Annotated in this window: 72 protein-coding genes; 34 read left to right on the top strand and 38 right to left on the bottom strand. The window is 47.5% G+C overall.

The annotated features are described in order from the left end of the window. Window positions 1-359: 359 nt before the first annotated feature. The 5 genes from N2K84_RS11540 (at window position 360) to cysK (ending at window position 4,906) form a co-directional block, all read left to right on the top strand. On the top strand, window positions 360-641 hold the full coding sequence (locus N2K84_RS11540; protein WP_282591970.1) for a hypothetical protein: 282 nt from the start codon (window positions 360-362) through the stop codon (window positions 639-641). A gap of 64 nt (window positions 642-705) precedes the next feature. Then, a complete protein-coding gene (locus tag N2K84_RS11535; RefSeq protein WP_282591969.1) occupies window positions 706-1,275 on the top strand; it encodes a DUF502 domain-containing protein in 570 nt (189 codons plus the stop codon). 218 nt (window positions 1,276-1,493) lie between these two features. After that, window positions 1,494-2,417: an ABC transporter ATP-binding protein gene (locus N2K84_RS11530; RefSeq protein WP_282591968.1), complete on the top strand. Its 924-nt coding sequence runs from the start codon at window positions 1,494-1,496 to the stop codon at window positions 2,415-2,417. A gap of 3 nt (window positions 2,418-2,420) precedes the next feature. Then, window positions 2,421-3,764: an ABC transporter permease gene (locus N2K84_RS11525; RefSeq protein WP_282591967.1), complete on the top strand. Its 1,344-nt coding sequence runs from the start codon at window positions 2,421-2,423 to the stop codon at window positions 3,762-3,764. A gap of 230 nt (window positions 3,765-3,994) precedes the next feature. Further along, window positions 3,995-4,906, top strand: a complete 912-nt coding sequence (gene cysK / locus N2K84_RS11520; protein WP_282591966.1) for a cysteine synthase A — start codon at window positions 3,995-3,997, stop codon at window positions 4,904-4,906. A gap of 171 nt (window positions 4,907-5,077) precedes the next feature. On the opposite strand, the gene amrS is transcribed toward cysK, so the two are convergent. Genes amrS through amrB form a run of 3 tightly spaced genes read right to left on the bottom strand, consistent with a single transcriptional unit; the run spans window position 5,078 to window position 10,275 of the window. After that, window positions 5,078-6,211: an AmmeMemoRadiSam system radical SAM enzyme gene (amrS, locus tag N2K84_RS11515; protein ID WP_282591965.1), complete on the bottom strand. Its 1,134-nt coding sequence runs from the start codon at window positions 6,209-6,211 to the stop codon at window positions 5,078-5,080. 42 nt (window positions 6,212-6,253) lie between these two features. Next, window positions 6,254-8,749, bottom strand: coding sequence for a spermine/spermidine synthase domain-containing protein (locus N2K84_RS11510; RefSeq protein ID WP_282591964.1), 2,496 nt, complete (start codon window positions 8,747-8,749; stop codon window positions 6,254-6,256). Then, on the bottom strand, window positions 8,746-10,275 hold the full coding sequence (gene amrB, locus N2K84_RS11505; RefSeq protein WP_282591963.1) for an AmmeMemoRadiSam system protein B: 1,530 nt from the start codon (window positions 10,273-10,275) through the stop codon (window positions 8,746-8,748). The genes N2K84_RS11510 and amrB overlap by 4 nt, the downstream gene beginning before the upstream one ends. 171 nt (window positions 10,276-10,446) lie before the next feature. Here amrB and N2K84_RS11500 point away from each other — a divergent pair, with 171 nt between their 5' ends. Both N2K84_RS11500 and N2K84_RS11495 read left to right on the top strand, forming a co-directional pair. Then, the gene (locus N2K84_RS11500; protein WP_282591962.1) at window positions 10,447-11,361 is read left to right on the top strand and encodes a Ppx/GppA phosphatase family protein; all 915 of its coding nucleotides are present in this window, start codon (window positions 10,447-10,449) and stop codon (window positions 11,359-11,361) included. A 33-nt stretch (window positions 11,362-11,394) separates the two neighbouring features. Continuing rightward, window positions 11,395-12,558, top strand: a complete 1,164-nt coding sequence (locus N2K84_RS11495) for a sigma-54-dependent transcriptional regulator (protein ID WP_282591961.1) — start codon at window positions 11,395-11,397, stop codon at window positions 12,556-12,558. Between the two features lie 325 nt (window positions 12,559-12,883). Here N2K84_RS11495 and N2K84_RS11490 read toward each other — a convergent pair whose 3' ends face one another. The 3 genes from N2K84_RS11490 to N2K84_RS11480 all read right to left on the bottom strand — a co-directional run bounded on the left by N2K84_RS11490 (window position 12,884) and on the right by N2K84_RS11480 (window position 17,340). Continuing rightward, a complete protein-coding gene (locus N2K84_RS11490; protein ID WP_282591960.1) occupies window positions 12,884-15,028 on the bottom strand; it encodes a cation:proton antiporter in 2,145 nt (714 codons plus the stop codon). A 225-nt stretch (window positions 15,029-15,253) separates the two neighbouring features. After that, window positions 15,254-16,231 (bottom strand): PAS domain-containing sensor histidine kinase, encoded by a 978-nt coding sequence (locus N2K84_RS11485; RefSeq protein ID WP_282591959.1) that lies wholly within the window; start codon window positions 16,229-16,231, stop codon window positions 15,254-15,256. Beyond that, the gene (locus N2K84_RS11480; protein ID WP_282591958.1) at window positions 16,201-17,340 is read right to left on the bottom strand and encodes a PAS domain-containing protein; all 1,140 of its coding nucleotides are present in this window, start codon (window positions 17,338-17,340) and stop codon (window positions 16,201-16,203) included. Before N2K84_RS11480 ends, N2K84_RS11485 begins: the two co-directional genes overlap by 31 nt. 216 nt (window positions 17,341-17,556) lie before the next feature. On the opposite strand from N2K84_RS11480, the gene N2K84_RS11475 reads away from it, so the two are divergent. Beyond that, the gene (locus N2K84_RS11475; protein ID WP_282591957.1) at window positions 17,557-17,898 is read left to right on the top strand and encodes a response regulator; all 342 of its coding nucleotides are present in this window, start codon (window positions 17,557-17,559) and stop codon (window positions 17,896-17,898) included. On the opposite strand, the gene N2K84_RS11470 is transcribed toward N2K84_RS11475, so the two are convergent. The 4 genes from N2K84_RS11470 to N2K84_RS11455 form a co-directional block, all read right to left on the bottom strand. Further along, the gene (locus N2K84_RS11470; RefSeq protein ID WP_282591956.1) at window positions 17,889-18,746 is read right to left on the bottom strand and encodes a sigma-70 family RNA polymerase sigma factor; all 858 of its coding nucleotides are present in this window, start codon (window positions 18,744-18,746) and stop codon (window positions 17,889-17,891) included. The two genes, N2K84_RS11475 and N2K84_RS11470, sit on opposite strands and share 10 nt — an antisense overlap. An 89-nt stretch (window positions 18,747-18,835) precedes the next feature. Further along, on the bottom strand, window positions 18,836-19,144 hold the full coding sequence (locus N2K84_RS11465; RefSeq protein ID WP_282591955.1) for an isoamylase early set domain-containing protein: 309 nt from the start codon (window positions 19,142-19,144) through the stop codon (window positions 18,836-18,838). A gap of 49 nt (window positions 19,145-19,193) precedes the next feature. Then, complete coding sequence (locus N2K84_RS11460) at window positions 19,194-20,423, bottom strand: glycoside hydrolase family 57 protein (protein WP_282591954.1); 1,230 nt, start codon at window positions 20,421-20,423, stop codon at window positions 19,194-19,196. 24 nt (window positions 20,424-20,447) lie between these two features. Further along, on the bottom strand, window positions 20,448-21,749 hold the full coding sequence (locus N2K84_RS11455; RefSeq protein ID WP_282591953.1) for a glycosyltransferase family 4 protein: 1,302 nt from the start codon (window positions 21,747-21,749) through the stop codon (window positions 20,448-20,450). A gap of 810 nt (window positions 21,750-22,559) precedes the next feature. Between N2K84_RS11455 and N2K84_RS11450 the strand changes: the two genes are divergently transcribed. Beyond that, window positions 22,560-24,839, top strand: a complete 2,280-nt coding sequence (locus tag N2K84_RS11450) for a hypothetical protein (RefSeq protein WP_282591952.1) — start codon at window positions 22,560-22,562, stop codon at window positions 24,837-24,839. 13 nt (window positions 24,840-24,852) lie between these two features. Here the strand turns inward: N2K84_RS11450 and N2K84_RS11445 are convergent, their stop codons facing one another. Continuing rightward, window positions 24,853-25,209 (bottom strand): DUF6448 family protein, encoded by a 357-nt coding sequence (locus N2K84_RS11445; RefSeq protein WP_282591951.1) that lies wholly within the window; start codon window positions 25,207-25,209, stop codon window positions 24,853-24,855. A gap of 376 nt (window positions 25,210-25,585) precedes the next feature. Between N2K84_RS11445 and N2K84_RS11440 the strand changes: the two genes are divergently transcribed. Then, window positions 25,586-26,590, top strand: a complete 1,005-nt coding sequence (locus N2K84_RS11440; protein ID WP_282591950.1) for a PorP/SprF family type IX secretion system membrane protein — start codon at window positions 25,586-25,588, stop codon at window positions 26,588-26,590. A 47-nt stretch (window positions 26,591-26,637) separates the two neighbouring features. Here N2K84_RS11440 and N2K84_RS11435 read toward each other — a convergent pair whose 3' ends face one another. Next, entirely contained in the window at window positions 26,638-30,270 is a 3,633-nt protein-coding gene (locus tag N2K84_RS11435; RefSeq protein WP_282591949.1) for a PKD domain-containing protein, read from the bottom strand. 320 nt (window positions 30,271-30,590) lie between these two features. On the opposite strand from N2K84_RS11435, the gene coaD reads away from it, so the two are divergent. Together coaD and N2K84_RS11425 are read left to right on the top strand one after the other, a co-directional pair. Then, window positions 30,591-31,196, top strand: coding sequence for a pantetheine-phosphate adenylyltransferase (coaD, locus tag N2K84_RS11430; RefSeq protein ID WP_282591948.1), 606 nt, complete (start codon window positions 30,591-30,593; stop codon window positions 31,194-31,196). Then, window positions 31,189-32,610, top strand: a complete 1,422-nt coding sequence (locus N2K84_RS11425; protein ID WP_282591947.1) for a peroxiredoxin family protein — start codon at window positions 31,189-31,191, stop codon at window positions 32,608-32,610. Before coaD ends, N2K84_RS11425 begins: the two co-directional genes overlap by 8 nt. Here N2K84_RS11425 and N2K84_RS11420 read toward each other — a convergent pair. Continuing rightward, window positions 32,598-33,224 (bottom strand): NUDIX hydrolase, encoded by a 627-nt coding sequence (locus tag N2K84_RS11420; protein WP_282591946.1) that lies wholly within the window; start codon window positions 33,222-33,224, stop codon window positions 32,598-32,600. The genes N2K84_RS11425 and N2K84_RS11420 overlap by 13 nt on opposite strands. Window positions 33,225-33,256: 32 nt before the next feature. Between N2K84_RS11420 and pyrE the strand changes: the two genes are divergently transcribed. The 7 genes from pyrE (at window position 33,257) to N2K84_RS11385 (ending at window position 39,765) form a co-directional block, all read left to right on the top strand. Continuing rightward, the gene (pyrE, locus tag N2K84_RS11415) at window positions 33,257-33,889 is read left to right on the top strand and encodes an orotate phosphoribosyltransferase (protein ID WP_282591945.1); all 633 of its coding nucleotides are present in this window, start codon (window positions 33,257-33,259) and stop codon (window positions 33,887-33,889) included. 131 nt (window positions 33,890-34,020) lie between these two features. Further along, complete coding sequence (locus tag N2K84_RS11410) at window positions 34,021-34,470, top strand: hypothetical protein (protein ID WP_282591944.1); 450 nt, start codon at window positions 34,021-34,023, stop codon at window positions 34,468-34,470. Window positions 34,471-34,507: 37 nt separating this feature from the next. Beyond that, window positions 34,508-35,536: a tRNA 2-selenouridine(34) synthase MnmH gene (mnmH, locus tag N2K84_RS11405; protein WP_282591943.1), complete on the top strand. Its 1,029-nt coding sequence runs from the start codon at window positions 34,508-34,510 to the stop codon at window positions 35,534-35,536. Further along, a complete protein-coding gene (selD, locus tag N2K84_RS11400) occupies window positions 35,529-36,560 on the top strand; it encodes a selenide, water dikinase SelD (RefSeq protein ID WP_282591942.1) in 1,032 nt (343 codons plus the stop codon). The genes mnmH and selD overlap by 8 nt, the downstream gene beginning before the upstream one ends. 789 nt (window positions 36,561-37,349) lie before the next feature. Further along, the gene (locus tag N2K84_RS11395; RefSeq protein WP_282591941.1) at window positions 37,350-37,724 is read left to right on the top strand and encodes a hypothetical protein; all 375 of its coding nucleotides are present in this window, start codon (window positions 37,350-37,352) and stop codon (window positions 37,722-37,724) included. A 736-nt stretch (window positions 37,725-38,460) separates the two neighbouring features. Continuing rightward, window positions 38,461-39,171, top strand: coding sequence for a hemerythrin domain-containing protein (locus N2K84_RS11390; RefSeq protein ID WP_282591940.1), 711 nt, complete (start codon window positions 38,461-38,463; stop codon window positions 39,169-39,171). Window positions 39,172-39,174: 3 nt separating this feature from the next. Then, entirely contained in the window at window positions 39,175-39,765 is a 591-nt protein-coding gene (locus N2K84_RS11385; RefSeq protein WP_282591939.1) for a helix-turn-helix transcriptional regulator, read from the top strand. Between the two features lie 42 nt (window positions 39,766-39,807). Here N2K84_RS11385 and N2K84_RS11380 read toward each other — a convergent pair whose 3' ends face one another. The 3 genes from N2K84_RS11380 to N2K84_RS11370 all read right to left on the bottom strand — a co-directional run bounded on the left by N2K84_RS11380 (window position 39,808) and on the right by N2K84_RS11370 (window position 44,006). Continuing rightward, a complete protein-coding gene (locus N2K84_RS11380) occupies window positions 39,808-41,220 on the bottom strand; it encodes a S41 family peptidase (protein WP_282591938.1) in 1,413 nt (470 codons plus the stop codon). Between the two features lie 103 nt (window positions 41,221-41,323). Next, a complete protein-coding gene (locus N2K84_RS11375; protein ID WP_282591937.1) occupies window positions 41,324-42,679 on the bottom strand; it encodes a GntP family permease in 1,356 nt (451 codons plus the stop codon). A gap of 583 nt (window positions 42,680-43,262) precedes the next feature. Beyond that, window positions 43,263-44,006, bottom strand: coding sequence for a biotin--[acetyl-CoA-carboxylase] ligase (locus N2K84_RS11370; RefSeq protein WP_282591936.1), 744 nt, complete (start codon window positions 44,004-44,006; stop codon window positions 43,263-43,265). A gap of 124 nt (window positions 44,007-44,130) precedes the next feature. Between N2K84_RS11370 and rsfS the strand changes: the two genes are divergently transcribed. The 7 genes from rsfS (at window position 44,131) to N2K84_RS11335 (ending at window position 49,743) form a co-directional block, all read left to right on the top strand. Beyond that, window positions 44,131-44,508, top strand: a complete 378-nt coding sequence (gene rsfS / locus N2K84_RS11365) for a ribosome silencing factor (RefSeq protein ID WP_282591935.1) — start codon at window positions 44,131-44,133, stop codon at window positions 44,506-44,508. A 7-nt stretch (window positions 44,509-44,515) separates the two neighbouring features. After that, a complete protein-coding gene (gene ftsH / locus N2K84_RS11360) occupies window positions 44,516-46,552 on the top strand; it encodes an ATP-dependent zinc metalloprotease FtsH (RefSeq protein WP_282591934.1) in 2,037 nt (678 codons plus the stop codon). A 10-nt stretch (window positions 46,553-46,562) separates the two neighbouring features. Then, window positions 46,563-47,195, top strand: a complete 633-nt coding sequence (locus N2K84_RS11355; protein WP_282591933.1) for a LutC/YkgG family protein — start codon at window positions 46,563-46,565, stop codon at window positions 47,193-47,195. Window positions 47,196-47,204: 9 nt separating this feature from the next. Further along, a complete protein-coding gene (locus N2K84_RS11350; protein WP_282591932.1) occupies window positions 47,205-47,411 on the top strand; it encodes a putative signal transducing protein in 207 nt (68 codons plus the stop codon). After that, a complete protein-coding gene (locus N2K84_RS11345) occupies window positions 47,408-48,226 on the top strand; it encodes a phosphatidate cytidylyltransferase (RefSeq protein WP_282591931.1) in 819 nt (272 codons plus the stop codon). Before N2K84_RS11350 ends, N2K84_RS11345 begins: the two co-directional genes overlap by 4 nt. 114 nt (window positions 48,227-48,340) lie before the next feature. Further along, entirely contained in the window at window positions 48,341-48,997 is a 657-nt protein-coding gene (locus tag N2K84_RS11340; protein ID WP_282591930.1) for a phosphatidylserine decarboxylase family protein, read from the top strand. After that, entirely contained in the window at window positions 48,997-49,743 is a 747-nt protein-coding gene (locus N2K84_RS11335; protein ID WP_282591929.1) for a CDP-alcohol phosphatidyltransferase family protein, read from the top strand. Before N2K84_RS11340 ends, N2K84_RS11335 begins: the two co-directional genes overlap by 1 nt. 140 nt (window positions 49,744-49,883) lie before the next feature. On the opposite strand, the gene N2K84_RS11330 is transcribed toward N2K84_RS11335, so the two are convergent. The 15 genes from N2K84_RS11330 to N2K84_RS11260 all read right to left on the bottom strand — a co-directional run bounded on the left by N2K84_RS11330 (window position 49,884) and on the right by N2K84_RS11260 (window position 67,812). Then, window positions 49,884-50,843 carry a calcium/sodium antiporter gene (locus tag N2K84_RS11330; protein WP_282591928.1) on the bottom strand — a complete coding sequence of 320 codons (960 nt, stop codon included), beginning with the start codon at window positions 50,841-50,843 and terminating at the stop codon, window positions 49,884-49,886. Window positions 50,844-50,994: 151 nt separating this feature from the next. Continuing rightward, window positions 50,995-52,431, bottom strand: coding sequence for a TrkH family potassium uptake protein (locus tag N2K84_RS11325; RefSeq protein WP_282591927.1), 1,437 nt, complete (start codon window positions 52,429-52,431; stop codon window positions 50,995-50,997). Between the two features lie 78 nt (window positions 52,432-52,509). After that, the gene (locus tag N2K84_RS11320) at window positions 52,510-54,357 is read right to left on the bottom strand and encodes a sensor histidine kinase (protein WP_282591926.1); all 1,848 of its coding nucleotides are present in this window, start codon (window positions 54,355-54,357) and stop codon (window positions 52,510-52,512) included. Between the two features lie 214 nt (window positions 54,358-54,571). Further along, window positions 54,572-55,921 carry a sigma-54-dependent transcriptional regulator gene (locus tag N2K84_RS11315; RefSeq protein WP_282591925.1) on the bottom strand — a complete coding sequence of 450 codons (1,350 nt, stop codon included), beginning with the start codon at window positions 55,919-55,921 and terminating at the stop codon, window positions 54,572-54,574. 89 nt (window positions 55,922-56,010) lie between these two features. Beyond that, on the bottom strand, window positions 56,011-56,142 hold the full coding sequence (locus tag N2K84_RS11310) for a hypothetical protein (RefSeq protein ID WP_282591924.1): 132 nt from the start codon (window positions 56,140-56,142) through the stop codon (window positions 56,011-56,013). A gap of 2 nt (window positions 56,143-56,144) precedes the next feature. Beyond that, window positions 56,145-56,627, bottom strand: coding sequence for a YciI family protein (locus N2K84_RS11305; RefSeq protein WP_282591923.1), 483 nt, complete (start codon window positions 56,625-56,627; stop codon window positions 56,145-56,147). A 268-nt stretch (window positions 56,628-56,895) separates the two neighbouring features. Beyond that, window positions 56,896-58,746: a DUF4209 domain-containing protein gene (locus N2K84_RS11300; protein ID WP_282591922.1), complete on the bottom strand. Its 1,851-nt coding sequence runs from the start codon at window positions 58,744-58,746 to the stop codon at window positions 56,896-56,898. 243 nt (window positions 58,747-58,989) lie between these two features. Then, a complete protein-coding gene (locus N2K84_RS11295; protein ID WP_282591921.1) occupies window positions 58,990-59,883 on the bottom strand; it encodes a pentapeptide repeat-containing protein in 894 nt (297 codons plus the stop codon). Between the two features lie 32 nt (window positions 59,884-59,915). Beyond that, window positions 59,916-60,674, bottom strand: coding sequence for a hypothetical protein (locus N2K84_RS11290; protein ID WP_282591920.1), 759 nt, complete (start codon window positions 60,672-60,674; stop codon window positions 59,916-59,918). A 33-nt stretch (window positions 60,675-60,707) separates the two neighbouring features. After that, window positions 60,708-61,187 carry a hypothetical protein gene (locus N2K84_RS11285; RefSeq protein WP_282591919.1) on the bottom strand — a complete coding sequence of 160 codons (480 nt, stop codon included), beginning with the start codon at window positions 61,185-61,187 and terminating at the stop codon, window positions 60,708-60,710. Between the two features lie 3 nt (window positions 61,188-61,190). Beyond that, window positions 61,191-61,325 carry a hypothetical protein gene (locus N2K84_RS11280; protein ID WP_282591918.1) on the bottom strand — a complete coding sequence of 45 codons (135 nt, stop codon included), beginning with the start codon at window positions 61,323-61,325 and terminating at the stop codon, window positions 61,191-61,193. 354 nt (window positions 61,326-61,679) lie between these two features. After that, on the bottom strand, window positions 61,680-65,405 hold the full coding sequence (locus tag N2K84_RS11275; protein ID WP_282591917.1) for a type ISP restriction/modification enzyme: 3,726 nt from the start codon (window positions 65,403-65,405) through the stop codon (window positions 61,680-61,682). Window positions 65,406-65,705: 300 nt separating this feature from the next. Then, window positions 65,706-66,350: a response regulator transcription factor gene (locus N2K84_RS11270; RefSeq protein ID WP_282591916.1), complete on the bottom strand. Its 645-nt coding sequence runs from the start codon at window positions 66,348-66,350 to the stop codon at window positions 65,706-65,708. Further along, on the bottom strand, window positions 66,347-67,300 hold the full coding sequence (locus N2K84_RS11265; RefSeq protein WP_282591915.1) for a sensor histidine kinase: 954 nt from the start codon (window positions 67,298-67,300) through the stop codon (window positions 66,347-66,349). Before N2K84_RS11265 ends, N2K84_RS11270 begins: the two co-directional genes overlap by 4 nt. A gap of 203 nt (window positions 67,301-67,503) precedes the next feature. After that, window positions 67,504-67,812 carry a hypothetical protein gene (locus tag N2K84_RS11260; protein WP_282591914.1) on the bottom strand — a complete coding sequence of 103 codons (309 nt, stop codon included), beginning with the start codon at window positions 67,810-67,812 and terminating at the stop codon, window positions 67,504-67,506. Between the two features lie 288 nt (window positions 67,813-68,100). On the opposite strand from N2K84_RS11260, the gene N2K84_RS11255 reads away from it, so the two are divergent. After that, a complete protein-coding gene (locus N2K84_RS11255; protein ID WP_282591913.1) occupies window positions 68,101-68,790 on the top strand; it encodes a hypothetical protein in 690 nt (229 codons plus the stop codon). Window positions 68,791-69,317: 527 nt separating this feature from the next. Further along, window positions 69,318-69,782 (top strand): IS200/IS605 family transposase, encoded by a 465-nt coding sequence (gene tnpA, locus N2K84_RS11250; protein ID WP_282591912.1) that lies wholly within the window; start codon window positions 69,318-69,320, stop codon window positions 69,780-69,782. A gap of 218 nt (window positions 69,783-70,000) precedes the next feature. Here the strand turns inward: tnpA and N2K84_RS11245 are convergent, their stop codons facing one another. From N2K84_RS11245 to N2K84_RS11230, 4 genes are all read right to left on the bottom strand, one after another. Next, window positions 70,001-71,467, bottom strand: coding sequence for an aminoacyl-histidine dipeptidase (locus N2K84_RS11245; RefSeq protein WP_282591911.1), 1,467 nt, complete (start codon window positions 71,465-71,467; stop codon window positions 70,001-70,003). Between the two features lie 158 nt (window positions 71,468-71,625). After that, on the bottom strand, window positions 71,626-73,029 hold the full coding sequence (locus tag N2K84_RS11240; protein WP_282591910.1) for an MFS transporter: 1,404 nt from the start codon (window positions 73,027-73,029) through the stop codon (window positions 71,626-71,628). A gap of 227 nt (window positions 73,030-73,256) precedes the next feature. Further along, a complete protein-coding gene (locus N2K84_RS11235; RefSeq protein ID WP_282591909.1) occupies window positions 73,257-74,348 on the bottom strand; it encodes a DUF4831 family protein in 1,092 nt (363 codons plus the stop codon). Between the two features lie 123 nt (window positions 74,349-74,471). Further along, window positions 74,472-75,983 (bottom strand): NAD(P)H-hydrate dehydratase, encoded by a 1,512-nt coding sequence (locus N2K84_RS11230; RefSeq protein ID WP_282591908.1) that lies wholly within the window; start codon window positions 75,981-75,983, stop codon window positions 74,472-74,474. A gap of 459 nt (window positions 75,984-76,442) precedes the next feature. On the opposite strand from N2K84_RS11230, the gene N2K84_RS11225 reads away from it, so the two are divergent. From N2K84_RS11225 to N2K84_RS11215, 3 genes are all read left to right on the top strand, one after another. Then, on the top strand, window positions 76,443-78,110 hold the full coding sequence (locus N2K84_RS11225) for a peptide MFS transporter (RefSeq protein WP_282591907.1): 1,668 nt from the start codon (window positions 76,443-76,445) through the stop codon (window positions 78,108-78,110). A gap of 154 nt (window positions 78,111-78,264) precedes the next feature. Beyond that, the gene (locus N2K84_RS11220; RefSeq protein ID WP_282591906.1) at window positions 78,265-79,722 is read left to right on the top strand and encodes an NAD(P)/FAD-dependent oxidoreductase; all 1,458 of its coding nucleotides are present in this window, start codon (window positions 78,265-78,267) and stop codon (window positions 79,720-79,722) included. A gap of 16 nt (window positions 79,723-79,738) precedes the next feature. Then, window positions 79,739-79,900 carry a hypothetical protein gene (locus N2K84_RS11215; protein ID WP_282591905.1) on the top strand — a complete coding sequence of 54 codons (162 nt, stop codon included), beginning with the start codon at window positions 79,739-79,741 and terminating at the stop codon, window positions 79,898-79,900. A gap of 33 nt (window positions 79,901-79,933) precedes the next feature. Here N2K84_RS11215 and N2K84_RS11210 read toward each other — a convergent pair whose 3' ends face one another. Next, window positions 79,934-80,851, bottom strand: coding sequence for a putative 2-dehydropantoate 2-reductase (locus tag N2K84_RS11210; RefSeq protein WP_282591904.1), 918 nt, complete (start codon window positions 80,849-80,851; stop codon window positions 79,934-79,936). A 149-nt stretch (window positions 80,852-81,000) separates the two neighbouring features. Then, on the bottom strand, window positions 81,001-84,468 hold the full coding sequence (locus N2K84_RS11205; protein ID WP_282591903.1) for a PPi-type phosphoenolpyruvate carboxykinase family protein: 3,468 nt from the start codon (window positions 84,466-84,468) through the stop codon (window positions 81,001-81,003). 498 nt (window positions 84,469-84,966) lie between these two features. Here N2K84_RS11205 and N2K84_RS11200 point away from each other — a divergent pair, with 498 nt between their 5' ends. From N2K84_RS11200 to N2K84_RS11190, 3 genes are all read left to right on the top strand, one after another. Further along, a complete protein-coding gene (locus tag N2K84_RS11200) occupies window positions 84,967-88,218 on the top strand; it encodes a ligand-binding sensor domain-containing protein (protein ID WP_282591902.1) in 3,252 nt (1,083 codons plus the stop codon). 90 nt (window positions 88,219-88,308) lie between these two features. Beyond that, window positions 88,309-88,965 carry an NAD(P)H-binding protein gene (locus N2K84_RS11195; protein WP_282591901.1) on the top strand — a complete coding sequence of 219 codons (657 nt, stop codon included), beginning with the start codon at window positions 88,309-88,311 and terminating at the stop codon, window positions 88,963-88,965. A gap of 105 nt (window positions 88,966-89,070) precedes the next feature. After that, window positions 89,071-89,508 carry a hypothetical protein gene (locus N2K84_RS11190; protein ID WP_282591900.1) on the top strand — a complete coding sequence of 146 codons (438 nt, stop codon included), beginning with the start codon at window positions 89,071-89,073 and terminating at the stop codon, window positions 89,506-89,508. Window positions 89,509-89,665: 157 nt separating this feature from the next. Here the strand turns inward: N2K84_RS11190 and N2K84_RS11185 are convergent, their stop codons facing one another. Then, window positions 89,666-91,537: an AMP-dependent synthetase/ligase gene (locus N2K84_RS11185; protein ID WP_282591899.1), complete on the bottom strand. Its 1,872-nt coding sequence runs from the start codon at window positions 91,535-91,537 to the stop codon at window positions 89,666-89,668. Window positions 91,538-91,795: the final 258 nt, after the last annotated feature.

The raw sequence follows: 91,795 nt of genomic DNA, 5'->3' as shown, positions 1-91,795 counted from the left end.
CCGCACCCCAATTTACAAAACATATTCAAAATATTTCTTAAAAGCCGAAAAATTGAAAAGTGGAGCCGTAAAGATATCTTCATGCCTTGGGGAAATGAGAGGAAGGGCAATGAAGATTTCTTCATAGCCGGAAAAACTGAAAAGGGAGGCCATTAAGATATCTTCAAGCGCCCAAAAAGAGGAAAGGGAGGCCGTGAAGATTTCTTTACGCCTCCACCAACCGAAAGGTGATGGTTTGAAGATTTAATGAAAGCCGGAAAATTAAAAAAGGGAGCCATGATCATTTAATTACGGGCGAAAAAATGAAAAAGGAAGGTTTCATCATTTAATGAAGCTCCCGCTCGGGGAAAAGTAATGGTGTGGCACGCCGCCATTGCTTGCCCAACCGAAAAGTGGAGCCGTGGCATGCCGCCATTGCTTGCCCAACTGATAAGTGGAGCCGTGGCACGCCGCCATTGCTTGCCCAACCAATAAGTGGAGGCGTGGCACGCCGCCACGACCCCACCCGTCCGGAATATTCGCCGGGCCGGGAAAAACCGCCCTCCCCTCAGCCGCGGTCAGCCGATATTTTGTATCTTTCGCTGCCGGATATCAGTCATTTAAGTACCCGCGACAGTTTACGGGGTTGTCCCGGGCCTTGAATGTTCTGAGCCAAACGTGATCAAGAAACTATAAAACAGGTCCGAGACCTAAAAAATCATCACGATGAAACGACTTTTTTCTTACTTCATGAAAGGGCTGGTACTGGTAGCGCCCATCGCCATTACGGGCTACATCATTTTCCTCACCTTCGATTTCATTGACGGGCTGTTGCGCGATGTGCTAAAAACCTGGCTCGACCGCATTGTTCCCGGGCTCGGTCTGCTCATCATTTTCCTGCTGCTCACCCTGCTCGGCCTGATTGGCGAATACGTGGTGACCAACCCCTTCAAAAAGATCGGCGAACGCCTGCTGCGGCGCGCCCCGCTGATCAAGGTGATCTACAGTTCGCTGGTCGATCTGTTTTCAGCCTTTGCCGGGAAAGAGAAAAAATTCAGCAAGCCGGTGATGGTTTGTATCAACCAGGAAAACAAGCTTTGGAAGATCGGGTTTATCACTCAAAACAGCCTCGACGAACTGGGCATGCCGGGCATGGTGGCGGTTTATTTTCCGCACTCGTACAACTTCTCGGGCGAGTTGTTCATGATTGAAACTTCGTCGGTGCACACGCTCGACATGCCACCTGCCGAGGCGATGAAGTTTGTGGTGTCGGGCGGGGTTACGCGGGTTAACTAGCCGAAAGGAAAAAATAAAACCCCCGATCATCCCCCGAAAAATCACCAGGCAAAACAACTCCCCACGTGTACCCTGAAATTTATCCTGCCCAATCGGCATTTCACCGAAAATTGACACCCGGCTACCATCATTTTACTTAATTTTGATGCTGGCCGGAGAAATTGCGTAATTCTCCGGTGTGATTTGCAACTAACAGGTATAAACCCAAAATCTGATTTATGGAACTTTTTCGAGCAACGGAAGTGGTAAAAGACTATGCCGGGCACCGGGCACTGAACAAGGTGAGCATTTCGGTGGCAGAGCAGTCGGTGTTCGGGCTGCTGGGCCCCAACGGCGCCGGCAAAACCACGCTGATCCGCATCATCAACCAAATTACCGCACCCGACGAAGGCGAGCTGTTCTTTCAGGGGCGAAAACTCAAATCGACCGACATCCAGTACATCGGCTACCTGCCCGAGGAACGCGGCCTGTACAAAAAAATGAAGGTGGGCGAACAGGCCCTGTACCTGGCCCAGCTGAAAGGCATGTCGCGGCATGATGCGCTGCGGAACCTGAAAAAATGGTTCGAAAAATTCGAAATCCAGCCGTGGTGGAACAAGAAAGTGGAAGAGCTTTCAAAAGGCATGCAGCAAAAAGTGCAGTTTGTGACCACCGTGATCCACGAACCCAAACTGCTGATCTTTGATGAACCGTTCAGCGGTTTCGACCCCATCAACGCCAACCTGATGAAAAATGAAATCCTCCAGCTGAAGGCCAAGGGCGCCACCATCATTTTCTCCACCCACAACATGGCTTCGGTGGAGGAGATCTGCGACCACATTGCTCTGCTCCATCAATCCCAAAAGATTTTAGACGGGAACATTTTCGACATCAAAGACCGCTACAAACGGGGCATCTTCGAGATTGAAACACCCGACACGGAAGCGGTATCGTTGTTTTCGCAGAATGGTTTTTCGCTGATCGAACACGACCTTCACGGCAACCGTCAGCGCATTAAGTTTCAGAAAGCCACCGACCAAAGCAACAACGAGCTGTTGCAAAAGCTGATGGGCAAACTCGAAATCAGCGCCTTTCGCGAAGTCATCCCCAGCATGAACGAAGTCTTTATTCAAGTTGTACAACAAGCCAACCAAAAAAACTAAGCCATGAACAAAGCACTATTGATACTGAAAAGGGAATACCTGACCCGTGTACGCAAAAAATCATTCGTCATTTTAACCCTGCTGGTACCGTTCCTGTTTGCCGGCATGACCATTTTGCCCGCCTGGCTGGCTATGCAGGACGATAAAGAAGAACGCACCATTGCCGTGTACGATGGCACGGGCATCTTTCTGGGCCGCCTGGAAAGTACCGACTACACGAAATTTCATTTCATCCCGCAGGATGAATACGCCAAGATAAAAGAAGACATCAGGAACAGCCCGTTTTATGCCGTCCTGTTCATTCCTCCCAATGTGTTGACAGCCAACCGCGCCCAGTTGTTTTCGGACAAGCAGGTGACCATCGACGTCAAAAGCATGGTGGCCGGCAAACTGGGAACCATTCTTGAAAATGACAAAAAGAAACAGGTGATTGACCAGTCGGGCCTTCCCGACCTGGAAGAAAAACTGGCGGCCACCAAAACCCACATCAACCTCGAAACCATCAAGATTGACCAACAGGGCAGCGCCGTAAAAAGCTCCACCGAATTAGCCATGGCCGTGGGTTACGCTGCCGGGTTCATCATTTACATGTTCGTATTTATCTACGGTACGATGGTGATGCGCGGGGTGATGGAAGAAAAAACCAGCCGTATTGTGGAAGTGATTATTTCGTCGGTGAAACCCACCCAACTGATGTTCGGAAAAATTGTCGGCATTGGCCTGGTTGGCCTCACGCAGCTTTTATTTTGGGTGATTATTGGCGGGGCTATTGTTGCCGGGGTGCAGTCGTTTGTTGGCGGGGGCGAAGTGACCACCCTGGAACAATCGCAAAACCTGATGAGCACATCGGGCGTGGCCATAGAAGCCGCCACCGCCGAACAGCAAAATATGGCCCTCGAAATCATCGACATGATTGGCAACCTGAACCTGCCGCTTATCTTTGGCAGCTTCCTGTTCTACTTTCTGGGCGGGTTCCTGCTGTATTCTTCACTTTTAGGGGCAGTTGGTTCGGCAGTCGATCACGACGAAGACGCCCAGCAGCTGATGCTGCCGGTGACCTTGCCACTGATCTTTTCCATCATCATCCTTTTCCCCGTAGTGAAAAACCCCGAAGGAGCGCTGGCCTTTTGGGCCTCGCTCATCCCCTTTACCTCGCCCGTGATCATGATGGTGCGCGTTCCCTTTGGCGTTCCGGTTTGGGAACTGCTGCTTTCCATGGGCATTTTACTGGCATCCATCTGGGGAATTATCTGGGTGGCAGGAAAAATTTACCGCACCGGGATTTTGATGTACGGAAAGAAAGTCAATTTTAAAGAAATCGTTAAATGGCTCTTTTACCACAATTAATTCGGACAATATTGTATTTAAATCAGATTTTTTATTTATAATTGTTCCAGATAACAAAAAACATGTATTACACCTTCTCAAATATGCCCATGTGCTGTTGTATGAATATACAATACGGGGAAGGTATGTTTTGATGAAATATCGATTTTAGACAGACATAGTTATGCAGGCCTTCCCATTGTGGAAGGCTTTTTTTTTGAAATATTTTTAACCCTATAAAAACAAAGAGTATGAGATTTAACAACATTCTGGAAACCATTGGAAATTCGCCCCTTATCCGGGTAAACCGTCTGTTTCCCGCGGATTATGAAGTGTACGTAAAGCTGGAGAAAACCAACCCGGGCGGCAGCATCAAAGACCGCATTGCACTGTCGATGGTAGAAGATGCCGAACAAAAAGGCTTGCTGCAACCAGGCGCTCTGCTGATTGAACCCACTTCGGGCAACACGGGTATCGGGTTGGCACTGGTGGCCGCGGTGAAAGGTTACAAGCTGATCCTGGTAATGCCCGAATCGATGTCGGTTGAACGCCGCCGCATCCTGACGGCCTATGGCGCCGAGCTGGTGCTCACCCCAAAAGAAAAAGGGATGAAGGGCGCCATCGCCAAAGCGGAAGAGTTGGCAGCCGAAAACCCGAACTCGTGGATCCCTTCTCAATTCGATAACGTGGCAAACATTGACGCTCACCGGAACAACACGGCACAGGAAATCCTGAAAGATTTTCCCGAAGGTTTCGACTACCTAATTACCGGCGTAGGCACCGGGGGACACATCTCGGGGGTGAGCGAAGTGCTGAAACAGCATTTCCCGAATCTGAAAACCTTTGCCGTGGAGCCCGAACTGTCGCCGGTAATCAGCGGCGGACAACCGGGGCCGCACCCCATTCAGGGAATTGGCGCGGGCTTCATCCCCAACAACCTGCTCACCGATCAGCTCGATGGCACCATCCAGGTTTCCAGAGAAGAAGCATTTGAATACGCCAAACGGGCAGCAAAAGAAGAAGGTTTGTTTGTGGGCATTTCATCGGGCGCATCGTTGGCGGCTGTAGCCAAAAAAATTGCTGAACTGCCCAAAGGCTCGAAAATCCTCACGTTCAGCTACGATACCGGCGAACGTTATTTGTCGATCGAAGGGCTTTTCTAACAAACTTCCCGCCCAGCCATAACCAAGCGGGTGAATAAAAAAGTTGTTGATCAGGTCATCCTGAACTTGTTTCAGGATCTGTATCAAACGGACAGAAACCAGATAGAGATGCTGAAACAAGTTCAGCATGACGCTTTCTGATGCGTTTTTATTCACCCGCTTTTTCTTGTTTCATTCTCCATTCCACACCCCCGCAACCGCAGTACCGCAGGATTTGCACTTCCCGCCCACCAGATCGTTTTGCAGGATGCTGTAGCCACGGCGCTCCACAACCACCCGCCCACATTTCGGACAAACGGTATTTTCAGCGCCCAAGCCCGGAACATTGCCCACATACACATGTTTCAGACCTTCCTGAAGTGCAATATCACGGGCACTTTTCAGAATATTCACCGGGGTTGGCGGCAACTGGGTAAGTTTGTACATAGGGTGAAAACGGCTGAAATGAAGCGGCGTTTGCTCAAAGCCATTGTCCAGCAGCCAGCCGCACATCTTTTTGATCATCTCCAGATCGTCCGTCCACGAGGGAACAACCAGGTTGGTAATCTCCAGCCACACGCCTTCGTTCTTCAGGGTGATCAGCGTATCCAAAATGGGTTGCAGTGTCCCGGCATTCAGTTTCAGGTAAATATCATTGCTGAACGATTTCAGGTCAATATTGGCCGCATCAATCACCCGGCAAAGCTTCAGCAAAGGTTCCTGATTGATATAACCGGCGCTCACCAGTACATTTTTCAGTCCGGCCTGCCTGGCCAAAATTGCCGAATCGTACATGTATTCGTAAAAAGTAACCGGCTCGGAATAAGTATAAGCCACCGATTCGCAGTGATTTGCCAAACAACTTTCCACCACCTTGTCGGGTGGCAAATCTACATTCTCGGTTTCATCCGGACTTTTTTGCGAGATCGTCCAGTTTTGGCAGTTCAAACATGCCAGGTTACATCCGGCCGTGGCAATCGAGAAGGCTTTGCTCCCCGGCAAGAAGTGCAGCAAGGGCTTTTTCTCGATCGGGTCCACATGAACGGCGCAGGGATTTCCGTACGCAATCGAATACAGTTTTCCACCCCGGTTGATGCGGTTTCGGCAGTCGCCGGCCTCGCCTTCCTTCACCGTGCACTCGTTCGGGCAAATCAGGCAACGGGCGCCTTTAGGCGTGGTCGTGTAAAACATGGCCTCCTTCACCCAGGCTTCTTTAATGACCGGAACAAAAGCGCCGGAAGCAAAGGAGGCAACCGGATTCTGAAAACAGGCCAGTCCTCCCGTTCCCCAAAAAGCTGTCTTCAAAAACTGCCGTTTGTCCATCATCCAATCCTCTTGTTTAACGGTTTATTTTACGGGAAGGGCAGTTCAAAAGATTCTATGGTTCCGAACGGAAAGAGCCATGACTCCGCTGAAAATATTCAAGCCGGCGACGATCAGACAGGTATAAACCAAGCCTAAAAAAGGCAACATCACCAAGGCTGTCAGGAAGGCCCCAAAAGCAGAACCGGCAAGGTCGGTGCTGTAGTTCAGCCCCGAGGTAACGCTGTAGTGCGGCGATTGCAAGCCCGAGGCCAGGAAAAATTCGTAGCCAATGCCAAATGCCAGGACAAACACCAGCACGAAAAACAGCAACTGCGCCGGGACGCCCCAGCCCGAAATCCGGTCGATCAGCAAAATAAGCAGCGGCAGCAACACCGAAAAGACGGCCAGCAAAAACTGAACAACCGCAAAAACACGGATAGCGGACATCTTTCCGGGTTTGCGGCCCATAGAACTGCCCAGCGCCAACCCGCCCATAAAAAAAGTAAAGAAAAAAGCCGTGGCCAGGTAAATACTGCCGAAGAAAACCTGATAGGCAAGCATGAGCGTTATTTCGAGTGAAGCGGACGAAAAACCGCCGGTGTAAAGGCCCATGGAAACCGGGTTAAGCCGGGCAAACAACACGAAGAACAAAATCAAGGGTACCAGCACCAATAAATTATAGCTGACCTGAAACCGACTCAGCCAATGATCGGTTTGTTTCAGGAACATGTAGGGGTAAAAGTCGCGGTTGACTTTTCCAACCTGATGGAACTGCCCCATCAACAGTTGCCCCCGTTGCGCCAGCAGTCCATCATCCAGATAATAGGCATTCACATATTCATTGCCGATGCCCTTTTGGTCAACCAGTTCGGTAATGGCTGGCGAAAGTGGCCCTGCCGAAGCCAGGAAATAGTTTTTTTCGCCGGGCAGCAACAGCCGGTTTTCGAAATGAAGTCCCAGGGTTTTCCAGAGCGACGCGTTCAGCAGAAGAGCATTCTCGCCTGCATAGTTCACCGTGGAAGGCAGGCTGGTACAAACCACGCCGCCAGGTGTGACATGTTGTGCAACCATCCTGAAAAATTCATCGGTATAAAACCGGTTGAAACCCAAGGTTGTTGGCGGCGGCAGATTGATCAGCACCACATCATAAACCAGCTTTGTCTTTCGCAGAAATACCCGGATATCAGAACGGACAAATTCCACCGGCTCCGAAGGACTGGCATAATCCACCAGATTTTTCCAGTACCTGAGGACAGCCGGATTGGTTTCGATATAGGTAACTTTCTCCAGCGGGTACTTGTCCAGCTCTTTCAACATGCCCGAAATACCTCCCGACAACAGCAATACCTTTTCAGGTTTTGGGTGTTGCAACATGGCAAAATGAACCGCCTCCTCGCTCAACGCCAAATTATCCGAATAAAAATGAAGGGCATGATCTTCATAAAAATTGAGCTGACCAGCCTGGCTGGAAACGACCAAATTGCCGTAAGGTGTACTACGGTCGAGGATAATTTCCTGGCTGGGAAACAAGATTTGCTTGATGCGCGTATCGGGCCTGAGCACAAAAGCCACCACCAGGATCAGCAAGCCGGGCAATAGATAAACCATCCTTTTTTTGAGGTTTCGCGGCCAGATAAGCCAACTGCCCATTGTCAGAACGGCGGCAGAAATGATAGCCAACACCTGGATGGAATTAAAAAACCGACCGAGCACCACGCCAAAAAGCAACCCTCCGGCCAGGCTCCCCAACGATTCAATGGCGTAAGCCTTTCCAATCAGGTTTTTTCTGCCCGACCACGAGTAAAGCGTTGAGAGCAAGGTAAACAAATAACCCGACAGAAAGCAAACCGGGAATAACAACAGGCACACCCCCATAACAACTGCCCCAAAACCGGTAATCGTCCCCGGCGGATAAAGCAGGAATTTCAACTCATAAAGCGCCACGATCAGCAAAATTGGCAGAAAAGCCAGGGCAATCATCATGCTTACTCCCTGTTTCAGGCTGAAATCGGGTTGGATCCGTTTCCGGGCGTGAAAAGCGCCCCAGCCCGTCAGCAGCAACCAGTTGGCCATCACCACGCCCAGCACCAACTCATTGCCGGCCAGCACACTCAGAAATTCGCGGATGAAGACGACCTGGTTGATCATAGCCAGGGCGCCAAGCAAAAACAACAAGTAGCGGACTTTCTCCCATTCCGGCTGAACGTTGGGAACAACAGGTTGCCCGGGGATTGCGCCTTCAGCTCTCTTTTTGAGCGAAAAATAATAACTCCAGTGCCAGCTTAAATGAAAAAATGAAATAACGACCATGCCAATCCCAAAAGCCACATGCCATCGCAGGAATTGGTCATACTGCGGAATTTCGAGTTTATAGTTCACTTTAAGCACACTCAGCAAACCGAGCAGGCCCGAAACCAGGAAGGTGACCAGCAACGCCACATTCCAAAACATGCGGTGCGTTTTTTGGCTGAAGATGCCCCACCAAACATACATCCGGGTGGTGAAATAGGCCAGGATCGTAATGACAACAACCGGTATGAGCGGGTACGCCGAATTCATTGTTCCGGGTGTAGCAACTCGGGTTCGCTGAAAACCAGGGCTTCGTAAATGTACAGTTCCGCATCTTTCCAGCCATCCCAGTCCAGGCCGGCCTTATCGCGTGCACAACGGCCCAGGAACTCTTCCTTCGTCCAACCGGTATTGGTGGCCACCTGGGGCAAAAAAGTACCGTGCCGCTCTCCCTGAACAATATAAATTCCGTGCTTCCCCAATTCAAGCTCATCGATGGTTTCGATACGCTGCAAGGGAGTCAGCACCGATATCTCGATATCGACTTCGGCCAGCTCCGTAAACTGGAGGGGATCAAAACGGTAATCCTGAAAAGCAGCGGATACGGCCATTTCGCGGACCATCCGGTACAAAGGTTCCTTTTCGCCAAAGCGACCGATACACCCCCGCAACTTGCCCTTCTTCTCCAGGGTGACAAAAGCTCCGCAAGGAGTTTTAAGGTTTTCGGATAGCTGCGCCGAATCCACATCGGGCAAATAATGATGCAGCATCCGGAACTCAATGGCTGCACGGGCCATCTGCAGCAACTGAATTTTTTCGGTATCCGTCAGTGAAAACCCGGTCGTTTGCGCACTTACCGCCGAACGTTCAAAGGCAAAGGCATGGTAGCCTACCACCCGCGATTTCTCGCCATATTCGGTATCACCAGAGTTCATATACCGGATATGTTTCACGGTAATCCCCGGCTCTGCCGACGAAAGGTTCAGCAAGGTGAGCACCGAACTCCAGCCACAGCAACTGGTAGCCAGCCCCGGAATGTGTTTGCCTTCGTTCTTCCGGAGCGCCTGCAAAAATTTTCCGGGCGAATTGGTCAAAATGGCCTCCCGGGTGGTTCTGTCGGCTTCGCGGGCGCCGGCATCATCGGCGTAGTGCGAAAAATCAGTGCTGATCACAAACAAATCCCCCTCCTGAAAGTAAGGGCCCAAAGCCCCGGCAAGCTGTTCGATTGCTTTTTCCGACCGGGTGCCAATCAGGATGGGCACAATTTTATACGGATGTTTCAACCGGTATTGTAAAAACGGAAGCTGAACTTCCAGGCTGTGTTCTTTCACATGGGCAGCCGGTACATACTCAAACAACGGGTTGTCGCGGATCAGCCGGTCGGCCACCAAGGTATCCACTTTAACCACGCCCAGCGGGGTACGGTAGTGCCCTTTGTTGTAGATGGAAGCGCCGTCCAGCAGCAGGTGATGGCTGGTGCCAATCAGAAAAATGCGCCGGTATTTTTTCTCCGGGTTGAGCCGTGCATAGGCCGACGCGGCCACCTCGCCGGAATACACATAGCCGGCATGCGGAACGATGAGCGCAGCCACATCCTTTCCGGGCGGAAGATTTACATAGGGCCTAAACAGCTCCTGTAACCGGGCTTTCAACTGGCCGGGATCAGCCGGGTAAAAAGAACCGGCCACAGCTGGTTGGCGGGCAAACCGGCCATTGTCGCGGTTTTGCGCCCGAACAGCAACCGACAGGGACAGCAGAATGAAAACCGGGTACCACATAGATACAGAAGATTTCATGGTCAGCTGATTTTTGCAGGCCGGCAAACCAGATTGGCAAAACCGGCAAAAAGAATTACGGCAACCAGGTGCGAACGTTACAAAAGCCACCAGCCCATTTCGGTTTTTCTATGATCATTTTCGGCCATCCCGCCCGGCAAATTATATCTTTGCACCACAAAACACAGGAACATGAAACTGGCTGTAATTGATTTGGGGACCAACACCTGCAACTTGCTGATTGCCGAAATTGATGGAAAGACCTATCGCTTGTTGTATCAGGGAAAAGAAGGCGTAAAACTGGGGAAGGGCGGCATCGGCAAAAATTTGCTGACCAACGAGGCCTTTCAACGGGCCACAGCGGCACTGCAAAAGCACCAGCAAACCATCCGCCGGTATCAGGCTGAAAAGGTGGTCACCATCGCCACCTCGGCGGTGCGCGATGCAGCCAACCAGAACGAATTTGCGGCCCATCTCATGCAGAGAACCGGGCTGGAGCTCACCGTCATTTCAGGCGAAGAAGAGGCGCGACTGATTTTTGAAGGGGTGAAACTGGCCGTTGGAAATCTCCCCGACGATACGCTCATCCTGGACATTGGCGGGGGAAGCAACGAACTCATCCAAACGAAAAATAACGCGGTTTTGTGGAAAGAAAGTTTTCCGCTGGGCATGGCCCGCGTGGTGGAACAGTTTCCGATTTCCGATCCGATAACCACAGCCGAGGTTGCTACCATTGAAGCCTATTTTGAAAAAGGACTCGCCAATTTATGGACACAACTCAACGGCACATCGATCAGTGGGCTTATTGGCTGTTCGGGCGCCTTCGACACGCTGGCCGACCTGATCGACCAAACGCCGCCGGGCACAAAACAGCGCATTGCCCAGCACATCCAAATGAGCGATTTTGAAGCTGTTTCGAGCCAAATCATGTCGTCCACCAAAGCACAACGCGAAAAAATGACCGGTATGGAGCCACTGCGCGTGGAAATGATTGTCCCCTCGTTCATCCTCATCCGCCTGCTCCGGAAGAAGCTGAAGATAAGCGAAATCACACAAACTGACTTTGCCCTGCGCGAAGGCGTTTTGTACGAATGGATAAATCATTAATTTTGAGAGCACAAACAACCTAAAAATACACGCATGTCAAAAATATTGGTCATCGACGACGAACGCAGCATCCGCAATACACTGAAAGACATTTTGGAATACGAACAGTACCAGGTTGACCTGGCCGAAGATGGCAATCACGGGCTGGAACTGATTGGGAAAAATGAATACGACATTATTTTGTGCGACATCAAAATGCCCGGCATGGACGGGATCGAGGTACTTGAACACATTCAGGAACAGTCGGTTGACGCACCGGTGGTGATGATTTCGGGACACGGGAACATCGACACGGCCGTGGAATCGATCAAAAAAGGGGCCTATGATTTTATCGAAAAACCACTCGACCTGAACCGTCTGCTGATCACCATCCGCAACGCGATGGACAAATCGAGCCTGCTGACAGAAACCAAGGTGCTGAAAAAGAAAGTCAGCAAAAAGTTTGAGATTGTGGGCAGCTCGGCAGCCATCAAAAAAATTACCGACATGGCCGACCGCGTAGCGCCAACCGATGCACGGGTACTGATTACCGGTGCCAATGGGACCGGCAAAGAGCTGATTGCCCGCCGCCTGCACGAAAAAAGCAACCGCGCTGCAGGCCCTTTTGTGGAGGTGAACTGCGCCGCCATTCCGTCCGAACTGATTGAAAGCGAACTATTCGGCCACGAAAAAGGCGCTTTTACCTCGGCCATCAAACAGCGCAAAGGCAAATTTGAACAGGCCAGCGGCGGCACCCTCTTTTTGGATGAAATTGGCGACATGAGCCATTCGGCACAGGCCAAGGTGCTGCGCGCGCTGCAGGAAAGCCTCATCACCCGCGTGGGCGGCGAAAAACCGATCAAGGTGGATGTGCGCGTGGTGGCCGCTACCAACAAAAACCTGAGCGAGGAAATCCACAAAGGCAACTTCCGCGAAGACCTGTACCACCGACTTAGCGTCATCCTGATCCAAGTGCCCTCGCTGAACGAACGGACCGAAGACATCCCAGAGCTGGCTGATCATTTCATTGCCCAAATATGCGGCGAGTATGGCATGCCCACCAAAAACATTACCCCGGATGCCATTGAAAAACTGCAAAGCATGAAATGGACCGGCAACATCCGAGAATTCCGCAACGTCATCGAGCGGCTGATCATCCTGTGCGATAAAACCATTACCGGTGCCGACGTGGATGCCTTTGCAGCCCCTCTTCAATAAACGCTAGATCTTCAACATAAAAAAGAAATTCACGCAAATTTTCAGCCCGGCAAGAACATCTTTCGGGCTTTGGTGTTTATAGACAAAAAGAAAGCGGGGCCAGCCCCCGTGAAGGAAAATATTGAAAAACAAACCTCTGGGTACGGGAAGTTTATTTGTTGTTGTCATGGCGTATTTTTTAAACATCTAAATCCGGCCAGCAATGTCCGGAGTACTGACCGCGATCCGGAGGTTTTTTCTTGCCTGCGATACTGGCTTCTTCTCGTTAAATTAATCCCGACGAAATTTGCTCCCCCCTCTTCTCGGCTAGAATTTGACGTGGGTTTCATTTTTTGCGAAATAAACCGGCCATCATTTTCTGCATTTCATCCAGCTTTTGGATTGGCCCCAGTAGGGATGGATTAGTTAAATCAATGGCATCACGATCCGAAAAGCCAATTTGCATTGGATAAATAAGAATATAACTATTCGAATGAAAATACTTGTCCAAATAATGCGGGATATTCTTCATTTCGGGATGATGCGAAGGCTTATTATCGCGGCTCAAAACAACTATCAAATTATCATCCGGTTTTACATCTCGTGCCAAAATCAAGAAATCGGCCCAATCATTAAACAGAATACAAGTAGCTTCAAATGGGTAACCCGACTGTGCCTCTTCAACAATCCTTTTGGTATTTTCACTGACATAAAACTTCAGCCTGGCCCCGGTATTTTGCTGGATGTTCCACACTTTGGCGAGCCAAAGCGGGAAGCCAATTTCATGCTCTGCATTTTCAGGAACAACAATCAGGTGCCGCTTGATGGTGGCGATTGGCTGAGCGGCTCTGTAAATAAAAGTCGTCATATTCGATTTTTCCAGGACAATCCCGGCCAGTTTGCCCGGAAATGATTCTGAGATTACGCTCTGCCTGTGAAGCCCCATGACCAGATCCGTGATATGGTTTTCTTTCGCGGCATTAATTATTCCATTGGCTACACTTCGATTGTAACGCAGCAATTGATTTAAGCTAATGTCAGCAGATGATGCGGTTATCGTTGATTTCTCCAGGAGTTTCCGGGCTCTGCTGTCAGTTTCATAACCATCATCCGGATTGACCACATTCAGGACAAACAGGTTCTTAGAATTGTTTTTTGACTTGATAATAGCGCTCAAACTGATTAGCTCATCAATCGTATGGGGATTACTGACCGGGATTAAAATACGTTCATCATGAATAGATTCGCTTCTCTCGATGAGCGACGATTCGGCCAGGGCGATGTTGGTACCGCCTTTTTGAGCAGAAATCGTGGCCATAGTGCATGTAATAAAAATCATGACAATTGTTCCGTTTAAGATACTGTCGCCCAACAACCGGATGGGTTCACCGGAGGCTGTCTGGCTAACAATCACATTGTAGCCAATTAATACGGCTGCCAACGTTGCAGCGGCCTGCGCATTGCTTAACCCGAAGATTACCCTTCGCTCGTCGGCAGAAAACCGGAACGTTTTCTGGGTCAGCCACGCTGCCAAAAACTTGGCTAAGGTGGCAACCCCGGTCATTATGGCCGCCACTCGAATGGTCTCGGCATCCTGAAAAAATGCGCGGTAATCAACCAACATTCCCACACCTATCAAAAAGAACGGAATAAAAACGGCGTTGCCAACAAACACAATCCGGTTCATCAAGGCCGAGGTTGACGGGATTAACCGGTTCAGTGCCAATCCTGACAAGAATGCCCCGATGATGGCTTCAACCCCGGCTGCTTCGGCCAGCACTGCGCCCAGAAAAACCATCACCAGAATGAAAATGTATTGGGATACGTTGTCCTCGTATTTTTTCAGAAACCATCGTCCAATAATGGGAAAAAGTAATAGTACGATCAACCCGAAAGCAAGAACAGATAAGCTTAGCCGGGCCCAAAAGCCGGGCCCAATCTCTCCTCCAACCATACCGACAATTACCGCAAGCACCAGAAGGGCCAGTGTATCTGTAATCATGGTTCCTCCAACCGCAATGTTAACCGCCTTAATCTTTGCCACGCCCAATTTGCTCAACGCCGGATAAGCAATCAGGGTATGAGACGCAAACATGCTGGCCAGCAAAACGGAGGTCAGTACCGAAAATTTTAGCACATACAATCCGGCCACTATCCCCAACACCATGGGGATTAAAAAAGTGTATAGTCCAAATACAAGGCTTTTTGTCCTGTTTCTCCTGAACTCAGCCAGGTCCATTTCCAAACCGGCTAGAAACATGATATATAGCAGACCGGCTGTGCCTGACAAAATAATGCCACTGTCGCGTAATAACAAATTAACACCATGAGGTCCGATAACGGCACCGGCAAAGATCAACCCCAGGATGGAGGGGATTTTTAGCCGGTTAAGAAGAATTGGCGCCACCAAAATAATCAGGAGGATGACAAAAAATTTAACGACCGGATTGGTCAGCGGAAGAGTGATCTCGGGAACACTTAACAGAACCATAATTGCTTCGTTTAGTTGTTACTTTCAATGATGAACCAACTCTCTTCAATTCGAACCAACCAAATCTATAGAAATTTTGGTTCAGTGAGCTTTGTACCCCAAAAAAAATTAAGCCGGTTACGGGGCTACGGTCAACACTTTTCCTGTCAACATTCAACGGTATATGATCCGTTTATAAATGAGTTTTTCCGCATAAAAGAGTAATAGCTAAATGAGTAATTTGTCTTATGGTTGCGATTCAAACGAAATAGTAAACTTACTTCCCTTGCCTGGTTCACTCTGTACTGAAATTTTCCCTCCGGTTTTTTCAACTAGCTCGTGACAAAGAATTAATCCCAAGCCGGAACCAGTTTCGTCGTTGGTTCCTGGAGAGGAAATGATTTCTCCTATTTTGAAGAGTTTGGCGATTGTTTTGGGGGGCATACCAATACCGGTGTCCGCAATGGTCAAGTCCACAAAGCCTTCCCGATGATGGACGGAAAACGTGATCTCCCCGCCATTCGGCGTAAACTTCAGGGCATTGCTCAGGAAATTTCGCAGGATTGCCTGTACTACGTTTCTATCGGTCAGTATGAGGCAATTCTCTGCTACGTTGTTGCTAACGCTGATCTGTTTATTTAACGCTTGCGTGGCAAACAGCTCAATATTATCGTCAATCAGTGTGAATAAATTGAGTGTCTCTTTCCTGAATGCGATTTTCCCCAGTTGGATCCTGCCCCATTCCAGCAAATTCTCCAACAACCGGTTAGCGCTATGATTGGCATCTTTCAGTATTTTCAGAAATTCTAACCGGGTTTCATCCGTAAGGTTTTCATAATCGTCCAATAACAATTCGGTAAAACCAATCATCGAGCTAATCGGCGATTTCAGGTCGTGGGCAAGGATGGAGAAGAACTTATCCTTTGCTCTGATTTCAGCAGCCAGCTGGTCGTTGAGCTCCTTTAATTTTGATTCGAGTTGCTTTTGATGGGTAATATCGGTAAAAAGGGCCATCAAACAAAGCGGTTTCCCTTCGTGGCGAACCACTGTTGCAGAGATAATGGTATGAAATTTTGTGCCATCTTCCCGGATCGTTTCGCCCTCGCCGGTGTAAACTTTTCCCTCAGAAATTACTTGCAAAACCTTTTTTACCTGCTCCCGGGATGTGGCAAACTCGGACACATGCCTGCCAATCACCTCATGTTCGGATTGATACCCCCCCATAATTTTACATAAGCTTTGTTCGCATAGAAAAGTGTACCGTCTAAATCAGCAAGTCCGACGGCAACAGGTGAAGCATCCAGCGCAAAATTCTTGGTTTTGAGTTCTTCCTCCATTCGTTTGCGTTCGGTGACATCGGAAGCAATACCTCCCATTTTTACGGGATTTCCCTGTTGATCGCGTATCAGAGACTTCCGATCGTGGACCCAAATTATTTGTTTATCAGAGCGCTGAATTCGGTACTCAGCTACAGCTATTCCTTTGCTAAAAAGGTCTTGATGGCTTTTTATGGCAATCTCTTTATCATCGGGATGGATCATTTCAAACCACAAATCCGGATCGTTGATAAAATCCTCAGCCGACACGCCATAGAATTTAGGGAAGGCCTCATTGATATCTTTCATTCCGGTACCATCCAGGTTAGCCCACCACACAATATCGGTTGAATTGCTGATCAGGTTGCTAAACTGTGTCTGGTAATCCAACAACTCGACTTGTTTTTCTTCGATGGTCTTTTTGTCTCGTAGTTCCTGAATTTTCGCAGATGCCATGTTGGCTAGTGTCTCGATGCCCAACTCAGTTTCCCGATCCATCTTATTCCCCACCAACATCGAGGAGGGGATTAACAGCGTAATAGCGCCGAAATATTTTTTGTCGATACTAAAGCTGACTGCAGCGACCTGTGCCACACCCAGTAGTTTTTCAATTGCGTTGCAAGCTGTTTTACTGATTGCACCATTTACGATATCGAAAATACCGCCGGGAAAGTAATGGATATTCCTGGTTTCGTAAACATGGAGTACTTCGTCGGGTAAGCCATCAAAAGGAAATCTTAGGTCAGAGTATTCCTTGCCCAAAATAAGTTTTATGGCAGCCATGATTCTTTCAAAACCAGCAATGGCTACAATCTGAAAATTTTTACCATCCAAAAGTAGTTTATCCACCACAAAATAGACATCAGGCAGCATTTGCCGGACACCCTCGGCCAAAATTTCATAGATTTCAACTTCGTTCTTCACCGTTAATAGACGTACTGAAACCTGATTAAGCACCTCTAGTTTGCTGATATTTATTAAACTAGTATTCAATCTTTCTTCATTCTTATCGCGCATATTCAGATATGGTCATGGGTTGAAGTGTAAAGATGACAATTTTTAGATTTTTTACAACTTATTCTGGTCAGTTGGCCGCCCAAAAATGCAGAAATACAACCATATCTTCAGACCGGTCACTTCGCATCCACAACCCGGTGCAACTGGAAATCCAAGATATCCATCCTCTTTAAAAGTGTTGTCACGCTCACACAGGCAGGAGAAATAGAATTTGGAATGAAATTAAAGGGCCCGTATCGCGTTGAATTACTCGTCCGCGATACCGCAACTGGATTTCTAATGGCTGATTCGGTACCGGGAGAACGCAGTCTGTTCAGGATTACCTTACCCACCCAGAATAGCAGTGAGGATAAAAAACCAATGAGTTTGTTTTTGGGAGAAGGGGATTTTTCCTGTTTACACGGAAAGACCGTGCTCGTGGTTGATGATAACCCGTTCATTCATGAAATAGTAAGCCTGCACGTGCAGGATTTTGAAATAAGGATTCTGAAAGCAGCAAACGGACAGGGAGTATTTCATTTGGTGAGAAATCAAGCGCCCTATTTAAATTACAGATAGGCCCTCAACAACCTGTTCCTGAAGCTATTTTTTAACTTTTTAACGGCCTTGTCTTTGATTTGACGCACCCGTTCGGGTGACAGGTCAAGGGCGAGGCCAATTTCATCGAGCGAATACGGTGGGTACCCTCCAAGCCCAAAGGAATAACGTACCACTTCCGCTTCACGTTCGTTCAGCGTTGCCAATGTGCGTTCAATTTCCAGGATCAACGAATTTCTCATCAATTCCGTGTCGGGACTGGGCGATTCTTCGTTTAAAATCAGGTCGTACAACGAACCTTGCCCCTCTTCCAGGGGTGAATCCATAGAAACGGGGGATGAGGATACCTTCATCGCCAAATCAACGGCATCGGGGGTTGTCTTTAGCGAAAGGGCTATTTCCTCGCTGGTAGGTTCGCGATGATGTTCCTGCTCCAGACGGATAAAGGCCCTTTTAATTTTGGTCACCGAGCCTATTTTGTGTTGGGGAAGCCTGATCATCCGGGCTTTTTCGTACACCGCCTGAAGTATGGATTGACGGATCCACCATACGCTATACGATATAAACTTGAAACCACGGCTCTCGTCGAAACGCATGGCGGCTTTTATCAGACCCAGGTTCCCCTCGTTGATCAAATCGGTCAGGCACAACCCCTGGTTCTGGTACTGCTTGGCCACCGAAACAACGAAACGAAGATTGGACTTTACCAAAAGGTCTAAAGCCTCCCTGTCATCCCTTTTTATCCTTTTAGCCAATTCAATTTCTTCCTCGATGGTCAATAATTTATACTTACTGATTTCCAGCAGGTATTTATCCAGTGCCAGTGAATCTCTATTGGTAATTTGTTTGCTGATAATAAGCTGTCTCATTTCGGCGATTTTTCGTGGAACAATGCAACTTGTGTTTATCCCCCCGGATCCGCACCTGTTTTGTGTTTTGGGCGGATGGGGGGACGTGATCAAAGCTCAATCACAGAATTTACTTCGCCGGGTGAGATGCCGTTGGGCACAAACAGGTCGGCCTCCGGTTCGTTTTCCCAAACCGAGCTGTCGATCAGGTAGCGGAATTGGTATGATTTTCCAGCTTCAAGATTTAATGTTTGTGAAAATCCCCCGGTTTTAAGTTTCTTCATGGGTTCGCAATTCATATCCCAATTATTGAAATCGCCCGGTATTCTAATACTTTCAACGTTTTTAAGATCGTCACCGAAATGGAAGGTTACTTTACAAGTTCCATTGGTCTTCAGAAATTGCTTTTTAATGCTCATAATTTATTTATTTGGGTGAAACATTTCATCGTTGCCTTGGCCAACTGTTTCAGGCCGTCTCTAATATTTTCTTTTTCAATTGGGTGTATTGTTGCTGCTCCTCTTGCGTGTACCGCTCCAACCTGATCGCGAAATCGTTTAACACGTTCATATAGTTGATGAAGGCTTCAAAAGGGCTGCCGTATGGGCTGTGAGAAGCTTGAAAGCCGCCACCCGAATCATGATTAGTGTTCATGTAAAAGAAATGGTCGCTTGTTTGCAGGTATTGCCAGTCTTTTAATAACTGTTTATCATGGCAGTCACGCACCATTCCGCTTAACTGGTATAATTTTTCGAAAGCTTCCTGTTGCAGCTCATTGCCCAGCCATTTTTGCGCACTGGCATGGACTGTTTGATGCCCCACATGCAAGGTGGCAGTAGGCTGATACAGGCACAAGAGTTCGGTAGGGGTCATAAATTGGAATTTGGATCCTCTGAGAACTGCCCCGGGCATTGAACTCAGAAAATCAAAAATCCCGTCTTCATGCTTTTGCCGTTCGCCAAAGGTTTCATAATCCATAAACAGGTTCACCATCTTCTCGTTTTGAGGGAGCATGTTCAGCCACGACACAAACTTTTTCGGATCCAAAGGCCATTCGCTCCAATTCGGGTCCGAAAAACGGAAAGCGACATCATCGCTCAGTCTGTCATTTTTCAGCAGCACCGCAAGGGAAGGGGCAACCGCATTATTATAAAGGTAGTTCGGGCTTCTCCATTCCAAGGCATGGCGGGGGCCTTCGGCCAATATCCCCCGGAATCCCAGCTCGGCGGCCAGGGCCCCGATTTCGTCGGAATAGACCAGGCCGGTATTGGCAAAAACGGCAGGACGGGCGCCAAACAACGATTCGTTAGCAGCCACATGTATCCGTACTTGTTTCCGGAATTCTTCTTTATCGTGTAATGCAGATAAGGAGCTGGCGTAAGGTTCCGCTACAAACTCCACGCACCCGGTAAAAGCAAGTTCGCGGAAACTGTCAATAACCTCCGGGGCATAGGCCTGAAATTGGTCGAGGGCCGTACCCGATATCGAAAATGCAAGCTTGAACTTTCCCTGGTATTTATTGATGAGCTTCAGGAGTATTTTATTGGCCGGTAAATAACAGTTTTGGGCTACTTGATGCACCAGGTATTCGTTTTGGAAGTCGTCATAATAATACCCCGAGTTCCCGATATCAAAAAAACGGAACCTTTTAAGCCTCACCGGCTGATGGACGCGAAAGTAAAGACAGATAGACCTCATAATTCCAAAAATTTAATGGTTAATTCAATTTGACTGATGCATGTTGATGGCCGCTTGGTAAACCTGTTTTACCCGATGGGCCGAACCCTCCCACTTTAAACTGTAGGATTCCTTTTTGCCTTGCCTGGCCAGCATTTTGGAGAGGGTTTGATGTTTTAGGATGCCGTGAATGGCATCCGCCATGGCGTCCACATCCCAAAAATTCACCTTGATGGCATTCGACAAAATTTCGGCAACGCCCGATTGGCGGGAGATAATGACCGGCACCCGGGCCTGCATGGCCTCCAGTGGCGAAATGCCAAAGGGTTCGGACACCGAGGGCATGATATAAACGTCGCTTATCCGCAACATCCGGTAAACATCGTCCCCTTTCAGGAAACCGGTAAAATGAAACTTGTCGGATATTTTAAGTTGCGCCGTGCGCCTGATCATGCGATGCATCATATCGCCGCTTCCAGCCATTACGAAGCGCACATTCTGCATCCTCTTCAAAACACAGGCAGCCGCTTCAACAAAATATTCAGGCCCTTTTTGCATGGTGATCCGCCCCAGAAACGTTACTACCTTATCATCAAATCCCTTGGTTACAGGCTGGCTTTCGTCATGCAGGTAAGGTTCAACGGCATTATAAACCGTCACGATTTTTTCCGCGTCGATCCCGTATTTATCGATAACTACCTGGCGGGTGAGATTACTGACGGTAATGATCTTATCAGCAGCATCCATTCCCTGTTTTTCGATCGCATACACGCTGGGGTTGGCGCTGCCACCACTTCGGTCAAAATCGGTGGCATGCACGTGGATGACCAACGGTTTTCCGGAAACCTCTTTTGCCGCGATGCCTGCCGGGTAGGCCAGCCAATCGTGAGCATGGATAACATCAAACTCCGTATCCCGGGCAATTGCCCGGGCCACCACAGCATACCGGTCGATTTCGGACAACAGGTCCGGACCGTATTTTCCAGTAAACTTAATTTTTCCCTGATCATCCGTCTCAACCAGGGAGTTGGCGCCGGCAACCGTAAAGTTGGTTTGCCGGTAATAATCCTCCGGATCGACATACGGCACCAGGGCGGAACTTACCTCCACATATTCGAGGGATCTGTCAAACTCTGTCAACTGCACCTTTCGGTTTGTCACCGGAACATCGGCTGCCCCAATCAGTTTCATGCTGCTTTGGTCTTCGCCACCAAATACCTTGGGTACCACAAAGGTCACATCTACATCACTGAATTTGGCAAGTCCTTTGGTCAACCCGTAACAGGCAGTGCCCAACCCACCTGAAATATTGGGAGGAAACTCCCAGCCAAACATTAAAACTTTCATATCTGCTTTTAAATCAAGAAATTTTCTTTCATGCCACTACCCTCATAAGGAAGTGGACTTTTTCGCGAACTGGTTGCTGATTAACCGACCAACACCATACGTCAAGAGGGCCTATAATACTTCCGGATAGTTGTGCCAGTTTATCGACAACTGAGGAAAATCAGCATTAACAGACGCTATTCCTTGTAGTTGCCAATCCACAACGAATGGCGCGTTTTCGCGGATGGAAAGTGTGAAATCATAAGGATCATGCCCTTTTTTAGGATTCCGTTTGCGCCTTTGGAGCTGCCCGGAAACCGGGGGGGGGGGGGATTGTGTAAGTGTGTAAGCATGAAGTGTCCTCTCATTTTTAGGTTAATAACTATATAGAGTTTCAGGTTGAAATAACTTCTGCTTGTAATTTTCAGTTGACAGAGGACAAAACTAATGGCAAGAAAACAGAACACACTATGTTTTTCTGTTCAGTATTGGTTCATTTTGTTCAGCTTAGATTTTCAGACAAATTTGTCGCTATAATTGTGCGAATGACAATTTTTTTATAGTTTAAAAGCTCAAAAAACAGGATTAAGCTAACCGACCACCCTCATTATGCACAAAGATTACGAGACTTTAATTAGGCTGTTAAAAGATGAAATCATGGCCAAATTTGGCAGGAAGATTTCTTATGCAAAAGATTGCCAGGAGTTATCCGAACTCGTTAAGTTCCAAACTAAAAGACCGGTAAGTCCCTCAACCCTCAAACGGCTTTTCGGAATCGTTAGGTCCCCTTTTACTCCTTCAAAATATACGCTTGATACGCTTTCGATCTTTATGGAATTTAAGGATTGGCAGGAATTCATTAATCATTTTGAAAAGGAAAGACACCGCTATTCGCCACTCGATAATTGGGAAAACCTCAAAAACAGGACGAACGAAATCACCCGGAAAAGCTTGGAATCCCTCAAGCATAAGCTGGGTGACCGTTTTAACAATTTTCCCTATCGCCGGTTTGCTGAAAAAAGGTTTAGCGCTTTTCTTTCTTCCCCCCAGGTTGCAACAGCATTTGTTGCGCCGGACGGTTACGGGAAAACTCCCATAGTGGTCCAACTTGCCGAAAGGTTCTTTACCGGTCCGGATGCGTTATGCCCCAACGACATTCTTTGTCTGGTTGACGGAAGCCTTCTGTATAACCTGGTGACAATCCATCAGCGTGTTAGCCGTCTGTATAATCTGATTGAATATGACCCGAGGAATAGTTTCAGCACTGGGTTTCGGGAGCATCCTGAACAGGTTAAAGGCCGGTTTGTCCTGGTCATTGATGGGATTGACGATGTTTATCCGATTAACGGGAAAACCCTACAATTCATCGAGAACCTGCTTAAAGTGATTTCCACGTATGAACATATCCCATGGTTTAAGGTACTGATAACCTGTACTCCACTAATTTGGAGAATGTTTTCGGAGCGGATACAGAAAGACCATCTGCAAAAATTGCTCTGGTACAATTCAACTTTACGAGGAACAGAGCATGAGATTATCAACATTCCATTACTTAAAAGAAGGGAAATCGATGAGATACTGGCAAAGAACCATTTTCCGCAGAGGCTGGACGACCTGGAAGTGAACAACCCCGACCTGGCCGATATCATCCGGACCCCTTATTTGTTGCATCTTTTCATTATCACAGGGAAAACCAAGGGCAGTATTCATGAAATTGATTTGCTTAACCTGTATATTAAGCGGATGGTTTTATCCCCACCTATGTTGTACGAAAAATATTCCATTCTTAAATCGTACTTTTCCCTCTGTTCCTACGGGGAAATGGGTGTCGAGGTGAAAAAGAACGACCTTCACTTAAGCCCTTCGGAAAATATTGCCTATATCGAACTAATGCGGATAGGCCTTTTGTATGAATATTCATTGGTTGACGAATACCTGACACTGAATACCTATGTGAGTTTTTCGCACCATGCGCTTTTTGCTTACTACTTGGCAAACATTCTTTTAAAAGAAAATACACTGACTATCGACTATTTAAGGGAAAAGATTACGGATTATTACCATTCACCAAAACTCCAGGTAACCATGGTAGAGTACTTCGTAAAAATCTTATTTAAGGAAGAACAAGTCGAAATATTAAAAGACATCTTCACTCTTTTCGAGAAGGAAATGCCCCCTAAAAACACTTATCCGTCTGATAAACCATGTTGTTGGGGTATGTTGGCCTTTTTCGTCAGTTGCGAAATGAGGAAAAACCCCGGGATACGGGAACTTCTTTTGCCGTGGTATGCCCAATCAGAAATTGGCTGCAGACTTTATTTTGAACGCTTTTTTGATTTGGACCGGATCGTACTTAACTCTGGGGATGAGCTGGACTGTTACCTCCGGTATAATAAGTCAGACAGTGCCAAACGGTACGTCCACTATCTGAAGTATATGCAGTACTTTTTAAGTGAAAACCACGAACTGTGCCAACAGGAATATGAGCATGTTTCAAAGTCGGAACTTCCCAAAGAGGGCACCCCGTCAGATTTTGCCCATTATTTTGTTCCGCAACTAATCCATCAAGCCGTATGCCATACAGACATGGATGGCTCTCTGATGGCAGTAGCACATGATACTGCCAACCAGCTTTTACATAGCGGGAAACAGGAAAAAACTGGATTGCCGGTATTTGAGTTTGAACTGATTTCGGCTCTGCATTACGGGCAGAGGCATCTGGAGATCATTCAACTTGCCAGGCAGGTGCTTGAGAACTACGATTTATCCAATTGGGAATCATCGGTTAGCTATCAATTGTTTCTTTCCGATTATGCCAGCGCCCTTTTGCAGGACGGCGAAAAACAAACTGCCACCGATTTATACAAATTGGTGAAATTTAAGCACATCAATTTCCCCATGAATATGAAATATTTTTTGAAAATAAGGCTCCAGTTTATAAAAGCAGAATTCCTGACTGCTAACGGAGAACCGGGAAAAGCCCGAAGTTTGCTCCGAAAGATACAATCCGTTTCCGAAAAACTTCAATTCCGGTATTTTTATCAAAAAGCTTTAAAAATGGAGGCTGAATTGTCCCAGCCTCCAGGTAGTCAAAAACATCAGCAAGTGTAAATGAAATCAGCGGTTAGTGCCCGGAGTGAGGATGGTTACTGTGATCGAGGACATCGTGGATGGCTTCAAGGGTATGCGTATAGTCCACATAGGCAGCAACATATTCCCTGCCTGCTTGTACTGATTGATCTTTTACCTGATCTATTTCGGAAACTTTAGCAAATTTTTCCCGGACAACCTCGGCAATATGATGGTTGAGGTTACTGATCAGTGGATCAACCTGACCTTTCGACAAGGCATCGTCGCTGAGTTTTACAATGGCTTTGGCAGTGCCCGCTTCCTTTAATCCGGTGTATGGGGCGCCTTCGGTTTCGCGATGCAGCCTGACCAGCGTTTCGAAGAAGTACTTTTCGACAATGGAATACCTCAACTAAGATAACTATAAGCAGTATCAAAATAAAGACCCCGTGGTTTCGATGTAACCCCATTTACCCATCTTCAGTTGATGCGGATTCCACCGTTTTAATAACTCACCCATCCTTGGATAAGCTATATAATGAACGAAACGAACAAAACATTTTGCGAAGCAAACTACAATTAAAATTGCACCGCCGAGATTATTGTACTTTGCCTTGCCCTAGTGAAGAAAAAGGAATCTTAATAAAACAAATGTTCACAGCTTCTAAATCCGGCCAGCAATGTCCGGAGTACTGACCGCGACCCGGAGGTTTTTTGTTATTTGCAATTCGATTACCAAACTGATTTTTAACTATTTTTAGGCGATTCTAAATCGAAAAACCTAATCCATGCTTAAGCCCCGCGCTTTTCTTTTTTTACTACTGATGCTGCTTGGCGGCCAGTCTATCCTTGGACAAGACGTTTCTTTTTCGCAATACTATGCCAATCCGTTATGCATGAACCCTGCTTTTGCAGGTTCAGGAGGTGCTACCAGGATTGCCCTTCATTATCGTGACCAATGGCAAAAATTCGACGATGCCTATACAACATACAGTGCAGCAATCGACCTGCCAGTGAATGCATTGCAAGGTGGACTTGGCATTTATCTTTTAAATGATGGTCAGGCTGGCAACATCCTAAATTCGTTTCAGCTAGACCTTGCATATTCTGTTTTCATCCGTCTGAACGAACAATTCAGGCTGAATGCCGGGATACAGGGAGGATACCACCAGAATTCGCTCAAGACCAACGAGTTGATTTTTGCCGATAACCTGGATATCTACGATGGGACTCACGGCACCTCTTCTGAAACAATCACCGATCCAAATTTCGAGTACGCCGACTTTTCAAGCGGATTCCTTGTTTTTAGCAAGCGCTTATTTATGGGTGGGGCTATTCACCATTTAAACGAACCCAGGCAATCGTTTTCTCCAGAAAATGATGACAGCCAAAAATTGAACCGCAAATATACTGCTCATGTTGGGGCTAAGTTGCCGGTTTTCAGACATGGGCTCCAACGCAAAAAATTTGATATTTCGCCACAGCTCATCCTGCAAAAGCAAGGCATCTCAAAACAAATAAATTACGGAATGCTGGCAACCAGGCATGGGCTGACTGCAGGCGCCTGGTTTCGTCAGAATTTCGGGATTCGTTATGATGCCGTTATCTTGTTAGCCGGCTTCATGACCAACCGGATGCAGTTTACCTACAGCTACGACTGGACCATCTCCGGCTTGTGGGGAAACTCGGGTGGAACCAGCGAAGTTTCGGTTTCTTTCCTGCTAAAAGGGAAACGAGAAAGTATCCTCTTCCCTTTTTTCAGTCCCTACGAAGAAGAATTTGGAGTCCGCTAAGCGGGCATCCTACGCAAATGCTAACAGTTCAATCTTCTCAATTCAAATTACCGGATCAGTAAAACCTGTCCTTTTTGGCTGTGTTCATATCCCTGAACGTCAAAAAATCTAGAAATCCAGATATAATTACCCGTGGGGGCCGGGTTTCCGTTTTTGGTGGCACCATCCCAAGGATTATCGGGCGTATTGCTCTCGAACATGATTTGTCCCCAGCGATCATAAATTTTCAGATTGAACCGGGACTGATCGGCACCTAAGCCAACTGGCATAAAAGTCCGGTTTTCGGGGATTTCACTATCGGGGCGAAAAGCGTTGGGCGTGTACACATTGAAAGGCAAGATCTGGATCTCCATCTCCGTGGTATCTTTACAGCCATACTTTGATTCGGCAAACAAGCGGGCGGTAAATTTTCCCATTTCGAGGTAAGAATGCTGCGGATTTTGGGCGAAAGACGTTTCGGTATCGCCAAAATCCCACCGATAATCATCAGCAAATTGCGTTTGGTTGCTGAATTCGATGTCGGCATTTTCAATTGTTGCGATGGGATAATTCACATCAAATGCCGCGATGGGCTTAGGATGAATCCAAATCCAGTCAGGTTTAAGTAAAGTATCGGAACAGCCGGTGAAAGTTGAAAGCCCTACCAGCCCAATATCATACTTCCCCGAATCCGGGAATGCCAAATGAATTGACTCTCCCTTTTCTTCCTTTGAAAAGGGGGTGAGCCAGGAATAATCGAGCGATTGATCTGTTTGTGCTGCAAAAAATGACAAGGAGGCAGGCTGGCACTCTTCAACGTTCCCGGCAAAAAAGTCAAAATGCGGTTTTCTTTTTAGACTCACTTGAGCCGGTTTGCTGAAGCATCCGTATTCATCCACTATTAAATGGATAGTTCCTTGCGGGTCTTCCAGCAACACCGTGATGGAATCGTTGCCAGCGCCCAGTTGAGAGGCACCATCAAATTCCCAGTAACAGAAGGACGAGTCGATACTGTATTCATAAAAAATCCGGGCAGAGTCCGGATAGCAAAATCCGGGATCGGCCACGATCGAGGCAGTTGGCGTCGGAAAAACACGCACCATGCTATCGAGGGTAAACCCATTCTGACAACCAGTCACCTGGTTGGTAATGGTTAATTGGACATCATAAAATCCCGGCGTATCAAAATGCTTCGTGGCATGTTGACCGGTTATAACTTCACCATCATCAAACGCCCATTCATAATTCACATTATCCGGAATGATCAACGTACTCGAAAACTGAACCGTCAAACTATCGCAACCTCTAAGGTTGTCGGCATCCATGATAAAATTGGGCTTTGCTCCCATGGGAATGATGGTTGTGTCGCTCCAGCAACCATTATCATCAATTACCAAGTTGATATATGGCGGCTTATCTAAAAATGCGCCCACTGTGACTATGTAGTTTTGCCAATCAAGCGTATCGACAAACTGACAGCCATCCAAATCCCAGTAAAAGGTAGCGCTATCGGTGGCCTGACCTGTATAAATCAGCTTTTTACTGTAGCCTTCGCATTTCGAATCATCATCAAATGTAAAAGGAGAAGTAGGTGTCTGGTGGAACCTTACCCGGAAAGTATCTGCCTGTTCGCACCCGTCAATAGTTTTCAACAAATAATAAATATCGTATGTCCCAAATTCTGCTGCACGAATTGTTGCAGATGTCAGCTTTTCGTCAGAAAAAGTGAGGAAAGAAGGTTTATCTGTTGACCAGCTATAGCTGCCTTCATAATTCCAGACAGATTCCGGCGCTCCGGTAAAAGAAACGTTGAGTTCACTGCTCAGTCCTCCGCAAATTAGATTTTCGCCACTTAGTTCCAGCTCCGGAACCGGAAAAATCACCAGATTCATCGTATCGCCGGCACTACAGCCATATTGGTCAGTAACGGTAACGCGGTACTCACCGGTTTGACTTGCCTCATACCACCGGGCGGAGCCAATCGTATCGCCAGCTTCATTCTGCCAGAGATAATCCTCGAAACCCTCCTGTCCGTCGAGCTGCATGGAAAAAGGATAACACTCCTCCACCAGGTCGGCCCCCAGGTTTGTTTGTGGATGGCTGACATAAATAAAGATGGAATCCTTCAGCTCACACCCATCGATGGTTGTTGTGGTAACGGCATACATTCCCCCCTCGGTAACCGTAAGCTGTTGCGAAGTTTCGCCCGTGTTCCAGGCATACGAATCGAAATAAGGACCGGCATCCAGGGTGCGCGATTCGCCGTGGCACAGCAAAAGCGTATCGCCCTGGAAGTCGATACTTTCACCCAGGTCGAGCACCAGGTCGAGATTAAATCCAACGCCATAGCCATACGATTCGACCCCGCCAAAACCGTACACATATGCCAGGAAGCCGCGATCTTCATTCGTATTCCACATCCGGTACGTACCTGGATTCAAATCCAGCTGCGCCCACGAATACTGACTATTGGGAAAAGGCGAAAATTCGCTTTGAAAGGCATTCCCGTCGAGGCGGAGGTTGACGGTTTCCTCGGTTAAGGTGATCACATTAACATAGTACTTTTTAATCTGGTCGGAATCGTAAGTCACAAAAGTAACGTCGTTTTTCGATTGCGAAGATGAGCTCAGAACAATCATAAACGGGTCGCCGTTTCCGCCAGTGTAGGCATTGTCGACCGATTTAGACTGGCTATACTGCACCACGAGGATTGGCTTTTCGGCATAAATACGGGAGGGTTGATTATGGTACAAGACAATTTCGCTGAATTCGCCCCGGTTGAGAAGAATTGGTGCGAGCCCATCCACATGAACGACCGTCCCATCCTGGGCAGCCATAATGCGGTAACGGTCCTGCTCCCTCGATTTGAGCGGAACGCCATAATAATCGCGCCCCCACGAAGGAACGGGCGGGATTTGTTCGTAAAGATGATCCCATGCAGAGACCCCGGAATCGGCAGGGACGGTTGTTCCCAGAGAGCCCGAGTAAAAGGCAATGGGTTTATCGGCCAGGACATAACTGCCCGTAAGGTCGCCCTGTCCGGTTAAACCATTATGATTCATCGACTGCACCTGATACACTTCACCCTTATTCAGGACGATTTTAATAGTATCGCCGGCATTGACCAACTTATCGGTTACCTTAGAGGGGACAATCGCCACCGCAGTGACATCCTCGGTAGCCACAATTAAGAACTCGCTATTCCGGCCATTAACGTAAACACCATTATTTTCGCTAACATGCGGTTCATAGCAAACGGCAAAATATTCATTACCCAGTGAAGAAGCCGGATAGATCACCGCGACATCAGCCGAGTTGGCATCCCAGTTGAGGGCATATACGTTCACCGGTTTTTCGGACACCAGCCGGATGCCCCTGTCCTGTATTTCTTCGGAGCCTGTAGCCTCGACCATTTGCCAGGGAATGAGCACACGCGTACTACTATTGGTCTGCACGGTGTAGATACCGTTGAAAGGCGTTTCGTCGTGGCCAATAAACACCTGAAAATTGGTGGTTTCGCGGGCTGTGACGGTAATTTCAACGAAGTGCGCTGAGTGGTAATTCCGGCTTTCCATAAAACCGAACCAAAAGCTGGTCCCTTCGGTTGATTTCCGGCACAGGTCAGACTGAGCAGTTGCCAGAACCGCTATAACCATCAAGCCCAGGCCAACTATCCATTTTTTTCCTTTCATTCGTTCCATCCAATTCATACAAACAATAAAAAAACCACGGTCATCCCACTCCAACAGAAAGGCTACTCCCATTCCTCATGCCCCGCAACGAAAGCAACATCCGTTGAGCCCTGCCTACGCCCCCTCTGTTCGCCAATCAGGAAAAACCCTTCATCAAATTGCCCCACAAGATATTAAAAGAATGCAATAGCATGCAACCGAAAAACATTGGAACCAATCGCAATTTAATTTTCATCATCAACCCTCATCTGCTATCGAAGCCATTGGGCACAAAAGATGGTAGAAAAGAAAGATCAACCGAGCGAAAGAGCAGGTCAAATTCAATTTAAATGAAGAGAACAGCAGATGCCGAACAAGACAAAGCACCGCCCACAAAGAGAATAAAGCCAGGCACAAAGTCCATTTCCAAATATTATCCGCTATATTTGGTCTTTGAATTCAACAAAGGACACATGGAAAAAATCGCCATCTTCCCGGGATCGTTCGACCCGTTCACCATCGGACATGAAAGTATCGTTCGCCGGGCCATCCCCATGTTCGACAAGATTGTGATCATGATTGGCTACAACTCCAACAAACAATCATTCTTTAAACTCGAAAAACGGCTGACGTGGGTTAGGCAGGTTTTTGCCGATGAACCCAAGGTGGAAGTGATGAGCCACGAAGGCCTCACCGTGGATTTCTGCAAAAAGGTTGGCGCCAATTATATCCTACGCGGTTTGCGTACTTCGGCCGATTTTGAATACGAACGGGCCATTGCGCAAGTAAATAAAAAGATGCACCCGCAAATCGAAACTGTATTTTTGCTCACTATGCCCGAACACACCCCGGTGAACTCCACCATCGTGCGCGACATCATCCTGCATGGCGGCGATGCCAGCATGTTTTTGCCCAAAGGCTTGAATATGGATGAATTTACGCGGGAAGATGATTAAGCAATTGCTTTTTGTATTGCTGTCCCTGCTTTCTGTTTCCATCGTGGAGGGACAAAACCAAACCGTCGTTATTTCGGGGAAAGCGCCTGAGTATGCAGGAAAAACCATTACGTTATACGAACTGACTGAGCCGGTCAGTGGCGAAAAAACGACCGTGGCCACCTGGCAGTTCCAATCCGACGGATCGTTTTCCACAAGCCTAAAGCTCAACAAAACAAGCTTTTGCCAGGCCGACTTTGATGCCTGGCAAGCCTACATTTTCCTCGAACCCGGAAAAAAATACCACCTGGCGCTCCCACCCTACCGGCCGGTGAGTGGGGCCGAGCGGCGCAATCCGTATTTCAAGCCCGAGGTGGTTCCCTTTGGACTGGTCAACGCCCCGGCAACCGACCTCAACCGGATGGTGCAGGCTTTCGAGTTGGAATTTGCCCGGCAGGAAGATCGCTTCTTTCAGCAGATTTACCGGGACAAATCGGTTGCTGCCGTTGATTCACTGAAAGCAGCCCTTCTGCAACAGTTCCCCCCCACCGCAAACGCAACGTTCGAAGACTACAAATTTTACCGCCTGGCCAGCGCTGAGTATGCCCTCCACCAAGGCCGGAACGAACGTTTTGCCACAAGCAGCTTTGTCGATCATCGGCCCAACTTGCTGGTGCCCACTTGCTATCGTTTGTTCGAGCAGCTCTTCTCCAACTATTTCGGCCAGCTGGCCAATGCCGTGGATGGCGAACAATTCGGCAGATTGGTAGCCCAGGCCAAACTGAAAGAAATTGAAGATGCGCTTATTCAACAGAAAAACTGGGACAAAAACCTGGCGCAATTAGTCATATTGAAATCGATCCATGATGCCTTTTACACCGGACAGTTTTCACAGCAAAGCCTGTTGACCTTGCTGAATAAAATCGCACAAAGTGACTGGCCTGCCCAAAAAAAGGAAATTGCCGCCAAGTTGACACAGAAGCTCACCTACCTGCTGCCGGGTACCGAAGCGCCAAATATCCGCTTTACCGCGCTTGACGGCCAACAAACTCAGCTGGCCGCCTTTCGCGGAAAATTTGTTTACCTGCATTTCACCAGCGTTACCAATCCTATTTGCCGCCAACACTTGGATCACTTGAAAAAAAGCGCAGCGCCATTTGTCGGGAAACTTCTAGTTGTGAACCTCATTCCGGAGAGTGAACTGGCCAAAAAAGACATGATTGCCCAGCAGGAATGGACTGGTGAGTTCTTCACCTTTTCACCAACAGAAGCTGAAAAATATCGGGTGAAAAGCTTTCCGACGACATATCTGATTTCCCCGGACGGCCTACTGAAGCTGGCCCCTGCACTCAATCCGCTGGATGGCTTCGATCGGCAGTTGTCGGATATCCTCAAAAAACTGCAAGTGGAAGAGTGGCGGCGTCAGGCAAAATAGAAATGGAGCAATTCCTTTAAATTGGCATAGGTGCAAGCATAAACTTCATCCAGCTCGTGGCGGCCAAACCAGCGCACTTCCTCAATATCCTCTTCGATTTGGGGAACAAGTGCCCCTTGCCCTGTATGAATCATTTCGAACCAGGAAGTTTGTTTCCACACCAGGTTGTTTTTCTCCCGGATATAGGGTGAGCGGTATATGTGAAAAGTTGGCGGCAATTCGCGCAGTATCTGTAAGTTGCTCAGTCCACATTCCTCTTCCACCTCGCGCAGGGCCGCATCGCGCACCGGCTCGTGCTTTTCGATCTTCCCCTTGGGCAAGTCCCAGCGCCCTAACCTCCGGATAAACAAATATTGGTCATGCTCGTTTTTCACCAAACCCCCGGCAGCCGGAATAAGTGTCATTTCATTAATAAGTTGTTTCAACAAGTTTGGGGAAATCCGGCAGCCAATAAAAAGTTCTTCAGCATATTTTCCGCTTTCCAGCCTTTCGATCAAGCCCCAAAAATCATCAAAGCATTCAATATCAATACATTGACCAATGTTAACCCTAGATGAATTCTTATTTTCGAACAGAAACCTCAGCTGGTACTCATTGAAAAAAACTTTGTACATTTGCGATGAATTCAGTAAAAACATTTAACATTATGCAAGACATCCACCTGGAAGTGACGAAAAAGCTCGTACAAATTAACACAATAAAAATCCAACCATCAAACCCTTTTACCTGGGCATCAGGCTGGAAAGCTCCGATTTATTGCGACAACCGGAAATTGTTGTCCTACCCCGAAGCACGTACCTATGTGCGTGACCAATTTGTCAAACTGGTCCGCGAGAAATACCCTCAAGCTGAAGTGATTGCCGGGGTTGCTACCGGCGCCATTGCCATCGGCATGCTGGTAGCCCAGGAACTTGGCCTGCCTTTTATCTACGTTCGCTCGAAACCGAAAGACCATGGACTGGAGAACCTGATTGAAGGCGACCTGAAAGCCGGACAAAAAGTGGTAGTCATTGAAGACCTGGTATCAACCGGGGTGAGCAGCCTGAAAGCAGCCGAGGCTATTACAAATTTTGGCGGCGATGTATTGGGCATGATGGCTATTTTCACCTACAACTTCCCCATTGCCAAAGAAAACTTTGCCCAGGCAGGTATTGAGCTGACTACCCTCAGCCGCTACAAAACACTGATTGAAGTGGCACTGGAATCCGGCGAAATTCAGGAATCGCAGGTGGAATCGCTGAACAAATGGCGGGAAGACCCGGCAAACTGGGGCAAATAAGCAGAACCATCCTTCAAACGATATCGTGACATCCCCGGCCCTGTCGGGGATGTTTCTGTTTTGTAAAAATCAATTATCAAAGTAGGGACAATTCGTCAAACATCCTGTTCCATTTTAATGAAACAACCACCATGAGTACACAGAAATACGTCAGCGACATAAAGCTGATTGAGCAAAATCAGGACATTGTTTACAATTACCTGTCGAACTTTGAGAACCTTTCAACCTATGTAAACGAAGGGTTATTGTCGAAAATCAACGAATCGGTGCCGCAAATTAAGGTAACGGATTTTGAGTCGGATGCCGACTCGTGCCGTTTCAACATTTCGGGGATGGGGCAGGCCGAAATACGCATCATCGAACGCGAACCGGCCAAAACCATCAAAATAAACAGTTCGGGCGGATTACCCATCGGCATCACGTTCTGGATCCAACTGCTTCCTGAGTCGGCATACCAGACGAAAATGCGGCTGACCCTTCATGCCGAAATGAGCATGATGATCAAAATGATGGTGAACAAAAAGCTGGAAGAAGGCATCAACCAACTGGCCGACATGTTAACCAAGTTGCCTTATCGTTAACAGACAGACTGCTTCCTTAAAAATTCCGGTGAACCGCATGATCCAAAAACTGACCATTCATCAATACTACCAGCAGTTGAAACACCTGCCGGTAATTGATGTGCGTTCACCCGGCGAACACCGGAAGGGCCATATCCCGGGAGCCGTCAACATTCCCTTGTTTTCGGATGCCGAACGGGCACAGGTTGGGACCGTCTATGTGCAGCAATCGAGAGAGAAGGCTATCGAACTGGGCTACCAACTGGTAACACCCAAACTGGATCAGTTCATCTCGCAATCCGAAGAAGTGGCGCCGGCCAGAGAGCTGGTCGTTCATTGCTGGCGTGGCGGCATGCGCAGCGCCTCGTTCGCTCAACATTTGGCCGACAATGGGTTCCGGAAAGTATATGTGCTTGAAGGCGGCTACAAAGCCTACCGTAATTATGTGCTCGATTTCTTTGCCCAGCCGTTCAGGCTTCGCATTGTAGGCGGCTATACCGGAAGCGGCAAGACCCATCTGCTGAATGCGTTGAAGGCTCGCGGGCTTCAGGTGGTTGACCTGGAGGGACTGGCCTGCCACAAAGGTTCTGCCTTTGGCGGGATCGATCAGCCGGAACAACCCACGATCGAGCAGTTTGCGAATAACCTGCAGGAAGAATTCCGCCGGTTAAACATCGGGAAGCCCATCTGGCTGGAGGATGAAAGCCACAATATCGGCGGTGTGAAAATTCCGCTTAACCTCTTCAACCAAATAAGAAATCAAACGGTCTATTTTCTGGACATTCCGCAACCAAAGCGCATCGATCACCTGGTGGAGGAATACGGGAACTGCCCGCCGCAGCATCTGGCAGCATCCATCGAACGGATTTCGAAACGCCTGGGAGGTTTGGCGGCCAACGAAGCCTTGCATTTTTTGGAAGAAGGAAACTATTACGAAGTGGCAAAACGCACACTTCATTATTACGATAAATCGTACCGGAAAGGTATCAGCCTTCGCGATCCGGCAAAGGTAGTTTACCTGCCGCTCGAAGACACCAACCCCCGAAAAAATGCAGAAACCCTGATAAATTATTTCAGCCATGAATGAGATAAAACTCACCCAATACAGTCACGGCGCAGGCTGTGGATGCAAAATATCACCCAAGGTACTGAGCACCATCCTGCACAACAACATCGACCCTATCCGCGACAACCGCTTGCTGGTAGGCAACGAAAGCCGCGACGACGCTGCCGTTTACGATATGGGCGATGGCACGGCCATCATCAGCACCACCGACTTTTTCATGCCCATTGTGGACGATCCTTTCACCTTTGGGAAAATCGCGGCCACCAACGCCATCAGCGACGTGTATGCTATGGGCGGAAAACCCCTGCTGGCCATTGCCATTTTGGGTTGGCCGGTAAATAAACTGCCTGCCGAAATTGCCCGCCAGGTGATGGATGGCGGCCGCCAAGCCTGCAAAGAAGCCGGAATTATCCTGGCTGGCGGTCACAGTATCGACAGCCCCGAGCCAATATTCGGGCTGGCCGTTACCGGGCAGGTAGCGCTTGACAACCTGAAACGAAACGACACCGCCACAGCTGGCTGCCAGCTCTACCTCACCAAACCACTGGGCGTAGGCGTCTTCACCACAGCACAAAAACAGGGAAAACTGAAAGCAGAACATGCCTGCCTGGCCCCCGAGGCGATGACACAACTCAACCGGATTGGCGAAGAATTGGCCTTGATTGGCGGGGTAAAAGCGATGACCGATGTTACCGGCTTTGGCCTGCTCGGTCATTTAACGGAGATGTGCGAGGGGAGCAAGCTTTCGGCCCTCATCGAGTTCGACAAGATACCCCGGTTCGCAGAGGTGGACGAATACATCGCACAAGACTGCATCCCGGGCGGAACGCACCGAAACTGGGACAGCTACGGGCAAAATGTTCAGCTGCGCAACGAACAGGACAAACTGATCCTTTGCGACCCGCAAACCAGCGGCGGACTCTTGATCGCCGTTGAACCGGATGCCATCACCGAGGTAGAAAACCTGCTCGGCAAACACGGGTATAAAGCCGAACCGTTTGGCTCCCTCACCCAACCACAGGAAAAGCTAATCGTGCTGAAATAATTGCGCTTGCATCTGCTTAGCGGTTTGGAACCATGCATTAATCCGCTTAGCGGTTTGGAACCGTTTCCGTAATCCGCTTAGCGGTTTGGAACCGTTTCCGTAATCCGCTTAGCGGTTTAGAACCGCTTAGCGGATACGCTCCCGATGATTAATTTTCCGGTTTGAGGTTAAAAAGCTCTGCAGGCTCTAAAAAGACATACTGCAAAATAAAAATCTTGCATCTCAATGTATCTGCTTCGACCAAAAAGATTTCTACGTTCAGTCGATGATGCTGCTAGATGAAAGTATGCTAAAAAAAGTCTTCTGAAACCCAACATCGAACGATGGCTTCAATAATCCGCTTAGCGGTTTAGAACCGCTTAGCGGATAAGCTCCTGATGGTTTGAAACCGCTTAGCGGATAAGCACCCGCTGATACGCTCACGATGGCAACCAGCTAACTGTCTTAACATCCCGCCTTGCAGATACATAAAAAACGTTGAGTTCTTACCTAGAAGTGAATATGGCAGAATAAATAACTAACTTTAAAAGAAAAATGCATTTCGAACCAAATGCTGTTTATCACATTTACAACCGATCAAACGAAACGGTTTTTCACCATCGTGACAATTATCTGTTTTTCCTCAAGAAAACGAAAGAACTTATTGCCCCATATTGTGAGATTCTTGACTGGGTTTTAATGCCAAACCATTTTCATTTTCTTGTAGTTGCCACAGAAGACGGTTGCACAAACACAACGGAAAAGCACAGACCTGCATTACAAATATTGTCCAAAAACATTGGGGGATTATTGAGCAGCTACGCACAGGCAATTAACAAACAGGAAAACCGGCGTGGCAAACTCTTCTCGCATAATACCAAAGCAAAATGCCTGAATGATGTTGAATTTGAAAAAGCGCTCAGCAGATCCGAATCGTTTAACGCGTCTGTGCCCGACTACCTTACCACCTGTTTTAACTATATTCACCAAAATCCGGTAATGGCCGGACTGGTAACCAAACCGGAAGAATGGGAGTTTTCATCGTTTCGCGATTTCGCCGGTTTAAGAAAAGGCACACTGGCCAATAAGTATCTTGCATTTCAATATGTCGGTCTCGACCCAGAAGATTTCTACGCACAGTCGATGATGCTGCTAGATGAAAGTATACTGAAAAAAGTCTTCTGACATCCAACATTGAACTAGCGTTTCAGTAATCCCCTTAGTTAATCCGCTTAGCGGTTTGAAACCGCTTAGCGGATAAGCACCCGATTATTTGAAACCGCTTAGCGGATAAGCACCCGATGATTAATTTTCCGGCTAGAGGTTGAAAAGTTTTGCAGGCTCTAAAAAAGGCACACTGGCAAATAATTATCTCACATTTCAATATGTCGGTCTCGACAAAAAAGATTTCTACGTTCAGTCGATGATGCTGATTGATGAAAGTATGCTGAAAAAAGTCTTCTGACATCCAACATCAAACTAGCGTTTCAGTAATCCCCTTAGTTCATAATCCGCTTAGCGGTTTGGAACCGCTTAGCGGATAAGCACCCAATGAAATGGAACCGCTTAGCGGATATGCACCCGATGGTTTGAAACCGCTTAGCGGATAAGCAGCTCCGGGAGACCTTTTGATTCTTCAGTTACAACAGAATATTTCGCAAGAAGAAGTCCGCTTCCACGGTGATACAGATTCACATGCCCCTGCAAAAAATCCCTATAAATTGGGATAAAAGATATTGACCTATGTAATATACCTTTGCGTCTGATTCATGCAGACATAAAGATGAACGGGACGATCACTCCCGGTGGCACGGCAGCGTTTTTTCACCATTATTATTCAACCAAGCCGGTTAACAGCTGTTGTAATACAGTTAGCCATCATTACAAGCAGAAAAATAGATGACAGGATCAAAAAAGCTTTATGAAGATTTTTAATAAAAATGATAAAATGAGCTCGTTGGTTACCAGTAACTACAACTTGTTACCGGTGATCAACCGTTTTGGCATCCGGCTGGGATTCAAGGAAAAAACGATTGGCGAATTGTGCCGCGAACAAGAGGTGAACGCCGATTTTTTCCTGGCCATCGTCAATACCTATAACGACGAGAATTATTTCCCCGAAGCGGAACTGTTGTCGTTTTCGCCGCTGCTACTGATCGATTACCTAAAAAATACGCATAACTATTACATTGGCTATGTGCTTCCCAAAATTGAACGGTTGCTGAACCAGGTTCTGGTGAGTTGCGGAAACGACTGCGCCAGCCTGAAAATGATCGGTTCGTTTTACCAGAAGTACAAACACGAACTGTTGCTCCACCTTCAACTAGAAGACGAAAAAGTTTTCCCGTACATCATCGATCTGTATAAAAACCGGCAGCTTCGAAACGACCAAACTTCGATTCAGGTATTTGAAAACGAGCACACCAATGTGGAAGAAAAGCTAACGGATCTGAAAAACCTGATCATCAAATACCTGGAACCAGGGTACAACCACAACGACATGAACGAGTTCTTATTCGCGCTTGCCCAGTTCGAGAAAGATTTGTACGATCACGCCCGGATAGAAGACAACATTCTGGTAGTACAAGTGGAAAAACTGGAACAGGAACTAACGCAACAAGGAAGCCGCTAAACAATGGAAGAGAACCTTTTTATCATCCATCCATCCGAAATTGTTCGCCGGGGACTGGCCGTGATCCTTCAGGAATACTTCAGCATGGAGATTACCCAGCTGGTTTCTGTTTCCGACCTGGAAGCGTTTTCGGGTATCAACAACAGCCTGGTCATCGTCATGCTGGAAGCAGGACAGCAGCTCCCCCCCAAACTCGATGAAAAGCTCCGGCGTACGAACCAACTGTTTCTGGTTGGTGTTTCTCACGACGACCAACCTCAGCCTTACGAATATCGGCTAAATATATTCTCATCAGCCCTGCAAATACAGCAGCTCATCCAGGTTATCCGCAAATCGGCCAGCAAGCAGAAAGCTGTTCTGCCCGAAAACGGCGATCTCACCCTGCGCGAAAAGGACGTGATCCGGCTGGTTGCATTGGGACTGGCCAACAAAGAAATTGCCGATAGGCTCAACATCAGCATCCACACCGTTATTTCGCACCGGAAAAACATTACCGAAAAGCTGAATATACGCTCCATTTCCGGGCTTACCATGTATGCCATTATGAACAAATTGATTGACATCAGCGACATCAATCCCGAAGAGTTAATTTGAAACAGGCAGCTGACTATCCCCATAAATAGGGATCCGGTTCTGCTACCTGAGAAGCTCCGGACCGGGAACAAACAGGTTCTTCTTTAGCTCCAGGGCTTTGGGGAAAAGCTGTTTTCCCAACACCTTCATCCTGGACGATTTGGCAACTGCCACGATTGTCGTTTGTCCGGTAATCAGCTCAATCGCTTTGGCGACCATCGGATCGGAGGTATCACCCAACGGAATGCCCGCCAACACGTCGTCTTTCAGCACATAATCAGGCGTCAAGCCATCTTTAAAATCGGTATAACCAAAAGTGTTGGCATATTTCAATACGATAGGCACCATCGCCCATTCTTCCTGGTCATCGGGAATCACCCAGGCGCCGGTATATTTCCCGTAAGTAGGCTCACCAATGTGCACCACATCCATGTAAGGTTCCAAACCGGTGATAAGCAATTCGCTGGCCGAAGCCGTTCCTGAGGTTGTCAGGAAGAAAACCCGCTGCAAATTGACATTCCCACTAACATCGTCCAGAAAACGGTACGAAAGATAGTCGGCATACTCTTCGCCAGAATATTCAAGATATGATTGGAGCTCATCGTTATACCTCATTCCCACCAGCACTTCGCCAGCCGAAACCACATTTGCCGGTGCAATCTCAGAAGCCAAATAAGCTGCCGCATCAATCTCTCCGCCCGGATTATAGCGCAAGTCAACAATCAGGTCGGTAATGCCCGTGGTGTTGAATTCAGTAAAAATCTGGTCCAGCGTCTCCAGAAAGCCATCGTTGCTTCCGGCCACAAACTCCACATATGCCAGATAACCGATTTTATGGCCTTCGGTTTCGATAACCTCGTGATGTACAGAAGGATTGGTAGTCGTGACCCGGGCGGTCAGGCTGTACGAAACACCCGACGGGCTGATGGTACTCCCGCTGAGCGAGCCCAACTGCACCGAATAAGCACTGCCGGAATACAGGGTGTAGTAATTTTCCGTATTCAGATTGGTATTGTTGATGGAAAGAATGATGTCGCCGCGTTTCAATCCGGCCTCTTCGGCAGCCGAACCGGGATACACGTAGTTTACCACAATATAAACACTGGTACCATCGGAAAACAAATAAAAGGCCGGATCAAAACCCATGGTTACCGGTACCCCGGCAAACTCGGCGGCCAACGAAGCATAATCGTCGGTAATCCACGACCATTTATCTTCGGCTTCATAGATCAGCTTATAGAAATACTCTTCCGAATCGGCTTCTTTGGTATCGTCAATTTCCGGCAGTTTATTATTCCACAGGTACAAATCCTCCATGTTCTCTCGAATCCAGGCATTTGCAGCCAAAATCTCTTCTGCAATCGGATCTTCCTCCTCAACAATAGGATCATCATCTTTACACGAGTAGAAGAGAGTCAGCAAGAGGAAAAAATAGACGAGTAATTTATTCATCCGGATATGCTTTGTGTTTTTCATATAACATTCGCTTAATTGTTCAGAAATTTCAGTATCACAAACGGTAGCAGTACTGAAATTCAAACACGCTAAATTAATCTTTTTAACTTCAGCTTATCACTTTTTAAACGAAAAAGCTAACCAGCAAAATCAACAGAAAACCGACAACTGAAATGAGGGTCTCCATGACCGTCCATGAGCGCAGGGTTTCTTTTTCGTTCATGCCCAAATACTTACCAACCAGCCAAAAGCCGCTATCATTTACGTGCGACAGGATGGTGGCCCCGGCAGCGATGGCCAGTACCACCAGCGCCTTATCGATTTGTCCAAGGTCGAAAGCCGTAATCAGCGGGGCCATAATCCCGGCGGCAGTGATCATCGAAACGGTGGCCGATCCCTGAATCACCCTAACCACCGCGGCAATCAGATAGGCCAACACAATCGGCGGCATGGCCGAGTTGGCCAATCGTTCGGCCAGCATGGCGCCAATGCCGCTGTCAATCAGCACCTGCTTGAACACGCCCCCAGCCCCGGTCACCAAAATGATCAAACCCGCGGGGCCCAGCGCCTTGTTCGAGAGGGCCATCAACTGATCCTTGCTGAAACCACGTTTCACACCCAGCACGTACAAGGCCAGCAAGGTGGAAATGATCAGGGCCGAAAACGGATGCCCCAGCAGGCCGATGGTCTGGTACAGCACACCATCCGGCATGATGCCTTTGCTGAACAGCACTTCGGCCACCGAATTCCCGACGATCAGCACCAAGGGCAAGGCTATGATGAAAACAATGGTCGGAAAAGACGGCAAAGGCTTTTGTTCCTCACCCGGCTCCCGCTCCGAAAAATAATCGGGGGCATCAATTTTTATTTTATTGCTGATGTATTTCCCGAAAACCGGCCCGGCAACAATGGCCGTGGGAACACTGATGATGACGCCCATCAGGATGACCCACCCCAGTTGAGCCCCCAGGATTTCGGCCACCGCCACCGGCCCCGGCGTGGGCGGTATAAACGAATGGGTAATGGCCAGTCCGGCCAGCAACGGTATAGCATAGTACAACACCGAACGCCGTGCTTGTTTGGTGAGTTCATAAACAATCGGGATGAGGATGATGAGGCCCACATCGAAAAAAACAGGGATAGCCACGATAAAGCCGGTCAGCACCAGCGCCCAGGAAGCCCGCTTCTCGCCAAACTTGCTGAGCAGGTACAGGGCAATCGATTCGGCCCCGCCCGACGATTCCAGCATCTGCCCGAAAATGGCGCCCAAACCTACCACTGTGGCCACAAAGCCCAGGGTGCTGCCCATCCCCTCTTTCATACTGTCGATGATCGGGCCAAAGTCCATCCCACTGACCACCCCCACCACGATGCTGACGATCAGCAAGGCAATAAACGCATGGATTTTCAACTTCAACACCAGGAAAAGCAGCAGCAGAATGGCAAAGACTACGCCGCCCAACAGGAAGATTTCGTTCATGGTCGTTTGTTTGATTTAGCTTAGATATGTGAAAATAAATGAATTATTTACAGAAAAACAACGCACAAACCATCTTTACGGCCGCTGACCTATCCATTGAACTCCTATCGGTTACTTAATCCCGGTGATCTGCCAGCCAAAGTCCTTCCTGCTGCCAGCGCTATAGCATCTCCATATTTAGCCGGTTTATACTCTATTTCTCCTATGTATTTTCTGTATCCATAAACACAGAAGATATACAGAAGAAATACAGAAGATACACAGAAGATCCGGAGATGGTAAGACGAAAAGACGGATATGGATTGAAGGGAACTATGGGTCGGGATGAAGAACACGTGACGATTCATTTGCCTGGGAAAAAACATCATTCCATTGACATTTTCCCAAACAAAATCAATCATTCCGTTGACAAGAAGTCAATTCCTGACAATAAGAAACTGTTTAAAATTTAAAGTCACGCCCAAAATCAAAAAATTTACTCCGCCCCTGAAGGCTGTATGTTTGATTTTTCGGGCTCCCTTTAGGGTTCGGGGTAATCCGAAAAATCAAAATGAGCAAAATTTAAACAGTTTCTAACGTCCCCTTACAGATACCCCACCTCTTTGAAGTGATATTCGTGGATGGGGCCGTCCTGTTCCTGGATGCGGAGCTGGCCGGTTGCGTTGATGCCGATGATCTTTCCGGTGTACCGGTGTTCTTCGTCCTGAAACGGATGCCACTCTCCGAAGCGGTATAACTTCGCGAGAAACAGCTGATCCAGTTCCTGAAGCCGGCCCTCTGCCAAGAGCTGATAATAAAAATCGATTTGTTTCAATAATTCATCCAGGATTTCATCCAGCTGAAACTCCTCTCCGGTTAAGATGGCCAGCGAGACCGGATTGGGCGCATCCGAAAAAAACTGTTTTTGATTGACATTGAGCCCGATGCCGATAACACTCTGACAAATCTGGCCATTCATAATACCATTCTCGATCAGAATGCCGCAAATTTTCCGGTCGCCCACATAAATATCGTTGGGCCATTTTATGCTCACCCGGTCAACCAGGCGGCTGAGACAGCTCTCCAAGCCCAGGCAGACGACCTTCGAAAGGGCATACGTTTTATCGAGCGGTAAAAAAACCGGACGCATGAAGATGGAAAAGGTAAGATTTTTCCCGGGTTCGCTTTCCCACTTGTTTGCCAGGTGCCCGCGACCGGAGGTTTGTTCGTATGCCAAAAAGACAGTACCCTCTTCCGTTTCATTTTCACGCACTTGACTGGTGGCATAGTTATTGGTACTTTCGGTGCTCCGAACCGAAATGATGGTATGACCGATGGATCGGGACATAAGTTTTTGAAATTTTTAACAAATGATCGTAAACTATTTTTTTCATCCTCAGGTTATTACCCAAGACTGTTTTAACGGTCAAAATAAACGAAAAAATTTATCTTTGTATTCCTAAAAAGAATTTATGAGTATAACGCCAAAAGAGAGGGACACACAAATACTGCTTAATGCCATTATTGAAGGCATTGAACGAAAAAAAGGATTAGATATTATCAAAATAGATTTAACAAAAATAAACCACTCCGAATGTAATTATTTCATCATCTGCCACGGGAATTCCACCACTCAGGTGGATGCAATTGCCCATTCGGTAGAAGATACGGTGGAAGAAATAACCGGAGAACAAGCCTGGCACAAGGATGGTTACAAAAATTCGATCTGGATACTACTGGATTATGCCGATGTGATGGTGCATGTATTTCAGCATGAGGCACGTAATTTTTACGATATCGAGAACCTTTGGGCCGACGCAGCAATTGAAGAAATTAATACAGAAAATTAAGAAATAGATGACTAAAAAAACAAATAAAAGCAAGAAGAATTCCAACCTGGGCAACTTCAGTGGCGGTATGAAACCGCCAAAATTCAACCCTTACTGGATTTACGGGATCGTGATTATCGTATTCCTGGGCATTCAGTATTTCAGCTTTGGTGGGGGCCCCGTTGAAACCAACTGGCAGGAAGTTAAAAACACCATGCTCAAGAACCACGATATTGAAAAAATTGTGGTGGTCAACCGCGAAGAAGCCCAAATTTATCTGAAAGAAGACAGCTATGCCGACTATGCCGATAAACTGAACCAGGGATTTAATACACCCTCGAAGTTTGGGCCGCATTATTTTTTCACCATTGGGTCGGTAGAAACCTTCGAAGACAACCTGCGCAGTGCCCAGGCCGATTTTAACGACTCCGACCGTATTTCCCTGGAATATAAAACCGTACACAACTACTTCAGTGAAATTTTGGGATGGATTTTCCCCTTCCTCATCATTATTGGCATTTGGTGGTGGATCTTCCGGCGCATGAGTAAAGGCGGCGGTGGAGCCGGAGGCGCCGGTAACATCTTCAGCGTGGGAAAATCGCAGGCCAAAATCTTTGATAAAGACTCACGGGTAAATACGACCTTCAAGGACGTGGCCGGATTGGCCGAGGCCAAACAGGAAGTGGAAGAAATTGTTGAGTTCCTGAAAAACCCGGCCAAATATACCAAGCTGGGTGGGAAAATCCCCAAGGGTGCCTTGCTGGTTGGCCCTCCGGGAACCGGTAAAACCTTACTGGCCAAGGCCGTTGCCGGCGAAGCCAATGTTCCGTTCTTCTCCATGTCGGGTTCCGACTTTGTGGAAATGTTCGTGGGTGTTGGGGCCTCGCGTGTGCGCGACCTTTTTAAGCAGGCCAAGGAAAAAGCGCCTTGCATTGTATTTATTGATGAGATTGATGCTATTGGCCGGGCCCGTGGGAAAAACCCGAACATGGGATCGAACGACGAACGCGAAAACACGCTGAACCAACTGCTTACCGAGATGGATGGATTCGACACCAACTCGGGGGTGATCATCCTGGCGGCCACCAACCGGGCCGACATTCTGGATCGCGCCCTGATGCGCGCCGGCCGTTTCGACCGCCAGATCCATGTGGAACTGCCCGACCTGAACGAGCGTCGCGAAATCTTTCAGGTACACCTGCGTCCCATCAAACTGGCCGACGAGGTGGAAGTCAACTTCCTCTCCAAGCAAACTCCCGGCTTCTCGGGCGCCGACATTGCCAACGTATGTAACGAGGCTGCCCTGATTGCCGCTCGCAGAAACCGTAATAAAGTTACCAAACAAGACTTTCTGGACGCGGTGGACCGCATTGTTGGCGGACTTGAGAAGAAAAACAAGATCATCTCGAAAGACGAAAAACGCCGCATCGCTTATCACGAAGCCGGACATGCCACCATCAGCTGGCTGCTGGAACATGCCCATCCGCTGGTGAAAGTGACCATTGTACCGCGTGGCAAAGCGCTGGGCGCCGCCTGGTACCTGCCCGAAGAACGCTCCATCACCACCAAAGAACAGCTGTTGGATGAAATGTGCTCGGCCCTGGGCGGACGCGCTGCCGAACAGCTCGTGTTCGGAACCATCTCGTCGGGCGCCCAAAACGACCTGGAGAAAATCACCAAGCAAGCCTATGCCATGATCAGCATCTTTGGCATGAGCGATAAAGTGGGGAACGTAAGCTTTTACGATTCAACCGGGCAAACCGACTTTGGCTTTACCAAGCCGTACAGCGAAAAAACAGCCGAACTGATTGATGCCGAAGCAAAAGAACTGATCGACAACCAGTACCAGCGAGCCTTACAGGTATTGAAAGACCATCAGGAAGGTCATAAAACGCTGGCTGAAAAGCTGCTGGAAAAAGAAGTGATCTTTGGCGAAGACCTGGAAACGATCTTTGGGAAGCGCCCGTGGGCCAAAGAAGAACAACTTGGCGACAACGGCAACGATACTAAAACGGAAAAACCAGCCGCCATTACTGAAGCAAAAGAAACGGAAGAAACCCACTAAACCGACGCCTATGTCATCGCGGGAAAACATACTTGGCCGACTGAAGAAGGCCGCAGAAAAAAGAAACGCACCAACTGCGGCTCAGCCGGATTTTGAAGCGCCTATTTATTTGCAAACGGATAAAAGCCTGGCAGACTGGTTTCAGGAAAACCTGGAACTGGTTGCCGGAAAAGTCCTTCGTCCCAAAAACCTGCAGGAAGCCGTGGCCCTGATCAAGCAACTGGCCGCTGAAGAAAACCTGGAACGGATTTTTTGTTCCGACCCGGTTTTACAGCAGGCACTGAAGGGCCAAGTAGCCTTTCAAAACGATGCTGAGGATTTCATCCAGTTACAGGCCGGCATCACACCCTGCGAGTTTCTGGTGGCCCATTTGGGCTCGGTGATGGTCAGCTCAGCAGGTGCTTCGGGCCGAAGGTTGCATGTTTTCCCGGAAACCCACCTGGTAGTGGCTCACAAAAACCAGCTTGTCGCCCATCTGGATGATGCCCTGGAACAGTTGCAGCAGAAATATAACGGGAACCTGCCCTCCATGGTCACCAACATCACTGGCCCCAGCCGCACGGCTGACATCGAAAAAACGCTGGTGATGGGCATGCACGGGCCCAAAAAATTATTCGTACTTTTATGTGACGAACCGTTTTAATCTAACCAAATGGAAGAAGATTTTGTACTGGTTTTTACCACTGCCGAAACGTTTCAGGCTGAAATTGCCCGGGAGATTCTGGAGGACAATGACCTTCGCTGTGTGGTGCTGAACCAACATGATTCCATGATCCCATCGATAGGTGAGATCGAAGTTTATGTCCAAAAAGATGACCAGGAACTGGCCCTGGAAATACTCAAAAAGCTGAAGCATTGAAGAACCTGATCACGCGCTCGCTGACCGGAATTGTATTGGTTGCTGCCATCCTTGGGAGTCTGTTGCTAAGTAAATTTACATTTGCAGGCTTGTTTGTTGTGCTGCTGCTGGGATGCCTGACCGAGTTTTACGGACTCCCGGCCACTGCGGGATTACGGCCAAACCGTATCCTTGGGCTGTCGATTGGCGGCCTCACCTTCATTCTTTCCTTTTTGATCGCATCCGGCAAGTTGTCACCGGTCTTATACCTGCTAATTTTCCCGTTGCTTCTGCTGGTTTTCATGGCTGAAATGTACCGGCAGAGCGAGGTTTCACTACAAAATATCACCACCACCATCACCGGCATCTTTTATGTGGCCGTGCCTTTCAGTCTGGGAAACTTTTTGGTTTTTGATTCAGCCGGAACCTATTCACCCAAGCTGATGATTGCCCTGCTGATTATCATTTGGATGTACGATTCGGGAGCCTACCTGTTTGGCGTAAGCTTTGGCAAACACCGCCTGTTTGAACGAATTTCACCTAAAAAATCATGGGAAGGAGCCATTGGCGGCACCTTATTAGCGCTGGGTGCAGCCTACGTGCTGTCTATTTACATTCCAGCCATCAGCCTGCCCCACTGGCTGGTCATTGCCTTTTTCACCGTGGTAGCTTCCACCTTTGGCGACCTGTCCGAGTCGATGCTGAAGCGCCAGTTTGGCAGGAAAGACAGCGGGAACTGTTTCCCCGGCCATGGCGGCCTGCTCGACCGTTTCGACTCACTGCTGTTTGCCATCCCCGTTTTTGTGTTCTACCTCAAAGTTGTCGTTGGTTTCTAACCAACTCTACGCACGAGCTCTCGTTGCCGAATTCGGAAACCGGAAATTTAGCCCGAACAATCCCTGATTCTGAACGTAAAATTCAGTACTTTTGCACCCGTAAAAAATAAAACCATGAGATTTCATCCCGCGGGAAAAAAAATTATCCGCAACACCCTTTGGGTGGCGCTTGCCCTTAACCTGATCGGTTGGTTGTTTATCACCACCTCGTTCTTCAGCAGCTTGCTTACGCTGGGCACGCTGGTTATGCTGGTAATGGTGCTACAGTTTTTTCGTTATCCACACCGGCCGGTCACGACCGACGAAAAGCTCATCTTAAGCCCGGCTGACGGAAAGATCTGTGTCATTGAAGAATGCGAAGAAAAAGATTACCTGAAAACCCGCTGTCTGAAGGTTTCCATTTTCATGTCGCCGCTGAACGTACACATCAACTGGGTGCCTGTACCCGGAACCGTTACTTTTTTGAAACACAAGGAAGGTGAATTTTACGCTGCTTTTAAAGATAAATCGGCCGAAGAGAACGAACGCTTCTGCACGGCCATCCGCTTAAACGACGGGCGCGAAATTATGGCCACCCAGGTTGCAGGCGCTCTGGCCCGCCGCATCCTCAACTACCTGAAACCCGGACAAGCCGTTACGCAGGATCTGGAAATGGGTTTCATCCGTTTCGGGTCGCGCGTTGACCTGTACCTGCCTACCGACACCAAATTGAATGTCAAGCTGGGACAAAAAGTAACCGGATCACAAACCATCATTGGAGAGTTGAGCTAATGAACAAGCTGAGCAGTTACTTTTTTTGGGTGCCCAACTTCATCACGGCGCTGAACCTGGCAGCCGGCAGCATGGCTGTTTTCCTGGGCATTGAAGGGCAGCTGGTCTGGGCCGCCTGTTGCATTGTTGCGGCTGCCGTGTTTGATTTTCTGGACGGAATGGCAGCCCGCCTGTTGCATGCCTATTCCGAAATTGGCAAGCAACTCGATTCGCTGGCCGATCTGGTATCCTTTGGACTGGCTCCTGCCGCCATCCTGATGAGCCTTCTCCAACTGGCCATGTTTGAGAATATCCGGCCCCTGGCGCTGATTGAAGCATCGCCCTTACAATGGGTATTTCTGCTGTCTGCATTACTGGTGCCCATTGCCGGGGCTTTTCGTTTGGCCAAATTTAACCTCGACACCCGGCAAAGCGACAACTTCCTGGGCCTGCCCATTCCGGCCAACGCCTTGTTCTACGCATCACTGGCCCTGGTTGTGGAATTGGGGAATCACCCGGCCATCAGCAAAATCATCCTGAGCCGTTTTAATTTGCTCACCATCATGGTCCTGCTATCTGCCTTGATGATTTCGGAGCTGCCCATGTTTTCGATGAAAGTCAAGCACCTGAAATGGCAGGGCAACCAAGTCCGCTTCCTGTTTGCCGGACTCTGTATCGTTCTTTTGATTTTGCTGAAATTATATGCCTTTCCGCTGATCATCATCAGCTATATCCTGATCGCCGTTGTTTCGAAACTGGCAGCTTGATCACGTGTCGCCGTACTCTTGCCATAGCGTCATACCGTCAGGCAACTGCCGGATCGGTACCTCCTTATCGATGAGGCCCTGAAACAAGTTCAGGGTTACACCAGCAAAACCGTATAGCGCTGACACGAAACTAATTGCGCCTACCCTACTTCCTGCCGAATCAGCAAATACGTGTAAGCGAGGTAGGCCAGCAGGAGGATGGCAGCTTCCCAGCGGTCGAGTTGCTTGCGCCCCCCGGCAAACATGGCCAGGAACAAAAACAAGGTCCCCCCGGCCAACACATACAAATCGGTATTAAACGAAGCTTGAAAGCTGATTGGCCGGATGAGTGAGCTCACCGACAGGATCAGAAAAATATTGAAAACATTGGATCCGATGATGTTGCCGACTGCAATATCAACGTTCTTTTTTAACGCGGCCACCACCGAGGTCATCAGTTCCGGAAGTGAAGTGCCCAGGGCAACAATGGTCAGGCCAATAATCTTTTCGCTCACGCCCAGCATACGGGCAATTTCAACGGCGCCGGTCATCACCATCTTTCCACCGCCCACCAGACCGCCAATGCCAATCAGTATAAATAAAGCGATCTTCAGGTTCGACAAGTGCTGAAGGTGCAAATCGGCATGAATGACATCCGACTTAATTTCTTTATACACATAAAATAAAAAGGAAACGAACAAGCCCATCAAGAGCAGTCCGTCGATGCGCGAAAGCAAAGACGAATGATCGAAGGCAAAATCGTTGGCCAGCACAAACAACACCATGATGGCCCCAAACGAGATGGGAATTTCTTTCCAGGCCGTACTCGATTTTACGGCCAGAGGCGTAATCAAACCCGTAATACCAAGAATAACAAACAGATTGATGTTATTGCTGCCGATCACATTCCCAAAAACCAAATCGGGCTTATCGTTAAACGAAGCAATGGCATTCACCACCAGCTCGGGCGCCGAGGTTCCAAACGCAACAATGGTGAGCCCGATGGCCAAATCCGAAATATTGAACTTCTTGCCGAGCGCCGACGCGCCTGTGATTAACCAGTCGGCCCCTTTAATCAACAACACAAAACCTCCAACTAAAAGCAAAACCTGTAGCAGCATACGATTCGATTATTTAGGGCACGAAAATACGGATAAGCAAGGTATAAAAAAACGGTAATCCGGTTAAATCCATGTTAAGCAAAAGATGCCTGAACCAAACCTAAAAGAATGCGCCGGTATTTATTATTCTCTAAATAGTCCCAAATCAGCATCAGCTTTCCCAAAACCAAGGGGTAAAGAGCATGATGACCGTATAAATTTCAAGCCGTCCCAAGATCATGAACACCGTCAAGGTAATTTTGGAAAGTTCGGACAGATGGGCAAAATTACTTGCGGGACCAACCGTTCCCAGGCCAGGGCCAATGCCACCCATAGCCGTGGCTACCGAGCTGGCCGAAGTAGCAACATCGGAGCCCAACAAAATCATGATCAAGCTTCCGAACAAAAACAGCAACAAGTACCACAGAATAAAGGTCAAAATACCGTTATTGTCCTCATAACTGATCGAACGCTGGTTGATCCGCAACGGGATGACGGCCTTGGGTGAAATGAGCGTACGAATGGTATGTGTCACATTTTTAAGGGCCACCATGTGACGCGCCATCTTGATGCCCCCGGCTGTTGAGCCCGTGCTTCCTCCAAAAAACATCAAAAAGAAAATCACCACCCAACCAATAGTAGGCCACAGCAGATAATCGGCCGTGGCAAAGCCGGTACAGGTAACAATGGAAACTACCTGAAAAAAGGATTCGCGGAAAGCCAGTTCCAGGTCGCGGTCGGTATGGAGATACAGAAATGCCGTAACAAAGAGTCCGGCCACCAGGATAACCCCCAAATAAAAACGCAGTTCTTCGTTTTGTTTTATCTTTTTGAATTCGCGCTTCACCGCATAATAATGGATGACAAAGTTGGTTCCCGAAAGCACCATAAAAACCGTGACCACATACTGAATGTAGGGCGAATATCCGGCCAGGCTGGTATTTTTCGGAGAGAAACCACCTGTAGCTACTGTTCCGTAAGCGTGGCAAACACTCTCGTACAGGTTCATCCCCCCCAATAACAGGAAAACGACCTCGAACAGGGTAAGCAGCAAATAGATGTACAACAGCCGAAGCCCCACCGACTTAATCCGCGGATGTATTTTTTCCTGAAACGACGATTCGAGCGTAAACAGATTGTACCCCCCGATATTCAAAGAAGGCATGACCACAATGACCAACACAATAATCCCCAGGCCGCCAATCCAGTGCGTCATGCTCCGCCAGTACAGGATCGATTTTGGCAAGCTTTCGATATCCGCAAGAATGGAGGACCCGGTGGTGGTGAAGCCGGAGACCGACTCAAAAAAAGCATCGGTAAACGAAGGAATGGCCTGGCTGAACAGAAAAGGCAAAGCCCCAACCAGCGAAATAAAAAGCCACGACAACGAAACCGACAGATAAGCTTCGCGTCGCGAAAAGGTATCAATCTCGTGCCTTCCCCCCAGGGCATACAACAAACCGGCAGCAAACAGGGCGATAAATGCGGTAAACACAAAGGGAGAAATAAGCTCACCGTAAATCAGGGCCACCGGAATGCAGCTTCCCAAGGCAATCGCCGCAATCAGCAAAATCCGCATCAACAAGTGAAAAACAACTTTAAAATTCATGCCCTCTTTCTTTATTCTTTCGTTTCAACATCACTTTTTTCATCCATTCATTCACTGAATCCATCATCATCTGCCAACCTAAAACGGGGTTTTATAAACCGGCATGCTGAAGTAAAACCGGCTTCCTTGTCCGGGTTCACTCTCCACCCAGATATCACCGAACTGTTTGGTGATGAATTCTTTGGAAATGGCCAACCCGAGTCCGGTTCCTTTAGGGCCTGAACCGGGCACACGAAAGAACTTTTCAAAAATCTGCTGCAGATACTGCTCTTCGATGCCCGGGCCGGAGTCGCGCACCATAAACCGAACGGTTTGGTTCACCGCCTTTACCTCAACCTGTATCTGAGTGTTCTCCGGCGAATACTGAATGGCATTGTTGACCAGGTTCAACAGCACCCAGGCTGTCTTTTCCGAGTCGCAGTGCAGGTATGGCAAGGGCTCGTCCACCAAAAAATCGATCGAAATATGCTTTTCGCGGGCTTGGTTCAAAGCCGGGTTTTTCACGTACTGAATGATCTCAGTGGGCAACACCGGTTGCAGGTTCAGTGGAATATTTCCGGTTTCCACCTGCGCCAGATCGAGCAGCTCGGACGTGATACCGGCCATTTTCCGGGTTTCTTCTTTCAATGCCTGGATAATATTCTTCTGTTCCTCGTTCAGTTCCCCGATCCGCGGGTCATCCAGCAGCTTCAGGTTTAGGCGGAGCGAGGCGATCGGTGTTTTCAACTCGTGCGAAATAGTGGCAATGAAGTTGGTTTTCGCCTCGGCCTGTTCAAAAAAGTGGGTAATATTTTTCAGGATGATGACGCGTCCGACATTCACCGGCGACTCTTCCCCGGTTTTAGTCAGCACCACATCCAGAATTTCCTGCGTGTAATAGCCGGGGGTCCCTTCCTGCTCCACTTTGATGGGGTGGAATTCTTTTTTGGCCGGATGATTTTCTTCGCAAACCTCTTTTAAAATCTGACGCGAAAGTTCATTCCTGACAGCCAACTCGGGAGCGTGCCGGCCAACAAGTTCGCCTGGCGTCATCTGCAGAATCTTGCAGGCAATGGCATTCGAGAAAATGATGTGTTTGCTGTTGTCGAGCCCGATGATGGCGTCCTTCATATTGTTGATGATCGTATCAATCCGCTTCTTCTCGAACAAGAGCTGCGACAAATTGCTGTGTTCATACTCATCGAGCTTGGCGGCCATCATATTAAAAGCCTGCGCCAACTCGCCCAGTTCATCGTGCGATTTAAATTGAAGGCGCTGCTCATAATTCCGGTTGGCAATCTCTTTAATCCCTTGGGTAAGTTGAATTATGGGCTTGGAAATATAGCCCGGGTACTGAATAAAAAACAGTGCAGAGATGATAAAACAAAAAGTACCAATCACCGACATGATGACAAAAGCCCCGTGGGCCGTATTCTTCAGCAGGCTGTTTTTATGGCTGATGGCATCCATGTTCAGTGTCCACAAGGCCACAATTTGATTCCGCGTTGCCGTATAAGCGGCAACCAGCTCCCGAAACGCCCCGGGACCAGTAATTTCCTGATTCTGCAAATCGGCATAAACCGCCAAATACCGATTGAAATGGTTTTCCAGCGCACGAATCATTTCGGCCTCGCCCGCTTCGGTGATGTTGTTTTTCACCGCTTCCAGATTCTTGCGAAAAACAGCCAAATTGCTCTGATACCGACTATCATCCACGCTATCGGCAGAACTTAACAAATTATACGATTGCTGATTTTCCAGATCATCCAGCGACTGAATCAGGAACTTCGTTGACTCCACCGTTTGGTAGTTCTCTTTCAGCATGGCAGCCGACCGGTTCGACAGGTTGTAAATGAAATACGCCCCGGTAACCCAAAGCAACACCACCATCAGCAGTAGAAGCCCGAAACCAATGGAAAGCCTGTTTTTTAAACTTACACGTATCATGATGCCCTCAGATTAATGGATGCACGAAAATAAAACAGTTTCTCCGTGCAAAAACAAATAAACCAAGAACATGCCACGCCAGTTGCCAAACAGCACCACGCCAGGCAAAACACTTATCGATCAACAGTATAAATAACCAAAATAATTGATGGCGAATAGAACAACCCGGAAGCGCCCTAACAATTTGTAAGGGGAGCATTACATTTTATTAGGATCAATCGGACAGGCCATACTGTTCGAGCTTGCGGTAGAGCGTTGGAACAGCAATGCCCAGTTTTTCGGCAGCTTTGGTTTTATTGCCGCCGGTATGTTGCAACATTCTCAGGATATGGGCCTTTTCGATACTTTCAAGCGTACCAAACTGGTCGGGTGTTACCCCGGCATCCGGCAGACGGATTTCCAGTGGAAGCAAATCGGGTGTCAGCTCGCTGCTGTCGGTCAGGATGACAGCCCGTTCAATCACGTTTTTCAACTCGCGGGTATTTCCCGGCCAATCGAAGGCATCCAGCTTTTGCAGAAACGCCGCAGACGGACCCGTAATTTTCTTCTTGGTTTTGGCGGCATAAATCTTCACAAAATAATCCACCAGCAAGGGAATATCATCTTTTCGTTCGCGCAGGGCCGGAATCTGGATTTTAAACACCGAAAGGCGGTAATACAAATCGTGCCTGAAGTTTTCCTGGCTTACCTCTTTCAGCAGGTCGCGATTGGTGGCCGCAATAATCCGCACATTCACTTTTGTGGGTCGGGTATCGCCAATGCGGGTAAATGTTTGCTCTTCGAGCACGCGCAACAGTTTGGCTTGCAGGTCGGGGTGCATTTCGCCAATCTCATCCAAAAACAGCGTGCCTTCGTTAGCCTCTTCAAACAAGCCCTTTTTATCGTACACCGCGCCGGTGAAGGACCCTTTGCGGTGACCGAAAATCTCGGATTCGAGCAGTTCTTTGGGAAAGGCGCTGCAATTGACGGCTACAAAAGGTTTGTTTCGCCGGGGACTTTCGTTGTGGATCGATTGGGCAAAGAGTTCCTTGCCGGTTCCGGTTTCCCCTTCCAGCAGAACAGTAGAATCCATCGGGGCCACTTTACGGGCCAGTTCCATGGCCTCCAGAATCGCTTTGGACTGTCCCAGAATGCGGTCGAAGCTGTACCGCGTTTCGAGCTTGTTTTCCAACTCAAAGATGCGCTGCTGCAACTTGGCCTTTTCAACCGCCTTTTCAACGGTTACAATAATCTGCTCATCGCCATCACCCTTGGTAATGTAATCAAAAGCCCCTTGCTTCATGGCAAACACGCCGTCGTGGATGGTGCCGTAGGCCGTCAGCAGGATAACTTCGGTGGCCGGATAATTTTGTTTGATCGTGGTCAGCAAATGAAGCCCGTTCAAATCGGGCAGCCTCACATCGCACACCACCAGCAGGATATCTTTTTCTTTTTCGAGGATTTTCAGTCCTTTCACCCCATTCTCGCTTTGAAAAACCTCGTAACCTTCCAACTCGATAATGCGCGAAAGCGCCTTCCGTAGCTGGTTTTCATCGTCAATCACCAAAATTTTCCCTTGTTTCATACCTGCAAAGTATACATTTTCTGTGGCAGTCCGTCAACAAAGATAAAACTTCAGATTCGGAATAGCAGGAGTAAGTTCGTGTTGTTCTGTCAGAAACTTACCATTTCAACGTGTTTGGCAACGTTCTGTTGCTTCACCATGTCCATCCATTGCCCCATGTTGCGCCTGCATTCCTGTGTTGGTTTTGTACCATTGGATGATGACGCTTTGACCATCATCATCTTTACGGTTTTGATTTCCAAATTTTGTCGGAAGAATGCAAGTATTCAGGAAGTGCAGCCGAACCATACCAGGTAAATATTTCATAGTCCAGCAGCCCGTTTTTTATGGCCGGGTCGGTTTGCAACAATTCGTTCGCCTCTTCGGTCGATTTTATATTATTCAAAATGAAGATGCCCCTGTAATTGTTTTCGTTCTTAGCCAAGGGTCCTGCTACGATGAGTTTACCAGCGTCAACCAACCGGTTAATGTTATCCATATGTCCCCTGAAACTTTCGCTAATACGTTCTTTGTCCGTCAGGGTAGCTGTTCCTGTTTTCAGAATAACCAAAAAATAATTTTTCATTCCATACTCGTCTGCGCCTAATTTGAGGGCTAATTCCTTGTCGTAATTTGGATTTGCAGTCAACGTGTCTTTTCCCGACTTCGATTGCCCAAAAGTGAAGTTGGCGACTATTGTCGCCAGGATGATTAACATGTATTTCATTGCCTTTATATTTTCGTTTCAGTGTTGTTTACCCTTACCCCGGCTCAACCGGATATGCAGAAAAGTCATTCAACGCGGCTTTATCGCCATCCTCTCTTTGTCGTTAAAAACGACCACCAGCTTCCTCCTCGTCACCGCTTCGCGAAGTCGAGGGGGAAGTTCGGATCACGACGCCGAACGAAGGGCAAGCGCCCCGGGCTTTAGTACAACCGGGAATAATCGCTGGCCGCGGCACGCCGCTCATATTACTATTTATTGTATGCTGGTTTTATCCTTTAGTATTAAAATCATATTTTCCTAATCTTAATAAAACAGTAATTAATAAAAACATTTTATCTGGATGATAGTCCTTTTCATTATAAAAGCAATGTGCAATATTGTTTCTTAAATTCAGTCCACCATTGTTGGAAAAAACGTAATCAAAAAGAAGCCTATCTTCTTCGTTAAAATATTGCCTTATTATTTCATTATCTATAATATCGTGTGCTAATGCTTCTTGAACGCCCTTTCTTTTTCCTTTACTTGTAGATACATTTAGCCTTTCACTAAAATTCCTAAATAATCCTTCAATTTTTAACGTTAAACTATCTATGCATAAAATGAAATTGGGGGTATAATATTTGCTTTCTCCCCAAGCTAAAATTTGATTATAAAATTCTACAATCGAAGGAACTATTTGATATATCCAATTAGATTCATTCAAATTACCTCCTAAGTCAGTTTTGACGTATGGTTTTCCAATCCAAGTGTTAATTGCTAAAAATCGAATAAGATTTTTTGCTGTAATATGTCCTGATTTGATGCCATTCACAAAGAAATAATGCAAGAAAGGTAAAAAGGTCTCATTAATTCTTTGTCCATATTCTTCTAAAATTTCTTTGTATTCTTTCTGTTCAGGGTCTTCTCTTGATATGTTTTTATTGTTGTCAAATTGAAGTGTAGTTACAAATTCAAGAAAACCTTTTTCTTTATTTTTTATGGCATTTTTAACATCATCTATTTTGGGGAAATATTTTCCTTGTGCAAGGTTAAGATAATTGAGTTCCGGTGGATTTTTTAATAGAGACAAAGCAAACTTTTTTATTTCATCTTGATTCTCTTTAAGTTTGGTAATGGTTTCCTCATCAAGGTCGATGCGATATTCATTAAGTTTAACTTTAGGCTTCAATTCAAAATATTGCTGTTCAACTACTTTCCTTTTCTCAAAATTGCCACTTTGCAAAAATGCTTCAATTGCAGCTCGGTAATAATCCAACTTAATCCAATACCTATCTTCTTCAACTTCTTTGTCCGCTAAACGCAAACAACTGTTCCCTTTTTCTTCATACCAAACTTTAACATCACTTTTAAGTTTTTGGGCAACCTTAATTGCAGTTGGTAAATGATAATTAACCAAATTGAAATCGTCAACATTTTTATTCGCAACATTAATTTGTTCTGTAAAAAATGGTAAGATATCTGTAAAGTCAATAGCCTTAAAAATTTTGGGATATTTAAGCATATCTTCAATTATTCCGTGCTTCGCCCAAAAATTCAAATCTTTCGATGATAAAAGTTGTCTTGTTATTTCTTTTGTTTCTTCAATATTTTGTTTGCACTCATTTACAACAGAGAATAAATTTTCAATAATGCGTCCAATTAAATAGGAATACTCTATTTCTTCCTCTAATTTTCTTATACATTCTTCGATTGCTGCGATATAATTGATTGAAGCATTCTTTGCATAAGTGTTATTTTTCTTTAGAATACTATGCCACAATAGTAAATTATATCTTGCTCTTAAATATGCGGATTCAGAATTAATTGCTCTATTTTTCAAATAATCAAAAGCAGTTATCTGATATTCATTCAATTGTGGATATTCTGATATTTCACCCACTTCTTTTCCATTGCTTGTAGAAAAAGAAAACAATCTACCTCCATAAAAATCAAACAAACTGGCTTCAACTTCCCATTGTATTTTTTGTTTTTCATCGTCTGAATTTGTCTTCTCTTTATAGTTTAAAAGAGGTTCTAGCAACTCGTGATTCCTCTTTAGCAACAATACATTTTTGTCGTACTCACTAAAGAAATCGTTTAGATTATCAAAGTTTTCTATATTGAAGCTGGATTTTCTCATTTGCAACTATTTAGCTTGCACAGCAGAGTAGAGCCTGACAGCCCGCTCAATGTTTATATTACGTAAATGTACAAATTATGCGTTGACTGCAGTGCCCCATGCATCAAACCGTACGTGAAGTTTTACCGGCTCAAAACCGGCTCATCCGGATTTACAGAAACATCATTCAACGCGGCTGAATCTAACGGCAATCCGTTCCAGCCAACCACCGAATTTCGCAGATCGGGAAGAGCCGGGGAGTTTTTACCCGGTCGGATTCTTCCAGCTTTTCAAATACTGGCACACGCGAAGCAATTCTTCTTCTATCTCGGTATCGTCCATTTCCGGATAAAGGTCGGTAGTGGGAAAACCATTATGTACTTCATCGAAAAACTCGGCCAGAGTTCCCCTGAATATTTTATTTTCATGTTCCTTCCAGGAATACGGTTTCCACCAAACGACATCCGAATCAATGGCATAAAGCACCTGACTATTATCATTAATCACTTCGGTAAATCTTTCCCTTTCCAGCAATTGAATATCCCTGACATTTGTGTTCCAAAAATATATGCAAGCCAGGTCTTCGATATCCATCTCACATGAATGCAACCGGCAATTCATGAAGAAAGTATCCTTTAGCCATTCATCCGTTTGTTTAGAATGAACAAAACGCATCGTATCGCCCGTGCAATTTTTGAAGATGGAACCGGAAAGACCGGTTGAGTTAAATACGCTTGAAAAAAACCCGCATTCGTAAAAACGGGCATCAGACAAGCTGCTACTCAGAATAAAACTGTTATTGAATTGACAATCCGAGAAATGCACCTTTGCCGATTTACTGTCTGCGAGATGAAAGTCCCGAAGTGTTGTTTTCCGGAATTTGGAAGAACTTAGATCGCATGAATGAAGGTACAGCCCGGTTACGGTGCAATCCTGAAATTCATTTTTTTTCATCGAACAATTCAGAAACGAAACTCCTGTCAAACTGGCCCCATTCCAGGTTACCTCATCCAGGCTTTCCGACTCCACCCGAAGGCCGGTCAAATCCAGATTTAAAGCAATGGCTTCGCGAAGTACGGAGCGATAATCCGGAAAAAGCTCGGACTGCTCCAACTCGTATAAGACCTTATTTTTATCATTAAGCAATTGAATCTTCATGTAATAGTTTTTGTTTTATTCGTAAAAGCGGATCAGCCTTTCAGGTCGGCAAAATCATCGTAAAATGCAAGCGGATATTTTCCTTTGGGCAAAAGCTTTCGCTGTTTCATAAAATCCGAAACATGAAGCGTAGTATCTTTAAACTTTGTATTCAGCTCACTAACGATAGTTTCCCAATCATAAAAATCAACTGCCAAGCCAGCTGTTTCTCCCTGGTCGTCGAGATAAACAGCCTCTGAAACATCCATGCAGGAAAAAAATTGAAAAACATCCTTTCGATGTTTATACATGGCCGTATTATAAATATGGTCCCAGCTACCGGTTTGGTCTTCCATGAATGCATTGCAAAACGACCACCAGCGCGGGTAAAAGTAGTTGAAGTCATTATGAAAAGTATTATTGAAGATGACTCCCCAGTTGTAATCATTTTCCCAATCGCGTAGCTCAAAACAAATATTATTCATCGCCTCGATGATTTCCCGTTGAATGTAATCCAGCTTAAAACACGGCAAATCGTATATGTTGTTCCCTTGTTTTTTAATAAGCTGATGAATCGGAAAATATTCGTCGGTAAGCCAAATAGTTGTACAAGCATCAGGATAAATGATTTCTCCCAATTGAACAAGCTCCCAACTTGCCTTACGGTATTTGCCATCCGGATTATAATCGAACTTATCATTGTAGCCATATTTTATACTGACTTCTAATGACTTTGATAGTGTTATAGCCAACGCTTCCAGACTGCTGGTGTCCAGATTGTGCTTTCCGATAATTCGTACATCGTGTCCCATAAGAGTTGGTTTGTTGTGTTTATCATCGCTGAATCAGAAAACACCTTTGTAGAAATTCTTACAATACTGCCGGTATTTGGTTACCATTTCCGGTTTTAAGTCGAAGTTCGCACAGTTTTCCAACGTCCGGTTCGACTGGCTTGTCAATTCTTTTTCAACCAGCAAGTCGGCATAAGAAATGCACTGGATATCCGTTTTCGAGACAATGATAAACCACGCATTTTTATAGGGGAATACTTCTGGTTTTGCAAGCTTAAAACAACCATCTTTCCTGTATTTAACCTCTACGTAATCCAGTCTGCCGGTTGCAGCATGTTGTACCACAAAGTCGGGCATATTACGTATTTCGCTGGCGATAGCGTCTCCCAAACCTTTCATCTTTTCCAAAATCGACGGTAGGATTTTTTCCATCCCGTAATCGAACACATTATAACCCGAATCGATAAACAAGCCTTTGATGATGGTTTCGGCAATGTTGCCTTTAATCTTTTGGTATTGAAAGTTGTGTTCCATAAATTAAACTCCTGATTTCTCTTTTTCCTTTTCAGACGATTGAACAATTGCTCCTAATTTGATTTCAAAATATTTTTTCCACCGCAACCATCCTGCCCAATAGCGCTTTAGATAAATCCCTTTCAATTCAACCAACATCTTGGGAGCGTCTTTTTGATAGCCATTCCGAAAATACACATAATCATAAAGCCGAAAACTCCGGTCAGGATTCATTAGTTTTTTTATCCAAAAGTCCTTGTATTCCCTGTATTCCGAAGTTTTTGAACCATCTCGAATCTGCTCGAAAGGGTCCTTCTTTAGGGTAAGATATAAAGTATTGTTTGTTGGCATCTTGCTATCTGTAATAGGTCGAAGTCGATACTGACCTCTTCCAACCTCCTTTGAGTGACCCCTCCAACCTCCCCAAAGGGGAGGCTAAAAGTCCCCTTCGGGGATTTAGGGGTCACAACAAGAAAATTTGCATTCATCTTTTACGATTTCTTCGATCATCTTCTATTCAATTTCAACCCCATCAATCTTCTGCATCAATCGATGGGTTTCGCTCAAGGCAACAATAATTTTTTGGTAGTGCATGATGTCCTCGAAGCTGAGGGTTCGGCCCTTGCGGTCTTTCAACCATTTTTGGGCGGGCTGGTAACCTCCAATGTAGAACTCCCAAGCCGACAGCGGCACATCGGCAAAGTATTGTTGCTCGTTGATGTACACGGCTCCCAAATAATCGGGATATTCGATGTTGCCGTTTTCATCGGGGATTACATTGTCGTAATCGTGAAGTACAAATTTTACTTTCTCTACCACATTGGTTCCGTTTTCCGGGTATTGGGTTATGTAATTCTCTACCACAGGGCTTTCCAGTAAATGAATTTTCCGGATTTGGCCTCCCAAGGCAACCAATTGCCAAAAAGTACCAGCATCCTTCGGGTACGGTACCCGCGGGAAATCAATTTTCAGAAATTCTTTGTATTTCGCACGATAGGCGGGCGAATGCAATACCGCATAAATGTAATCCAGGAGATCGATGGGGGCAAAAACACCAGCCCCGGCGACCTCCGAAGAGACCTCCCCCGGCCCCTCCAAAGGAGGGGAGTAAGAGCTATCTGGTCGGTTATCAAGTGCTTGCTTAATTTTTTCGGCTACCAATGCCGGGTTGGTCAGAACTTCTTCGTTGGTAAAGCGGATAACTTCATAATCTAACTCGTTCAGGCGGAGGGTTCGCAACTCGTCGTATTCTTTTTGGCGGAGGTGAATCTTTCCGTCAATTTCAATGACCAGTTTTTTGCGTAAACAAACAAAATCGGTGATGAAATCATCAATCACATGTTGACGCCTGATTTTATGCCCCGTTTTTTTATTTCGCAGATATTCCCAGATTACTTTTTCGGCTTCGGTTGGGTTATCCATCAACTCTTCCCGCATTTCTTTAATGAACCGGTACGTGAGCGGGTTCGCCGTTATATAGCCAGGATCGTTATTACCAGATGAGTGACCATGCGTATTAATCGTGCTCTTCAAAGTCTCCCCATTGGGGAGATTTAGAGGGGTCAGCGGAGCCTCCGCCACAAACCGCAATCCCAATCGCTTCGAAATCGCCGATACAATCTCGGGATTCAGGTTGGGGGTGCGAATTTGATTTCCGATTGTAGATTGGGCTTCGTCATTATAGAGATATAGAGGGAAGATATTGGAACCATCTTTTATTTCAACAAAAAGTGCTGGTGCTGGTTTTACAGTTATTATTGCATGTTGCCATCCATCCATCTTTGTTTGCCTAACAACATTGAGACAATAATTCTGTTTCCCCTGCACATGAAGTTTCAACTCTTTCCTTGGATAATCCATAGCAACATCAGAAAAATATCCAAATCGGTTATCAAAAGGACGATATGCCAGTTCAATAACATCATCTTTCCAATTCATATTTTTTCGCAGCTTTTCTCTTGCCGCTTCTAATTTCCAATCTCGATTGTCAGTCAATTCATACTTTTCTCTCAACAAACTGTCGCTTAATTCAATATTTCGGAAATCATTTATTCTTGATGTAATCCCATTGGAATCAAAGTCTATTGCGAATTTATCTCGATGCGTTTGAAAACCTAAAACATTTGTTTTCATCAAACTGACAAGTGAAAATCCTTCATCATAAACATTCTGCGTTTGATAGTCTTTCTTAATGAAGAAATAATTCGGAGAAATATTTTCCAACTCGCAATAAGGCACCAAAGCAATTGAATTCTTCCATAAAAATTCATATTTCTCCTCTCGCTTGCCATACAGGTCGTAATGCAAGACCTGCCCCAACTCGTTTGCTTTCTTTTGCCCTGTTTTCACCAAGATATTAATCGATACCCCTTGCATAATATCAAACACATTCTCGTCGGGCGAACCATCAGGGCAAACTTCTTTTTTCTTGCTGTTTCCGTGTAAATCGATGGTAAATATCTTGTCGTAGGTTTTTAGCAAATTCCAGCGCATGCCCCTGAAAGTTGGGTTATCCAAAAAACCATGCGGGTTGATGAACGCTAAAACACCGCTTCCGTTTTTCTCAATATAATGCTGTCCGTAGCGAAGAAATTTCACATAGTCGTCGTTTATCCATTTGGGGTTACGCTCTTTCAATTTCAACTTTCCACCCGGTTCCCTTTTATAATCTTCCATCAACTCCATAATCCACTTTCCTTTGTTGGCACTTTCGCCCGAGTACGGCGGGTTTCCAATCACTACCATCACGGGGGTATCGCGTTTAATGTGGTTGGCTTCGTTGGCTTCGGCGCTCAACCAGTTCGAGAATAGGGTACCGGTATCGGGGTGGTGTTCTTCGAGCGAGTTGGTGAGGTAAATGTTGAATCGTTGGTTTTTGGTCGATCGGTAACCGGTTTCGGTGAGCAGCATGTCCAGTTTCAGGTGAGCCATGGCATACGAGGCCATCAGCAACTCGAAACCATTGAGGCGCGGAATCAGGTGTTCGTCCACATAACTGCTCCAGGCACCCTGCATGGCCGCAAACTTTTTGTGGTAAATAAACTTTACCACCTCGGCCAAAAAGGTGCCGGTTCCGGTTGCCGGGTCGAGGATTTGTACTTTGTGTACCTCCTGTTCCACCTCTTTATAGCCCGAAGCAGTTCGTTTATCGGCTGTTTGGGTACGCAGTTTAATTTTGGTTTTCGAGGTATCGGCCAGTCCCTGCGCCAAGTCAAATTCAGTTTTCAAAATATCGTCGACCGCGCGAACAATAAAGTTCACCACGGGTTCGGGCGTGTACCACACCCCGCGCGATTTACGCAAGCGGGGATCGTATTCGGCCAGAAAGGTCTCGTAAAAATGGATAATCGGGTCGTTGGTTTGGGTTGCTTTCCCGAAGTTACGCAGCAAGGCATTGACATTGGTTGCCCGGAATACCTCGGCCAGGTTGTCAACCGTGCGTTTGATGCGTTCGTCAATATCGGGCCCGGCCACATAGGCAAACAGTTTTTTCAGGAATGGGTTGGTTTTGGGTATCAGCTCGGCAGCCTCGTAGCGGCTAAAGTCGTCGAGCGAGCTGTCGTGCAGCCGGGCGGCAAACATACCGTAAGCCAGTGTTTGCGCATAAATATCGGCAAAGCTTTTGGGGTCAAGGTCGTGAATGAGGATACTTTTGAAGGTTTCGTATTGATCGCGGAGCGAGCTGTTTTCGGCGCTTTCTTCGTCGGATGTGAGCGCCCGCTCCAAAATATTTTGCAACAAGCGGGCTTTGGCCGCCATCATCCCGGCTAGTTTGCGCGACGAACGAATGGTTTGCCCAACGTAGGTGCAAAACTCATTCATCAGGTTAGCGAATGTCTCGAAATTGGCGGGCAAAGCTTTAAGCGTATTTCCATCAATTTCGGCAATCCGGATTTCGTGTACCAGCTCGCCCTCTTTGAAAAACTGAAACCAGAGATAATCGGTAATAATCAGGTTGTCGAGCGCCGATTTGTAGCGGGTGAATTGCTCTTTGTATTGTTTGCTGTTGAGGTCTTTCCCCAGGTCTTTGGCTTCGATATAACCAACGGGTATTTTTCCTTTTGTGATTACATAGTCGGGGTTGCCGCAGTCGGTTAGGTTGGCCGGTTCGTTGGTTATTTCAACACCTTTTACGAGTTTGCGGATGAGGGTTTCCAAATCGCCCCGGTAGGAATGTTCGCGTGAAATGCCGGCCTGGTATCGTTTATTTACTTGTTCGAGGTATTCTACTATATTCATTGGAGGTTTTTTGGTAGCCTAAATGTAATTAGAAAAGTCAAATTAACAGTATAGTTGCCCAATAAATTGTTTTGGGCATGGAGTGGCCGGAGACACTGATCCACAAAATAGTGAAATCAGTTACTGACATACTCGGCTCATCCGGATGTGCAGGAAAGTCATTCAACTTGGCTGGATCCCATCCTCCCGTTGTCGTTAAAAGCGACCACCAGCTTCCTCCTCGTCACCGCTTCGCTAAGACGAGGAGGAGTTCGGGACATATGGTCTTCCTTTTCTTCCGGAAAACTACACAAGCTGATCTTATTGTACCGAAAAATATCCGTTCCTGATGGCATACAGCACCAGCTCCACCGCGTTTTTCGACCTGGTTTTCTCCAGCAGGTTTTCGCGGTGCTTGTCAACCGTTCGTTTGCTGATTTGCAGTTTCTCCGAAATCACGGCGTTGGACAGCCCCTGGCAAATGTATTGCAATACCTCGGCCTCGCGCCCGGTAATTTCATGGCCGACTTTCTTTGTCTTATCGGCAGACATCTGCCTGACCAACCGTTGAAGGACTTCCTGCGAGAAGTAGTTATTTCCCGTGGCCACTTGTTCAATCGCTCTTTTCACTTCCGCAAAGCCGGAATTTTTCAGCAAAAAGCCGTTGGCGCCCGATTCCACCATACTGGCACAATAATTTTCGTCGGAATACATGGTGAGGGTAATAATTTTCAACCCGGGGCAGGTTTCGCGGGCCAGCCGGGCGGCCTGTATCCCGTTCATGCCAGGCATTTCAATATCCAGCAAAGCCAAATCGACCGAATGTTGTTTCAACCCTTCGAGAAACTCATGGCCATTTGCGGCCTCATAAACCTCCCCGACAAAGTCGAGCCCCGAGAGCAGAAACCTCAACCCCTCGCGGAACAGCGCATGGTCGTCAACCAGGTAGATGGATAGCTTTTTCATTTCAGCGGGAATATGAGTTGAATGGAAAAACCTTCACCGGGAGCTGTGCGCAGCTGATAGTTGCCGTTTAACGACTTCACCCGCGAAAAAATATTCTCCAGTCCCATACCGCGAGGCAGGCTTGCTTCATCGTGACTATCCATGTCGAAGCCACAGCCGTCATCCGAGTAGAACAACCGCAAATCAGGTCCAGGCTGATCAATTTCAATCCGAATGTGGTTTGGACGGGCATGTTTCACGCTATTGGCCAGCAACTCCGAAACAATCCGGTACAAGCTGATTTCCAGTTCTTCCTCCCACCGCTCAGCTTCCTTCTTCGTGATCAGCTCAACCGCGATACCGTGACTGGCCGTCAGCTGATCACTCATGGCCGCAATTGCCTTGACCAACCCGTAATTTTGCAGCACATGAGGGCTAAGGTTGTTCGAGATCTCTTTCAGCGAAGCGATGGCCTCGTCGGTTACCCGGCACGAACGCCCGATGATTTCCCGGTTTTTGACGTCCAGCGTGTCCGCATCAATGGCGCTCAGGTACATTTTCACCGACGAAAGCAGCGGCCCCAGGCCATCGTGCAGGTCGGCGGCAAAGGTGCGGCGCGCCTTTTCTTCGGCCTGCATCACCGCCGAGAGCACCTTGCTTTCGTTTTCCCGTTTCAGCTGATCGATCCGCTCTTGCAGTGTAAATAGTTGCCGGATAAAAACCACGCCCACGAACATGAGGATGGAAATCAGCACGCCAATCCAGCTGTTCAGGTCGGTTTGGGTGAACAGGCGGCTGTCCCAAAAGTGCACCGAAAAGTCGAACAGGCGCCTGACGGCCATCAGCACCAGCCCAAGCGAAATAAGCACCCAGGTGATGTTGAAGCGGGTGCGGCGCACCAAACTGACCGCCAGCACGGTTGCCCCCAACTGGAACAACATGGATATCACGATGGCAATTTTCAGGAGCATAACTGCGGAATGGTTAATGGATATCAAAGCTAGGGAAAAATGGGGAGAATTAAAGAAGTTAAAAGAACAGTTGATCCTGAACCGGTGACTCCATGTCGCCCCTGCCCGACCCCTGATTTGAACGAAGCGGCAGCCAGGGGTTCGCTGTTGCAAGTTGGAATTTCTTGTTTACGGAAAGTTAAGAACGAAAAATGAGTGGGTATTCACCTGGTGACTTCAGTCACCAGGTGAATAAGAGCTTTGTCGATGCAAAAGCAGGACCGCAAGGGGAACCGGGGCAAAACCGGGTTGCCGGTTGCCTTGAACAGGCCGCCCATCAACCGGAGAATGACGCCCCGTAGCCAGACGAACCCGCCCAATCGCCAGACGATGCCGCTCAGTCGCCAGACGAACTCAGCTACCCGCCAGACGATGCCGCCGAGCAGCCAGACGAACTCGCCGTGGCGCCAGACGAAGTCGGCGAATGCCAAGAAGTCAGTCCGAAAGAGCCAGACAAACTCGCTGACTGACATGGAGTCAGTCTGGAGGAGCCAGAAGAACTTGCCGAGGCGCCAGATGATAGTGCGGAGGTGCCGGATCGAAAAAAGACGTCAATTAAAAAATAGATCATCTGTTCGCCCTCAAAAACCAGTATCTTAGGGAGTGAAAAAGAGCCAATAGCGGGCACAGGAATCAGTTCAAGGAATATATTTCATTACTCTGGCGACAAATAAGAAATGTATTTATCTATTAACGACATATAGCCGCTACAACGCATTTTGACAAATACTTATAATTTAATAACCATAACAAACTTACACATGAAAAAATTAATTTTTATGACCATTGCCCTCATTACTATTAATTCGTATGCTCAAGACCAGTTAAATGAATTGACATTTGAGGATTGCCAAAATTCATCAGTATTTGAAAATATTAAAAACAATACACAAATTCTAAAATATATAGCTGCTGACGGCTCTGTTTTAGAACTCGGCGATACTCTTGTTATTGGAATGCCTTCTGGAAGTATTACTTCAACAACTGCAATTGGTGCTGCAAATACAGTAGGTGCTGCAAAAGCCCGTTCAAGAACTCAAAATAGTTTTACTACTTTAATAATGGGAAGACCTGCTGGGGTTGGAAGCATAGTGAATGCAATGGCCGGCGAAGCCCCGGAGAATGCAAGTGGCGCTATGCAAGGCGAATTAGTGGTAATTTCAGAAATGAAAGTGAGCCATAAAGGAAGTAAAAAGAAGCCTCTTGCCCTAACAATACTTTTAGGAGAACCTAATGGTAGGGCATTTGGAATTAATAAATATATGTCGGTTGTGGATTTTGAGAAATCTGTATTGGCTGGTGAAATTAAAAATTTGCATGCTCCTTTAACACGAGAAGAAGCCATTGCTAAATTAAAAGAATCCAAGGACTTACTAGACTTAGGCTTATTAGAGCAATCAGACTACGAGGCGATTAAACAAGAATTGACTCCAGTTATTATGAATAAGTAAAAAACCGTCGTGGCCACGTTAAAAATCAAAACAACCATTTCTCCACTAGCATAGTACTGTGCCCCCGTGTCTTGCTTTGAAAAAGCAAACGTTTGCCGGAGTGGGTAAGGAACCAATTACAACCCGGCGACAGCGTTGGGGGGCGCCGGAGGGTGAGCGAAAGGCTCCCGATTGATCCAGTCAGGCAGCCAGGCAAATTGATGCCGGAGGCATCCTATGCTTATAGAAAGAAAGGATGTCTGAGCGATATTCGACCCCGGACGGGGTCGCACCTTTGCTGCATGCGCCAATTCTATAAACATCCAAACCCTCCGGGTTTGTAACCCCGCTATTCAGGATATATCGAAAGCTGGAGGCGGTTGGACCAGATATGATTGATGCCGGAGGCATCGCATGTTTATAGGAAGAGGTGATAATTGAGATCGATTCGACCCCGGATGGGGTCGCATCTTTGCTGCATGAGCCGATTCTATAAACATGTAAACCCTCCGGGTTTAATGAATGAAAGCGACCTAAAACCAAACCATATGGCTGACACATTCTCGCAAATTTACATTCAGGTAGTTTTTGCCGTGCAAAATCGCAATGCCCTCATCCATCCCGGTTGGGAAGAAGAACTCTACAAATACATAAGCGGAATCACCCAAAACAAAGGGCAGAAAATGCTTGCAATCAATGGCACATCCAATCATATTCATTTCTTCATAGGCATGAAGCCAACCTGTTGCCTGTCTGATCTGGTGCGTGAAATAAAAAAATCGTCCAATACTTTCATTAAAGAAAAGCGATTTACGAACCACCAATTCAAATGGCAGGAAGGGTTTGGGGCTTTCTCATATGGCCATTCACAATTAACCGATGTCATCCAGTATATTGACCGACAGAAGGACCACCACCGAAAAAAGACTTTTAAAGAAGAATATCTGGCATTTTTGAAGGCGTTTGAAATTGAATTTAAGGATGAATATTTATTTGAATGGATTGATGATTAATTATTTATCTTTTTTAGTGCCGCAGGCATCCCATGTTTATAGGAAGAGGTGATAATTGAGATCGATTCGACCCCGGATGGGTCGCACCTTTGCGGGGTACCCTAATTCTATAAAACATGTAAACCTTCCGGGTTTGGAAGAAGACCAATCGTGCCCGAAGATGCCGGAGGCGTTAAAAATGGTAGAGGGCCCCTCATTCAGAGAAGCCCTCTACCGGTTTATTTCGCGGGGATGTTTTTCAGGGTTTCCACCAGGAAGTTCCAGAATTTGCCGACGGTGGCAATGTTCACTTTTTCGTCGGGTGAGTGCGGGAAGCGGATGGTGGGGCCAAACGAGATCATGTCCCAATGCGGGTAGGTGCCGCCCAGGATGCCGCATTCCAACCCGGCATGGATCGCTTTTATTTCGGGAACTTTGCCATACTTTTCGTGATAAACCGACTGCATGGTTTTCAGGATAGGCGAATCCATGTTGGGTTTCCAGCCCGGGTAGGCGCCGGTCATTTTCACCTGGGCGCCAGCCAGGGTAAACACGGCTTCAATCCGGCGGGCCAGCTCTTCTTTGACCGAATCCACCGAACTGCGCATCAGGCTAGCCAAGGTAACGGTTTTGGTAGCCGGGTCCGACTTTACAATGGCCAGGTTGGAGGAGGTTTCCACCAGCCCCGGCATGCTATCGCTCATGCGGATGACACCATTAGGACAAGCCATCACCCCTTTGGAGAGGTTCACCTGGGTAGTTTCATCGATCAAGACAGCAGGCATTTCGGTTTCAACCAGTACCATTTTCATATCGGGTTCGGTAGCCAACAATTCTTTTTTCACCAAGGCAAATTCTGCTTCCAGCGCACTTTTCAGGGCAGCTACGTTTTCAGCAGCAACAGTGATCACGCCAAATGCCTCGCGCGGAATGGCGTTACGCAAACTGCCGCCGTCGATAGCTGCCAGCCGGACTCCGGTTTTGCGGTGGGCTTCATCCAGCAACCGGAAAAACACCTTGTTGGCGTTGCCGCGCTGCAAAATGATATCCATGCCCGAGTGGCCGCCTTTCAATCCGGTAATATCCAGTTTAAAGGCCGTTGAACCGGCCGGAACAGCAACCTCGGAATAGGTGAATTTCACATTGGCATCTTCTCCGCCAGCGCACCCCACATACAGTTCGCCTTCATCTTCAGAGTCGGTATTGAGCAGAATTTCGCCCTGCAACACACCGGCTTTCAGGCCTTCGGCCCCATCCATACCGGTTTCTTCGGTGGCGGTAAACAACGCTTCAACCGGGCCATGCACCAGGTCCTTCGAAGCCAGCACCGTCATGGCGGCCGCCACGCCAATGCCGTTGTCGGCGCCCAGCGTGGTTCCGTTGGCGGTTACCCATTCGCCATCCACAAAAGCTTCAATCGGGTCGTTCGCAAAGTCGTGCGTTTTGTCGCTGTTTTTCTGCGGTACCATGTCCAGGTGACCTTGCAAAATCACCCCTTTCCGGTTCTCCATTCCGGGCGTGGCCGGTTTGCGGATGATAATATTTCCAGCCTCATCTTTGATGGTTTCCAACCCAAGTCCTTTTCCAAACTGGTAGATAAAGTCCTGAATCCGTTCTTCATGTTTCGACGGACGTGGGATTCGCGTCAGCTGATAAAAGTTTTCCCACAGCGCTTGTGGTTCCAAGTTACAAATTTCGTTGCTCATTACGTTTTTATTTTATGAATGATTATTCCGTCAGAATTCCCTAAAAATACAATTTTACCCCCCAACTTGTTCTGACATTCGTCAGCCGAAACAAAAAGCCCCGCATCCAGAGTAAATGCGGGGCCGGTTTCATTCCAGAATATTTTTTCTTTTTTGAGTTACTTCGCCTCAACGCCGGATGGCAGCTCCAAGCCATACTTATTTTGCTTGTCGGCACGCAACAGCATAAAGGCCAGGAAAATCGAAATCACCCCGCAAATGACCAACGTCAGGATGGGGATGGTATAATCGTACATTTTTTCTCCGGCTTTGATAGCAGCCAGGTCAGCGCGGTTCACGAAGTCGAGCAGGGCGCCAATCCCCCAAAAGAAAAGGCCGAGCCCCCAGTTTTGAATGGTGAACATCGATGAATAAGCTGTTCCCAATCGGTTTTCGGCCACTATTTTAGCTACCGAAGGCCACATGGCGGCAGGCACCAGGGCAAAAGCAACTCCCAGCGAAACCAGTCCGAGATAGCCCAGCGTAACACTGTTGAAAAGCGAGAGCGAAACGTGGGCAAAAATCAGCAGGAAAGCCCCCAGGATCATCAGCGAAGCAGCTTTACCTTTTTTATCGACAATAGAACCGAAAATGGGCGTGAACAAGATGGTTCCCAGCGGAATCAATCCGGTAACTTTGGGGCCGTTGTGGAATATGGCGCCAATCTTTTCAAATAAAGTCATCGACGACAAATCGGGCAACTGGTAGGTGAACCCAAACTTATTCACCAGCAAGTCGGGTGCATACTGAATGAAGGGAAATACCGCCGAATAGAAAGCCACACACAGCAAGGTGATGTAGATAAACCCTTTGTTGGTGGCCAGTTTTACCAAATCGCTGAACTTGAAATCCTCCTCGGGCTCACCACCTTCTTTTTTATTGGCATTCACCTGCTTGTCCAGGCGAATGTCGAAAATCAGGTAAGCCAGGAAGAGAATAAAACCGAAACCGATCAGCGAGGCGGCAAAAGCAACGGCCGGGGCCACATGCCCGCCACCGATCTCAACCGAGAAAGCGGTTCCGAACGCGGTACCAAAACGCCCGAAAGCCACGTTAATGGCCATGGCCAGCGCCAGCTCATATCCTTTAAACCACTTTACAGTGGTGCGGGTCACAATCACACAAATCGACTCCAGTCCAATCCCGAACAACATACGCCCGGCCATCATAAACTTCATCATTGTACCGGGATCATCGCCAAAAACGCCGTAGGTGGCCATTGCCGTGATGGATGCGCCCAGCGAAGCCACAATCCCAAAAACTACCCCGGCCACGCGGATTCCCCATTTGTCCAGGATAATGCCGCCCACCATGATCATCCCAACCATGTTGGCCCAGGTGGTGGAACTGATAATCAAGCCAAACTGGCTACTGTTGATCCCCAGCTCCGACATCATCAGGCCTTTCAGCCCCGACATGAAATCCTGAAACCAGTAAGTTCCGAACATGAACATAGAGATAATCACCAAAACAAGCCACCGGATGGCTGCCGAATCTTTTAACGTCTTTTTAATCGCATCCATAATAAAATGATCAGTATTTGTAAGTTTTTGATTGAAGCCCGTAAAAATAAGAAAATCAGGCAGCCTGCCAACTGACAGAAATCAAAAAAGAAGCTGTCCAAAAAGTTAAGGTACAAGTCATCCCGAATTTATTTCGGGATCTGTCCCCGGTTGATTGAGATCCTGAAATAAATTCAGGATGACAGCTCCCGGGGACCCCTCTACTTTTTGGACAGCTTAATTGGCTGTTATTTCAAGAGAATACTTTTTATTCCGCCTGTTTTCGGGTGGAAAACGATTTGATGGATTCCGTCAAGCAGTTCCTCCGGAAGTGGCGTAACGGTGCCGAACTGGGCAATGTCGGCCCGGGTAACGGCCATCAGGTTGATGCCGTTCTGGATGCGGATCTCCGCTTTGCCCGGAATACGGTAAAACACGCCGCTTACCCCCTCAACCTGCGATTTTTGCTTTTCCTGCGCCGATGCCAGGTCTTCCAGCTTTTTCAGATCCACCACAATGGGCTTCCCGCTCAGGTCGGTTTTGGGCAACACGCCTTTGGTTTCGGAAAAGCGGAACACCACTTCGCCCGACACGGAGTTTTCGCCCGGGATGAAATCAAAACAATAGTCGAACGATTTTTTAAAGGTTTTGCCTGCAAACAGCGCCACATATTCGGCTTCCAGTTTTCCAAGCTCATCCACCATCAGTTCGTAAGCACGCCCGTCGGGCAATTGCTCTTCATAGGCATTGGCCAGCGATTTAAACCGGCGCTTGCGCAACTTGGTGATGGTATGGGCAGCTTCCTGTGCCTTTTCTTCCAGCGATTTAACAATCAACACCGTTCTGCTGGCTGAGTCCGGTTTTTCGAAAAACGGGTTCAATGACAAATCCAGAAACGGATATTCCGGTGTTTTTGTATCGGCCAGAAAAGTTGATACCGCAGCTGTTTCCTCTTCACTGTCCACCTCTTTGTTGATGCCGGCCAGCACACCCGACGAGGTCAGGCTTACCAGGGCGGCACCTTTTCCCTTCGCTTTGTGCACCTGTTGCGGGTCGGCCTCGCTGAAGGTTTCGATGCGGATATCGTTTATGGTCCAGCTCTCCCGGTCCGACGAAGCGGCATCTTTCAGTCCCAGCATGGCTTCGGCATACTGAAAATACGGGCCGTGGAAGAATTTTTCCTGCGTTGCTTTCACATAAACACGGATGCCGGTGCGCGGCAGACTATAAATAATCCCGTCAGTCAAAACCAAGGCCGTTGATTCGTCCTTGGAACGTTGGGCAAAAATACTTAGGCTGGCAAACAGTAAAATAAAAGTTAAAACGTATCTGGTTTTCATGTTTAATTGTTTTTTGTGATTGGTTTCAAAATTAATGAATGTAGGGGCAAAAGCTGACAATTTCGGCTAAAATAACGGTCGAACGGCAAAAGTCCCGTTCCTAAAACCGGAAAGAAGCTTGTTTTATTTTGTGAGTTCCAAAAATGCTTTCCCGAAATGGTCAATCAAATCGCCTGCAATCAGCGCTTCCTGTCCATACTGCTTCATGGCCAGGTCGCCGGCCAGCCCATGCAGGTAAACACCCAGCAAAGCGGCTTCTTCCGGGGAATAGGGTTGGGCCAGCAAGCCCAGGATCAGTCCGGTGAGCACATCGCCGCTACCGGCAGTAGCCATCCCCGGGTTACCGGTCGTATTAAAATATACCTGTCCATTTGGAAAAGTAATACACGTATGGGCCCCTTTCAACACGACAATTACTCCGTGATTTTTAGAAAACCATTGCTGTAACAGCAAGCGCGACCAGGAGTCGGCAGTTTCGCCGGCCAGCCGTTCAAACTCTTTGGGGTGCGGCGTGAGGATGCTGTTTTTCGGAAGCAGCCCGTACCAATCTTCATGCTGAGAAAGAATGTTCAGCGCGTCGGCATCGAGCACCAGCTTTTGAGGATTAGCCAACAGAAGTTCTTTCAGCGCCCGCTGAGAGTTGGATTTGCAGCCCAGGCCGGGCCCCACTCCTACGGCCGAAAATGACTTCAGATCGGGAAACTCGGTAAACATCAGATCCGAAGCATCGATTGAGCACATAGCCTCGGGCACGCAACTTTGGATGAAACCATACCCCGTGTGCGGAACATGACTGGTGAGCAAGCCGGTGCCCCCGCGCAAACAAGCTTTTGAAGCCAGCACGGCAGCTCCCATTTTGCCATACGAGCCGGCAATCAGCAGGGCATGACCGTAAGTGCCTTTATGCGAAAACTTGCCCCTCGGGCGGATGAGCGATGTGATATATTTATCGGTTAAAAAATGAAACGGAGTTCGCATGGTAGAAATCGCCTCCGGGTGCAAACCAATAGGCAGCACTTCCCAGTCGCCCAGCAACTGTTCGTGTTCCGGGAAAAAGAAGCTCAACTTGGGAAACTGAAAGGTGAGCGTGTGGCTGGCCCGGATTACTTTCGACAGGTCGTTCTGCGAATTATCCTCGCCGAACAGGCCGCTGGGAATATCGACAGCAACCACCATTGCCCCCCGGTCATTAATCCGTACCACCAAGCTTTCCGCCAGCCCGTCAAGCGGACGGGTCAGGCCCGAACCAAACAGTCCATCGATCACCACGGCATCAGCGGGTATTTCGGGGAAGTCCGCCTCCGAAGCAATTTTAACCAGTTTCACCTTTCCTTGCTCTACCAGCCGCTGCCAGTTGATGGCCGGTGAGCCTTTCAGCCCTTTGCCAAAATCGAGCAAATAGACTTCGCAGGAATAATCGCAGTCCGCCATCTGACGGGCGATAGACAAAGCATCGCCCCCATTGTTGCCCGGCCCAACAAAAAAGAGTAGCTTCCGCTCGTTCGACAAGCGATGAATCAGCCAGTTAACCAGCTGCAACGAAGCCCGCTCCATCAAATCGATATCAGCAATGGGTTCATTCTGAATGGTATATTGATCAATTTCAGCAATCTGTTTGGTGGTAAAAATCTTCATATCCGGCATTTTTATACCGAATTTACGAAAAACTATCTTTCCCGACCTGATATCAGGGAAATCGCTTTTAGGAATTAAATGCCATTCTTCCTATTAGAAGATGTTAAACTGCTCTTTTAAGGTCGTCACCACCCGCCCGGCCACGGCATGCCGTGGCCTTACACGCCGGATAAAATCCGAAACGTCCTAAACCGGGAAAGCCAGGTACGGTCACGACACGTCGTGACCAACATGCCATAGCCCCGTGGAAAGCCCAGATTAACTTATCCTGCACCTACCGGAAATGCCTCAGGCATTGGAAGCTTTTGAGGCACATGTGCATGGAAAGGGTGAACTATATTTTAAAAGCGATTTCCCTGGACCTGATATTTATCAAACTTGCAAAGCCAAAAAGTTGACTATATTTGCCAGTCTTGCAAAACTTTACAACAAAAAATTTACTAATTAAAAAGATCAATTATGCTGAAAGGACATCCCAAGGGGCTATTGGTGGCATTTTTTGCCAACATGGGCGAACGCTTTGGTTACTACACCATGTTAGCCATTTTTGTGCTTTACCTACAAGCCAAGTTTGGCTTTTCAACAGCCGAAGCCGGTGGTATCTACGGTGGCTTCCTGTTTGGAATTTATTTTCTCCCGCTACTGGGTGGTTATATTGCCGACAACGTTTTAGGCTATGGCAAAACCATTACTTTGGGAACCGTCGTCATGTTTCTGGGCTATCTTCTACTGGCAATGCCGGGAATGGGAATCGCCATGGTTTATTCAGCATTGGCTGTCATTTCGCTTGGGACAGGCTTCTTCAAAGGAAACCTGCAGGCGCTGGTTGGAAACCTGTACGACGATCCGAAATATAGTGCCAACCGGGATAATGCCTTCAACATTTTTTACATGGGTATTAATATTGGTGCCTTTTTCGCACCATCGGCTGCCGAAGCAATTGGCAACTGGGTGTTAAAAGGTAAAAATTTCACTTACGATTCTTCAATCCCTCACTTAGCTCATCAATACTTGGATGGCAAGCTGGAAGATGTTTCGAGACTTACAGAACTTGCAAAAGCACAAATGGGTGCCAACTTTACAGACCTGGCTTCTTTCAGCAAAGATTATATCGACACATTGGGGCAATCATACAATGCAGGATTTGCCGTAGCAGCAGCCAGTATGGTTATTTCATTCCTGATTTTTATCGGATTCAGAAAATACTACAAACATGCAGACATCACGGAGAAACAAAAAGCAAAATCGGCTGAACACAAGGATAAGCTTGTGGTATTAACTCCTCAACAGACAAAAGAACGACTGATTGCTTTAGGCTTGGTTTTCTTTGTTGTTATTTTCTTCTGGATGGCTTTCCACCAAAATGGTTTTACCATGACCATTTTTGCCCGTGACTATACCCAGTTGGGACATGTGAAACCTAGTACTTATGTGCTGTTTGACCTAAGCCAGTTATTACCTATTCTTTTTGCAATTATTGGCTCAATTCTGTTGATCTCCGGAAAATCAGGAAGAACAAAATTAATTGGTGGTGCCGTAACTCTTGCCGGAGCTGCACTCGCTTATTATACAATTTCATCATTCAGTGGCGACTACACCATCACACCACAAAAATTCCAGCAGTTTAACCCGATCTTCATCGTGTTCCTGACTCCGGTAATTATTGGAATTTTCACTTGGCTGCGGAACAAAGGGAAAGAGCCCTCGGCACCTAAAAAAATTGGTATTGGTATGGTGATCACTGCCATTGGATTTGGTTTATTGATTACTGCTTCAATGGGATTAACATCTCCCGGACAGCTAAATGGTGGCGTTTCCGAAAATCTGGTTTCACCCTATTGGTTGATTAACTGCTACCTGGTATTAACTGTTGCTGAATTATTCCTGAGCCCTATCGGGATTTCATTTGTATCGAAAGTTGCTCCACCAAAATACAAAGGTCTGGCACAAGGCGGCTGGCTGGGTGCTACAGCATTTGGGAACCTGGCTGCCGGCTTAATCGGTATTCTCTGGGATAAAATTGAGTTGTGGCAATTTTTCGCCATTCTGGTTGTGATGTGTGTTTTGTCTGCCGGATTTATCTTCGGAATTCTGAAAAGATTGGAACAAGCAACAAACAACGCCTAAATAATATTTTTCCGAATAAAAAGGAGCAGCCACTTGGGTGCTCCTTTTTGTTTTTAAACCTATCCCTTTAACATCAAAACAGTTAATGCCGCTATTCCGAAAAATGGCTAAATTGTATATTTCAAACATATGTCATTTTAATCAGTTTAAAGTTATGGCAAAAGTTCTTGTGTTGGGAGCGGGTATTTCGGGGCACACCGCAGCCTCCTTTCTAAAAAAGAAGCTGGGGAAGAACCACGAGGTGACGGTGGTTTCACCCAACCGGTATTATCAGTGGGTTCCCTCCAACATTTGGGTGGGAGTTGGCCGGATGACAGTGGATCAGGTACGTTTCAAACTGGAAAAAGTATATCGCCGCTGGGGTATTGTTTACAAACAAGCCAAAGCTGTATCGATCCATCCGGAGGGCGACCGGGAATCCGGAACTGCTTATGTTACGATTGAACATGTTTCGGAAGAACGTAAAGGTGAGGTGGAAAAAGTAACCTATGATTATTTAGTGAATGCCACCGGCCCCAAGTTGAACTTTGAAGCTACTCCCGGCCTCGGCCCCGGGAAATACACCTGCTCGGTTTGCTCGTATGACCACGCAGCTCATGCCTGGAAAGAACTACAAAAATGCATGGCACAAATGAAAGAAGGAAAGGTTCAGCACTTTCTTTTAGGCACCGGCCACCCTTCAGCCACCTGCCAGGGAGCAGCCTTTGAATATGCCCTGAACATTGCCTTCGAACTTAAACGTAAAAAACTGGATCACCTGGCTAAGATCACCTGGATTACCAACGAGTACGAGCTGGGAGACTTCGGCATGGGTGGCGCATTTATCAAACGCGGCGGGTATATCACCCCCACCAAAGTGTTTGCCGAATCGGTACTGACCGAAAACAACATCAACTGGATAAAGCGAGCCGGAGTTACCCGGGTGGAGCCAGGTGTGGTCCACTACGAAACGCTTGCAGGCGAACAAAATACGGCAGCGTTTGACTTTGCCATGCTCATTCCCGCGTTTAAAGGACAAGACCTGAAAGCCTTCGACCAATCGGGAACTGATATTACCCCGAAAATTTTTGCCCCAAATGGTTTTATGAAAGTGGATGCCAACTATACGCCCAAACCTTTTGAAGAATGGAGCGTGAAAGACTGGCCGCAAACCTACCAAAATCCGGCCTACCCAAACCTATATGCCACCGGAATTGCTTTTGCCCCTCCTCACCCCATTTCAAAGCCAATGCAAAGTCCGACCGGGTTGTCCATTACTCCCGCTCCCCCGCGCACGGGAATGCCCTCGGGTGTTACCGGGAAAATCGTTGCCCAGAACATTGCCCGATTCATCAAAAACGGAGCGACCGAACACAAACACACCGCCAGCATGGGAAGGATGGGCGCTGCCTGCATTGTATCGGCCGGTTTTAGCATGACCAAAGGGCTGGGCGCCACCATGACCGTATCGCCCATTGTTCCCGATTGGGAAAAATACCCCGACTGGGGCCGCGACATTAATGCAACCGTTGGTGAAGTGGGCCTGGCCGGCCACTGGATCAAGTTGTTCCTGCACTATATGTTCATTCACAAGGCAAAAGGATACCCGTTTTGGTGGCTCCTACCCGAATAATCAATAGCAGAAAACCATGGAAAAGAAACACGAAATAAGAGGGTACAAAGATGAATTTTATCCGCCGGTACCAACCCGTGCCACAAAATTCTGGCGGACCAACTTTTTCTTTCAGCTGTACAAGTTTTTTCGGCTGAACTTCAAAATCATGCGTATCGTTGTCAGAGGGCACTCCTAATCGGGCCACACGCCTTCTGCAATCCGCATGTGTTTATGCCAGTTGTGCCTGAATAAAACGAAGTTGTTTTTCAAGCATGGCCACTTGTTTCATCGCGAAACCGGCTTCGGCAGCTTTACTCACCGGATTGGAGTAGATCGCCTCGATTTCCATGGGGCGTTTGAAATCGAAATCCAGCTTCATGCTTGGCGCATAGGGCGTCATTCCGGCAGTCATGTCCAGCATTTTCCGGGCAAAAGATTCTTCCAGCTTCACCCCGCACTGGTTGGCCGCTGCAACTACTTCCAGCATCAGTTCAAAAGCCAGTTCGCGACTGGAATGGTTAGCCATTATCCGGTCGGTAGTGGTATTCAGCACGACCGTCAACCCATTGAAAGGCACATTCCAAACCAGCTTTTGCCAGCGCGAAAAATACAGGTCATCCGACATCTGACAAGGCACTCCGGCTTGTTGGAAATCCCTGCATACCTGTTGAAGGACTTCGGGTTGATTCATCTTGTGCGCACCCAGCACCAACTTTCCCAAATCGAGATGCCGGATGTGCCCCGGGCCAATTTTGTTGGAACAAATAAAAGCCAGCCCCCCGGCAAGCTGGATGTCCGGCAAGTGCCTTTCAAGCGACTCCTCCAAACCTAAGCCATTCTGAACCAACACCACCAGCGTATTCGCGTGAAGAATTGGCTTCAGCAGTTCCGGCAACAAATGATTATTGGTGGTTTTCAGGCAAACCAGCACCACATCGCAAACCGGCATGGCAGAAGTTGAATTATACGCATTCAATTTTGAAAGATGGAAATTACCGCTCACCGAATCAACCCGAAAGCCATTATCGCACACATAGGTGTAATCGGTATTAAACAGAAAATGAACATCGCTGCCTGCCTGGGCCAGCCGCCCGCCGTAATAACCACCCAAGGCGCCAGCGCCAATAATCGCGTATTTCAGAGTCATCTTGCCAGTTTGCTTATTTCACACAAAAATAAGCACAAAGCCCGGCCACCCGGTGCTGTCCCGTATTCCTGACCAGATTCATAACAAAAAAGTCACAAAAAAAAGGAGCCGCGCCGGACTCCTTTTTTTCTATTTCATAAAATTGTCAACTAAGCTTCAATGGGGCTGAGCGTGTCAACACCAAGTGTACCCGCCAAATCGGCCAGGTAAGCCGGCGATGAAACTTCTTTCAGTTTGGCCTTGGCAACTTTTAGCCGTTCGGGAAGCGCCAGACGGACTGACGTGTCAGCAAAGTTTTTGCGGCTGATTACCTCTTCGATATAAGCCACATTCTTCGTCCATTGTTCAACGTCGCGATGTTGCTTTTCAACCAAACGCTGCTTGTACCAGTCGCTGTTCAGCACCGCCTCGCGGGTAAACATAGCGCGGATGTCCGGATGGTTGCGTCCTTTCCCCTCGTATGATCCTTCAACCATAATATGAATGAGGGCCTTCAGTGGCGGGCAAAGCAGGTCAACCGTTCCGTCGCGCATGTAACCTTCGGCCACGCGTTTTTGGGTAATCGACAGGTTTTCGATGGAGGCCACAAACATATCCAAATCTTGTTGTTCCGGCCGAAGCATATCTTCGCTGAAAACCGCATCCGGTTTACTGAAAATGCGGGCCATAAAGTGGGTCACAAAACGCAGCGTGATACGGTAGCCCAACAAACTGGCATCAACTTCTTTCCCGTTGTGGGTGAAGTTTTCAACCCGTTCGAGATAGCCATGTTCAATCAGGAATTTAGGATCGCGTTCCTCTACTGACATACGGCACCAGATTTCCGGGACCAGCAAGCTGATATCGTGGTCAACTTTATATTTCGGTCCCACATAACCGGCGGCAGAAGAAAAACCATCATAACCGGTCAGGATGTACGACAGGAAGGCATTGTTCAAATCAGCAGCCGGCAACAGGTTATTGAACGGACCTTTGGTAAGCGCACCTTCAGAACCGAAACCGGTTGTTGAGGGTGATTTTCCGGTAATACTGCAAATGAAGTCGATGAAAAGTTCCGGCAACTCCTGGTAGTGGATTGGGTTGTAAACGGCCAATGGCGGCACGTTATTTTCCGGTTCCGACGGGTTGTTCCGACGTCCCGGCAACACAGCGTTCACTGGCAAAAAGACTACTTTATCCAAGGGAATTTTCCGGAAAATGCGGGTTCCAACTTCAGCCACATATTTAGCGACCGGATCAACCAAGTCGGGACGTACCTGCAAGTAGCGCTGGTTCTTGGACGGAATACCATCAACCAGCCTTGGTTCGGAAGGCACCACCAAAAACTCGGGGCTGTCGCTGGCCAGAAAGTTATTGATCAGGTCTTTCACCGGCTGGGTATAAAGTTCGAAGCCAATGGCATCGTCCTTAATTTCCTGTACCTGTTTGCGGGTCAGCGGTTCAAAGTTCGACAGGAACGTGTTGGGGCTCGACAGGTCTTTTTCGCCCTGCTTGTCATACCCTTTGATCACACAGTCATCCGGCCGCTGGAACAGGCGTGATTCGCAGTTTTTCACGATTTTCACGCTGGGGTTATTATATTCCGGGTTCAGGTTCTCCAACTTTTTGGCATCCAGAACTACCGAAGCGGTAATATCATCTTCAAACTGCACTTTGCTGGATGGGTTGTAATCCTGCCGTGTCAGGAAAATACGCCAGGAGTTATCGACATCGTGACCAACCCGCAAGTAACTTGTCAGCAGTTTATTCGACTGAAATTTCAGTTCATTCCCCGGTATCCCGTTTACTTGATCCACCGAGAAATATTTCCTCCAGTCCTTGTCCCAGTCCTGACTATAATTCCCTTTAATAATATAAATCAACACTTTGATGCGTTGCGGGAGCGACCGGAGCCATTCGTTGTATTCGTCCGTATATTCGTCGGCAGGAGTAAGCAATTTAATTACCGATCCGAGTGAACGGCGACGGCTCAGGATGTGGCGCGGTTTTTTCACCGAATAGTCAGCCGGCACTTTAAACCGCTTGGAGTAATCTTTCGACATGATTTCTTCTACCATATCCAGATCGGCATGCAGGTCGGTCACAATCACCGAACCCTGGATCATCGCATCCTGGATCGACTTGGAGATTTCCGACTTTCCGCCACCCGACACGGTGCAAGGTTTGTGGCAAAGCGTTCCTTCAGCCATGGTCCCTACCAAATGCCATTTGGGGCCTTCCAGCCGTTTTTTCATTTCCACCTTGTATCCGTTCGGATAGATATAATATTTGTACGGCAGCAATTTAATCACCTGCTTCTTACCGGCATTTTGCCAGGTAATGGTTTGTTTCAGCAAGTCGAAGTTGGCATCTTCGGGTACATAAATTACATCACGGAATTTTTTATCCACCGCGTAACCTTCCTTTTTCAACTCCAGCATGTCGGCAAACAAGTACAGGAAGGAAGCAAAGTTTAAGCCGTTGTCCGGGAGCCTTTCATCGAGATAGCACTTTTCGCCCAGGTTATAGCTGCGGAAAGCGATCGCGCCGCCGGCATGTTCTTCTTCGGCCAGTCCATAGAGGTTGGCCGAGTAGCTGATCATGGTTTTCACTTCTTTTTTACAGTAACCGTAATAGTTGTCGGCGATAAGGGTAACCACGACACCCCGTTTGTCTCGCGCGGTAATTTTGAAGGCGCTGCCATCGTTGTATTTTTCGTCCTCCTTCTTCCAGCACATGCCATCGCGTTTCTGGCGTTCGGTGGCGTTATCGAAATGCGGCAGGCCGAGTTCCTTTTTTGTTAATCCGGTTAAATGAGTGGCCAGGATAACACAGCCCGTATGTCCGGTCCACGAGTCGGGGTTTAGGGCTGCATCGTTTTCGGGCAAAAACGGGTCGCCAGCATTGCCAAAAATTGACTCCACAAAGTCAAGATTCGAAACCAGGCTGCCTGGCGCCAGGAATTTGATTTCCATTGATTTTTCGGTCATCACCCCGGCCACTTCCGGCACTACAATGGGACGGAGCATCAGACTGACAAACAGTTCGGCGCTTTTTTCCTGGTTGGCCGTAAACGGGAGTCTCATCAGCTCTTTTGGCGGATTTAGCGCATGTTGCAGCAGTTTGCAAAAGGTAATTTTTGGCACCGCCTTTTTATCATCCGGAATAGGCAGGCCTCCTTCCGCAATATGAAAAACGCCTTTTGTGGTTCGCCGGTCTTCTTTGGGATTATTCAGAATACCCTGTGCAGTCCGGTACGAGCGGATAATATCACTTTCGAAATAATCGCCGTCGGCAGGCAGGGACACCATTCGTGCCAGCCCGTGGCGATCCAGAATAAACGGATGATCCGGGAAGGTGAACGAATTGTCGCCCGGCACATCGCCCAGGTAATCGCGAAGAAAGTTTTGAACACGCTGCCCCAGCGGGGAGGTTTGATTGGCCAGCAAGCGGGATTTGATATTGTAGCTATCCAACAAAGGCTTGGCAATTTCCAGCAAGTCAGATTTCGCCCCTGCCATACAAGTAGGATAACCATCGGCAGCAAGCTTCAGGTTGATATATTGGATCTTCTTTTTGTACGACACCTCAGGCTCATTGCTATCATTTCCTATCCCAAAAGTTCTGTTTACTGTCATAATTTGATTTTTAAATGATTAGGGATGAACATTTACGTTAAAAAGCGGTAACCAGTTTTTGATTTGTACCAATTTCTTTTCCTAAACCTATTACAACTTCGATACGAATTGGATCAGGCACCTGTAACCGGAACAGATTTTCCTATCTAATGACAAAAATAGACAGAATTCCCCTCCACGGTCGGATTTGACAACGGTTTCACACAAGCTTAACACAAATATTACAAGCAGAAGAAAAGTAAAATAAGCGCCCATACTGTATATGATATTCCTTCTGTCGAATCACGTTCAGTCCGAATTCCGCGAAAACTGACTGCCACATGATTTGATTCGGCAAACGCTTCAAGTCATGGAAACGACCAACCCGCCGGGAAAAAGTCCACCACCGGAACCTGCATGGGGACAATAGAGGAACAAGATGATTTAAAACAGATTCCCCTCCTTTCGGAACCGAATGCTTTTTGTATTTTTGTCACCCAAAATCAGAGCCTTGCAATCGTGTTAAAAGCTTTTCTACACAGCATACTTTTTTTCATCTTCATACTTGGCACTTCTGCCCAAACCAACATTTCTTTTCTTCATTACGGGATTGAAAAAGGATTAACTGAATCTAAAATTACCGGAATAGCGCAGGACTCGATTGGCTTTATCTGGCTGACCAGCGACAACAGCCTCACCCGCTTCGACGGAAGTCTTTTTAAAACATATAAAAACACCGACGAAAAACATCCAGCCCTTTCGGTCCGCCAAATCAATACTATTTTCTCGGATTCGACCGGGAAAATCTGGATCGGCACCGAACATGGCGCATGGTACTATGATCATTTCCGCGACCGTTTTCTGCCCATGGCGCCAGGTTGGGACCGAATTCGGGTAACAGATTTTGCAGAAGGAGTCAACGGTGAATTGTGGATAGCCACCGACGAAGGGTTGGCCCTGCATAACCGAAAGACCAGCCAAACAGCGTGGTTTACCGATCCCGGTTCTGTAAAAACCCCGGGCAACAACATCCTGCCAAACAGCAACATAAATCATATATGCCGTCAACCCAACGGGGACATTTGGCTGGCCACCTTTCCCAACGGAGTTCACCGGCTTAATCCGCAAACCCGGGAAATAACCACATTCCGAACATTGGGACAAACCAACCTCGACCAACTCCATATTACCAACCTCCGGTTTTTAGAAGGCGAGCTTTTACTGAGCACCCTGTTCGATGGTTTTTTCATTTTAAACCCAAACAAAGGCTTGGTGGATAATTACATTTTTGAGGACCTGACCTACGATGTGCATCACTTTGACATCGGCCGGGATTCCATCATCTGGCTGGCCTCCAGCAGCGGTCTGGTGCGGTTCGACCGCAAAAACAACACCGCCCGGCGCTTTACTAACGTGCCGACCGATCCGTTTAGCCTCGAACGGACTGCCGTCATTTTTGTATATGCCGACAAGGACAACAATCTGTGGACTTCATCCGGAATTCGCGGCATTAATTACGGACTGAACAATATTCCTTTTCAGCATTTTCTGTTCGACGATGGTACTCCCTATACACTCACCCACAAAGAAGTTACATCCATTAGCTTCGACCATGCAGGTAACATGTGGCTAGGGTACGAAGGCGGGTTAATTGAGCAGCACAGCTCCCATCCGTACCGTAAATGGTCGTACCGGCTAAAAACGAAGAGAAAAGACAACAGCTCCGGGGCCATCTTCAAACTATTTGAAGACAGCCGTAAACAAGTGTGGGCGCTCAGCTGGTCGGGCGGACTGCAAAAAATGAACGAAGAAGGAACCGGTTTTACCTGGCCTCCGGTAAAATCCGAATCTGCAGCAGCTGTTTTACGCGCTGCCGACATCCGCGATATTATCGAAGACGCCAATGGCAACCTGTGGCTGACAGTTCATGGCAAAGGGCTCTGGCGTTACAATCCCGACACGCATGAAGTCAGCGAATTCCGCTATAACGAAAACGACATCGAAAACAGCTTATCGAATGATTACATCTTTGACCTGTGCCTGGATTCCAATCAGGAACTTTGGATTTCAAGTAGCCACGGGGTTTCACGCTTCAACACCAAAACCGGACAATTCACCAACTACGTTCACAACGAAAGCAATCCCAGCAGCCTGTCAAGCAACACCATACAGACAATTTACTGTGATCACTCAGGCGTTGTGTGGGCCGGTACCAACAACGGACTGAATATATTCATCAAAGAGTCCGGAACCTTTCTGCCGGTACAAAAAGGGCACGATATCGCCTATTTAAATATCTCGTCCATCCGGTCTATTAAGCCCGGGGAAATCTGGGTGAGTACAAAATCCGGAGTTTTCAGGCTGACGTATTCCGGGGCAACGTCGTTGGAAACACTGGACTATACCATTGATTATTTCAATCAGTCCTATGGGTTGATTTCTACAAATTATTTCGATCGCTCAGCAGGGGTTGACGGGCAGGGGCACATTTATTTCGGCGGCAACGAAGGCGTTGATTTCTTTCACCCAAACCAGGTTCCTGCCAAAAAACATTCCGGTTCCGGGGCCATTCTTACCGAAATTGCCATGTACGGCAAACCAGTCCTTCCTCGCCCCGACGAAGAAGACCGGAATATCCCCGTTGTGGAACTGGATTACGATCAACAAATGATCACCTTCCGGTTTACTTCGTTGAATTTTGTCAACCCGGGCAAGCAAAAATACCGCTACAAGCTCATCGGGTTCGATCAGGAATGGGTTTATACCCAGCAGGAACAAGTTGCAACCTATACCCGGTTGAAGCCTGGCACCTACTTTTTTCAGGTTGAAACCACCACCCCAACCGGACAATGGGACAACCGCTCATCGCTGGTCAAACTGAAGGTCCACCCCCCGTTTTGGATGACCTTTCCCTTTTTGGCAATTTCGCTTATCGTGCTGGGCGGCTCATTTTTTCTCATTCAACATGCGCATACGCGCCACCTGATGAAGCGACAGCATGAACTGGAAAAAATCATTGCCAAGCGTACCCGCGAGCTGGTAAACAACAATCAGGAACTGGTGAAGGCCAACCTAACGAAGAACAAACTCTTCTCTATCGTATCGCACGATTTGCGCAGCCCTTTTTCCGGATTGCTGGGCATGCTGGACCTGCTGACCAGCGAAGATGAAACCAGCCCGGATGAACAAGCCCAACTGCTGAAGCTGACAAACGATACGGCCATCAATATTTACAATCTGCTTGACAACCTGCTTTTGTGGGCCAACACCCAAATGGACAAAATCAGTTACCGCCCTGCCCGTATCAACATGAAAGATATTGTCAACGAAAATATCCAACTGGTCCGCGAGCGGGCAAGGCACAAAAGCATTAAGATTGAGGAACAGTTGCCGCACGAATTTTCCGCCTTTGCCGACTACAACATGATCAACACGGTAATGCGAAACCTGATGAGCAATGCGGTAAAGTTCACTCATCCCGGCGGAACGATTTCCATACAGGGAGAAATACGAGGGACCGATGTGCTGGTCAATATCGCAGACTCGGGCATTGGTTTGTCACCCAAACAGCTTCAACATTTGTTTGAATTGGGAGAAACCAGTCGCGACGGCACTTCGGGTGAAAAAGGCACAGGTCTGGGCCTGCTGATCTGCCAGGAGTTTATCGCCAAAAACCATGGGAAGATCTGGGCTACTCACAACCATCCGCAGGGAACAGTTTTTCACTTTACCATCCCGACAGAAGAACAGAAAATTCCGGCTGGCAGTTGAACGGGCTTATTGAAAGACGGAAAATCCACATCAGCATAAAAAATAACCGATCTGCAGCAAATCACGTTATACCGTCTAAAGACCTGCATCATGAATACACAACAAACAGCGCTTGTAGCCGGGGCCACCGGCTTGGTTGGCAAACAACTGGTTAACATCCTGTTGGCGGATGATCGTTTTTCTAAAGTGATCATCTTCACCCGCCGAAAAACAGGAATAGCACACCCCAAGCTGAATGAACACCTGATCGATTTCGACGATCCCGGGAGCTGGGCCGAACTGGTGAAAGGGGATGTCCTGTTTTCATGCCTGGGCACCACCTTGAAGGCCGCCGGGAGCAAAGAAAAGCAATACCGGGTAGATTTTACCTACCAGTACGAGCTGGCCAAAGCCGCATCAACCAACAAGGTAGGTATGCTGATCCTGGTTTCGTCGGCCGGGGCCGATCCAAATTCCCGGATCTTCTACAGCCGGATGAAGGGCGAACTGGATGAGACTGTTCAACAACTAAACTTCAAAAAGACAGTTATTTTACGACCATCGATTCTGGATGGCAACCGCCAGCCCAAACGCCCGACCGAAGCTTTTTCGCTTAGCCTGGCCCGGGTGCTTACCCGTTTTGTTATGAAAAAATACCGGCCTGTTGCCGACAAAACAGTTGCCCGCGCAATGGTAAATTCGGTGTTCTCTGAAAGCAAAAAAACGGTTTTCGAACTGGATGAGATCTTCGCCATGGCCGATGAATAATCTATCTCCGATTGTGCTTGAACCAAAATTATAGTCCAAAATGCAACTTTCGGAAAACCAAACCGGCAGGGAAATGTTGTTACAGGTGATCTTAAATTTCAAATCATGTATATCGGACTATTACACCTGCACAATACCCTTCGCTGGTTCATCCTGCTGATAGCCTTGGTTGCGCTGCTGAAATATTTCATGGGCTGGTTCAGCCGGCAAAACTGGAAGAAACCAGACAACACCCTGAGCCTTGTTTTCACTGTGCTCATGGATATTCAACTGCTCACCGGTCTGGTGCTTTACTTTTTCGTCAGCCCGATTACCAAAGCGGCCTTTCAGGATTTCGGGGCGGCCATGAAAAATGCCGATCTCCGCTTTTACGCGGTTGAACATCTGCTGATGATGTTGATTGCCGTTGCCCTGGTTCACGTTGGACGGGTACGGGCTAAAAAGGCGGCCAACAGCCGGGCTAAATTCGGCAATTCGCTGGTTTTCTTCGGCATCGCCTATGTGGTCATCCTGGCCGCCATCCCCTGGGACAGAGTGTTTTGATTGATGAATGATGATTGGGGATTGAAAAACTGGCCATTAGTCATTCGTTGTCATTTTGGCAACCCGAAATTCAAAATCCGAACCAAAATACACGAGGCTGTTCCGAAATGCTTGCATGGCGATTTCTGAAACAGACCCGGACAACTCCTCACTTGCTCTAAAACTTGAATTTTTTCAGCAATTCATTCACATCAAAACGAAGGTTTACCTTGGGGAAGCGGATGCCGTTGCCGCCATTATTCGACTTCGAAACGGCATAAATATCGTCGATCAGCGTTTGATATTTTTTTGCAACAAAGTTTCGTTTCAATTTCAGCGTGGGCGATAATTCGCCGCTTTGCGGGGTCCAGTCCTCGCACACCAGCCTGAACCGTTTGATTTCTTCGTGTTGCCCCAGCGTTTTATTGATCAGGGCCACTTCTTTCAGGTACTGCGAGATCACTTCTTTCTTTTGCACCAGTTCTTCGTTGTCGCGGAAGTGAATTTTGTGATGCGAGCACCAGTCGTGCAGGTATTCGAAATTGGGCGAAATCAGGGCGCTGGCAAACTTTTCGTTTTCGCCGATCACCATGGCCTGCTCAATGAAGAACGACTCTTTCAGCTTGTTTTCGATCATTTGCGGGGCAATGTACTTGCCGCCCGACATCTTGAACATTTCCTTTTTGCGGTCGGTAATTTTCAGAAATTTGCCCTCTTCCAGCATGCCAATGTCGCCGGTGTGGAACCAACCGTCTTCGTCAATCACTTCGGCAGTCAGTTCGGGCGCTTTGTAGTAGCCTTTCATTACCGAGGGGCCTTTGCAGAGTATCTCGCCGTCATCGGCAATTTTCACCTCCACCCCATCCAGCACCGGGCCCACGGTTCCAATCTTCATTTCGCCGGTTGCCGGATTATTTACCGCGATTACCGGCGAAGTTTCGGTCAGTCCGTAACCTTCGAGGGTTTCCATGCCCGCCATGCCCAACACGCGGGCAATACGAGGCTGTAAGGCGGCCCCGCCCGAAACAACATAAACGATATTGTTGCCCAGCGCCTCGCGCCATTTGGAATAAACCAGCTTGTCGGCCAGCTTGATTTGCATCCGGACAAACAAGTTGTATTTTTTATTGTATTCGAAATGCCGGGTAAGGCTGAGCGCCCAAAAATAGATGACTTTTTTGAGGCCGGTAAGCTCCTGTCCTTTCGAGACAAAACCATCATAAACCCGTTCCAGCAAGCGGGGAACTGAGTTGAACATGTGCGGTTTAATCTCCTTGATAGCCCCCACAATTTGCCCCAGGTTGCCCACGTAGTAAATGCCCATTCCTTTGTATTGAAAATGGTAATTTACGCTGCGTTCGTACACGTGACACAAGGGCAGGAAGCTGATCACCCGGTGTTCGTGCCCCAGGTGGTGCATGTGGGAATGGGCCACAAAGTTCGAAACCAGGTTCCGGTGGGTCAGCATCACCCCTTTGGGGACGCCGGTTGTTCCGGAAGTGTAAATGAGTGTCGCCACCTCGTCGGGATCAACGGAAGCTTTTATCGTTTCCAGTTCGTTCGTAAGTTCCGCCGTTTTGCTCTGGCCCAAATCCAGGATTTCCTGGAAAAAAGGACAGCCCGGAATTTCTTCGAATCCGTAAATCCCCTTCACAGTACCCAGGTCTGCCACAATCGGGCTGAGTTTCTCGAAAAGCTTTTTGTCGCCGACCAACAGATATTTTGCTTCGGCGTGTTCGAGAATGTAGCGGTATTCCTCATCACCAATCGTCGGATAAATGGGCACGTGTACCAGGCCGGCCATCGCCAGGCCCATATCGGCAAAGTTCCACTCCGGCCGGTTGGTGGTAACGGTAGCTACCTTGTCGCCGCGCTGCAAGCCGAGGGCCAGCATACCCAGGGCGAATTGACGCGATTTTTCTGCATATTCGGCGGTAGAATAAGTGTACCACTTGCCGTCTGTAGCTTTTCCGCCAAGTGCATCTTCGCGGGGACACTCAGTCTGGTAACGATTCAGGATATCGAAAGTGCGGGTTACGGTTTTGCCCATAATTTTCAATTCATTTTAAGTTGAAAAACGGACAAAGATAACATTTCGGTACAAGAGGTTTCACATGTTATAGAATAACGACAGGGCAATCGCTTTTAGGAATTAAATGCCATTCTTTCTATTAGAAGATGTTAAACTGTTCTTTTAAGGGTCATCATCCACCCGAGGCTGTCTCAAAAGAGTTCAGTCTCTTTTTTTATTTTGGGTTTTCAAGTCAAAAATCAGCGAAGGGCATCACATTTTTCAATTTTTACTTTT

It is taken from the genome of Gaoshiqia sediminis, from assembly GCF_025907915.1.
GTDB lineage: Bacteria > Bacteroidota > Bacteroidia > Bacteroidales > Prolixibacteraceae > Gaoshiqia > Gaoshiqia sediminis.
This window is presented reverse-complemented; position numbering and strand designations above follow the sequence as displayed.

What these genes read in the sequence shown, in the direction of transcription:
- N2K84_RS11325 (WP_282591927.1), bottom strand. Translation starts at nt 52,431, where the DNA reads ATGAATTTTAAAGTTGTTTTTCACTTGTTGATGCGGATTTTGCTGATT.
- N2K84_RS11285 (WP_282591919.1), bottom strand. Translation starts at nt 61,187, where the DNA reads ATGGAACACAACTTTCAATACCAAAAGATTAAAGGCAACATTGCCGAA.
- N2K84_RS11350 (WP_282591932.1), top strand. Translation starts at nt 47,205, where the DNA reads ATGGAAGAAGATTTTGTACTGGTTTTTACCACTGCCGAAACGTTTCAG.
- N2K84_RS11215 (WP_282591905.1), top strand. Translation starts at nt 79,739, where the DNA reads ATGGAAAAGAAACACGAAATAAGAGGGTACAAAGATGAATTTTATCCG.
- N2K84_RS11375 (WP_282591937.1), bottom strand. Translation starts at nt 42,679, where the DNA reads ATGAACGAAATCTTCCTGTTGGGCGGCGTAGTCTTTGCCATTCTGCTG.
- N2K84_RS11410 (WP_282591944.1), top strand. Translation starts at nt 34,021, where the DNA reads ATGAGTACACAGAAATACGTCAGCGACATAAAGCTGATTGAGCAAAAT.
- N2K84_RS11435 (WP_282591949.1), bottom strand. Translation starts at nt 30,270, where the DNA reads ATGGAACGAATGAAAGGAAAAAAATGGATAGTTGGCCTGGGCTTGATG.
- N2K84_RS11295 (WP_282591921.1), bottom strand. Translation starts at nt 59,883, where the DNA reads ATGAAGATTCAATTGCTTAATGATAAAAATAAGGTCTTATACGAGTTG.
- N2K84_RS11340 (WP_282591930.1), top strand. Translation starts at nt 48,341, where the DNA reads ATGAGATTTCATCCCGCGGGAAAAAAAATTATCCGCAACACCCTTTGG.
- N2K84_RS11370 (WP_282591936.1), bottom strand. Translation starts at nt 44,006, where the DNA reads ATGTCCCGATCCATCGGTCATACCATCATTTCGGTTCGGAGCACCGAA.
- rsfS (WP_282591935.1), top strand. Translation starts at nt 44,131, where the DNA reads ATGAGTATAACGCCAAAAGAGAGGGACACACAAATACTGCTTAATGCC.
- N2K84_RS11275 (WP_282591917.1), bottom strand. Translation starts at nt 65,405, where the DNA reads ATGAATATAGTAGAATACCTCGAACAAGTAAATAAACGATACCAGGCC.
- N2K84_RS11300 (WP_282591922.1), bottom strand. Translation starts at nt 58,746, where the DNA reads ATGAGAAAATCCAGCTTCAATATAGAAAACTTTGATAATCTAAACGAT.
- N2K84_RS11335 (WP_282591929.1), top strand. Translation starts at nt 48,997, where the DNA reads ATGAACAAGCTGAGCAGTTACTTTTTTTGGGTGCCCAACTTCATCACG.
- N2K84_RS11290 (WP_282591920.1), bottom strand. Translation starts at nt 60,674, where the DNA reads ATGGGACACGATGTACGAATTATCGGAAAGCACAATCTGGACACCAGC.
- N2K84_RS11310 (WP_282591924.1), bottom strand. Translation starts at nt 56,142, where the DNA reads ATGATGATGGTCAAAGCGTCATCATCCAATGGTACAAAACCAACACAG.
- N2K84_RS11185 (WP_282591899.1), bottom strand. Translation starts at nt 91,537, where the DNA reads ATGGGCAAAACCGTAACCCGCACTTTCGATATCCTGAATCGTTACCAG.
- N2K84_RS11320 (WP_282591926.1), bottom strand. Translation starts at nt 54,357, where the DNA reads ATGATACGTGTAAGTTTAAAAAACAGGCTTTCCATTGGTTTCGGGCTT.
- N2K84_RS11530 (WP_282591968.1), top strand. Translation starts at nt 1,494, where the DNA reads ATGGAACTTTTTCGAGCAACGGAAGTGGTAAAAGACTATGCCGGGCAC.
- N2K84_RS11255 (WP_282591913.1), top strand. Translation starts at nt 68,101, where the DNA reads ATGAAAAAATTAATTTTTATGACCATTGCCCTCATTACTATTAATTCG.
- N2K84_RS11420 (WP_282591946.1), bottom strand. Translation starts at nt 33,224, where the DNA reads ATGTACAAAGTTTTTTTCAATGAGTACCAGCTGAGGTTTCTGTTCGAA.
- N2K84_RS11470 (WP_282591956.1), bottom strand. Translation starts at nt 18,746, where the DNA reads ATGAGACAGCTTATTATCAGCAAACAAATTACCAATAGAGATTCACTG.
- N2K84_RS11495 (WP_282591961.1), top strand. Translation starts at nt 11,395, where the DNA reads ATGTCAAAAATATTGGTCATCGACGACGAACGCAGCATCCGCAATACA.
- N2K84_RS11210 (WP_282591904.1), bottom strand. Translation starts at nt 80,851, where the DNA reads ATGACTCTGAAATACGCGATTATTGGCGCTGGCGCCTTGGGTGGTTAT.
- N2K84_RS11245 (WP_282591911.1), bottom strand. Translation starts at nt 71,467, where the DNA reads ATGAGCAACGAAATTTGTAACTTGGAACCACAAGCGCTGTGGGAAAAC.
- N2K84_RS11425 (WP_282591947.1), top strand. Translation starts at nt 31,189, where the DNA reads ATGATTAAGCAATTGCTTTTTGTATTGCTGTCCCTGCTTTCTGTTTCC.
- amrS (WP_282591965.1), bottom strand. Translation starts at nt 6,211, where the DNA reads ATGATGGACAAACGGCAGTTTTTGAAGACAGCTTTTTGGGGAACGGGA.
- N2K84_RS11525 (WP_282591967.1), top strand. Translation starts at nt 2,421, where the DNA reads ATGAACAAAGCACTATTGATACTGAAAAGGGAATACCTGACCCGTGTA.
- ftsH (WP_282591934.1), top strand. Translation starts at nt 44,516, where the DNA reads ATGACTAAAAAAACAAATAAAAGCAAGAAGAATTCCAACCTGGGCAAC.
- N2K84_RS11240 (WP_282591910.1), bottom strand. Translation starts at nt 73,029, where the DNA reads ATGGATGCGATTAAAAAGACGTTAAAAGATTCGGCAGCCATCCGGTGG.
- N2K84_RS11455 (WP_282591953.1), bottom strand. Translation starts at nt 21,749, where the DNA reads ATGAAAGTTTTAATGTTTGGCTGGGAGTTTCCTCCCAATATTTCAGGT.
- N2K84_RS11450 (WP_282591952.1), top strand. Translation starts at nt 22,560, where the DNA reads ATGGAATTTAAGGATTGGCAGGAATTCATTAATCATTTTGAAAAGGAA.
- N2K84_RS11225 (WP_282591907.1), top strand. Translation starts at nt 76,443, where the DNA reads ATGCTGAAAGGACATCCCAAGGGGCTATTGGTGGCATTTTTTGCCAAC.
- N2K84_RS11235 (WP_282591909.1), bottom strand. Translation starts at nt 74,348, where the DNA reads ATGAAAACCAGATACGTTTTAACTTTTATTTTACTGTTTGCCAGCCTA.
- N2K84_RS11205 (WP_282591903.1), bottom strand. Translation starts at nt 84,468, where the DNA reads ATGACAGTAAACAGAACTTTTGGGATAGGAAATGATAGCAATGAGCCT.
- N2K84_RS11270 (WP_282591916.1), bottom strand. Translation starts at nt 66,350, where the DNA reads ATGAAAAAGCTATCCATCTACCTGGTTGACGACCATGCGCTGTTCCGC.
- N2K84_RS11315 (WP_282591925.1), bottom strand. Translation starts at nt 55,921, where the DNA reads ATGAAACAAGGGAAAATTTTGGTGATTGACGATGAAAACCAGCTACGG.
- N2K84_RS11280 (WP_282591918.1), bottom strand. Translation starts at nt 61,325, where the DNA reads ATGTTGGTTGAATTGAAAGGGATTTATCTAAAGCGCTATTGGGCAGGA.
- N2K84_RS11190 (WP_282591900.1), top strand. Translation starts at nt 89,071, where the DNA reads ATGTATATCGGACTATTACACCTGCACAATACCCTTCGCTGGTTCATC.
- cysK (WP_282591966.1), top strand. Translation starts at nt 3,995, where the DNA reads ATGAGATTTAACAACATTCTGGAAACCATTGGAAATTCGCCCCTTATC.
- N2K84_RS11380 (WP_282591938.1), bottom strand. Translation starts at nt 41,220, where the DNA reads ATGAAAAACACAAAGCATATCCGGATGAATAAATTACTCGTCTATTTT.
- N2K84_RS11230 (WP_282591908.1), bottom strand. Translation starts at nt 75,983, where the DNA reads ATGAAGATTTTTACCACCAAACAGATTGCTGAAATTGATCAATATACC.
- N2K84_RS11535 (WP_282591969.1), top strand. Translation starts at nt 706, where the DNA reads ATGAAACGACTTTTTTCTTACTTCATGAAAGGGCTGGTACTGGTAGCG.
- N2K84_RS11260 (WP_282591914.1), bottom strand. Translation starts at nt 67,812, where the DNA reads ATGTCAGTCAGCGAGTTTGTCTGGCTCTTTCGGACTGACTTCTTGGCA.
- N2K84_RS11330 (WP_282591928.1), bottom strand. Translation starts at nt 50,843, where the DNA reads ATGCTGCTACAGGTTTTGCTTTTAGTTGGAGGTTTTGTGTTGTTGATT.
- N2K84_RS11485 (WP_282591959.1), bottom strand. Translation starts at nt 16,231, where the DNA reads ATGGGGGGGTATCAATCCGAACATGAGGTGATTGGCAGGCATGTGTCC.
- tnpA (WP_282591912.1), top strand. Translation starts at nt 69,318, where the DNA reads ATGGCTGACACATTCTCGCAAATTTACATTCAGGTAGTTTTTGCCGTG.
- N2K84_RS11475 (WP_282591957.1), top strand. Translation starts at nt 17,557, where the DNA reads ATGAAATTAAAGGGCCCGTATCGCGTTGAATTACTCGTCCGCGATACC.
- N2K84_RS11490 (WP_282591960.1), bottom strand. Translation starts at nt 15,028, where the DNA reads ATGGTTCTGTTAAGTGTTCCCGAGATCACTCTTCCGCTGACCAATCCG.
- N2K84_RS11195 (WP_282591901.1), top strand. Translation starts at nt 88,309, where the DNA reads ATGAATACACAACAAACAGCGCTTGTAGCCGGGGCCACCGGCTTGGTT.
- N2K84_RS11510 (WP_282591964.1), bottom strand. Translation starts at nt 8,749, where the DNA reads ATGAATTCGGCGTACCCGCTCATACCGGTTGTTGTCATTACGATCCTG.
- N2K84_RS11355 (WP_282591933.1), top strand. Translation starts at nt 46,563, where the DNA reads ATGTCATCGCGGGAAAACATACTTGGCCGACTGAAGAAGGCCGCAGAA.
- amrB (WP_282591963.1), bottom strand. Translation starts at nt 10,275, where the DNA reads ATGAAATCTTCTGTATCTATGTGGTACCCGGTTTTCATTCTGCTGTCC.
- N2K84_RS11305 (WP_282591923.1), bottom strand. Translation starts at nt 56,627, where the DNA reads ATGAAATACATGTTAATCATCCTGGCGACAATAGTCGCCAACTTCACT.
- N2K84_RS11460 (WP_282591954.1), bottom strand. Translation starts at nt 20,423, where the DNA reads ATGAGGTCTATCTGTCTTTACTTTCGCGTCCATCAGCCGGTGAGGCTT.
- N2K84_RS11265 (WP_282591915.1), bottom strand. Translation starts at nt 67,300, where the DNA reads ATGCTCCTGAAAATTGCCATCGTGATATCCATGTTGTTCCAGTTGGGG.
- N2K84_RS11480 (WP_282591958.1), bottom strand. Translation starts at nt 17,340, where the DNA reads ATGCGCGATAAGAATGAAGAAAGATTGAATACTAGTTTAATAAATATC.
- N2K84_RS11220 (WP_282591906.1), top strand. Translation starts at nt 78,265, where the DNA reads ATGGCAAAAGTTCTTGTGTTGGGAGCGGGTATTTCGGGGCACACCGCA.
- pyrE (WP_282591945.1), top strand. Translation starts at nt 33,257, where the DNA reads ATGCAAGACATCCACCTGGAAGTGACGAAAAAGCTCGTACAAATTAAC.
- coaD (WP_282591948.1), top strand. Translation starts at nt 30,591, where the DNA reads ATGAAGAGAACAGCAGATGCCGAACAAGACAAAGCACCGCCCACAAAG.
- selD (WP_282591942.1), top strand. Translation starts at nt 35,529, where the DNA reads ATGAATGAGATAAAACTCACCCAATACAGTCACGGCGCAGGCTGTGGA.
- mnmH (WP_282591943.1), top strand. Translation starts at nt 34,508, where the DNA reads ATGATCCAAAAACTGACCATTCATCAATACTACCAGCAGTTGAAACAC.
- N2K84_RS11500 (WP_282591962.1), top strand. Translation starts at nt 10,447, where the DNA reads ATGAAACTGGCTGTAATTGATTTGGGGACCAACACCTGCAACTTGCTG.
- N2K84_RS11385 (WP_282591939.1), top strand. Translation starts at nt 39,175, where the DNA reads ATGGAAGAGAACCTTTTTATCATCCATCCATCCGAAATTGTTCGCCGG.
- N2K84_RS11440 (WP_282591950.1), top strand. Translation starts at nt 25,586, where the DNA reads ATGCTTAAGCCCCGCGCTTTTCTTTTTTTACTACTGATGCTGCTTGGC.
- N2K84_RS11390 (WP_282591940.1), top strand. Translation starts at nt 38,461, where the DNA reads ATGAAGATTTTTAATAAAAATGATAAAATGAGCTCGTTGGTTACCAGT.
- N2K84_RS11465 (WP_282591955.1), bottom strand. Translation starts at nt 19,144, where the DNA reads ATGAGCATTAAAAAGCAATTTCTGAAGACCAATGGAACTTGTAAAGTA.